This window comes from Streptomyces sp. NPDC091279, assembly GCF_044757465.1.
Taxonomy (GTDB): domain Bacteria; phylum Actinomycetota; class Actinomycetes; order Streptomycetales; family Streptomycetaceae; genus Streptomyces.
The window spans coordinates 1-112725 of record NZ_JBIVVA010000006.1 but is presented as its reverse complement, the minus strand read 5'-3'; the positions used below and the strand labels follow the sequence as shown (position 1 = coordinate 112725).

The following is a 112725-nucleotide window of genomic DNA, read 5'->3' as shown; positions in this document are numbered from 1 at the left end:
GGTTCCGGCGAGGTAGCGGGCGGTGACGTCGGCTCGGTCGCCGGTGAAGTGGGCCTGGGCGGCCCGGACTTCGGCGGTGGAACGGCGTCGGGTGCGGCCTCGGAAGACGTGCCCGGCGGGTCGGCGCAGTGCGTGGGCCTCGTGCCGGTGACGCCGGGGCACCCCCCACTCGACGAGGCGCAGGCCGAGCCAGTTGGCGGTGACGTGGTAGTCGGCGGCGATGCGGGAGACGGGTTCGCGGGCCTGGTAGCGCCGGATGATGGTGTCGCTGTCGGCGCGGGCGGCGTCGCGGGCGGCTTCTCGGGAAGGGGAGTCGGGTGTGTTGGTCACGTCCATGGGTCCTGCGCTGCGAGTACGTAGAGCGGGTGGGCGAGCCCGCCGACCCGATGCCGGACGGGAACGGGGGCGGGGGTGGAACGGCCTTGCTGGGCGGGCGAGTTGGTGGGGTGGAAGGCGAGGGGCCAGGCGGTGAGGGTGTAGATGCAGCCGTCGGCGTCCGTGAACCTCACGTAGAGGGGGTAGCCGCTCTTGATGTGCGCGCGGGCGGCGTGGAGTTCGCCGGTGTCGCTGGCCCAGGCACGGAGGTGGGCGGCGCCTTCGGGTTCGGGGAGCCGGAAGGAGTGCATCAGCGGCGAGACCCACGGCGTGCGGGCGGGGGTCGGGTCGAGCCGCTCGGCGAGGTGCAGCGCCCGTCCACTGAGCCAACGCAGCACCAGCTTGGGCGAGATGGACTGGAAGCTGGCCAGCACGCACTGCGCGTTCTCGCCGGTGCCGTGGACGGGCCCTTCGGCGCGGACCTCGGCCCGGTAGAGGGAGGGCTCCAGGGGCGGGATGCCGGTGCGGGGAAACGGCGTGCGGGGAGGGCCAGTTGGGCGGCATCGGCGTCGTCGGCGTAACCAGCGGGGCAGGCGGAACCGGTGTCGGGGGCGGGTGGTCATTTCGGGTCGCGCTTGCCGTAGGCGTTCGTGCGGCTGAGGGAGTTGGCGCGGGCGAGTTCGGCGCGGAGGCGCTGTTCGGGGGTGGCCGGCGAGACGTCCCGAGGGTCAACGTCCCACTCGGTACCGCCACTCACGGGACGCAGATACCAACGGCCGGACAACGCGGCCCGAAACTCACCCACCTTGTCGTGAGCATCGACCAACAGGGTCCCGAGGGACGGAACAGCACCCTTGAACATGGATCGCTCCTCTCTGTAGTCATTCCACTACCGGGAGGGCATAGATTGGCCTACAGTCAGGAACGTCTTCAACCGGGCACAGTCGAAGGAAGGGTTCGGGGGATTCATGGCCAACGTCAAGGAGTTGAACCCGGAGGAGAGCCTGCAAGCGGCCTTCGGGTACCGCTTTCGCAAGGTGCGAGAGGCGCGAGGATTAACCCAGGATGAGCTGGCCATTCCTATGGCATATTCCAGCCAGCATATTTCAGCGGTCGAAACTTCCCGCAAGCGCCCAACTCTGCGCTTCGCGCGGAATGGGGACCGAGCCCTGGGGCTCACCGGCACTGCCGAGGCATTCGAGCGCGAGTTCCGCGAGATGGAGACCGGCATCCTGCTGGAAGGCTTCCCGGAGTACGTGGAGCTAGAGGGCCGAGCCGTCGAGATCCGAGTGTTCGAGGTCGGAATCATTCCTGGGCTGCTTCAGACACCTGAATACGCTCGGGTGTTGGTGGACAACGCAGTCCATCGAGGCGCCATCACGCGCGAAAAGGCTGACGAGCGAGTGGTGTTCCTGGCGAAGCGGCAAGCGGCGCTGGCGCGGGACCTGCCCCCCATGGTGCTGGTCGTGATAGACGAGAGCTGCATCCGTCGTACCGTCGGAGGAGCCGAGGTCATGGACGCCCAGCTACAGCGACTGATCGAGTTCGCAGCTCTCCCCAACACCATGCTTCAGATCGCACCGTACGACATGGGAGAGCACAGGACACTGGACCGACCGATCAACCTGCTTACGCTCGCGGACCGTTCAGTGCTTGCCTACGCCGAGTCGCAGACCCAGGGGCACCTTGACCGGGAGAACGCGTCTGTCGTTCCGTTGTTGACGGCTTACCATCAGCTACAGGCCACAGCATTGTCGCAGGCTGCATCCGTAGACATGATCAAACAGGCACGAAAGGGCACCTCGTGACGACCGAATCTTCGCCCCTCCTCTGGATCAAATCCTCCTACAGCAACAACGGCGGCACTTGTGTGGAGTGGGCGCCCGCCTACACTCGCACTACCGGAGTGGTCCCCGTCCGGGACTCGAAGAACCCGGCCGGTCCGGTCCTCGGCTTCCAGGCCGACGCGTTCGCGTCCTTCGTGACTGGCGTTAAGTCCGGCGAGTTCAACTGACCGAAGGGCAAGCTGTGTTGACTGAATCCCCGTGCTGGTTCACGTCCTCGTACAGCGGCAACGGCGGCACCTGCGTCGAGGTCGCCGCCAACCTCTCCACCTCGCACGGCATCGTGCCGGTCCGGGACAGCAAGTCCCGGACCGGTCCGGTCCTGAACCTCCCCACCTCCGCGTTCACGTCCTTCGTGAGCGGGGTCAAGTCCGGCGAGTCCAACTGACCGAAGGGCAGCCCGCGTTGATGGAAACCCCGAGTTGGTTCAAGTCCTCGTACAGCTCCAACGGCGGCCAGTGCCTTGAGGCCGCTGCCAACCTCGTCGCCACCCACGGCACCGTGCCCGTCCGGGACTCCAAGAACCCGGCCGGACCGGTACTGGACTTTCCCGTCGCCGCGTTCGGACACTTCGTGTCGGGCGTCAAGTCCGGGAAGTTCAACTGACCGAAGGGCAAGCTGTGTTGATGGAAAACCCGAGTTGGTTCAAGTCCTCGTACAGCGGAGGCGGCGGCACCTGCGTCGAGGCCGCCTTCAACCTCGTTGCCCCGCAAGGGATCGTGCCGGTACGGGACAGCAAGAACCCGACCGGCCCGGTCCTCGGCTTCCACGCCGACGCGTTCACGTCCTTCGTGACCGGCGTCAAGTCCGGCGAGTGCAACTAACCGAAGGGCAGGCTGCGTTGACGGAAAATCCGAGTTGGTTCAAGTCCTCGTACAGCGGCAGCGGCGGCACCTGCGTCGAGGCCGCTGCCAACCTCGTCGCCACCCACGGCACTGTGCCCGTCCGGGACTCGAAGAACCCGGCCGGTCCGGTACTGGACTTTCCCGTCGCCGCGTTCGGACACTTCGTGTCGGGCGTCAAGTCCGGGAAGTTCAACTGACCGAAGGGCAAGCTGTGTTGACTGAATCTCCGTGCTGGTTCAAGTCCTCGTACAGCTCGAACGGCGGCGCCTGCGTCGAGGTCGCCGCCAACCTCTCCACCTCGCACGGCATCGTGCCGGTCCGGGACAGCAAGTCCCGGACCGGTCCGGTCCTGAACCTCCCCACCTCCGCGTTCACGTCCTTCGTGACCGGCGTCAAGTCCGGCGAGTTCAACTGACCGAAGGGCAGACCGCGTTGATGGAAACCCCGAGTTGGTTCAAGTCCTCGTACAGCTCCAACGGCGGCCAGTGCCTTGAGGCCGCCGCCAACCTCGTCGCCACCCACGGCACCGTGCCCGTCCGGGACTCCAAGAACCCGGCCGGTCCGGTACTGGACTTTCCCGTCGCCGCGTTCGGACACTTCGTGTCGAGCGTCAAGTCCGGGAAGTTCAACTGACCGAAGGGCAGGGTGCGTTGATGGAAACCCCGAGTTGGTTCAAGTCGTCGTACAGCGGAGGCGGCGGCACCTGCGTCGAGGTCGCCGTCAACCTCGTTGCCCCGCAAGGGATCGTGCCGGTACGGGACAGCAAGACCCCGACCGGCGCGGTCCTCGGCTTCCACGCCGACGCGTTCACGTCCTTCGTGACCGGCGTCAAGTCCGGCGAGTTCAACTAACCGAAGGGCAGGCTGCGTTGACGGAAAATCCGAGTTGGTTCAAGTCCTCGTACAGCGACAACGGCGGCTCCTGCATCGAGGTCGCCGCCAACCTCGTTGCCCCGCAAGGGATCGTGCCGGTACGGGACAGCAAGAACCCGACCGGCGCGGTCCTCGGCTTCCACGCCGACGCGTTCGCGTCCTTCGTGACCGGCGTCAAGTCCGGCGAGTTCAACTGACCGAAGGGCAGGCTGCGTTGACTGAAAACCCGAGTTGGTTCAAGTCGTCGTACAGCGAGAACGGCGGCGCCTGCATCGAGGTCGCCGTCAACCTCGTTGCCACCCACGGCACCGTGCCCGTCCGGGACTCCAAGAACCCGGCCGGTCCGGTGCTGGGGCTCGCTGTCCCGGCGTTCGCCTCGTTCGTGGCGGGCGTGAAGGGTGCCGGGTTCGGCGGGGTCTGAGGTCGGAGACGTTGCCTCAAGTCCGTTCAGACAGGCGGTGGTTGGCCTCCGGGAGGGGGTTGGCCACCGCGTGTCGGCTGCCGGGTGCCCGGCTCCGCGCAGGCGAAGACAGAGGGAGAGAGTCGGTGATTCCCACTCAGGTGTGGGAGGACGTCCAACAGCTGTGGGATTTCCAGCAGTTGGGGCATCGGCCGCGTCCGTGTTCGGTGGCGGTCGGGCTCGGCAGCCATGATCTCGGGGTGGCCGATACGACGGCCGGGCTGTACCACCAGGGCATGGCGCCCCTGATCGTCTTCACCGGCGCGACCAGCCGCACCACCCGGGAACGGATGCCACGCGGCGAGGCCGAGCACTACCGCGAGCGTGCGGTCGAACTGGGCGTTCCCGAACGTGCCGTCCTCGTCGAGCCGACGGCCCGCAACACCGGCGAGAACATCCGCTTCACCCGCGCCCTGCTCGCCGAACGGCATGTCACCGTCACGTCCGTCCTCCTCGTCAGCAAGCCCTACGAGGAACGGCGTGCCTACGCGACGGCCCGCAAGCTCTGGCCCGAGGTCGAGTGGGTGTGCGCGTCCACTCCCATGACGTTGACGGACTACGTCGACTCGATCGGCGACGCCCGCCTCGTCGTCGACATGCTCGTCGGCGCTCAGCAGCGCCTCATGATCTACCCGCGCCAGGGCTTCATGGTCGAACAGGAGACTCCCGACCCCATCCGGGCAGCGTACGAACGGCTGCGCGACCTCGGATTCACAAGCCGACTCGTACCTGAGAGTGCGGAGTCATCCACGGACGTTCACGCGTCGGGCGAGCGCACGGGGACAAGCGAGTAGCTGGCGGGGACCCTGCTCCGCAGGCGGGTTCAGCTCGGACCTGACGGCACTGGTCGCCTGCGAAAAGGGCCCCTGCTTCATCAAGGCCATCCGCAACCGGCCCGGCGGCCGACGGGACTCCCTGATCAGGGAACGGCTGGTCAACGCGTCCGTGCGGTCACTGTCCCCGCTTCTGCTGCGGGACGTGGAGGACGACGGGTGGGTGGTCCTGGGCTTCGAGGCGGTCGAGGGTGATGTCCTCCAGGGTGGCGCCCATCAGCTTGCAGTCACGGAAGACCGCCCTGCTCACCTTGGTGTCGATCCACCGCAGGGAGCCCAGGTCACAGCCGGTGAACTCGACGGAATCCACGCGGAGTCGGTCGAAGCGGGTGCGCCTAGAGGTGAGGCCGGTGACGCGGCCGTCCAGCAAGGGGGTCTCGGCCAGGTCGAGTTCGCGGAGGTCGGCGTCCGTGTACTGGAACTCCGCGAGCCTGCCCCAGCCGCCCGCCAGCGAGGTGACGTTCGAGAGACAGCGGCCCGGCTCATCCAGGGCGGGAAGGGTGACGCTCGTACGGCGGATCGTGCGGGTTGCCATCAACGGTCTCTCAGCGCGGGCTACTTCTGCTCCGACCGGGTGTCCCACGTGGGTGGACCGCACATCACCCCAGCCAACCCCACCGCAAGGAACCCGACCCGGACAAGGCCGCTCCCCGGAACGCCCCCTACTCCTGGTCGTCCCGCGCAGGGCGCTTGTCCAGCTTGCTCATCAGCCGGGCGTAGACGAGAGCAAGGACAGCTATGGACGCGTACTGAGCCCACTCTCCGCCGCCGGACAGCATGCCCGTGACGAACAGCGTGGCGATAAAGGCGAGCGTGACAAGAACCTTGGCTGCCATAAATGCGCTCCCGAAGATTTACGTGCAGGGTGACAGGCGGCTCGAATCCCCTGCGAGGACGACCTTGACGGCACCGCCCTTTGCCGCACCTTTGCTGACGTATCGGCCGACAACTAACCCGACAGCCCCGCCGATGCCTGCCTTCACCAGCGACTTTACGAGCGACTGTGCCCGAGAGGAAGGCAGTTGAGGAAGATCTGAGACCGGCCTCTGCGGATGCGCCTATCGCTCACAGGGCCCCTCCAGTATTCGGTGGCGCGCTTCACGGCTCGGCATCGGACATGTTTGCCGGAGGCATTGGAGTTCTCGTGACGAGGGACGGGCCGAGGGGCGGCGCACCGACCACCCCACGGCGCCTGCCTCGCCGTTCACCGGGCGCTGTGTCTTCGAGGGGGTCGCGCACGTCGGTCTGCTGCCGTGCGGTTCAAGGCGTGCGGCGGCAACGACGTTGCTGGGGACGGCTGTTCGGGTGGGGCCGCCCCGTAGCCTGGCCGGGCCTGGCCGGGCCGTGACACCGTCCGCCGGGCAAGCCGCACCGTGGCCTGCCCGGCGGTACCCGTCTCTGTTCACCTTGCCTTCTTCAAGAAAACGGACCTGCTGTGACCCCCACACCGCCGCTGGGCGATGGCCTTCGGGTAACGGGCCTGACCTATCAGGTCGAAGACCGCGTACTGCTCGACAACGTCGACCTCACGGTGGCTCCAGGGGAGTCCGTGGCCATCACGGGGCCCAGCGGGTCGGGCAAGTCCACCCTCCTGATGTGCGTGCTCGGCCTGCTCAAGCCCGGCTCCGGCACCATCTCCGCAGGCGGGCACCGGCTGACCGGCCTGCTGCCTGGTGCCCTGGCCAAGGCCCGGCGCCAACACCTGGGCATGGTCTTCCAGTTCGGGGAGCTGCTTCCCGAACTGACGCCCGTGGAGAACGTCGCGCTGCCCATGCTCCTGGACGGCTCCGACCACCGTCAGGCCTACGAGGCCGCCACCCGGCTCCTGGACGAACTCGACGTTCCGCACGGCACCACGCCCACCGGGATGCTCTCCGGCGGGGAACGCCAGCGCACCGCGGTGGCCAGAGCCCTGATCGCGCAGCCGCCCGTCCTGCTGGCGGACGAACCGACCGGCGCCCTCGATCCCAGAGCCCGGGAGAACGTCGCCGACCAACTCTTCCGCATCTGCCGCGAACGCGACTGCGCGCTCCTGGTCGTCACCCACGACCCCTCCATCGCCGAACGGGCCTCCCACGCCTACGAGTTGCAGGAGAGCGTGCTCGTGCCCGCCCGCCGAGGAACCCCCGCATGACCGGCCCGCACTCCACCCGGAACCCGCACCCCACCCCGAACCCGCACTCCACCCGGAACCCGCGCCCCGCCCCGAACCCGCACCCCACCCGGAACCGGCGTCCCGGCCGACTGTGGGCGCAGCTCTTCAGAGTCGGTCTGGCCGCAGCGCGCACGACCCCCGGCACCCGACTGCGCTTCTGGGCGCTCCTGGTGGCCTCGGCCGCCATGGCCCTGACCGCCCTGGCGTTCGTCACGACCACCGCCACGTTCGAGGGACGTACGCAGCGCGACACCGCTCGCGGTCCCGTCCTGACCGACAACGCCCACCGGGCCACCGCCCTGTGGAAGGAGGCCATCGACTCCTTCGGCGCCTCGCCGCACGGCGTCATCTACATCGAGCCGCTCACCGCCGACAGCCCGCCGCCGCCCGGCCTCGCCCGCTGGCCCCGGCCCGGGGAGGCCTTCTTCTCCCCCGAGTTGGCCCGGGCGGCCGAGGACTTCGACAGCCTCGACCGTTACGGCCGTTACGGCGGAACCATCGACCCGCAGGGCCTGAGATCGCCGTCCGAGCGCATGGCCTATGTCCGCCCGGCCCACCCTCCCGCCGACCCCACGGCTCAGTCCTGGCAGTACATCACCGGCTTCGGCCGGCTCTTCCCGATGAACCAGGACACCTATCCCCACACGGCGGTCGAGACCTCCGGTGTCATCGCCGTCCTGCTGGCCGTGCCCGCGCTGGCGCTGCTGGTGGTGGCCACCCGGGTGGGATCGGCGACCCGTGACCGCCGGAGTCGGCTCGTCAACGCGCTGGGCGCGTCATGGGCCCACCGAGCCGTGATCAACGTCGGGGAGGCCGTCGTACCGGCCGCCGCCGGAACCGCCGTCGTTCTCCTCCCGGCCGCGCTGCTGCTGGCCACCGACGTGCGGCTGCCGATCACCGGCTATGTCATCGACGTGGCCGACACCCGCCGGGCGTGGCCCGAACTGGCCGGTGCGCTCGTCGTGTCCCTGCTCCTGAACCTGGTGCTGGTCGTGATCCTGCACCGGGTGCAGCGCTCCCGGACGGCCACCCGGCCGAGCATGTCCACCGCGCACCTGCCGAAATGGCGCCTGGTCCTCTGTCTGGCCGGCGTGCTGGCGATCGCCTTCAGCCAGTACGCGCCCAAGGGCCCGGACCTCGCGACCTTCCTGGCCGGCACCGTCCTGATGTGGGCCACGCTGCCCTCGGTGGTCGCCCAGTTGTGCGTCGTCAACGGCAACCGCATCGCCGCCCGCGGCCACCGCGACGGGAATCCCGGCCGCCTCATCGCGGGCCGCTGGACCGCGGCCCACCCGGGTGTCCTGGTGCGGCTGTCCGTGGTCTTCATCATCGGCATCGGCCTCATCAGCCATCTCCAGGTCTGGAACAGCCGGCTGGGAGACAGCGCCGTCGCCGCGCAGCGCCTCACCGAGCGCGTCGGGGACACCCTCTACACCGTGCACAGCAGCACGCTCACCTCCGACGCCGTCAAGAGCCTCGCCCGTGGCCTTCCCGACGGAACCCGTCTCCTGGTCGCGACCGGCCACCCCGAGGGCGACCACCCCCGCCTCGACCTCACGGGCTCCTGCACCGACCTGACCGCCCTGCGCCTGCCCTGCCCGGACACCGCGCAGCGGGTCACGCCGGGCGACCCCCGGCTGGAAGAGCTGGCCCGCCCCTACGGGGGCAACCTCACCGTCCGTGCCGTCACCGGCGACCTGTCCGTCAGCCGGGCCAACGGCTCCCTCGTCGTCACCACCGACGGACCCGGCCACCGTGCCGAGATCGAGAAGGCCGCCTACGCCGCCCATCCCGGGATCAACGTCGACACCCCCGGGGAGATCTGGGTGATCGGCGCCCAGCAGAAGAGCAACGTCAACGGCTGGCTCTTCCTCTTCGGCGGTACCGGCCTGGCGCTGCTGCTGGTGGCGGGGCTGATCAGCGCCGCCGCCGAGTTCGTGCGCATCAGGGCGGGGCTGGCGCCGTTGAGCGTCCTGACCGGCAACTACCAGGTCTTCCGCACGATCGCCCTGTGGTACCTGACCGTGCCGCTGCTGATCGCGACCGCCCTCGCGACCTTCATCACCAACTGGCACTCGCTGTTCTTCGTCATCTCGCTGCGCGAGGGCAGATTCTCCTGGCCGGTCCTGGCCACCGCCGCCACCGGCTTCTCCCTGGCCGCTGTCGCCATCGGCCTCCTCGCGGCCCACTCCGCCCGCCGCGCCGCCCCGTCCTGGAGACCGGAGGCGGACTAGGCCGTCCGGCGGCGGGGGCGGAAACGGGCCCCGCCCGGGCTCCCCGGTCCCCCACCAGGTTCCCCCGCCCCATGTGCCGGGCTAGATACGGGAGTTGCGCAGGGACTGCCACGCCGCGCCGGCCAGTGCGCGCGACGCCCTCGGGAGCGACAGGTGCTCGTGCTCGCGGTACAGGGCCCAGTTGTACTGCACGAGGGACAGCTTGTTGGAGGACAGCGAGCCCGCCTGGTGGGCCCGGTACACCGCGAGCGGCTCGGCCAGACCCCGGGCGTCGGCGCCGTTGCGCATGATCGAGAGCCAGAGGGCGTAGTCCTGGCGCTTGCGCATCTCCGGCATCAGCCGCGTGCCGAGGACCGTGCGGTCGTACATGGCGGTGAGCGCGCCGATGTGGTCCTGGACCAGCATCGCGCGGTAGTCCACGTGCTCCCGCGCGCGGATCACCCGCCCGTTCGGGACCCACTCGGTGCTCTCGCCGTCGTGATCGGCGTCCATCTTGAAGTACGACGTGAACGTCAACGGCGCGGTGCCCTCGGCGGCGAAGGCGAGCTGCTTCTCGGTCTTCTCCGGCAACCACATGTCGTCGCTGTCGAGAAAGGCGACGTAGTCCCCGCGCGCCCGCTCGATCGCGAGGTTGCGGGCCCGGCCCGCACCGCCCTGCTCGGGCGCCCGCTCCGGCAGAACGCGTTCGTCCTGCTCGGCGAACTCGCGGAGCAGGTCCATGGACGCGTCGGTGGACTGATCGTCGGTGATCAGCAGCTCCAGGTCACTGTGGGTCTGCGTGAGCACCGACCGCACGGCCGCGCCGAGGGTGGCCACCGAGTTGTACACGGGCATCACGACAGACACCAGGGGCACAGCGCATCTCCTCACCAGACCGGGAACGGCTGTCCATTCAAACACCGCGAACGAGCGAACACCGCCACGGAACCGATCACCGCAGGTCAGAGCCGCACAGGGCAATCGCCCGCCACACGCGGCACCGGGGTGGATCACCGTGCCGTCGGCTACGGCACGCCCCCGGAGCACATCAAGCGGCTCACCACCGGCCGGCCCTACCTGGAGGACCGGCCTCCTCGCGACTCCCCTCGGTCCCGCAGCGCCCCCCCTTCCGGCACGGACGCTCCATTCAGATCGGTCACCCGGTCGCCCGTCTCCGTGACGGTGACCGGCATCGGAACGACGTCCTCGTAGTCCGTCGGCGGACCCGCGGTCACGCGGTCACGCCGGTATCGGCTTGGCCGGTCACCAGGGCCGCGATGGTGCCCGCCGAAGGGTTCAGAAGGGCTCGGCGGTGCGGCTTGGAGTCCATCGGCATCGGCCCCGACCGCGATCGGGGCTCCCACATGACCCTCTGGGCCGACCCGTGAGCGCGGGAAGTCCTGGTGCAGGGGCGGGAGTTCGGGGTCAGGCCAGGGCTCTGGCCACTTCGTCGAGGGTGGGGCGATCCTCCGGAGCGTGGCTGAGCATCGCGTCGACCAGTGCGCCCAGCTCACCGGGCACCTTCACGGGACGACGTCGGCCGTTCGCGACGGCTTCTCTCTGGACAGGGCGAGGAGCGTCGTCCGGGTACTCGACCGCCCGTCGGCCCGTCGCGGAGATGAGCAGGGACGCCCCGAGCGCGTAGACATCGGCTTCCCGGGTCGGCTCCGCTTCTCCTGTGTCGAGCACGCTGCGCGCGATCTCGGGCGCCTCGTAGTGGACGAGGCACCCGCGAAACGGGAAGTCGTACTCCTCGGGTACGGGTCCACCCCGGGCAAGGGCGAGGTCGATGAGGCACGTCCGCTCCGGCCCGACGACGAAGTGAGCGGGCTGCACATCGCCGTGTGCCCAGCCCCTCGCGTGGAGGTCGGCCAGCGCTTCGACGCAGCCCAGCGCCACGCGGGCGCTCGGCCTGACGGACGCGTCCTGCCTGCGGCACGGCTCCCACAGCTCATGCAGGTCGGGGCCCTCGTGCCACGGCTGGATGTTCCACGTGCCGTGCTTCCAGTCGCCGTAGGCGATGTCCTCGCGGCCGAGGCGACGCAGGACAGCGGCCTCGCGTGCGGGCGCGAGCGCGGTCCAGGGCTGGGCCGACCACTGAGCCGTGGCTTCGATCGGCCGTCCGACCTTCACGGCGAAACGGCCCCGGTGACTCTCCACATCCCAGACCGCCGAGCCTCGCCGGTCGACGACCAGGCGCCGGGTGGTGGGCGTCAGCGCGTCGAGCACCATGACCGGCAGTTCAGGGGTCGAGCCGGGCAATGTCTCTTCTCCTTCCCGGCGAACGTGTTCGGCCCCGGGTCGAGGCCGAACGTGTTCGCCGACGTCGTGGGTTATGCCTGACCGTACGGTCGGCCGCAGTCCGAGTCGCAGTTGGCGAGGTTCGCGCCGTCCACGGTCCACAGGTCGTCGAAGACCACGAACCCGGCCGCTTTCATGGCCCGAGCCGAGGCGGCGACCTTCTCCAGATCACGGACTCCCCCGCCCGGCAACGGGTTGTGATGCAGGAAGCCACCCGCGTACCGCTCACACAGCTCCGCGTACTCCTTCGTGTGCAGGATGAGCGCGTGCAGGCCGAGGTCCACATCGTCGGACGGAACCATGGGGACGGTGGCCGAGGCCGCCGTGACGAGGAACGCGACTGCCTGGTCCGCGATCCGCCCGGCGCGTTCGGGGGACCGGCCGTTGTGGATGACTACGAAGCGGGCCAGACTCTCGAAGAGCGCTTCACCAGCCACCGCGCGGCCGGTCTTCTGATCGTTCACCGTTACCGTCATCTGCAATCTCCCGTGGTGAGTCGGTGCGCGGCACATATCACCCACCCTGATCGCCCAGTACGGCTCGTGGCCGATCGGGAGCGGGTCTGGAAGGCCAGTCCTGCTGGTCGCTCGCCAGGCACACGAGCATCCCGCCGTCCCATAGGACGTGGGAACCGCAGACAAACCCCACTCAGGGACGTCCTGCGCAAGGTAGAACGTCCCTGGTGCCGTCCTCGGGCTGGAGGAGAGATCGGATGCGGAACGAGAGGCTACGCGCTGCCATGGCGGCCGGCGGCTGGACGTACACCGCCCTCGCGGAGGTGGTGGAAGTCGATCCCAAGTCCGTCGAACGATGGGTCAACCTGGGGCGTACGCCGCGCCGGGCCACGGCCATGCTGGCAGCGGAGACGCTGAGGGAAGACGTGCACGCTCTATGGCCGGTGCTCCGGCAGGCACGCTCGGCCCACGCCGTCAGCCCGGAACTCGTGACCCTCTACGACCAGCGCGCGGACGTCCCCGTGTCCGCCTTCGCGGAGCTGCTGGCCCGGGCCCGCGAGCAGATCGACGTGCTGGTGTACGCCGCCGTCTTCCTGCACGAGGCGTATCCGAGGCTCAACGAGCTCTTGACGGAGCGAGCGGCCGAGGGCTGCACCGTCCGGATCGCCCTCGGCGACGCCGACAGCTCGAACGTCCAACAGCGCGGCGAGGAAGAGAAGTTCGGCCACGGAATCCAGTCCCGTTGCCGCCTCGCGCTGATGCACTACCTTCCCCTGGTCGGGGTGCCCGGCGTCGAGGTGCGCACGCATGCCACTACGCTCTACAACTCGATCTACCGGGCTGACGATGAGGCACTCATCAACGCCCACGTCTGGGGCGTCAACGCCTACCGTGCCCCTGTCTGGCACCTGCGTCGCCGTGGGGCGGACGGCATGTTCGACACGTACGCAGACAGCTTCGCCGCGGTGTGGGCGGCCGCGACGCCGGTCCGAAAAGGGTGATCATGGCACGGACCGAGTACTACGACGATCCAGCCGCCCCCGAGCCCAACAGCTTGGTCGTCGCGGCATCCGCGGTGGTCACGGACGACGAAGGACGCATCCTTCTCCAGCGCCGACGGGACAACGACCTCTGGGCGCTGCCCGGCGGCGGGATGGACATGACCGACTCGCTGCCGGGGACCGCCGTCCGCGAGGTGAAGGAGGAAACGGGCCTGGACGTCGAGGTCACCGGGCTCGTGGGGACGTACACCGACCCACGCCACGTCATGGCCTACACCGACGGTGAGGTCCGTCGACAGTTCAACGTCTGCTTCACCGCCCGCGTGACCGGCGGACGGCTCACGATCTCCGACGAATCCACGGAGTTGCGCTTCGTCCCGGTGGAGGAGTTGCCCGAACTACCTATGCACCACACTCAGCGGCTACGGCTCCAGCACTTCCTGGAACACCGCACCCACCCGTACCTCGGCTGACACACAACCCCCGTCACCCCACCCGCCGGCGTTCCACGCCCCCGAACATCTCGGTGACGAAGGCGAGGAAGGCCCCGGTGTCATCGGTGACGACCCATGGGGCAACGGTGGTGCAGTCCACCGGAGTTGCGCTGTCCCGCTCGGACATCTCGGCCCTTTCGTCGCCGAGGTGGGTTGCCCGCGGCGACGCTGGACGGCATCTGGGCCGGCCTCTGTCCTGAACGTCGGCCCGTCGTCCAGGGAACGATCCCGGCCATGGCGGCTCTGGCCAACTCCCGTACATGGGCGCTGATTTGGGAAACGTCGGCTGAAACTTTCCCCGTTATTTACTCAGTTGGAACGGGAAGGAAACGAGGGCTGGCGGGTCGCTCCTCCAGGGAGCCCCGGAACCGGGGGCACACCCCGACCACAAGGCCGAGCACGGAACCCCGCACGCGATCTCCCGCGCACCACGACGGAAGGAATCCTCACCATGACGACGCAATACGATGAACTCGGCAGCCTCTACGAGGAGTTCTCCCGGACGCCCTTCCGTCAGGAACTCGAATTCCCCAGCGTGATCGGCGCGTTGGGCGATGTCAGGGGCCTGCGGGTGCTGGACTTCGCCTGCGGCAACGGCGTCTTCAGCCGGACCCTGATGGAGCGCGGCGCCCGGCACGTGGTCGGGCTCGACGAGTCGGCCGGGATGCTCGAATACGCCCGCGCCCGCGAAGCCGACGAGCCACTCGGCATCCGCTACATCGACGGGACGTTACCTGACGCCCTCGCGGGCACCTTCGATCTGGTCCTCGGCCTGTACATCCTCCCGTACGCCACCAGTTACGAGGAACTCGTCGACCTGTGTCGCGTCGCGAGCCGCGCCCTGCGCCCCGGCGGCCGGTTCGTCACCGTGCTCGTCCACCCCGAACTGCACCCCGACCCCGACCACTACACCCGCTACGGCTTCCGCCTCACCCCCAAGGACGCCCCCGGCGCCCCGGCCCCCCTCACGGACGCCGACCCCGTCGACCTCCACCTCACCTTCAGCGGCCACGACACCCACATCTACGCCCACTACTGGAGCGCGGACACCCTCGAACTCGCCCTGCGGGAAGCCGGGTTCGGCCCCGTGCAGTGGCGGCGCCACCGCACCGCCGGGTCGGCGTCCGACGTTCCGCCCGGGTTCTGGGAGCCCTACCTGTCCGCCCCGCACGCCGCGATCCTCGACACCTACAAGGAGCCCGAACCCTCCTGACCCCCTCGCGCCCGCCCCCCCGCCCCTCCGGCTCCGTCTCACGGCCAGAGCAACTCCCTTCTCCAGTGCCCGTCTTCCTCCACGTACCGCAGCCGTACATGGCGGCGGTCCGGGTCGCCCTGGAAGAACTCCACCTCCAGGGGCTGGAGTCGGTACAGGGTCCAGGTCGGTGACGGGGTGGCGGGGTTCGCGCGGGCCCGCGTCCACGCCTCCCGCGACCTGCGCTCCAACTCCCCCAGCGACGCCAGCGGTTCGCTCTGGCTGCCGGTGAGGGCCGCCGCCAACGCCCCCGTCGAGCGGGCGTGCAGGTCCGCCTGGCTCTGGTCCGACGGCGCCTGAACGACCGTTCCCCGCAGGCGTACTTGGCGGCCGAGCACCGGCCAGTAGAAGACGAGGGCGGCGTGCGGGTGGGCGTCGAGCTGGCGGCCCTTGCGGCTGGTGGCGTGGCTGGCGAAGGACCAGCCGTCGGCGTCCGCGCCGTGCAGCATCACGATCCGGGCGTCCGGGTGCCCCGCGGCGTCCGTCGTCGCCAGGGTCATGGTGTGCGGCTCCGGCTGACCGGCCGCGACGGCGTCCGCGAACCAGTCCGTGAAGAGCGGGACCGGCGTCGCGGGGGCCGTGGCCGGGTCGAAGGGGCGCAGGTCGGTGGCGTCGGGGGCCCAGACGCGCAGCGACGCGAGGAGGGCGTGGAGATCGGTGTCCGGCATGCGCCGAGTATCACTCGGGAGGCCGGAGCAGTTCCGCCGACAGCACGCCGTGGAGCAACTCCGCGTCGACGAACTCCCCGATGCCGGGCGCCCCCGAACACCAGCTCAACGGGTACGTGTTGCCGACCGGCGCCGGAACGCCGATGTACTCCGCCCGCACCGAACGCCCGAACCCGCGCGCCCCCGGCGGCCAGTCGCGCTCCTGGGCGGCGCCGGGCGCGAGCAGGAAGTACGTCCAGCACGGCCCCTTCACCTCCCGCACGACCGGGCCGGGGCGGCCCCGCGTCAGTATGGCCAGGAGGTGCACCGCCGCCTCGCCGCCCGTCCCACCCACCCGGACCGCGTCGAAATGGACCCCGGCGAGCCGGAGCTGCAAACCTATACGGGGCACCCAGTCCGGGAAGAGCTTGCTGTTCATGGCGGTGAGCATTGCCACGATTGCTGTCAGTAACCATCCAAACACGGGCCATATTGCCGTATGTGGGGACGATGCTGGCTCCCCGGCGGGCCGACGGTGACATTCCCATGGGGCGGCCGAACGGGCGCGCGGAACGCCGCGTCACGCGCCGGGGCGTGCGAGCGGGGCGCGTATCGTTCGGCCCGAACAGGGTTGCGGGGAGAAGGAGTTGAGGGCCCATGCGAACGGCGGCGAAGTGGACCGGCGGTGTCACGGCCCTCGTCCTGCTGCTGGTCGGCCTCAACTGGTGGAGCACCGGTGAGCCGTTCGGCCTCGACGGGCCGCGCGCCCTGAACGCGCCCGCCGTCCACTACCTGCGCCCCCACGGCGACCGGCACGGCCTGGCGGGCGACCGGGCGATCGTGCTGACGCCGAAGGGCGGTTCCGAGACCGGCAGCGATCCGCACCGGATCACCGCCGATGTCGAGCCGGGCTCGCAGGACGTCGTCGCGCTGCGCGAGAACGGCCCCGACTGCACGCGCACCGGCACGCACATCGCCTGCACGGTCGCCGTCGGCGGCGCCACCCACCCCTCGCAGGCCCGGGTCACCGCGCTCGCCGCGCCGGGCTCGCACGTCGGTGACGTGGGGCACCTGCGGTTCACGTTCACGCGCGGGGACGGCAAGGTGCTCACCGCGCGCACCGAGGTCGTCGTCGGGGAGCCGGTCGTCGAGATCGGCAGGCCGGCGCCGGTGAAGGACGTGCGGCCCGGCGCGGTGGTGAGCCTGCCGTTCGTGGTCCGCAACACCGGGGAACGTCCCGTCGAGGGGCTCGGCGTCCGATTCTCCTCGGGCGAGATGGAGTTGGCCGAACGCAACGCCAACTGCCGCTATCCGCAGGGCCGTCGGCACTACGCCGTCTGCCGCTTCCCCGACCTGCGCATCGCCCCCGGCGAGACGGTCGTCCTGCGCCCGGCGCTCAGGGTCCGCGTCTCGAAGACGTTGATGTACGACGAAGTCACGCAGTCCGCCTGGCCGTTGGACGTCGGACCCGGCGGCAGCAGCGCCTGGCCGAACGGCGGCGACCAGGGCGACGGCCCCCCGCTCACCCCGACGTCCGGCCCGCCGCCCGCCGCCCTCACCTTCGCGCAGGGCGACGCCCGCACCTCCGTCGGCCTCGCCCTGCGTTCCGACTACGCGGTCTTTGCCGGTGACCTGCGCGGCGCCCCCGGCACCGAACGGCGCCTCGACGTCACCGTCCGCAACGCCGGTCCCGGCGACCCCGGCGCCCGGTCCTCCCTGGTCTTCACCCCGCCGCCCGGCACCGAGGTGACCGAGGAGCCGATGGAGGAGATCGACGAGGACGCGTACGAGCCGTACTGCCGTCACGAGAAGGGGAGTTACGTGTGCGGGATCGGCGAACTGGCCCCGGGCAAGTCCCGCACCTTCACCTTCACCGTCCGCCTCGGTGAGCCCGGCGCGGGCAGCGTCCGCCTCAAGGACTGGCCCCTCGATCCCTCCGACCCGCCGGACCAGTTGAGCCGCCTCGGCCGCCAGGACCCCGACCCGACCAACGACACGACCTCGGTGACGGCCCTCGGCTGAACCCCAACGACCCTTCGAACGGCGCCAGTTGAAACCGGAGGCCGGACCCGATGCCGGACTGGACTCCGGGTCGGCTCAGTACTCCTTCAACTGCCCGGGCCGCTCGAAGTAGAAGCCCCTCGGCCCCCTCGGCTCCCCCGGCCCTTGCCGTTCGCCGCTCTCCGCCGGGGAGGGAAGCGCGGCGACGCCCTCGACCAGCACGCTGCCGTTGAGGACGGGCTTGCCGTCGAACCGGCGACGGGTGACGCCGAAGATGTAGGGCCCCCGGCCCAGCCTCAGCAGCCCCGCGGTGACCTGCGCCGCCGAGAGGAGCACCCCGTCGGACACCAGCGGGATGTGCAGGAAGAGGTTCACCTTCTCGCGCGCCGCGGGACCGGTCCACAGGGCGACGGTCACGCGCGGTTCGTCCAGGTCGGGGATGCATCCGCGCACGAAGAGCCGCTGGGTGAGCGGGGCGCTCGCGTAGTGCCACAGCGCCGCCGCGAGCGCGCACTGCGTCCGGGACAGCACGTCCGGCGGGACGGCCACGGGCTGGTGATCCATGACGGCCATTCTGCGCCCCTCCGTAGCGGGACTCCCGGCAGTCCGCCGGTCACGGCCCCACCCCGGCCGCCCGTCGAACGGCGTCGGTCGAACGGCGTCAGTCGAACGACGGTTCCGCGTCCGAGGCCACTCGGCCGTGCAGGTGCACGTCCCGGAACCGGTCCACCCGGCCCGCCTCGAACATCGCCCCCCGCAGCGTCCCCTCCGCCCGGAAGCCGCACCGTTCCGCTATCCGGCAGGACGCCTCATGCCCGAGGGCGTGTCCCAACTCAAGCCGGTGCAGGCTGAGTTCGGTCAGCGCCCAGCGGGATGCCACGGCCAGCGCCCGCGAGGCGACCCCGCGACCCCGCGCGTTCGGCAGCACCCAGTAGCCGACCCGGGCCACCCGCACGAAGCGGTTGATGTCGTTGACGCCGATATGACCGAGGATCTCGGCGCTCGCCGCGTCCGTCACGCAGTACGACGCCGCCGAGCCCTCCTCCATGACGCGGGCCTTGTCCGCCAGCGAGGCCCGGGCGCCGTCGAGGTCGTCGACCGGCTTGACCGGTGTGTTCCAGCGCCGGAACTCCGGGTCGGTCAGTCCGCGCAGCCACGCCTCGGCATCGGCGTCGGCCTGCGGGTCCCAGGCGCGCAGCCGCAGCCCGTGCCCGTGCAGGGGAGGGAAGGGCGGGAACAGTGACACGGACGGGACCTGCGAGGACGGCTGGGGAAGATGCGATTCGGTGAAAGCCATGGGGCCCATTCAAGCTCGTTCCGCACAGGGCCCGTGCCCGATATTCCCCACCATGACCGGCGCACTCCGGCGCCAGAAACGCCCCCCTCTGTCACCCACCCGCCCCTCCCCCCACCCGGAGCACCGGCACCCCGCCCCGGAACGCCGCCCGCAGCTCCACCCCGGCCCGTCACACCCCTGGCGGAGTGCCGCGAGCGACTCGGCGCCGTCGCGGCAGATCGCATCCCGGAATCTGACTGTTGGTCAGGTCGGGCGGGATGCCGGGAGGGGTGCCAGAATCGGTCCCGGAAATCCCCGCCCCGACCCCCGCCCCGACCCCTCCGAACCGCGCTCCACCCACGCTCTGACCTGTGCCTCACCCGCGTTCTGCTTGTGCGGTGGCTGTGTGACGCCAGGGCCGCCTGTGGGTCCTCCGTGAATGACCGGCAGATTGTTGACGATTTTGTCTGGCGCTGGCTACGTTCACAGTCGCAAGGTCGGACGAGGCGTGAAAAGACGAGAGGCTCCACGGTGAAGCACAGGGCAATCAAGCGCAGGAACGTCGTCATAGGCATCGGCGCCACGGCGGGCGCGGCCGCGGTGGGCGGCATCGCCCTGAACGCGCAGGCCTCGTCCCCGACGTCCACGTCCTCCTCGTCGTCGTCCGACGTACTGGTGTTCGACCCGAAGGCGTACAAGAAGCTGTCGACGACGGTCACGGACACCGCCGGGACCAAGCACGCGGTGACGTACCACTTCTGGAAGGCGATCACCTATGTCGCCAAGCCGGTCGACGCCACGTACCAGTCGCTGATCGTGAGCGTGCCGGTCGAGATCGACGGCAAGGCGGTCGACGCCACCCACGCCCCGATCCTCTTCGCGAACTCCGTCGGCGGCTACATGCCGTCCTCCGTCGCGGACGCGACCGGTGTCGGCGGCGGGTCGAGCATGGCCGGTGGCGGCGGCGGTGCCCCCAGCGGCGCGCCCTCGGCGTCCCCCTCCGCCTCGGCCTCCTCCTCGACGGCCCCGAACGCCAACGGTGACACCAACTCCACCGGCGGCGCCCTCAACACCAACCAGCTGCTGGCGCTGGCCGCCGGTTACGTCGTCATCGAGCCCGGCGCGCGCGGCCGCACCCTCAAGAACTCCGCCGGTGACTACTACGGCACCGCGCCCGCCGCGATCGTCGACCTCAAGGCCGCCGTGCGGTACGTGCGGGCCAACAAGGGGCGCATCCCCGGCAACACCGACCGGATCGTGTCGGCCGGAACGAGCGCGGGCGGCGCCCTCTCGTCGCTGCTCGGCGCGTCCGGCGACAGCCCGATCTACGCGAAGTACCTGAAGGAGCTGGGCGCGGCCGACGCCTCCGACGCGATCTTCGCGACCGGCGCCTGGTGCCCGATCACCGACCTGGAGCACGCCGACGGCGCCTACGAGTGGAACTGGGGCACCAACGACCTCAGCACCGGCAAGCAGGTCGACCAGACGGTGTCGAAGGCGCTGAAGGGGCAGTTCGCCGAGTACCAGGCCTCCCTCAAGCTGCGCGGCCTGAACGGCTTCGGGCCGCTCACCGCCCGCAACTACGACGCCTACATGGTCAAGCAGTACCTGGAGCCGTCGGCGACCACCTACCTCGCGGGCCTGTCCGACTCGGCGCGCAAGACCTACCTGGCCGCCAACACGTTCATCACGTGGGACGGCAAGAAGGCCACGTTCACCTGGGCGGACTTCCTCACCCACGTCGGCGCGCGCAAGAAGGACGCCCCCTCCTTCGACGCCTTCGACCTGTCGGCGGGCGAGAACAACGAGTTCGGCGCGGGCACCACGCTGGCCCGCCACTTCACGGCCTACGGCGCGAAGAACGACACAACGGGGCTCAGCAGCAAGCGCGTTGCCAGCGACATCCCCGCCAAGCTCGACCTGATGAACCCGATGTACCACCTGGTCGAGAAGGTCAACGGCAACCGCTCGAAGCACTGGTGGATTCGCCTCGGCACCAAGGACTCGGACACCTCGCTGACCGTCTCCGCCAACCTCGCCGCCCGCCTGGACAACCTCGGCGACGACGTCAACCACCTCTACTACTGGGACCAGGGCCACGGTTCCAACACCGACCCGGCGGACTTCATCACCTGGATCGCCAAGGTCACGGGCTACAAGGGCCGCCAGAAGTAACGGCAGTTCGAACGAGGCCCACGTCAACGGCGTTCCCCGCAGCGGAAGTTGCAGCGGGGGGCGCCGCTCGCGTGAGCGCCCCTGGCTGGGGCGCCGCGGGCCGGCCGGGTCCGGTGTGCCCCCAGGCGTGATCAATCCGCAACGCATTCCCGGCTTGACCGAGACCCATCAAGCGCACGTGTGATTACGCTCGCGCTATGGCCGACTCCACAGCGTCCGCACAAGCAGCCGCACCCGCCGCAGGACTCAAGCAGGCCGACCGCCCCGTGTACGTCATCGGCGGCGGACCCGGCGGACTCGCCGTCGCGTACACGTTGCGCGCGCGGGGCGTGCGGGCCGTCGTGCTGGAGCGGTCGGACGGCGTCGGCGCGTCCTGGCGCGGCCACTACGACCGGCTGCGCCTGCACACCACCCGGCGCCTGTCGGCCCTGCCGGGTCTCGCGATGCCGCGCCGGTTCGGGCGCTGGGTGGCCCGCGACAACGTCGTCCGGTACCTGGAGAAGTACGCCGAGCACCACGAGCTGGAGATCGTCACCGGCGTCGAGGTCTCCCGCGTGGAGCGTGCCGCCGACGGCGAGGGCTGGCTGCTGCACGCCACCGGCGGACGTGAGCTGACCGGCTCCGCGGTCGTCGTCGCCACCGGCTTCAACCACACCCCCCGCCTGCCCGACTGGCCTCAACTCGACGAGTACACCGGTGAGTTGATCCACGCGGGCGCGTACCGCAACGCGCTGCCGTACGCGGGGCGTGACGTCCTGGTCGTCGGCATCGGCAACACCGGCGCCGAGATAGCCGTCGACCTGGTGGAGGGCGGGGCCGCGCGGGTGCGGCTCGCGGTGCGCACCGTCCCGCACCTCATGCGGCGTTCGACGGCGGGTTGGGCCGCGCAGTACTCCAGCGTGCTGGTGCGGCGGCTGCCGGTGTGGCTCGTCGACCGGCTGGCCCGCCCGGTGGCCCGCGTCAGCGTCCCCGACCTCACCGCGCACGGCCTGCCCCGCCCCGCCACCGGCCTCTACAGCCGGGTCAAGCAGGGCGCGGTGCCGGTCCTCGACGTCGGTCTCATCGCCGCCGTCCGCTCGGGCGCCGTCGAGATCGTGGCCGCTGTCGACGCCTTCGAGGACGGCAAGGTCAAGCTCGCCGACGGCACCCTTCTGTCGCCGGACGCGGTGATCGCGGCCACCGGATACGCGCGGGGCCTGGAGACGCTCGTCGGCCATCTCGACGTTCTCGACGGGCGGGGGCGGCCCCGCGCGCACGGGCCACGGACCTCGGCTCAGGCCCCGGGACTGCACTTCACCGGGTTCACCAACCCGATCAGCGGAAATCTGCGGGAGTTGGGGATCGACGCGGAGAAGATCGCGAAAGCGGTGGTGCGGGAACAGACCCGGGCGGCGGCGCGGGCCCGCAAGCAGGAGAGGAAACAGGACAGGAAGCAGGAGAGAAAGCAGGAGCGGAAGCGCGCCTAGCCGGTCGGGGAGCCCGCCTCCCGCCCGTAGCGGGACAAGAGGAGCAACTCCCGTACCCCGCAGGCCACTTCCCGTGGGACTTTGCGTGCACGACCGTTCCTGAGACGTTGCCCGTTCAGTAACCTGACAGAGCGTCAGGCAGTGGCTGTCTCACAGGAGCGGGCGGACCGATGCTTGGATCAACCCACGGCACCCTCACCACCGATCCCCGCCGGGCCCGGGTCATCGCCTGTGGCGAGCACGCCGGGCCCGCCGTCCACGGCAGACCGGCCGACGCCGACGATCTCGACGTCAGCGGCCGCCCCCTGCACGCCGACGTGCCCGACCTGGACCGTCTCTTCCGGCCCCGAGCCGTCGCCGTCGTCGGCGCCTCGGACGTCGAGGGCCGGCCGAACGCCGGTGTCACCCGGCAGTTGGCGTCCTGGGCCGAACGGGTCGGCGCCCGGCTGCACCCGGTGCATCCCACCCGCCCGGCCGTCTTCGGCGTCCCCTGCGTCCCGTCCGTCGCCGACCTGCCCGAACAGGTCGACCTGGCCGTTGTGTTGGTCGCCGACCCGGTGCCGGTGATCGAGCGGCTCGCGGAGGCGAAGGTGCCGTTCGTGGTCGTCCTCGCGGCCGGTCTCGCGGGGACCGGCGCCGAGGGCAGGGCCGCCCGGGACCGGCTGGCGGCGGCCGTAAAGGGCACCGGGACACGGCTGTTGGGGCCCCACGCCGACCTGAACGCCTTCGACCTGAACGCCTTCGCAGGGTTCCGCGACGACCTCGACGGACCGGCGATCGCGCTGATCACCCGGTCGGGTCACGAGGGCCACCCGGTCCTCGCCCTCCCAGAACTCGGCGTCCGCGTCTCCCACTGGGCGCCCACCGGCGACGAAGTCGACCTGGAGAGCGCCGACTTCCTCTCCTACTTCGCCGAACAGCCCGAGGTCGGCGCCATCGCCTGCGGTGTCGAGGGCCTCAAGGACGGCCGCGCCTTCCTGCTCGCCGCCGACCGGGCCGCCCGGCGCGGGGTACCGGTCGTCGCCGTCAGGGCCGGCCGCACCGAGTCCGGGGCGGACGCCGTGGTGGACGCGGCCATGCGGCAGTTCGGCGTGATCCGGGTCGACGGCCTCGACGAACTCCAGGACACCGCAGCCCTGTTGGCCCGCGCCAGGCCACCGCGCGCCGACGGCGTCGTCGTCTACTCCGGCTCCGTCGGCACCGGCGCCCACACCGCCGACCTCGCCACCGGGTCCGGCCTCACCCTGCCCACCCTCTCCGCCGCCAAGCAGACCGAGCTGCACCAGTGGATACCCGGCCACCTGAACGTCGCCAACCCCGTCGTCGACGGCGGACGTCCGGCCGGTGACGCCCGGGGCCGGAAGATCATCGACGCGATCCTCGACGACCCGTCGGTGGGCGTGCTGATCTGCCCGGTCACCGGCCCCTTCCCGCCGTTCAGCGACCGGCTGGTGCGGGACCTGGTGGACGCGGCCGAGCGGACCGACAAGCTGGTGTGTGTGGTGTGGGGGTCGCCGGTGGGCACCGAACTCGCCTACCGCGACGTCCTGTTGGGCTCCTCCAGAGTGGCGACGTTCCGCACGGTCGGCAACTGCGTGCGTGCCGTCCGCGCCTATCTCGCCCAGCACCGCTTCACGGCCGCCTACCGCTCCCCCTTCGACGACGCCCCGCGCACCCCGTCCCCCTCCTTCCGCAAGGCCCGCGCGCTGCTCCACCCCGGCCAGCAGCTGAGCGAGCACGCCGCCAAGCAACTCCTGCGCGCCTACGGCATCCGGGTGCCGCGCGAGCAGTTGGTGACCAGCGCGGCGGCGGCCGTGCGCGCGGCCGGTCTGGTCGGCTACCCGGTGGTGATGAAGGCGTCCGGTGCGCGGGTCGCCCACAAGACGGAGTTCGGCCTGCTGAAGGTCGGTCTCACCTCGGCCAGTCAAGTTCGCGATGCCTACCGGGAGTTGACGGACATCGCACGGTACGAGGGGATCGCCCTGGACGGCGTCCTGGTCTGCCAGATGGTCGGGCGGGGCGTCGAGATGGTCGTCGGTGTCACGCACGACGCGTTGTTCGGGCCGACGGTGACGGTCGGGCTCGGCGGGGACCTGGCCGAGGTGTTGCGGGACACGGCGGTGCGGGTGCCGCCGTTCGGCGAGGACGAGGCCCGGCGCCTCCTGGGGGACCTGCGCGGACGGGCGGTGCTCGACGGGGTGCGCGGGCGGGCACCGGCCGATGTGGACGCCCTCGTCGAGGTGATCCTGCGGGTTCAGCGCCTCGCCCTCGAACTCGGTGCAGATCTCGCCGAGTTGGACATCGACCCGCTGCTGGTGCTGCCCCAGGGACAGGGCGCGGTGGCGCTGGACGCGCTGGTGGTGTGCCGATGAAGACCCCGGTGCACCACCGGATCGCCGGCCCGGTCGCCCCCGTCGCCCTGGACCGCCCCCGAGCACCTGCCCCTGATGGCGGGCTCAGCCTTCCCAGGGCTTGGCGTACCCCGCGTACGTGCCGTCGTTGGTCGTCAGGTGCACCCACTGGTCGACGTACTCCTTGAACTCCGCGTCACCGCGCGGCAGAAGGTACGCCTTCTCGACGAAGTTGAAGGGCTTGTCCGGGTGGATCGCGCAGAGTTCGGGGTGCAGCTTGGCCTGGTACTTGGTCTCGCTGGCGTCCGTGATCATCACGTCCGCGCGGCCCGCGACGATCTCGTCGAAGATCGTGGTGTTGTCCGTGTGGGTGATGAGGGTCGCCTTGTGGATGTTGGCCTTGGCGAACGCCTCGTTCGTCCCGCCGGGGTTGACGATGACCCGCACACCGGCCTGGTCGATGGCGGCCAGGGACTGGTACTTGTCCTTGTCCTCGCAGCGCGCGATCGCGGACTTGCCGTCGACGAGGTACGGGGCGCTGAAGTACGCCTGCCGCGCCCGGGCCAGCGTGACGGAGACGCCGCCCATCGCGATGTCGCACTTGCCCGCGGTGAAGTCGTCCATCAACTTGGCCCAGGTGGTGGCCACGAAGTCGGGCTTCGCGTCCAGGCCGGCCGCGAGGTTCTTGGCCATGTCGATGTCGATGCCGGTGTACGACTTGGTGGTCGGGTCGAGGTAGCTGAACGGCCGGTAGTCGCCCGTGGTGCACACCCGCAGCGTGCCGCGCTCGGGGACCGTGTCCAGCAACGTCCCGAGGGTGGAACGGTGCGCCGAGGTCCGGCCGGGCTGCGACTGGGTGGCGTACGCGGTACCGCCGACGGTGACGACCAGGGCGAGAGCAAGAGCGCTCAGGGCAGTCCTACGATGCATGACTTCCTTGTTCCTACCGTGAGGGGGGGTGAACGGGGGGGTGAACGGGGGGAGTGAAGGGAGGGGAGTGAACGGAGGGAGGGAGTAAATAGGGAGCGGAGTGAGGGGGCGGGGCGAGGGGGGTCCGGAGTGAGGGGGAGCGCGGAGTGGGGGTGGTGCGGAGTGAGGGTGGTGCGGAGTGAGGGTGGTGCGCTCCGGCGCGTTCAGCCCGGCCGCGCGACCAATCCTGTCATTTCGGCCACGCCGGCACGACTCCCGTCCCACCCCTTAACACGCCCCGGGAAACTGAACGTTGCCGACAGCCACGGCCCACTCCACCGCCGTTCGCCCCGCGCCCCGATCCTCGCGGGCCTCGGGGTCCGCCCCGTAAGCCCGTAGTACCCGCACTGTTTCAACGTGTCCCCAGCAGGCCGCCGCGCACAGCGGCAGGCCTTCCGAACCGGCGCCGGCGCTCTCCCGGTCGGGGTCGGCCCCGGCCTTGAGGAGCAGGGCGACGACCTCGGGCTCGCCGTTCACAGGCGCCGACCCGTAGGGGTACGGCCCCGTCAGGGTCACACCCCTACGGGTCGGCACCCGCCCGCAGCAGAACCGCCGTTCGAGCAGAACCGCCGTTCAAGCCGGGCTGCCGTTCGCGCCGGGTCGCCCGAGACGATCGCGGCGAACAGGTGCCGGGTGAGCTTCTTGCGTCGTCTGTGGTGCACGGTCGGCGACCGTAGCGGACGGCGTCAGGCCACGGCCGCCCCGGCGCCCGACGCCACCGGCCTGCGGCGTATCACCAACGCCATCAGGGCCGCCGCCGCGCACAGCGCACCGGACGCGTACCAGACCAGGTCGTAGGAGCCGAAGACGTCACGGGCCAGACCACCGAGGAACGCGACCACGGCGGCGCCGAGTTGGTGCGAGGCGAGCACCCAGCCGAAGACGATCGCGCTGTCGTCCCCGAACTGTTCGCGGCAGAGTGCGACGGTCGGCGGGACCGTGGCGACCCAGTCGAGGCCGTAGAAGACGATGAAGAACAGCATCGGCGGATGGACGCTCGGCGCCAGCAGCATCGGCAGGAACAGCAGCGATATGCCGCGCAGGGCGTAGTAGACGGCGAGCAGGCGGCGCGGTTCGAGGCGGTCGGTGAACCAGCCGGAGGCGATCGTGCCGACGACGTCGAACACGCCGATCACCGCGAGCAGCGAGGCCGCCGCGGTGATCGGCATGCCGTGGTCGTGCGCGGCGGGCACGAAGTGGGTCTGTATCAGACCGTTCGTGGAGGCACCGCAGATCGCGAACGTCCCGGCGAGCAGCCAGAACGTGCCGGTGCGGGAGGCGGTGGCCAGCACCGTCACCGCACGCCGGGCGGCCCCCTTGGCGGGCGGCGGCTTCGGCACGAACTCCGTTGCCCCGTAAGGCTTCAGGCCTACGTCCGCCGGGTGGTCGCGCAGCAGCAGCCAGACGAACGGCACGACCGCGAGGGCGGCGAGCGCGACCGTCACCGCCGCCGGGCGCCAGTCGTGCGTCTCGACGATCCACGACAGCACCGGCAGGAAGATCAACTGGCCGGACGCGGAGGCCGCCGTGAGGATGCCGGTGACCAGTCCGCGCCGCGCGGTGAACCAGCGGTCGGTGACCGTCGCCGCGAACGCCAGCGCCATCGAACCCGACCCGAGCCCCACCAACAGGCCCCAGCAGAGCAGGAGTTGCCACGCCGAGTCCATCCATACGGTGGCCCCGGCGCCGACCGCGATGACGGTCAGCGCGACGGCGACGACCCGCCGGATGCCGAACCGGTCCATCAGCGCCGCCGCGAACGGCGCGGTGAGCCCGTACAGCGCGAGGTTGAGCGAGACGGCCGCGCCGATCGTGCCGCGCGACCAGCCGAACTCCTGGTGCAACGGATCGATGAGCAGCCCGGGCAGCGACCGGAACGCGGCGGCGCCGACGATCGTCACGAACGTGACGACCGCGACGAACCACGCCCGGTGGACGCGGCGTGACGTTTCGCCGCCGGTCGCCTCTCGGCCGACCGCGAGCTCGGAGTCCTCTGTCTTGATCACGCCATAGAGCTTCCGATCCGGACGCCCCGCAAAACGAGTGGCCTGAAAGCCAGCCTTCGCTAGGATCGGGCCATGAGCCACGCACCGGAGACCTCCGGCACCCGCGAGCCCCCTGACCACCCGGAGCACCGCCCGCACCGGGTCGTCGTTCTCGCGCTCGACGGCCTGCTCCCCTTCGAGCTGGGCATCCCGCACCGGATCTTCGGCCGCCCCACGGACTCCGCGGGCCGGCCGCTGTACGAGGTGCTCACCTGCTCGGTGCGCGCGCCGGGACTGGTCGAGACCGACGCCGACTTCGCCGTGCACGTACCCCACGGCCCCGAGGCGCTGACCGGCGCCGACACCGTCGTCGTCCCGGCCTCCTACCGGCTAGGCCCGGTCTCCAAGGAGGGCGTCCTCACCCCCGAACTGGCCGCCGCCCTCGCCCGGATCACCCCCGGCACCCGCCTCGCCGCCATCTGCAACGGCGGTTACGTGCTGGCCGCCGCCGGGCTCCTCGACGGGCGTCCGGCGACCGCGCACTGGGCCGACGCCGAGCACTTCCAGCGCCTGTTCCCGCTCGTCGACGTCGATCCGGACGTGCTGTTCATCGACGACGGTGACGTCCTGACCTCCGCCGGGGTCGCGGCCGGTATCGATCTGTGCCTGCACATCGTCCGCCGCGACCACGGCACGGCCGTCGCCAACGACATCGCCCGCCGCACGGTGGTCCCGCCGCACCGCGACGGCGGCCAGGCCCAGTACATCCAACGTCCGCTGCCCGCACCCCAGTCGGCGACCACGACCGCCGCCCGCGCCTGGGCCCTCGGCAGCCTCCACGAGCCGATCCAGCTGCGGGACATGGCCGCGCGGGAGTCGATGTCGGTGCGCACCTTCACCCGCCGGTTCCGCGAGGAGGTCGGCGTCAGCCCCGGCCAGTGGCTCACCCGGCAACGCGTGGAACGGGCCCGACAGCTCCTGGAATCAAGCGACTTGACGGTGGATCAGATCACGAGGGACTGCGGCTTCGGCTCGGCCCAGTCGATGCGCCAGCACCTCCAGGCGGCCCTGGGGGTGACGCCGACGGCCTACCGACGGACGTTCCAGTCGAGCACCAACACCGGGGAACGGCAAGGCCGTTGAGCAGGTGAGAACCACGCGGTCCGCCGGGCCCCGCTCGCCCCGCACCGCAACCGGGACTGGAACCTCGAAAAGTTGTCCACAGCCTGTGGAGAAACGGGAACGCGCGCCTCACTGCTCTCCGCGAGCCCAGAACGGCTCGTCGGCGCGCCCGGCGCCCCGCTGTTATCGGTGCCACCAGTGGCCATCTTCCGGCGGGCGGGTGCCGTGGCGTCGGACGGAGGGCGGCGCGCCGTCGACCGGCCCGAGCACGGGACCGCGCGCCGCCGTCCGACTCGGCGTACCCGCCCCGGGTCCCCTGCCCCCCTGAGAGGACCTGCGCCGAATCACGACCCACACTCGCCGAGGGCTCCCGTCACCGAAACCCTCGCCGTCCCCTCGCGGCGAATCGCTGACCCCCAGCGTGTTCAACCGGTCACGACGCGTCAACAGCCGTTCAGAGATTCATCACTCAAGCCCGGATCACGACGGGCGCGCACGGAAGCACAACCCGGCGCACCGAGCCCCGCGACGCACGAGCCCGCCCAAGCCCCGCCCACCTGACACCCGTTGGCACAAGCAGCCCCAACAGCACCCGGGATACCCGTAGTACCCGTAGGCCCCGGGCACTCCCGGCCGCACCACCCGGCGCCACCGCCCGGCCGCACCACCGGGTCGCCGTCAGACCGCCTCGAACGTCAGCCCCTCGTACACCGGCAGCCCGCCCCCGCAGGAGCGCGCGGCCTGGTTCGGCTTGTCGCAGCGGTCGAGTTCGCACCAGATGCGCTTGCCGGCGCCCTCGGGGCTCCAGCCCCAGCGGTCGGCGAGCCCGTCGACGAGGGCCAGGCCCCGGCCGCCGGTCGCGTCGCCGTCCACGCAGCGGGGCACCGGCGCCCGGCCGCTGGCGTCAGCGACCTCCAGCCGGACGACCGCGGCCGCCCCCGCCGCCGACTCCGCCGCCGCGCCGCTCATCGAGAGCCGCAGCACCGCCGGGCACCCGGTATGCACCACCGCGTTGGTCACCAGCTCGGAGACGAGCAGGACCAGCGTCTCAGCGAGCGCCTCGTCGCCCTCTATCCCGCACCCCGCGAGACGAGAACGGGCCCACCGCCGGGCCCGCCCCACCTCGGCGGGGTCGGGCCGGATCTCCAGTTGCACTTGAAGCACCTGCACCGCTCACACCATCCGAACCGGCGGACACATGACCTCGCGCCGCGCACTTGTCGCGTCGGGGGCCACGATCGTAGCCATTTTCTGCATGGCCAGAACAACAGCCAGAGCAGGGGTCACGGAACGTGAATCCCTGACGACACAGCATGGTTGACTAACAGTCACCTCAACAAGCGCTTCGGGCATATTCCCGCGCGAAGGAGTACCCGTACGGCATACTGTGCGACGCTCATCGAGGACAGTCGAACAGGCGAGGGCCGTCGCCCGTACCGCCCTGCGAGCCCCGGTGCGCACCGCCGGTGCCGGAGTCACCCCACTGGCAACACCGGCAACGCTCGTGCTCGGAACCACTCGCATCCCACCCAAGGTACCCGAGCCCCCCTCGACTGCGGGCGGTGACCGGTCATCCCGAGGACATCGCCCGATACCCACGCTCAGTAGTTCCCCCGCGCCACGATCCGCGACACCTCTGGGGAACGACCCCGAAGCGGGACTTCTCAGGCGGCCAGGTCGGCCGCGAACCCCTCCCCGGCGCCCGGCCCGCACCCAGACGGACTCCCAGGTGAAGCCATGCCGCCGAGCACCCGGAGCCGGCCGCGGGCGCCGCGCACGGCGGTTCGGGCGGTCCCGGCATGCTCGACGGCTTGGAACGAGCCGTTCGAACGCCCGAACTGCTGCCGTTGCCGGGCGTGTTGCACCGCCAACTCGCACACACGCCCGGCGATGCCCAGGTGTTCGGCACGCCGAGCAGAACGACAACGGCGTCCACGCCCACCCCGACACAGCCAGTGCAACGACGTCGACGGATCAACCACCCGCAACGGCACCGCCCCGCCCACTCCCGCCCGGACGACGACCTCGTCCTCGGCGGCGAGGCAGGGGGCGTTCAACGGGCCGCCCAGCAGGCCCCGTCCGGCCTCCACGGAGACCAACACCGCTCCCGACAGCCCGAGTCCGACCCCGCGTCGCCAACTCCCGCCACAACACCCGTTCCAGGCACGGCCGTTCGATACCCCGGCGCAGGACGTCGGGCCCGAACAGCCGGTCGAGCAGCTCCCGCAGGGAGACGGCACCGCCCGCCCTCACTCTGGCCCGCCTCGGCGGCGTTCTCCCGGGGCCGTGAAGTCACCTTCGCACCAAGGGAGTCGACGGCGGAACACCTCGCGGTGCCGGGGGCCTGGCGGTACTGTTCGAGCGCTTCGCGTTGCCGGGCGCGCGGGGCGAGTAGCGACGGTACAGGGGGCCGACGGCGGGCGGATCGTCGGCGTGCTGCTCGATATTCCTCGCTCGCCGAGCAGGGCAAGTGCCTCTGGGAGAAGGGGGTTCCGACGTTGCGGCTCCTCGTGGGCAGGGAGGAGCCGAGCGGGCCGCCGAGGTCTTCGGCGAGTTGGTGTGCGCGGTGGTCGAACGGGCGCCGGGGGCAGAGCCGTTGACGCACCTGCGCGCGGGTCAGGCGACGCGCGCACCGCCGGAGCGGCTTGAGGTGGTGGACGCCTTGCCGTGCAACGGCAGCCTGCGCGAGGTCCTCAAGTACCGGCTGCGGGACGGCTGTTCGGGACCGTCACTCCGGGACCGTGAAGTAGCGGGCGAACGCCGAGATGATCTCCGGCTCGCCGACCCGGCCGTCGCCGTCCGCGTCCAGGGCCGTCGCGACCGAGCGGGCCACCTCCTCGGGGACGTGGAAGACGCGCAGCACGCGCGCGATGTCGCTCACCGTCGCATGGCCGTCGGGACCGGTGGCGACGGCGTCGAGGGCCGCGTGCAGGAAGGGGCGGGCGATCTCCGCGAACCGGTCCGGGTTGTCGCGCAGCCGCTTGACCGCGCCGGTGACGAACTCCTCGCGCGAGATGCGCTGGTCGCCGTCCCGGTCCGCGATCCCGGCCATGCCCTGCCAGAACGCCTCCGCGCCCGCGTACAGCGCCTGCCCCCGGTCGGAGCGGGCCCGCACGTCGAACTCGGCGAGCAGCGACTTGGCGGCGCCGCTGAAGTCCTCGCGGTCGATGGAGCCGTTGCCGTCCTGGTCGAAGGTGGCGAACCGGGCGGCGATCCTGCGCTCGTACTCGCTGCTGACCATGTTCTCTCGGACCGCCTCACGTCATGTCGGGTTCATCTGGGACGGAGCGTACGACGCGCCGTGCCCGGCGGCAGCGGGAACGGCGGGCTTGTACCGGGACCGGGGAGATTCCGGTACGACAATGTGGCAGAGGGGTGGCGGAGACCGCCGTACGCGCGTCGTGATCAAGCCGACCCTGAGACCGACCGAGACCGACCCCGAGCCCAGCCCGGAGGCCGACCCGGGAATCACCCTCAGCCGGAATCCACCCCTCATACGAACGCCTGGGACCCGCCGTCAGGCGGACAGCGGGTCGGCCTCCTCGGAGACGGCCGCCTCCAGGTCGGGGTAGACGTCGAAGAGCCGGCGCACGCCCAGCGCGCCGAGGACCCGGTTGACGTGCGAGCCGTCGTCCGCGCCCCGGGCGGGCAGGATCAGCCGCAGCCGACCCTGGCAGGAGCGGATCAGTCTGCGCGAGGCGATCAGCACACCCACCCCGCTGGAGTCGCAGAAGAAGACGTCGGAGAGGTCGAGGACGAGGCCGTGCCGGCCCTCGGCCACCGCGTCGTGGACCCGTTGGCGCAGGGCCGGTGACGTCACCAGGTCAAGTTCGCCCGACACCTGGAGCACGGTCCATTCGCCCTGCTCGTCGCCGGTCACATAGAACGCCACACCATGCCCTTCACTCGCCGGGCCCCCGCGATCCGGAAGCCGTTCCTTCGCTTCCTTCGCTTCCTTCGCTTCCTTTCAGCGCGGCTGCCCAGCGGCCGTTCCCTGAAACCCGTCGAGAAAAACGGAAACCGGGAGAAGGAGGCTTGTTTTCGTCGGCTTCGATCCTGTTCGATCGGGAACCGGACACGTTCCGCCGAAAATGGGGCAGACACTCGAACGAGAGCGATCAATCGCACGTACCGAGCCATACAAACGCCCTCCCGGTCCCGTACAAGGAGTGAGTAAGCGCACATATCACCTGTGAGCTATCAGGGGGCACGCATTGCCACAAAGAGACGTGCGTTGTCAGACCCGCCGACTACATTCGGGAGGACGGTGGCGGCGGGCCGGGCACGGGCAGGCGCGGGCCCCAGCAGGTGACAGGCACAGGCAGGCACAGACGCAGAAGAGGTGGCCGCATGCTGAAGAAGGACGCGCCGCCGCGCTGGGACCGCAGGATGCAGCAGCGGCTCGCGCGGGCAGAGGCGGCGGCCCTCGGTGAGCTGTACGACCGGTACGCCTCGCTCGTGCACGGCCTCGCCCATCGCGTCCTCGACGACGAGGAGGCCGCCGACAGCATCACCCGGGACGTGTTCGCGCACGTCTGGGAGCACCCCGAGGCGTACGACGCCAAGCAGGGACCGTTGCGCACCTGGCTGGCCGCGCTGACCCAGCGGTTCGCCGTGCAGCGGCTGCGCGCGACCGGGACCGCCGCCCTCGCCCAGGGCGCCGGCGGCTCCCCCGAGGAGCTGGAGCGCCGGGTGCGGCACGCCTCGGTCGCCGCCCGCGCGGACTACATCGTCACCTCCATGCCCACCCCGCTGCGCGCGGCCCTCGACCTGGCCTACTTCCAGCGCCGCGACTACCGCCAGACCGCCGCCGACCTCGGCGTCACGGAGGACGAGGCCCGCCGTCGCCTCCGCCTCGGCCTCCAGCTCCTGTCCACGGCCCACGACATAGGCACCCCGCCGGCACACGGCGGCACCGCATGACCGGCCAGAGCGGCCCGAACCGCTCCGAGCCGTACGACGGGGGCGACGCAGGGGGAGGCGAGCAGCACGGACACGCCAGCGAACGACGGGTCGGCAGCCAACGGGAGTACGGGCAACACCCCACCCCGAAGGCCAACACCACCCCACCCGGGAACGACACGGGCGACGAGGATGCCAACGACACCGGGACCGGGTGGGCCGACTGCGCCGGGGGCGACGGGGCGGACGGCTCCGGGTCCGGCTTCGGTGATGGGACGGTCAGCGGGGCGTGGGGCGGGGTGCCCTGGGACGGGGAGCTTGCGGGCGACGGGGAGTCCGACGGGCGGGGCGACGGGGCGGACGGCTCCGGGTCCGACTCCGGGTTCGACTCCGGCTCCGGGGACGGGGATTGGACGGTTGGCGGGGCTGGGGGCTGGGCGTCCTGGGCCGAGGGGCGTGGGGGCGACGGGGTGTCCGGCGGGCCGGGCGAGGGGGCGGGGGATGCCTCCGAGGAGGCCGGTGCCGGTGGGAGCGGTGGTGCGTCGGATGTCTCCGGCGGCTTGGGGGGATGGGGTGGCTCGGGTGACGGGCGCGGTGACGCCGGGCAGGACGCGGGGTCGGCGGTCGGGGGTCCCGTTCGGATACCGATGCCACGGGTCTCCGTCGAGGACCGGGAGGGACCGTTGCCCGCGCTTACCGAGTTCACGCCGGTGCCGGCGACGCTCGTGCTGGCGCACCCCGTGCTGAAGGCGCTGCTCGGGGCGTGGGCGCTGGCCGCCTGTTCACCGGAGGAGACGGCCGCCGTCGAGGAACACCTCGGTGGCTGCGGGCCCTGCGCGGACGAGGCGCGGCGGCTGCGGGAGGCCGTCGGTCTGCTGCACCCCTCGGAGAGCCTCGATGTGGACCCCGGCCTGCGGACCCGGGTCCTGGCGAGCTGCCTCGACCGGCGCCCGCCGCGTATCCCGGTGCCCGACTGGGCCACCCCGTACGACGCCGAGACCGCCCGCCTCGACGCGCTGATCCAGGACATCGGGGACGCGGACTGGCACGCGCCCGTGCGGCTGCGGTGGTTCGAGGACGACGACGCGGCGAGTCGGCGTACCACCGTCGCCGGGGTCATCTCCCATCTGCTGTCGGTCGACGGGCTGGTCGCGGTCGCCCTCGGGCTCGATGACCCGCTGGGCGACGTCGACGTGCCCGTCGAATCACCGGCCGCCCGGACGGAGGCGTACTGGCGGGCCTCGCATCTGCCGCCGACGCGGGCGGTGCGGGGGCCCTGGCGGGCGCAGAGCCACGATCTCGTGCGGACGGTGTCCTTCGCGGGGAGCGGGACCGGGTCGGCGCGGCTGCCGGTGTCCTACGGGGAGTTCTCGTTGCCGTTGCAGGACGCGATGGTGGACCGGGCGTTCGAGTGCTGGGTCCATGCGGAGGACATCGCGCTGGCCGTGGACTATCCCTACGATCCGCCGGCGCCTCGGCATCTGCATCGGATGGTCGATCTCGCGGCGCGGATGTTGCCGACGGTGCTGGCGGTTCGGCGGCGGGCGGGGCTCGCGTCTCCGGCGCACGGGCGGCATCTCGTCCCTGCGGGTGGGCCGGGGCGGACGTTGCGGCTGGAGATCGAGGGGTCGGGGGGTGGGGAGTGGATGATCCCGCTGGACTCGCCCGCGGCGACGGGGTCCGCCGAGTTCGAGGTGGCCCATATCGCCCTCGACGGGGTCGAGTTCTGCCGGTTGGCTGCGGGGCATGTGCCTCCCGGCGATGCTGCGGCGGGGCACATGGGGGATCGCGCGGCGATCAACGACGTCCTCTACGCAACAGCGTCACTGAGCCGCATGTAGCGCGGGACCGCTCAGCACAGTCCCCCGCACCCCTGCATGCGGTCCGGGGAGCCGCCCCCTGCCCCCGACGGCGTCGGGCTGCGCCCGGGTGGAGGGGGCACGCGAGGTGCATCGGCGGCTGCGGGTGCACGCCCCGTGCGGGGGTGCAAGGTGCAGCCGCGGCTGCGGGTGCGTGGGGGCTGGTCGCGCAGTTCCCCGCGCCCCTGGGGTGAGACGGCTGGCCGTCGGCTGAATCCGCGAGGGCATCGGGCTGCGCCCCGGGCGGGGCACGCGAGGTGCATCGGCGACTGCGGGTGCGTGGGGGCTAGTCGCGCAGTTCCCCGCGCCCCTGGGGTCGGACGGCTGGCCGTTGGCTGAATCCGCAGGCGCGGCGCCGTGCCCCTGGGGTGGGGCGGCTGGCCGTCACCCGTATCCCCGACGGCGTCGGGCTGCGCCCCGGGCGGGGGCACGAGGTGCATTCGCGGCTGCCGGTGCGTGGGGGCTGGTCGCGCAGTTCCCCGCGCCCCTTTCGGGGCGCCTGACGCGGGCCCCATCCGCACACCAAACCCCAGCCCACCCAGGGGCGCGGGGAACTGCACACCCACCTCACGGCCAGCCCACCCAAGGGACGCGAGGAACTGCACACCCACCTCACGGCCAGCCCACCCAAGGGGCGCGGGGAACTGCGCGACCCCCCACCCCCTCAGCTTGCCAACAAGGCCCAGGGCCACCCACCCAAGGGGCGCGGGGAACTGCGCGACCGGCCCCCGTGCGCCCGCAGCCGCCGAAGCACCTCGCGTGCCTCCCCACCCGGGGCACAGCCCGACGCCCTCGCGGGTTCAGATGACGGCTGCCCGCCCCACCCAAGGGGCGCGGGGAACTGCGCAACCCCCCACCCCCTCAACCTGCCAACAAGGCCCAGGGCCACCCACCCCAGGGGCGCGGGGAACTGCGCACCCCCCACCCCCTCAGCTTGGCGACAAGGCCCAGGGTCAGCCCACCCCCGGCGCCCCGGGCGCAGGCCCGTAGCCGGGCGGGGTCAGGCGAAGATGACTGTGCGGCGGCCGTTGGGGAGGATGCGGCGTTCCGCGTGCCATTTGACCGCGCGGGCCAGCGCCTGGCATTCCACGTCCCGCCCGATGGCGACAAGCTGCTCCGGCGTCACCCCGTGACCGACCCGCTCGACCTCCTGCTCGATGATCGGCCCCTCATCGAGGTCGGCGGTGACATAGTGCGCGGTCGCGCCGATCAACTTGACCCCGCGCGCATGAGCCTGGTGATACGGCTTCGCACCCTTGAAGCTCGGCAGGAACGAGTGGTGGATGTTGATGATCCGCCCGCTCAGCTGCTTGCACAGGTCGTCGGAGAGCACCTGCATGTACCGGGCGAGCACGACCAGCTCGACGTTCTCCGAACGGACCAGCTCCAGGACGCGCGCCTCGGCCTCGGCCTTGGTGTCCTTGGTCACCGGGATGTGGTGGAAGGGCACGTGGTAGGAGCCGACCAGCTCGGCGAAGTCGTCGTGGTTGGAGACGACGGCGGCGATCTCGACGGGCAGCGCCCCGGTCCGCGCCCGGAACAGCAGGTCGTTCAGGCAGTGTCCGAACTTGCTGACCATGAGGATGACCCGCATCTTCTCCTCGGGCCGGTGGATCTGCCACTCCATGTGGAAGGAGTCACCGATCGCCGCGAAACTGGCCCGCAGCTTGTCCACGGTCACCGGCGACTGGGCGGAGAAGTGGACCCGCATGAAGAACAGCCCGGTGTCGTGGTCGCCGAACTGCTGGCTGTCCTCGATGTTGCAGCCGGTCATGAAGAGGTAGCTCGACACGGCGTGCACGATGCCCTGCTTGTCGGGGCAGGACAGGGTGAGGACGTACTGGTCCGTGGGGGCGGCGGCGGGGCTGGACTGCTCGTTCATGCAGGACAGGGTCCCATATCCGGCCGCCGGGCCGCCGCCGTCGCGGGTGCTACGCGGACCGGGTCATGATCCGCAGGACGTCGAGGGTGCTGGGCGGCACGTCGGGGTCCTCGTTGTCGGCGGTCGCCATCCGGACGTGGGCGTCGCGGGCCGCGCGGACCGCCTCCGGCCACGCCTGGTGATCGACGTACGCGGAGACGGGGGCGTCCGGGCCGACCTGGTGCATGATCCGCAGCACCCGCAGCACGGCGGTGTCGACGAGGGCCGCCTCCTGGGAGTCGCGGAAGATCGTGCCGACGTATTTCTCGGCGGACCAGTTGTCCAGCCAGGTGTCCTCGACGAGCCGGTAGACGGCGTCGGTGACGTCCCCGTAGCCGTCGGCACCGGCCAGCCAGACGTTCTGCTGGAACACCGGGTCGGAGAGCATGTGCAGCGCGGAACGCACGTTGCTGCGCCAGCGCCACCACGGCATGTCGTTCAGTGGCATGCCGCCCATGGTGAGGGAGCGACGGCCGCGACGGGAAGGGTTCTCCGTACCTTGCACGGTCATTGATCGTACGTTCTTCTTGTCGGGAGTCCCAGCGACCCCCGCAATTCACCTTCACGTCACCGTCCACTCACCATCAGTCAGCCCCTGGTTGGCGGGGTGCCGGAAGCGTGGGCGGACATGACTGGCAGGCGACGCACCCGCAGCACCGACCTCCCCGTACCCGTGAGGCACGCCCGGGGCGCCGCCCGAAAAACCCAGCGAGGCTCCGTGCGCGCCGCGTGGGCGCTGGTCGCGGGGGTCTCACTGGTCGCCGGCTGCGGGGTGGTGCCCGGCACGTCGTCGGGCACGGGGGACGACACCGTCACCGTGATGACCTGGGCGCCGTCGGACACCAGCGGCACCAACAAGCCCGGCATGCCCGCGTTCGCGCAGGCCTACGCCCGTTGGATCAACGCCCATGGCGGCCTCGGCGGACGCAAGCTCAAGGTCCTGACCTGCAACGAACGTAACGACAGCGTCGCCGCCGCGGAGTGCGCCCGGCAGGCGGTGAAGCAGAACGTCGTCGCCGTCGTCGGCTCCTACAGCCTGTACGCCGAGTCGTATCTGCCCACCCTGGAGGGCGCCGGCATCCCCTACATAGGCGGCTACGGCGCGACGAACGCGGAGTTCACCAGCCCGTTGTCGTATCCGGTCAACGGCGGTCAGCCGACCCTGCTGGCCGGGCTCGGCCGGGAACTCGCCGGTGACTGCGGGCCCGTCGTGCTGGTCCGCCCCGACACCATCAGCGGCGACGAGCTGCCCCCGATGCTCGACTCCGGCCTCAAGGCGCGCGACCACGGCGCGGCGATCGACGAGCGGGCCGCCGACGACACCACCGAGTACGCGACGCCCTCGACGCGCGCCCTGACGGCCGCGAGCGCCGACCCGCTGCGGAAGGGGTGTGTGATCCCGGCGCTCGGCGACAGCACCGGCACCTTCATGGACTCCTTCCGCCGCGCCCGCGACACCTACCCCGCGGTCCGCACGGCGGCCACCCTCGGCAACGTCGACCAAACGGTGATCAACGCGTCCGGCGGCGCGTCCAGCCCGTACGAGGGCGCCTACGTCACCGGCTGGTACCCGGCCTCGTCCGACGCGCGCTGGGCCACCATGAAGAAGGCGATCAGCGAGCAGGCGTTCGACGACAACCGCATCGACCCGGCGGACGCGGGCGTGCAGACGACATGGATCGCCTACACCGTCCTGAAGGCCGTCGTCGAGTCGCTCGGCGACGGCGACGTCACCCCGGAGACCGTGCGGCACGCCCTGAACGGCGGCCTCAAGGTCACCACCGGCGGCCTCACTCCCACCCTCCAGTGGGGTTTCCAGGGCAAGTTGGCGTCCATCGGCCTGTCCCGTCTGGTCAACACGGAGGTGACCCTCCAGGTGGTCAGGAACGGCCAACTGGTGCCCGCCCGCAAGGGGTTCACGAACGTGACGGACACCCTGAAGGACGCCGACGTCGACTGACGTGCCGTGCGGTCACGGTCGGGTCGGTCGCCGTCGGGTCGGTCACAGTTGGGTGGGCTGACGCTCCGTCAGGCCGTAGGTCTTGGCGATCGCGTTCCACAACGTGGCCGCCTCGGCCTTCTGTTGGGACGCGGTGCCGCTGGCCGCGTTGCCCGCCCTGGTCTGCCCGGTGGCGCGGGCCTGGCCCTTGTGGCAGCCCTTCTTGCCGGACGCCTGGTCGGCCCAGGACGCGTAGTGGTTGTCGGCGGACGCGGAGGCCTGCCACGCCTTGGTGAGCGCGGCCGTCAACTCGGCGTGCCCGGCGAGCTGGTCGACGGAGAGCCCGGACAGCCGCGTCACCAGCTCGTTGCGCTGCTTGGCCGCGTCCCGCAGGTCGGAGGCGGCGTCGTCGAGGTTGCGGCAGGCCTTCACCGCGGCAACGGCGTTGATCACCGACGTCCGGCTGTCACCGCTGTCGGCGAGCAACGCGTCGAGGGCGACGGCCTGTTCCTTCGCCGGATCGCTGGACGGCGAGGCGGAGTCGCTCGCCGGTGCCGTCGCGGAGACCGTCTGGTTGCTGTCGTCGCCGCCCCCGCTGAAGAGGGCGCCCGCGCCCACCCCGAGCACGACGATGCCCACGCCGATGGCCGCGATGACCGGCACCCGGGAGCGCGGTTTTCCGCCGGACTGAGCCGGTGGCTGCTGGTGCCGGGCGGCGCGGGGCGGCGGGGCGGGCTGCGGCAGCTGCTGCGTCGTACCGGCCGGGCGCTCGCCGCGGAACAGGTTGTCGAACTCGGCGGGCGGCTGCCGTTCCCCGCCGTACGACGGTTCCGCGGGCACCGGCGGGATGTACTGGGTGGCCTGCGCGTCCGGCCCGGCGCCGACCTCGGGGGGCAGCGCACCGGGTCCGACGGGCGGGATCAGCTGCGTGGCGCCCTCGCCGGCCGGGATCGGCGGGATCAGCTGGGTGGCGCCCTCGCTCTCGGCGGGGGGCGGAAGGTACTGGTTGGCCCGTTCGTCGTTGGTGACGGGCGGGATGTACTGGGTCGCCCCTTCCCCGGCCAGCGGGGGCAGGGGCGCACCGAAGCTCGGGGGAGCACCGGCCGGGGCGTCCGCGCCCGGGGCATATGCGCCGGACCCGGTGGCCGTGCCCGGCCCGTAGGCATCGGGGCCGGTGGGCAGGGGCTGCCCGTAGGGGTCGGCGCCGGGGGGCGTGCCGTAAGCCGGGGGCGCGGGGTAGGGGTCGGCGCCGGGGGCAGCGCCGGGCGGCATGGCCCCGCCGGCCCCCGCCGGAGCGCCGTACTGCGCCGGTGCGCCGTAGGTGCCCGAACCGCCGTTCTGGGCGGGCGCGTTGTACGGGTTGGGGGTGCTGTCCTGGTGGGGTGCGCCGTAGGAGTCGGGGCCACCGGTCTGCTGCGGGGCGGGCGCGCCGTACGCGTCCGGTCCGCCGCCCTGGTTCTGGGCGGGTGCGCCGTAGGTGTCCGGGCCGCTCTGTCCGGTGGGGGTCCCGTAGGAGTCGGGGGCGCCCTGCTGGGCGGGGGTCCCGTAGGGGGCCGGGCCGTCGTTCCCGGTGGGGGTCCCGTAGGGGTTGGGGGTCCCGTACGGGTGGTCCGACGTCCCGTAGGGGCCGGGTGCCCCGTACTGGCCCGGGGTCCCGTAGGGGTCGGGGTTGGCCGGCGGGAGGGGCGTGGACTGCTGAGGGAGGGGAGCGGACTGCTGGGCGGCCGACGGCTGCCGGGGTATCGGCGGGCGGTCCGGTATCGCCGGGGAGTTGTCGTACGACGTGCCGTACGGCGCCGGGGCCTGGGGCGACTCCGGGGGCAGGGAACGCGGGCCCTGCGGGTCGGGGGCGCGCCACTGCGGGGACGACGACATGCCCCACCCCTCGTCCTGCGGCGGGGCCGGATTCGGGTGCTGGTGCTGGTGCTGGTGCGGTGACTGGTCGGGACCCCACGGGTCACCCCAGGTCTGGCCGCCGGACGGCGCGGGGGCCGACGCGGACTGCTGAGCGCCCTGGCCGCCATAACCGTTCGAACTGCCCTGACCATGGGGGCCGTTGGGGCCACCCGGGCCGGGAGAGCCGTAGCCGCCGCCACCGGCGCCACTGCGGCCGGGGTCGCGGGGCGGGCCGCCGTAGCCGCCCTGCATGCCCGGCAGCAGGGGCTCTCCGCCGTCGGACGGCAGCACGATGCCTTCGCGCGGCTGCCGTGCCGAGGGCTCCTCGCCCTGTCCACTCTGCGTCACCGGGACTCCTACGAATGGGGGACCTTGTGAATCGTCGGGTCACGCTACCGGGTCCCCAGAGCACCGTGCCACGCAGCTCAAACCTCAACCTCCTTGGCTGTGACGGCGGTAACAGGCCGGTTCCCCCTGCGGAAACCGGCCGTTGGGCGTCGGTTCACGCGGCGGCCTGCAACTCCAGCCGTGCTCCGAACTCCCGTACCACGGGCTCCTCCCGGTAGGGCTCCAGACGGGTCTGGAGGTCGTCGAGGTAGTCGGCGCCCCGGTTCGACCGTACGGAGGCGAGGAGTTCGACCGCCTTGAGGCCGGTGTGGCAGGCCTGTTCGATCTCCCGCTGCTGCACCTGCGCGCTGGCCAGCAGCACATAGCCGATGGCCCGGCGCCTGGCCCGCGACTCGGGGTGCCCGGACAGCGACTCCCGCGCGCACCGCGCCGCCGCCTCGGCCTGCCCCAGGTCCCGGTGACAGTGCGCCAACTCGTCGGCCAGGTACGCCGCGTCGAAGTGCGCGATCCACGCCGGGTCGTCCCCGGACTCCGGATCGGCGGACTCCAACGCCGTCACCGCGCGCCCGGACGCCACCTGCGCCGCCCGCGCGTCCCCGAGCAGCGCGTGGCCACGGGCCTCCGCCGCGTGGAACATCGCCTCCGCGCGCGGCGTCACCCGCCCGCGTGCGCCCTCCTGCGCGGCGCGCGCCAACTGCGCGATCTCACGCGGGTTCCCGAGCTGCGCGGCGAGATGACTCATGGACGCGGCGAGCACATAGCCGCCGTACCCCCGGTCCCCCGCCGCCTGGGCGAGCCGCAGCGCCTGGATGTAGTACCGCTGCGCCAGGCCCGGTTGACCGGTGTCGACGGCCATGTACCCGGCGAGTTCGGTGAGTCGGGCCACCGCGGCGAACAGGTCACGTCCGACCGCCTCCCGGTAGGAACCGGCGAGCAGCCCCGACACCACACTGTTGAGGTAGTGCACGACGACCGGGCGCACATGCCCGCTCCCGTACTGATGGTCGAGGTCGACGAGTGCCTGGGTCATCGCCCGCACCGCCGACACGTCGCCCTGTCCGACCCGTGGCCCCGCCGAACGCGCCACCTGCCCGTCCGGCGCCGAGATCAGCCAGTCACGGCTCGGTTCGACCAGCGCGGACGCGGCGACCGAGGAGCCGGACAGGAAGTCCCGGCGCCCCACGTCACTGCGCCACAGCTCGCAGACCTGCTCGATGGCGCCCAGCACCGTCGGTGAGAACTGCAAGCCCACGCCCGACGCGAGGTTCTTGCCGTTGGCCATGCCGATCTCGTCGATCGTGACCGTACGGCCGAGCTTGCGGCCCAGCGCCTCCGCGATGATCGCGGGAGCGCGGCCCCGCGGCTGCTGTCCGCGCAGCCAGCGCGCCACGGACGTCTTGTCGTAGCGGAGGTCGAGTCCGTGCTCGGCACCGCACATGTTGACCCTGCGAGCGAGCCCGGCGTTCGAGCAGCCCGCTTCCTGGATGAGCGCCTGCAACCGTTCGTTCGGTTGTCGCGCGACGAGTGGCCTCGCGGCCATGGTGCACCCCCTGCGAAACCCTGGAGCGAAAAGATCCGGCCTGGAAGATCAATGCCCCGCAAACAGGACGAAAATGCGAGGCTTGCACGGATTGCCGGGGTAGTGGCGGATGCCGTCCCCCCACTCCTGGCTACCCCGCGCCGTCCGCGGAATCTCCTACGCGCCCCTGCACGTGCACTCATGCGCCCCGATCGCGGAATCGATGCGCCTCCCCCGCGCGCGGGCCGCCCGTAACTCCAGGTGGGTGCGGGAGTTGAGTGGGCGTGGACGAGACGATCGCTGGTACCGAAGCCGCCCCCCAGACCCCGCGGATTCCGACGCAGCGCGGGGAATCGCTGCTGGAGACCGCCGTGCGCTACGCCGAGGAACGTCACTGGGACGTCGTTTCCGGCACCTGGCTGGAAGCGGTCGAGGGGGTGCAGCGGTGCTCCTGCGGCGACCTGGCGTGCGCCGCTCCCGGCGCGCACCCGGCGCGTGCGGACTGGGCCGCGCGGGCGACGGGCAGTGCGACGGTGGCTCGGCGGATGTGGGCCGACGCGCCCGACGCGTCGATCCTGCTGCCGACGGGGCGGACGTTCGATGCGATCCGGGTCGCGGAGAGTGCGGGGTTCTTGGCGTTGGCGCGGCTGGAGCGGATGTCGTTGACGCTCGGGCCCGTCTCGTTGGCGCCGGATCGGCGGATGCACTTCTTTGTGTTGCCGGGGGCCGGGGTGAAGGTCCCTGACCTGGTGCGACGGTCGGGGTGGGCGCCGGGCTCCCTCGACCTGACGGTCCTGGGTGAGGGGTCGTATGTGGCGGCGGCGCCTACCCGGGTGGGGTCCCGGGGGGCCGTCCAGTGGGCCTGCCGGCCCACGCCGGTCAACCGGTGGTTGCCGGATGCGGAGGAGCTGGTACCGGCGTTGGCGTACGCCTGCGGGCGGGATCGGTAGACGCCCACCGGGGCGCCGGGGGCGGTTCGTCGGCGGGTGCGGGTACGTCGTGGTTTTGTCGCGCCCGCGCGGCGGAGGCGCATATCGATACAGGCCCGCGTCCCTCAACGGCGTTGTTGTAGGCGTTGGTTGCACGTTCGGGACCGATTGTCGCCAGGGATAGGGGAGTTGTGGCGTCGTAGGGTCTGTGTATGACGTCTGATGGTGTGGTGGGAACGGCTGCTGTACGTGTGCGGGGGCTCTGGAAGCGGTTCGGGCAGCAGATTGCTGTGGGTGGGGTGGATCTGGAGCTGCCTGCGGGGAAGTTCATCGGGCTGGTGGGGCCCAACGGGGCCGGGAAGACGACGACGCTGTCCATGGTGACGGGGTTGTTGCGGCCCGATCAGGGGAGCGTCGAGGTGGCCGGGCACGACGTGTGGCGGGACCCGGTGGCGGTGAAGTCGCGGATCGGGGTGCTGCCCGAGGGGCTGCGGCTCTTCGAGCGGCTGTCGGGACGTGAACTGCTCGCGTATTCAGGGCGGTTGAGGGGCCTGCCGGGTACCGAGGTCGACAAGCGGGCCACCCAACTCCTCGACGTGCTCGACCTCGCGGGCGCCCAGCACAAGCTGGTCGTCGACTACTCGACCGGCATGCGGAAGAAGATCGGGCTCGCCGCGGCCCTCCTGCACAATCCCGAAGTGCTGTTCCTGGACGAGCCGTTCGAGGGCGTCGACCCGGTCTCCGCGCAGACCATCCGGGGCGTTCTTGAGCGGTACACCGGCTCCGGCGCCACCGTCGTCTTCTCCTCCCACGTGATGGAACTCGTCGAGTCCCTCTGCGACTGGGTCGCCGTCATGGCCGCCGGCCGCATCCGCGCCCACGGCACCCTCGCCGAAGTACGCGGCGACGCAACGTCGTTGCAGGCCGCGTTCCTCGAACTGGTCGGCGCCGGCGGCCGGGACGCCGCCTCCGACCTGGACTGGCTGGGCGGCGGCGCCCGATGACGACCACCGGCTCAACTCCCCTCACCCTCACCGTCGTTCAGCTGAAGCTGACGTTGTTGCGCAACGGGCTGCGGCAGTCGGGCGGACGGCGGGCCGCGTTCGTGACGTCCACCGTGCTGGTGCTGCTCTTCGCCGCGCTCCAACTGCTGGGCCTGATCGCGCTGCGCGGGTCCGCGCACGTCGCGTCCCTGGTGGTGCTCCTGGTGGCGGTGCTGGCGCTCGGCTGGGCGGTGATGCCGCTGTTCTTCCCGAGCGGCGACGAGACGCTCGACCCGACCCGTCTGGTGATGCTGCCGCTGCGGCCCCGGCCGCTGGTGCGGGCGCTGCTCGTGTCGTCCCTCGTGGGCATCGGACCGCTGTTCACGCTCTGCCTGCTGGCCGGTTCGGTGATCGACCTCGCGCGGGGCACGGCGGCGGTCGTCGTCGCCGTACCGGCCCTCGCGCTGGCGCTGCTGGTGTGCGTGGCGCTCGCGCGGGCCGTGGCCGCCGCCAACATCCGGCTGCTGTCCAGCCGCAGGGGCCGCGATCTGGCGGTGCTGAGCGGCCTGGTCATCGCGGTCGGCGCGCAGCTCGTCAACTTCGGTGCCCAGCACCTCGGTTCGAGCGGGCTCGGCCAACTCGACCCGCTGGCCGAGGTGTTGAGGTGGGTGCCACCGGCGTCGGCGATCGCGGCGGTGGACGCGGTGAGCGCGGGCGCGTACGGCGAGGCCGCCGCTCAACTCGCGCTTTCCGTAGCCGCGTTGATCGCCCTGCTCACCCTCTGGGAACGGCATCTGACCCGCCTGATGACGGCGCCCGACGGTTCCACCCTGGACGCCGCCGGCAGTACGGCCGCCCGTGAGCGTCCCTCCGGGGGCCTCGCGCGGCTGTTGCCCGGCGGCCGCACCGGCACGGTCATGGAACGCAGTCTGCGGTACATCTGGCGCAACCCGAAGACCAAGGCGGCCTGGGTGACCTCGCTGGCCATCGGGCTGATCGTGCCGGTGTTCAACGCGTTGCAGGGCACCGGTTCGGTCTACTTCGCCTGCTTCGCCGCCGGCATGCTCGGCATGCAGATGTCCAACCAGTTCGGGCAGGACACGTCCGCGTTCTGGATGGTCGCGGCGACGATCTCCGACACCCGGGACGCCTACGTCGAACTGCGGGGAAGGGCGCTGGCGTTGCTGGTCATCACGCTGCCGTACACGACCCTGGTGACCGTCCTGACGGCCGCGCTGCTCGGCGCGTGGGGGCGGCTGCCGGAGGTGCTGGGGCTGTCGTTGGCGCTGCTCGGCATGATGCTGGCGACCGGGGCGTGGACGTCGGCCCGGTTCCCGTACTCCATCCCCCAGGAGGGCTACAAGAACGTCGTCCCCAGCCAGGCGGGCCTCGCCTTCCTCTCCATCTTCGGCGGCATGATCGCGGCGGCCCTCCTCGCCTCCCCGGTCATCGCCCTGACCATCTGGCTCAACGTGACCCCGCACGGCGACCCCTACACCTGGCTCCTCCTCCCCCTGGGCGCGGCATACGGAGCGGCCACCGCCTGGGCAGGCCTGAAACTGGCGGCCCCCCGCACGGCAACGAAACTCCCGGAAATCCTGACAGCCGTCAGCCAGGGGTAAGGCCCTGGCCTCGGGGGGCGGGGGCCTTACCCCTGCCCCAGGGGGCGGGGCGGTACCGCCGTCCCGGGAGGCGGGGTCGTCCTGCCGACCCCAGGGGGCGGGGCGGTACCGCCGTCCCGGGGGGGCGGGGTCGTCCTGCCGTCCCAGGGGGTGTGGTCGCCCTACCGCCCCCAGAGGACGTGGTGATCCCGGCACCCCAAGGCGCGGGGCGGTCCCGCCGTCCCAGGAGGCGTGGTCGCCCTACCGCCCCCAGAGGACGTGGTGATCCCGGCACCCCAAGGCGCGGGGCGGTCCCGCCGTCCCAGGAGGCGTGGTCGCCCTACCGACCCCAGAGGACGGGGTGATCCCGCCGCCCCAGGGCGCGGGGCGGTACCGCCGCCCCAAGGGGCGGGGTGGTCCTGCCGACCCCAGAGGACGTGGTGATCCCGCCGCCCCAAGGCGCGGGGCGGTACCGCCGCCCCAGGGGGCGGGGTGGTCCTGCCGACCCCAGAGGACGGGGTGATCCCGCCGTCCCAAGGCGCGGGGCAGTCCCGCCGTCCCAGGGGGCGGGGTGGTCCTGCCGACCCCAGAGGACGTGGTGATCCCGCCGTCCCAAGGCGCGGGGCGGTCCCGCCGTCCCAAGGCGCGGGGTGGTTCTGTCGTCCGGCGGTTCCGGTGCGTCCTTCCGGGGTGGTCGGTGGGTCGCGGTCCGGTGGGTCCAGCGGGGGGGGAGGGTCGCCTGACGGGGGCGGAACGTCGTTCCAGGCAAGGGAGTTGGGCGGGCCCGGGGTCCTGTCGGGCGGACGGGGAGGTGGGTGACCCGGGCGGGGGCGTCAGCTTGTCAGGTCGGTCAGGATGGTGTTCAGGAACGGTTCGATGGCCGTTCGCCAGGCCTCGGGCTGGTCGTAGTGGACGAGGTGACCGGCGTCGGCGACCTCCGCGTACTGGCCGCGTGGCAGGACCCGGACCATCTCCTGGGCCTCGGCTCGGCCCAGTTCACCGTCGAGGCCGCGCACGACCAGGGCGGGGCACTGGACCTGCGCCAACTCCTCCCAATGGGCGTCGTAGACCCACGTCTCACGGGACTTGAGCATCTGCTCGGGTTCGAAGACGGGGTGCCAGCCGTCCTGCGCCTCCCGCATCACCTCCGCGTAGAACTCACCCCGCGCGCGATGCGGACGTTCCACCCACGGATCGTCCTCGCCGAACCACTTGCGGACGTCGGCCAGCGTGGCGAACGGGACGGGCCACGCCCGGAACCAGTCCGCCCACTCCCGCTGCGAGGCGGCGCCCAGCGCGGAGGCCCGCATGTCCAGAATGATCAAACCCCGGACCAGGTCAGGGCGTTTGGCCGCGAGCTGCCAGGCCGTCAGCGCGCCCATCGCGTGGCCGACGACGACGGCGGGACCGAGCCCGAGTTGCTCCAGGGCGGCCTCCGCGTCCTCGACGTACGCGTCGCGGGTGAAGGCGGCACTCGGCGGCTTCTCGCTCTGCCCGTGGCCGCGCTGGTCGAGCGCCACCGCGCGGAACCGCCCGGACAGCCAGCGCGCGGTGGACGCCCAGTGCGAGGCCCGGCCCATCAGACCGTGCAGGAGGAGGACGCCCGGGGTGGTGGCCGGGTCCAGGTCCTGGCCCTGGTCCGACATCAGGGTGGGGTCGAAGGAGGAGCCCCGGCCGGTTCCCGGACGGCCGGGGCAGGGCGGGACCGCTCGCCTCGACGCCGGGAAACCGGGATCGGACGGGATACCCCGGGGGCGGGACGGGGCACCGGGGGCGGGAGTGGGAGTGGGAGTGGGGTCGGGAGTGGGAGCGGTGCCGGTGCCGGTGCCGGTGCCGGGGAGCGTGCGTCGGCTCGGTGCCGGGAGGGTGGGGTCGGGGTCGGGGGCGGCGTTGTGAGTGGGGGCGGCTTCGGGGCCGGGGGCGGCGTTGCGAGTGGGGGCGGCTTCGGGGCCGGGGGCGGCGTTGTGAGTGGGGGCGCCCTCGTGGCCAGCGGCGCCCTCGTGGCCGGGGACACCCTCACGGCCGAAGACACCTTCATGGCCGGAGACACCCTCACGGCCGAGGGCACCCTCGCGGCCGGAGACACCCTCACGGTCGAGGGCACCCTCACGGCCAGAGACACCCTCACGGCCGGAGACACCTTCATGCGAAGGGGCGCTTCCGTGCGAGGGGGCGCCTTCATACGAAGGGGCGCTTTCAGGACCGGGGTCAGCCTCATGACCGAGGTCCCCCTCGCAACCGGCATCGCCCTCGCGCCCGCGCCGCGGCTTCAGCTCCGTCTCCGGAGAGTCAGGGGTCGGCCGCGTCCCCGGCGAGCCAAGGCCAGGTCGCTCCCCCGGGCAGCCACCACCCGGCCGCTCCCCCGGCGAGTCAGGACCGGGCCGCTCCTCCAGCCCCGCCCGCCCCAGCTGCCCCGCCCGCCCCTCCCGGCCCGCACTCACGGAACCGGGATCAGGTGGAGCCCCGCGTTCCGCCCCGGGCAGGCCGGGATCAGATGGGGCGCCCCCGCCTGCGGAGTGTCGTTGCGCCGCAGTCCGGTCCGCCGTCTGTTGCTGCTCCGGCACCAGCAGCCTCGCCGGGGCCTCCTTCGGCGGGTCTCCGAACTCCCACGCGGCGAGGCGTACGCCGCCCGCGCCGATCACCTCGATGCGCCGCGCCATTGGGTTCTGGCACCCCCTCGCTCCGCCGGTACCGCTCCCGATCGATCTGGCCTTCCGGGCCGTCGCCCGGTGAACCGCTCTGCCTCTGCCGCCGTTCCGCACCCTCCGTCGCACGGAGTCCGCCGCCGTACCGCGACCTCCGCCGCAGGGGGTCCGCTGCCGCACGCAGTCTGCCGCCCTATGGAATTCACCGTCATACGGAGTTCACCGTCGCCCGAAGTCCCGCTGCCGTTCGAAGCCCTGCCGTCGTCCGAGGTCCCGCCGCCACCCGAAGTCTGGCCGCCGCCCGAAGTCCTGCTGCCACCCGAAGTCTGGCCGCCGTCCGAAGTCCCGCTGCCGTTCGAAGCCCTGCCGCCGTACGAGGTCCCGCCGTCGTTCGAGGTCTCGCCGCCGCCCGAAGTCTGGCCGCCGCCCGAAGTCCCGCAGTCGTCCGAGGTCCCGCCGCCACCCCAAGCCCCGCCGCCCGAAGTCTGGCCGCCAACCGAGGTCCCGCCGCCGCCCGAGGTCCCGCCGCCACCCCAAGCCTCGTCGTCGTCCGAAATCCGCCATCGCTCGAAGTCCCTCCGTCGTACGGAGTCCGCCGGTCGTACGGGGTCGGAGTCGGAGCCCGCCGTCGCACGGAGTCCGAGCCCGCCGTCGTCGCCCGGCAGCTGCGTCTGCCTCTGCCGTCCTGCGGAGCCTGGGTCTGAGTCTGCCGTCCCACGACGGCCGCCGACCATGGTGCGTGCCCCCAACGGAGCAACAGATTATCGAACGCGTATTCGGAGATGCTCTTTTTGCGGCCAACACCCCTCGTTCGAGTGACGCCTCTGAAGGAATGATCGCCACCGCCCGGGGGAGATCTTCAGCGGGAGGCGGACCGCTCGGGGAAAACGGTCCGAAGGGGATGACCCTGGGAGCTCGGGGCTCCGGGTCAGCACAGGGGAGGACAGGCCCCGGCGCCGCTCAGCGCCGGGGCCTTCTCCATGTCTGCGGCACATCCTCCCGCCCCCTCACGGTCATATGCCTCTCGCGCAAGCCTGGCACGCGAAGCGCCCGAGCGCTGCGATTCGACGGACAGAATTCTGGATTCGACGAGATCTTCGACGCGATCCCCGCCGAACGCCCCGGAGACCTCAACTCCCCCTCACAGCAAGCAAGTTGACCCACGCCCCGGTGAGCGCGCCCCTCCGCGACCTCCGTACGGGTCGCCATCCCGCGCACCCCGAGCGAACAAACCGCCCCCGGCCAGGCAAACCGCCCCGCCCGAGCCGACCCAGCGGCCTACCTCGCCCAGCCGCAGCCCCAGCCCCGATCGCAGCCGACGCCGGCTTCAGCTCCTGGCGTCACCGCCGACGCCGTCGAAACCCGGCGTCACCGTCCGCACCTGGCGCCAGCTCCCCTGCTCGCGCAGCACCAGCTTCCCTGCTCGCGCCCGGCGTCAGCGCCCCGTCCCGGCCCGGCGGCCGTCGCCCGGCGTCAGCGCTTGGCGACGAAGACGTGGGAGGCGACGTCGGAGTCCAGCTCGGCCGCCTCGCCGCCGCTGCCGACCAGCACCCCGCCCGCCGACTCCGTCACGCTGACCACCGAACCGGGCTGCACGCCCGCCCGACGCAGCGTGTACATCAGCTGAGCGTCGGTCTGGATGGGCTCGCCGATGCGGCGGACCACGACCGTCTTGCCCTCGGCGCCCGGGTCGAGGTCGGCCAGCGAGACCATGCCCGCGTCCAGGAACGGGTCCGCGCCGTCCTTCTCGCCCAGCTCCTCAAGGCCCGGGATCGGGTTGCCGTACGGCGACTCGGTGGGGTGCCTCAGCAGCTCCAGCACGCGGCGCTCGACGGCCTCGCTCATCACGTGCTCCCAACGACAGGCCTCGGCGTGCACCTGCTCCCACTCCAGGCCGATCACGTCGACCAGCAGGCACTCGGCGAGCCGGTGCTTGCGCATCACGCGGGTGGCGAGCCGACGGCCCTCGTCGGTGAGGTCCAGGTGGCGGTCGCTGGCGACGGACACCAGGCCGTCCCGCTCCATGCGGGCCACGGTCTGGCTGACGGTGGGGCCGCTCTGGTCCAACCGTTCGGCGATCCGGGCGCGCATGGGGACCACACCTTCCTCCTCCAGCTCAAGGATGGTGCGGAGATACATCTCCGTGGTGTCGATCAGTCCGGACATTGGTGCCCCTCGATGAGATCTGCCGGAAGCGCGGCGGCTTCCCGGCGCGTGCGCTGGCCCTGACGTCAATTCTGACGCATACCACTGACAACCGTGCCGTGCCCGAAGACCACGGGCCTCGGGACGGGACACGCCGGAGCGGTGCACGGCGTCCGAGCGGGTACGGCGCGGGCGTGCGGCCCACCGTACGCCCGTATTGACAGGGCACTGGTCCAGACCGCACGGTGATCCGCGACACAAGCACGACCCGCGCGTGCGCCAGGGGTGCGAGCAGGGCCGGGACACGGGCGGGAACGGGCGGGACACGGGCGGGATACGGGCAGGGGCAGCGGTAGGAGCGCGCATCCCAACCCGAGAACCCGTTCCGCACGCGACGCACGCACGCGTGTGCGCACGTACGCACGCGGCACCCTCAGTTCACGCAGCACCCGCAAGCACCCGCAGCGCACGCAGCCGCGAAAGGACCCGCATGAGCGACGCCACACTGGCCGGGCAGTTCTTCGACGCCGCGATCGACCTGCTGCGGCGGGCGCGCGACGAGGAGGCCGACCGCATCGCCGAGGCGGGCACGCTGCTCGCGGACACGGTGGCGTCGGGGGGCCGATTGTTCGCGTTCGGCGCGGGTCACTCGTCGCTCGCCGCGCAGGACGTCGTCTACCGGGCCGGTGGCCTCGCCCTGATGAACCTGCTCGCGGTGCCCGGTGTCGTCGGCGTCGACGTCATGCCGGCCACCCTCGGCTCCGCCCTGGAACGCGTCGACGGCCTCGCCGGTGCCGTTCTCGACACCTCGCCGCTCCGCGCGGGCGACGCCCTGGTGATCATCTCCCTGTCCGGACGCAACGCGCTCCCCGTGGAGATGGCCATGAACGCCCGCGCCCTCGGCATCAAGGTCATCGGCGTGACGTCGGTGGCCTACGCCTCGGAGACGACGTCCCGGCACAGTTCGGGGACGTATCTCAAGGACCACTGCGACGTCGTTCTGGACTCGAAGATCGCGGTCGGCGACGCGGAACTCGCCGTCGACACCATCCCGGCCCCCTTCGCCCCCGCCTCCACGGTCGTCACGTCGGCCCTGCTCCAGGCGGTCGTGGCAACGGCGGCGGCGACCCTGGCCGACCGGGGCATCGAACCCCCGCTGCTGCGCTCCGGCAACGTCGACGGCGGCCACGAGTGGAACGGCCGCGTGTTCACGGAGTACGGCGACCGGATCTTCTACCGCCGATAGCCGGGCCGGGACCGGTTCAGTTCCCGGTCGTTTCCCGGAAGCCGGGCCCCGGGAAACGAACCGCACGCACGCGTACCCCCACCACAAACCGCACGCACGCGTGGCTCCACCACAAACCGCACGCACGCGTACGTGCCCGAAACGGCATCCACGCGCGCGTGCGCACAAGGAGGCGCCGCGAGCCGAGTGCTCCGGCCCCGGCCTCCTACCCCCGCCGCTCCTCGCGCCCGACCACTCCCGCCAGGTCCAGCGCGCCCGCGATGCGGACGGCGACGTCCTCCGCGTACGCCGCGTCGCCTCGTTCGAACTGGGTGCGGCCCGCGCCTCGCAGGAACGTTACGACGCCCAGCGTGCGGCCCCGGCTGCGCAGGACCGCGCACAGGGCGTGCACCGCGTCCGGCGGCCAGCGGCGGGACGTCGCCCAGCTCTGGGCCTGTTCGGGCGGGGCCGCGCCGAACCCGGCCCGCACCGACCCCGCGCGCTCCACGCACTGGAGAGCCGGGTGGCTGGGCCCGTAGCGGACCGGGAGCCCGGCGCGGCCGGTGAGCAGGCTGGGCCCGGGACCGCCCGAGGGCGTCGCGGCGACCCGGACCAGCCGGACCGGGCCCGTCGTCTCGCCGTCGGCGAGGGAGCCGCCCGCGACCCGGTCGATGAGGGCGTGGTCGGCGAACCCGGCGAGGGCGAAGTCGAGGTGGACGGTGGCGGCCTCGGCGGGGTCCTCGCACTCGGCGGCGGCCCGCGCGGCGCGGTGCAGCTGGTTGGAGCGGAAGCGCAGCAACGCCGCCTCCTGCTCGCCCTGTTTGGCCTCGGTGACGTCCTCGAAGACCCACCCGACCCCGAGCGGAACCGGTTCTTCCGCAAGCGGCGAGGACAGCCGTACGAACCCGCTCCGCCAGCACCGGCGCTGCTCGCCCTCGGCGGTGCGCACGCCGACCCAGAACTCGGCGAGCGCGGGCGGCGCGCCCTCCGCCAGCACATGGGTGAGGGCGCTCTCCAGCTCCTCGACGCCGTGTGCGAGGAGGTCGCCGAGGGGGCGGCCGAGGGTGGCGGTGCGGCCGACACCGAGCGCGCGCGCCGCGTGCGCGTTGACGACGGCGGGGCGCAGGTCGGCGTCGATGAGGACGACGCCCCAGGAGGCGTCCTCGAAGAGGGCCTCGCTCAGGGCGATCGAACGCTCCAGGTCGATCTGGGTGTGCACCTCGCTGAACGCGCAGTACACGCCGGCCGGTCCCCCGTCGGGGCCGCGTACGGCGGCCGACTGGGTGCGCACCAGCACCCGCCCGCCGTCCTTGGTGAGCAGCGCGAACTCGTGCACCTGGCGGCCGGACGCGTCCATGGTGGACATCAGGCGCCGTTCGACCTCCTCGGCGTCCGCCGGGCGCACGGCCCAGTCCGCGAACCCCTTGCGGCCGACGGCCTCGGTGGGGCTCCAGCCGAGGATGCGCTCGGCCTCGCGGTTCCAGTGGGTGACGACGCCGTCGGCGTCGAACGCGCACAGTGCCGCATCCATGCCGTCGAGCAGCGCGGCCAGCAGATCGGAGCCGTCGGGGCCCTCGGGCCCGGCCGGTTCGGGCTCGTCGGGGCCCACCGCGTCGGTGGTCCCACCACGCTGGGAAGCACTCACCTGGACCCCCTGCCAAGCTGCGTCCGCACGTACGGCGCGTCGGTTCGCTCACTCGCCATCATCTAACTGGAACGTGACGCAGCACACATCGAGTTCCCCGAGATTGGAGGGGAATCGTTGCGTCACACCGCGCTGGTCCCCGCCTCCTTCAGCCTCAGTCGATCAGTCACCTGTTCAGCGAACATCCGCGTACCCGCGCGCGTCAACGGGGCACCGAGGATCAGGGGGGCGCACGGAACCAAGGGCCGCCTGTGAGGCCTGGGAGCGCCGGAGGAGGGCCCGGGCAGACCCCGGAAAAAAACGGTTGATCGAGGAACGAGGTGTTCTTAAGGTGATGCGTACACGAGAAGGGAGGTGGTTCGGCAGATGTATGAGAACCGGACGCGTGAGGTGGCTGCGGGCTAGCGGCCCGTCACCCCACCGAGTGCGGTGCCGGACCCGCACGTGAACGACGCGTGCAGCCGGCCCAATCCCAGCAGTCACCCGACCCGCGAGTTCGCCGGTACGTCCGGCCGGCTCCCACGCCGACAGGCGCGGGAACCCGAACTCGCGGGTCGTCTGCGTCTCCCCCGGACCCCGGGGGGCCTTCAGTGGACGCCCCCGCCGATCGACTCCTTAAAGCTTGCGTCGCCCCTCAAGGCTTGCGTCGATCCTTAAGGCTTGCGTCGCCCCTTAAGGCTTGCGTCGATCCTTAAGGCTTGCGTCGATCCTTAAGGCTTGCGACAAGGCCGCCGAACGGCGCCCGCGCGGCGCTAGTGCCCGACGATCGTCTCGAACCCCGAGACGTCCCGGGTCGCGCGCGTGCCCGGGCCCACGTACCGGGCCGACGGCCGGACCAGTCGCCCCGTCCGCTTCTGCTCAAGGATGTGCGCGGACCACCCGGCGGTACGCGCGCACGTGAACATCGACGTGAACATGGCCGCCGGAACCTCCGCGAAGTCCAGCACGATGGCCGCCCAGAACTCCACGTTGGTGGCGAGCACCCGGTCAGGGCGCCGACTGTGCAGCTCGGCGAGCGCGGCCTTCTCCAGCGCCTCCGCGACCTCGAAGCGCGGCGCCCCCAGCTCCCGCGCGGTCCGCCGCAGCACGCGCGCGCGGGGGTCCTCGGCCCGGTACACCCGGTGCCCGAACCCCATCAGCCGCTCACCCCGGTCGAGCGTCTGGCGAACGTAGGCCTCCGCGTCGCCGGTGCGCTCGATCTCCTCGATCATCCCGAGGACCCGCGACGGCGCGCCCCCGTGCAACGGCCCGGACATCGCCCCGACGGCCCCGGAGAGCGCGGCGGCGACATCGGCCCCGGTGGAGGCGATGACCCGCGCGGTGAACGTCGACGCGTTCATGCCGTGCTCGGCGGCGGAGTTCCAGTACGCGTCGACGGCGGCGACGTGCTTGGGGTCGGGCTCGCCGCGCCAGCGGATCATGAACCGTTCGGTGATCGACCGGGCCTTGTCGATCTCGCTCTGCGGCACCATCGCCACGCCCTGCCCGCGCGCCGACTGGGCGACGTAGGACAGCGCCATGACGGCGGCCCTGGCGAGGTCGTCGCGGGCCTGCTCGGCGCTGATGTCCAGGAGCGGCTTCAGCCCCCAGGCGGGCGCGAGCATGGCCAGCGCGGCCTGGACGTCCACCCGGACGTCCCCGGAGTGGACGGGGATCGGGAACGGCTCGGCGGGCGGCAGACCGGGGTCGAAGGCGCCGTCGACGAGCAGCCCCCAGACGTTGCCGAAGGAGACGTGACCGACCAGATCCTCGATGTCGACGCCCCGGTACCGCAGGGCGCCGCCCTCCTTGTCGGGTTCGGCGATCTCCGTCTCGAACGCGACGACTCCTTCGAGTCCGGGTACGAATGCGGACATGCGGCGGCTCCTCGTGACGTGGCGGCTCGGCCTTCCGCACGATATCCCCGGGTGCCACCGTTGGGGAGAGGTCGCGGCACTCAGTGCCACCCGTGTCCCTCAAGTGCCCGTCCGGCGTGCGCACTTGGACCTCACTTGGACCTCACTTGACCTTCAGTGATCGATGACACCCTCCGTTCCGTGCTGCCCATACGGCAAGATGACCGCGTGAACGACCGAGACGCCGTCCCCCTCGACCCCTCCATCGGTCCTTTCGACCCCTCCGCCGGTCCTTCCGCCGACGTCGCCCCGCCGGCCGACCCGTCCGCGATGCGCGCGCGGTACCGGGCCGAGGGCCTCGACGCGTCCGAGCTGGCGGCCGGGCCGACGGAGCAGTTCGGCCGTTGGTTCGAGGAGGCCGCGAAGGACGCGCAGCTCTTCGAGCCGAACGCCATGGTCGTCTCGACGGCCGACGCCACCGGCCGCCTCAGCTCCCGCACGGTGCTGCTGAAGCACTTCGACGACGACGGCTTCGTCTTCTACACGAACTACGGCTCCCGCAAGGCCCACGACCTGGCGGCCAACCCGAACGTCTCCCTCCTCTTCCCCTGGCATCCGATGGGACGGCAGGTCATCGTGACCGGCACCGCGCGCCGCACCGGCCGCGACGAGACCGCCGCCTACTTCCGCACCCGCCCGCACGGCTCCCAGCTGGGCGCGTGGGCGAGCGCGCAGTCCTCGGTGATCGACTCCCGGGACGCGCTGGACGGCGCGTACGCGGACCTCGCCGCCCGCTATCCGGAGGGCGAGCAGGTGCCGGTGCCGCCGCACTGGGGCGGTTTCCGGGTGGCACCGGCCACGGTCGAGTTCTGGCAGGGGCGGGACAACCGTCTGCACGACCGACTGCGGTACGTGGCCCAGGAGAACGGCACCTGGCTCCTGGAGCGTCTCAGTCCGTGAACGTCCGGCCCGCTGCGCCGGTTCCCGCTCTCTGACATTTCACCCTCGGCGCACCAATTCCCCCTGCGGGCGGGGCGGTTGTCACCTCGTCAACGTCCGTGCTCAGCGGGCCAGTTCCCGGCCCAGGATCTGCGTCCACTGGGTGACGACCCGTTCGCGCCGGGCGGTGTCGTCGGTGAGCAGGTGGGCGAGGCCGAGGCCGCGGGCCATGTCCAGCAGGCCCTGGACGGTCTCGCGGACGCCGGGCGCGACTCGTCGGCGCCGAGCAGGTCGACGGCGGCCCGATGGCTCTCGCGGCCGACCGTGGCCTCCAGTTCCGTCACCCGCGCGCGTAGCTGCTCCTCGTTCGACGCGGCCACCCACAGATGCAGGGCGGCCCGGAACAGTGGCCCGGTGCAGAGGTCGACGACAGCGGCGACGACGGCCCGCCGGTCATCGGCCGCCCCGTCGGGGAAGAGCGCGCGCAACGCCGTCGAACGTTCCTCCGCGACGAACTCGACGGCCGCCGTGAAGAGGTCCTCGCGGGTCGGGAAGTGGTGCTGGGCGGCGCCCCGGGAGACTCCGGCGGCCTCGGCGACGACGGCGACCGTGGAGCCCGCCCAGCCGTGCTCGGCGAGGCAGGACACGGCGGCCGCCAGGAGCCGCCGCCGGGTGGCGCGGCTGCGGTCCTGCTTGGGGTGGGTCACAACGCCCATACGGGCTCCCGTCGTTCCAGGAAGGCGGTCGTTCCCTCGCACGCGTGCGACGACGAGAACAACTGGGCGGAGAGCGCGGTGAGGTCCGCCGCGCTCCGGTCGAAACGTTCCCGGACCTCGGCCGTGAGCAGCCGTTTGGTCGCCGCCAGGGCTTCCGGTGCGGCCCGCCGCAGCCCGTCGAGGATCGGTTCCAGAACGGCGTCCACGTCGTCGCCCGTCGCGGTCAGCAGGCCGATGCGGGCCGCCTCGACGGCGTCGAAGCGCTCGCCGGTCAGGCAGTGCCGGGCGAGCGCGCGCGGGTCGGTGCGGGGTAGCAGCGGCAACGACACGATCGCCGGGGCCGCCCCGAGGCGGACCTCCGTGAGCGCGAACGTCGTGGCGGGACCGGCGACGGCGATGTCACAGGCGGCGACCAGTCCGAGGCCGCCCGCGCGGACGTGCCCGTCGACCAGGCGAGGTACGCGATGCTCCAACGGGGCGCGGGCGTTGCGCCCTTCCACCGTTCGGGCGCCAACTCGGCCACCAGCACGTCGAGTTCGTCGCCCTCCGCGCGTAAGTCGTCGATGACAGGCGTCGGGTCGGACATGAGGCGGAGCACGGCAGCGGGGCAGAAAACAAGCAGGCATGCTTGCATGATTTTTTCCGCCCGGCGGACGGGTGCAGAGAGGGGGAACCAGTGCCTGATCCAGGGGCGCCGCTCGGGGTCCTCCGTCAGCCACCACGGGGGTTCACCTAGGGGGACCTGGGGGCCGTCGGAGCAACGGCACGGGCGCCCCCGTTCGACCCGTAGACCCGTAGGACCCCTAGGGCCTGCGGCGGGTCCCGTAGGGGTCACCCGCACACCGGGCCACCCGTAAGGGTCAGCCGTACGACCCGTAGGACCATCGACGCGACCCCCGCCACGGCCCGCAGGGGCAAGCCGCGACCCCGTAGGGGCTCACCCGTACGACCCGTACGACCACCGGCGGCCCCGGCGGCCCCCACCGCCCCCCGCTACGCGGCGCTCTTCTCCCGTGCCCGGCGGCCGACCTGGGTGCGTACCGCGCCCATGCTCGCCGCGATGACGAAGGCGATGGCGAGGGCCTGGGTCGCGGACAGGGCCTGGTGCAGGATCAGGAATCCGGCGGCCGCGGCGATGGCCGGTTCCAGGCTCATCATGACGGCGAAGGTGGAGGCGGGGAGGCGGCGCAGGGCGAGGAGTTCGAGGGTGTAGGGGAGGACCGAGGAGAGGACCGCGACGCCCGCGCCGAGCAGCAACGTCGTCGGCTCCAGCAGTTTCGCCCCGGACCCGATCACGCCCAGCGGCAGGAAGACCAGCGCCGCCACGCCCATGGCGAGCGCCAGCCCGTCCGCCTGCGGGAAACGGCGGCCGGTGCGCGCGCTGAACAGGATGTACGTGGCCCACATCGCCCCGGCCGCGAGCGCGTAGGCGACCCCGATGGCGTCGAGCGCGCCGAAGTCCCCGCCGCCGAGCAGGAAGACACCGGCCAGGGCGAGGGCGGCCCAGATCGCGTTGAGCGCGCGGCGGGACGCGAAGACGGAGAGGGCGAGCGGGCCGAGCACCTCCAGGGTGACGGCCGCGCCGAGCGGGATGCGGTCGACGGCCTGGTAGAAGAGGCCGTTCATCGCGGCCATGGTGATGCCGAAGACGACGACGGTGCCCCAGTCGGCCCGCGAGTGCCCGCGCAGCCGGGGCCGGCAGATCACGAGCAGCACGAGCGCGGCGAACAGCAGCCGCAGCGTCACCACTCCCAACGCCCCGGCCCTCGGCATCAGCGTCACCGCGAGCGCCGCGCCGAACTGCACGGAGATCCCCCCGGCCAGCACCAGGCCGACCGGGCCGAGGGCGCCCCGGCGGCCGGGATCGGACGTGCTGGGGGAGGCGGGCGCGGAGGTGGGCGCGGAGGTCGGCTGGGTGGCGGCGACTGCTTCGGGGGTGCTCACGGGCGGTCCACGGGGCTCGGACTTGGCTGGGGACGGTGCTGTACAGCGCGGTTCGTTCACCTTGATGAACTCGCCAGTCCAGAGTAGTGGCCTTCGTCAGGTGCGTGAACCCGTTTAGCCGCTGTCGTCCGTCAGCCTGCCGTGGCGCTCGCCACTCGTCAGTCCCGGAACAGGGGGCGCCCGTCGGGGAGGTTGGTGAGGACGGGGCCCGGGGCCTGAGCGTGGTGCTGGGGGTGGAGGTGGAGATGAGGGTGGGGTGGGGGCGGGGATTGGGGGTGGTCGTACGGGTTGTAGTGGTAGGGAACGCCAGGGTTGTCAGGGGCACCGGGGTGACCGGGGGTGGGGGCCGGCCCGGGTGCGGGGGTGAAGTGAGGGACGGGGTGGGAGTGGGGGACGGGGGTGGGACCGCCGTTGACGGGGTGGGTGTAAGGGTCGTACGGGGTGTACGGGGTCGGGTACGTGTACGGCGTCCAGTTCTCGGCACCGGCGGCCTGCGGGGCGGCCGGGTGGTACGGGGTGGCGTACGGGTCGCCGGACCATCCGGCGTGGGCGACCGGCCGGGGTCCGGCGGGGGCGGGCTCCGGGAAGGTGGGCAGGCGGAGTTCGCCGGTGTCGCCGAGGGTGTTGTTCTGGGAGCGGTGGAGGCGGGAGTAGGCGCCGCCGCGGGCGAGGAGTTCGTCGTGGCGGCCGGTCTCGACGAGGCGGCCGCGGTCGATGACGAGGATGCGGTCGGCGTCGGGCGCGAGGTTGAGGTCGTGGGTGATCATCACCGTCGTCCGGCCCGCCATCAGGCGGCGCAGGGGTTTGACGACCCGGCGGGCGGCCAGGGCGTCGAGGCCGGTGGTGGGTTCGTCGAGGACCAGGACGGGGGCGTCGCGCAGGATCGCGCGGGCGATGGCGAGCCGTTGGAGCTGACCGCCGGACAGGCGGGCCGAGTTGGGGTCGACCTTGGTGTCGTAGCCGTCCGGCAGCCGCAGCACGAACTCGTGCGCGTCGGCCGCCTTCGCCGCCTCCACGATGGCCTGTTCGCTGGCGCCGGGTCGGCCGCAGGCGATGTTGGCGCGGACGGTGTCGTGCAGGACGAGGGTCTCCTGCGGGAGCAGGGTGACGTACTCACGCAGCCGGGCCAGGGGGAAAGCCCGTAGGGGAACGCCGTCGAGGAGGAGGCCGCCCGCGTCGGGGTCGTAGAACCTGAGAAGGAGCTTGGCCACCGTGGACTTGCCGGCGCCGCTCGGCCCCGTGACGATCACGAACTCGCCGGGGTGGACGGTGAGGGAGAGTCCCTCCAGGGCCGTTCGGTCGGCGCCGGGGTAGCGGAAGGCGACGTCGCGCAGTTCGAGGGTGCCGTCGGGGCGGCCGGTGTCGGAGGCGTGGCGGGGGTCGGCGACGGAGGGGCGGACGTCGAGGATCTCGATGAGGCGTTCGGCGCCCGCGGTGGCCGCGGTGACGGTGAGGCCGAGTTGGGCGAGGCCGCGCACCGGCGGGTAGAGGTAGCCGAGGAACGCGGCGAACGCGAGGAGCTGACCCAGCGTCATCCGCCCCGTGGAGATCTCCCAGGCGCCGATGCCGATGACCGCGAGAACGCACAACGTCTCGATGACTTGCACGAGTTGCTCGTACGCCTCGTTGAGACGGGTGGAGCGGACGGAGGCGCGGAACCAGGCGTTGGCCTCCTCGTGCAGCCGTCGCCGCTCGGCGTCGCGGCGGTCGTAGGCCTGCGTGAGGACGATGTTGCCGAGGGACTCCTCGACGACGGAGGTGATCGCGCCGTCGGCGACCCGGCCCTCGCGGGAGACGGCCTTGATGGACCCGGAGAAACGGCGGGCGGCCAGCCAGAACAGCGGCGCGAGCACGAACGTCGCGGCGGCCAGGTCCCAGCGCAGCCAGAAGGCGGCGATCGCATAGAAAACGGCGCTGAACGCGGCGGACGCGGCGCCGACGAGGCCGGACACCACCATCGTCTCGATCGCCTCGACGTCACTGGTCAGGCGGGACAACAGGTCGCCCTGGCGGTGGTGTTGGAAGAAGTGCGGCGGCAACTGCTGTACGTGGTCGAAGACATGCTCGCGCAGCCGCATCACGAAGCGCTCAGTGGTCCACGCGGCAAGGGAGTTGCCGGCGTACGCGACGATCGCGCCGATCACGGCGACGCCGAGCCAGGTCGCGGCCGGGTGCCAGAACGCGGCCAGCGAACCCTTCCGCAGGGCGTTGTCCGTGAGGTCGGCGAAGACGAGGATGGCCTCGGTCTCGGCGAGCGCGGCGATCACCGTACACGCCCAGACGATCAACAGCCATTTCCGCAGGCCTCTGGTCAGCGGAAAGAAACGGCGGAATGCCACGCGGGCCGGAATGGTGGGTGTCGCCTCGTCGTCGAAATCCTCATCGTATTCGTCGTCGTCCTCGACGCCGTCGACGTATTCACCCATTGCGCGGCCCTCCCGCTTGAATTCCCCCTGTTGAAAAGCCGAAGAGGGTCGACGGTGCGCACCATCGACCCTCTTCACGGACTACGAGGTCAGCTGTCCTGGTCGCCGGGGATCGGCTTGGGCAGCGGCTTCGGAGCGTGCTTCCGCGGCTTCGGCTTCGGCGGCGGGGGAAGCTGCTTGTTGGGCTTGGGGGGCAGCGGGGCAAGCTTCTTGAAGCTCATTTCCGACTCCTGAGTTTTACGTTTTGAACCGTTGCGACATTGCTGCCGCGACATTCTCGTGGTTTTCGGGAATCCCGCGTCCGGTTCCCGATGTCGAGAAACCTACACGGACCTGTTACCAAGAAGATGCAAAGTAGGAGAGGTAACGGCAAACAAGCCCTGTGAAACCCTTTGCGTTACCTGGGCACCCGGCCCCAACCTGAGAATTCCCTGATGAACCTGAGAGCCCGCTGAACACCCGGACCCCTACCCCGCCCCCCTACCCCCGCTCCTCCCGGTCGAGCGCGTCCGCCAGGACCTCGGCGAGGTGCCGGCCGCGTACCCCGGCGAGCTGGTCCAGCTGGGTACGGCACGAGAAACCGTCGGCCAGCAGGACCGTGCCGTCGGCGGCCGCACGCACGGCGGGCAGGAGCTGTTCGTCGGCGCAGGCGGCGGAGACCTCGAAGTGCCCTTGCTCGAAGCCGAAGTTGCCCGCCAGGCCGCAGCAGCCGCCGGAGAGTTCGCCGGTGAGCCCGGCCGCCGCGCGGAGCCGACGGTCGGGGGCGTCGCCGAGCACCGCGTGCTGGTGGCAGTGGGTCTGCCCGGCGACGGGGCGGTCCACGGCGGGCGGCGTCCAGTCGGGGGCGAGGCGCTCCAGGGCCTCCGCGAAGGTGAGGACGCGGGCGGCGAGGCGGGCGGCGCGGGGATCGTCGTGGAGGAGTTCGGGCAGGTCGGTACGGAGGGCGGCGGCGCAGCTCGGTTCCAGGACGACGAGGGGCGGCCCGTCACCGGCGCCCTCACCCTCACCGGCGCCTGCACCGTCGTCGCCGAGAAGGGGGGCGAGGAGATCGAGGGTGCGGGTCAACACGGCGCGGGCGCGGTCGAGTTGGCCGGTGGAGAGGTACGTGAGTCCGCAGCAGACCCGGCCGCGCGGGGCGAGCAGGGTGAGCGGGCTGAGCAGCCGGGACCGCCCGTCGCCGATGCGTCGACGCCCCCATCGCCGGGTCGGTGGCAGCACGACGGTGAGCCCGGCGGCCTCCAGGACGCGCACGGCGGCCTGCCCCACGGACGGCGAGAGGTGCTCGGTGAAGGTGTCGGGCCACAGCACGACGACCGGCCGTTCACCAGACGGACCCGCCGGCCCCTGCCCCGGGGTACCCGTAGGACCCGTAGGACCCGTAGGACCCGTAGGGCCCGTAGGACCCGTAGGGCCCGTAGGACCTACGGCCCTCCCCTCAGCCCCCGGGGTACCCGTAGGACCCGCGACCCTCCCCTCAGACCCCGGGGTACCCCTAGTCCCCGCACCCCTCCTCCCCCACCACCGGCTGAACGGCTCTGTGGCGAGCGTCGGGATCTCGCGCTCCGGGGTGATCCCGCCGACCCGTTTCGCCGCCCGGGCCAGTGGCCGTACCCGGGACAGCGCGTTGGCCAGGGACGCCGTGCGGGTGCGGGCGATCCAGCTCAGCCATACCGGCAGCAGCCCCATCGAGTAGTGGGCGGCGGGCCGGCGACGCCCCTGGTAGTGCTGGTGCAGGAACTCCGCCTTGTACGTGGCCATGTCGACCTCGACCGGGCAGTCCGAACGGCACCCCTTGCAGGACAGGCACAGATCGAGCGCGTCCCGTACCTCCTCGGAGCGCCAGCCGTCGGTGACCACGTCCCCGGCGAGCATCTCGTGCAGCAGCCGGGCCCGCCCGCGTGTGGAGTGCCGTTCCTCCCCCGTGGCCCGGAACGACGGGCACATCACGGCGGACCCGGTCACCGAGGTGGTCCGGCATTTCGCGACGCCCACGCAGCGGCGGACGGCGGCCGAGAAGTCCCCGGCGTCGGCGGGGTAGCCGAAGGCGACGTCGACGGGTTCGCGGGGCAGGGCGGAGAAGCGGAGGTGGGAGTCGAGCGGCGCGGGCCGGACGAGGATGCCGGGGTTGAGGAGGTCGTCGGGGTCCCAGACGCCCTTGGCCTTCTCGAAGAGGGCGACCATGTCGGACCCGTACATCGTGGGGAGGAGTTCGGCGCGGGCCAGGCCGTCGCCGTGCTCGCCGGAGAGGGAGCCGCCGTGGGCGGTGACGAGGACGGCGAGTTCCTCGGAGAAGCGCCGGAAGCGGGCGATGCCGGGCGGGGTGAGGAGGTCGAAGTCGATGCGGACGTGGATGCAGCCGTCGCCGAAGTGCCCGTAGGGGGTTCCCCGGAGGCCGTGCGCGGTCAGCAGCTCGCGGAAGTCGCGGAGGTAGGGGCCGAGCCGGGCGGGCGGCACGGCGCAGTCCTCCCAGCCGGGCCAGGCCTCGGAGCCGTCCGGCATCCTGGTCGCCGTTCCGCTGGCGTCCTCGCGGATGCGCCACAGGGCGCGCTGGCCCGCCGGGTCGACGACGACGCGGGCGTCGAGGCAGTCGGCGCCCCGCACGACGGCGTCCGCACGCGCGCGTGCCTCGCCGGGCGACTCCCCGCCGGTCTCGACGAACAGCCAGGCGCCGCCGCGCGGCAACCCGGTGTCGGCGGACGTCGGCACCAGGTCGGCGGCCATGCCCTCGACGGTGAGCGGCCCGTAGGGGAGCAACCCCGAGGCGGCCTCGGCGGCGGCGCCCTCGTCGGCGTACCCGAGGACGGCGAGGGCCCGCGCGGGGGGTGCCTCGACGAGCCGGACGACGGCTTCGGTGACGACGCCGAGGGTGCCCTCCGAGCCGCAGAAGGAGCGGGCGACGTCGACGCCGTTCTCGGGCAGCAGGGCGTCCAGGGCGTACCCGGAGATGCGCCGGGGCAGCTCGGGGAACCCGGTGCGCAGGCGGGCGAGGTCGCCGTCGACCAGGGCCCGCAGCCCGTCCGGGGCGCCCTGCCAGCCGCGCCCGAGCCGGAGCCGGTCGCCGCGGGCGGTGAGGACGTCGAGCGCGCTGACGTTGTCGGCGGTGGTGCCCCAGGCGACGCTGTGCGAGCCGCAGGAGTTGTTGCCGATCATGCCGCCGAGGGTGCAGCGGCTGTGGGTGGAGGGGTCGGGGCCGAAGCGCAGCCCGTAGGGGGCGGCGGCGGTCTGGAGCCGGTCGAGCACCAGGCCGGGCTGGACAACGGCGGTGCGGGTCTCGGGGTCGACCCGTAGTACCTCGTTCAGGTGTCGGGTGAGGTCGAGGACGATGCCGGTGCCGGTGGCCTGCCCGGCGATGGAGGTACCCCCACCCCGAGGTACTACGGGTACCCCGTAGGTCCGGCAGACGTCGAGAACGGCGGCGACGTCATCGGCGTCCACCGGCGCGACGACCCCTAGGGGGACCCGGCGGTAGTTGGACGCGTCCATGGTGACCAGGGCGCGGGAGGTGACGTCGAACCCGATCTCACCCCGGACGACCTTGCGCAGCTCGTGCTCGACCGCCACGGCCTGCTCCGTGGGCGCCGAACCCGTCGAACGTTCCGCACGTGCCGAACGTGCCGACCCTTCGGAACCGGCCGACCCTTCGGAACCGGCCGACTCTTCCGAACCTGTCGGCCGTTCCGGACGTGCCGGGCCGTCCGAAGGTACGGGGCGTCGCGAACGTTCCGAGTCGAACTGCGGCATACGTTTCCTCACCTCATCAGCGGGTCTGCGGTCACCAGCATGGGCCGGGTGCGCCCGGCACGCCCGGCCCGGCCGCACCCGGACGGGGCGTCTCACCCGACGGACGACGTTTCGCCCGCGTTTCCCAGCGGATACCCTCGCGGGGTGGCTGAGATCCAGATTCCCTCTGACATCAAGCCCGCGGACGGACGTTTCGGCGCGGGACCCTCCAAGGTGCGGACGGAGGCGCTGGACGCCCTGGCCGCGACCGGCACCTCTCTGCTGGGCACGTCCCACCGCCAGGCACCGGTGAAGAACCTGGTCGGCAAGGTGCGCGAGGGCGTCGCCGAGCTGTTCCAGCTCCCGGACGGCTACGAGGTCGTCCTCGGCAACGGCGGCTCGACCGCGTTCTGGGACGTGGCGACGCACGGGCTGATCGACACCAGGTCGCAGCACCTGACCTTCGGCGAGTTCAGCTCGAAGTTCGCGAAGGCGGCGAAGCTGGCGCCGTGGCTGGCCGAGCCGACGGTGGTCGCGTCCGACCCGGGCACCCACCCCGAGCCGCACGCCGAAGCGGGCGTCGACGTCTACGCGTTCACGCACAACGAGACGTCCACGGGTGTCGCCGCCCCCATCCGGCGGGTGGCCGGCGCCGACGCGGGTTCACTCGTCCTGGTGGACGCGACGTCCGGTGCGGGCGGCCTGCCGGTCGACATCGCCGAGACCGACGTCTACTACTTCGCGCCGCAGAAGTCGTTCGCCTCCGACGGCGGCCTGTGGATCGGCCTGTTTTCCCCGGCGGCGATCGAGCGCGCCGAGCGCATCCACGCGTCGGGCCGGCACATCCCCGAATTCTTCAGCCTGCCGACCGCGATCGACAACTCGCGCAAGAACCAGACGTACAACACCCCGGCCCTGGCCACGCTCTTCCTTCTCAACGAGCAGCTGGAATGGATCAACGGCCAGGGCGGCCTCGCCTGGTCGACGTCCCGCACGAAGGACTCCTCGACCCGCCTCTACAGCTGGGCGGAGGACTCCAAGCACGCGACGCCGTTCGTCACCGACCCGGCGAAGCGTTCGCAGGTCATCGGCACGATCGACTTCACCGACGAGGTCGACGCGGCGGCCGTCGCCAAGGTTCTGCGCGCCAACGGCATCGTCGACACCGAGCCCTACCGCAAGCTCGGCCGCAACCAGCTCCGGGTCGCGATGTTCCCGGCGATCGACCCGGCGGACGTCGAGGCGCTGACGCGCTGCGTCGACTACGTCATCGAGAAGCTCTGACCCCTCCTCGGAACCTTCTTCCTGAACGACGGCCAAGGGCGCCCCGCGGATCAACCGCGGGGCGCCCTTTGGCACGTGGGGCAATGCGGGGCGACCGGCGAACGACATCCAGGTGAACCCGTAACCCGGACAAAAGCCTCCCCCGCCACAGCCGCGTAACAGCGGCCGCATCCGTCACAACTCCCGCCCGCCCCAACGGTCTTACCCGGTGCGTCGCACACCTGCGCCGTGGCGGAACCGGTGCCGCCCGGCGCAACTCCCCCACTCCCGAACGCACTTGGAGTTGCCCCATGTTCAGGAAGTCCCTGCCGACCCGGCTGGCCGCCACCACCGCGCTCCTGCTCAGCGCGGGCGCCCTGTCCGCGCCCACCGCATCGGCGGCGCCCTCGGACGCCCGCCCCGGCGACGCCTACGTGCTGACCGTGACCACCGACCCGGCGAGCACCGACTACGACAACCGTCATGTCGACGTCACGGGCACCGTCACCAAGGCCGACGGCACCCCGGCGCCCCACATCCCCGTCACCCTCCAGGAAGTCGTGCAGTTCACGACCTGGAACCCGTGGGGCGACCCGATCGACCCGAACTACTACGAGCCGCGCGACCTGGGCACGCCGGTCACCGACGCGAACGGCAACTTCACCGTCCCGGACGTCGACATCGACCGGGTGGGCGGCAGCAGCCTCCTCAACGTCGAGCACAAGGTGCGGATCACGGCCCTCTACGACGAGGACGGCGACGACAGCACCCCCCAGGACGGCTACTTCGCGGACACCTACGTGACGGCCAACACCAAGGCCAGCTCGGTGAGTTACCAGGTCAGCAAGGAGACGGTGAAGGCCGGCGACATCCTCACCGTGCAGGGAAAGGTCAGCCTCCCCAAGGGAGTCGAACCCCAGGGCACCGAGGTCTTCCTCCAGACCAACTGGGAGGAGGAGTACGACGTGAAGGTCACCGCCGAGAACGACGGCTTCTTCGTCATGTCGGTACGGGTCGCGTCCGGCGACGACACGTTCCAGCTCCGCACGGCGCCGACGGACCTGTACGTGGCGGGGACGACCCAGCCCCTCCCCATCACGAACACGTCCCTCCCGAGCAACTGACCTAGGAGGCAGGGCCGTTCGGGTACGGCACATCGGCCGCGCATCGACGTCGGGCGTCGGTGCGCGGCCGCGTCATGGGGGGATGGGCCGGGCCGATCGGCTCATGGGTTCCAGAAGAACGACACATACGCCCGGTCGACGCGCCCCTCAGCGAGATCCCCTCGCGGAATCACCCAGTGCAGCGTGGACCCCTCCCGCCCGTCGAGACCGCTGTCCCACTGGGCGAGCAGCACCCACTCCTCCGGCGCGGGCAACTCTTCCTCCTCGGCGGACCCGCCCGACCGCGCCGCCCGGTCCCGCAGCCACCCGAGCGCGTCCGACGCCGCCGCCCGCACCGGGTCCCCCTCCACGCACTCGTGGGACGCGTACCCGCCGATCTGCAACGGCCCATCGGCAACGACCTGTTCGGCGGCCTCCCGCCACAACTCCGCCAACTCTCCGGAACGCGGATGCCCGGGCAGCGGAACGGCGTACGGGGGCTCCTCCATGGTGACCATGCCGTGGAAGGGCAACGACACATCGGCGGCCAGGCGCAGTTCCTCGTCCGGGAACTGTTCGTAGATCCGGCCGAGGGTGCCGTCCAGGTCGTCCCCGCCGGTGCCGTCGTTGCCGGGAACGCTCGGGTGATGCGGAATCCGCTCCTCGACGGGCGCCCCGGCCGGGACGTACACCACCTCTCCGGCGCTGTAGGGATACGCCGGGTCGGGGAACCCGAGGAGCAACAGGCTTCCTTCGGCAGGGAGTTGGAGCCCGGTCACCTCCTCGGAGAGGGCGGCGCAGTCGAGGGTGGCGAGCAGCGGGGACCAGGGGGTGGGTGCGTCGGCGGGCAGCATCAACGGCCCGCCGAACCTGCCGACGACCGGCCCCTCCCCGCGCGTCACGAGCGTCGCGGCCGGACGGGCGGTCGCGATCCACCGTTCGACGTCCTCGTCCGGTATCCCCTGTTCCGCCGCCTCGTCCCTGAACGGCCCCAGCCGGCGCAGCAGTTCACTGTTCATCCCCGCCACGCTAGTGGAGCGTGGCCGGGTGCGGTGCCCGCCCGCGGGGACGAATTCCTGACGCGGGGCGGCGGCCGCCCCGTACCTCTGTCCATCGCCCACCCATTCCCCACGGCCATTTATCGAATATTTTCGATGCCTGCCTCAATGTCGATCCGGGCCAATGTGTTTCATGCGTGTGGGTGATGCATTAAAGTCGCCGGTCCCGCACCATTCATATGGTCACCCGCCTGTGAGTGTCAGGTGTGGCAGACCGGCTCGAATATGACGAGCCCAGGGTCCGAGATGAATGGGGAACTGCATGCTGCGCAGGATCATGACGACCGTCGCCGCTGGTGCTTTGCTCGCGGGAGTGGGGCTGACCAGCAGCGGAGCGGCGTCAGCCGTGCCCGCCGAGACCAACGGATGCGGGAACGGAGTGGTGTGTCTGTACACGGATTCCGGCTGGCAAGCCCATAAGCCGCAGCACACCTACTGGGTCTACGGCGTCAGCAACCTCAACAACGAGACCGGAATGCGCGTTCTCTTCAACAATCAGCGGGGCGGCGCCGTGGCCAGTCTCTGCACGGGAAAGAACGGCAGCGGTAACTGCACCCGTGTCCTGCAAGGGCAGAGCTGGCGAGGCAACATCACCCCGATCAATTCGATCGTCCTCTCCAAGAGCTGACGCCGGGAGAAAGCCTTCGTCCGGGTCGGGTGCCGGATGACCTGGGCGAAGGCCCGACGGCGCCCCGAGGAAGGCCTTGAGGTCCGCAACGGCCGTGCAGCAGGCGCCCGTTCAGAACCGCACCGGGAGTGCGACCAGCCCGCGCGCCCGGATCGACGGCCGCCACCGTACCTCGTCGCGAGGCACGTCCAACTCCAGCCCGGGGAACCGGCGCAGGAGGGTGCTCAGGGCGATCTGTGCCTCCAGCCGGGCCAGCGGGGCGCCCAGGCAGTAGTGGATGCCGTGCCCGAGCGCGAGGTGCCCGCCGTCCTCCCGGCCCACGTCGAGCCGGTCGGCGTCGCGGAAACGGGCGGGGTCACGGTTGGCGGAGGCCAACGACAGCATCACCGTCTCCCCGGCCGGAATCGTCACCCCGCCGACCGTCACGTCCTCGACGGGGAACCGGCGGATGGCCAGCAACGCCGGTCCGTCGAAGCGGGCGACCTCCTCGACGGCACCCTCGACCTTGGTCAGGTCGGCCCGGACTGCGGCCAGTTGGTCCGGGTGGTCGAGGAGCGTCAGCACGGCGGTCCCGATGAGCTGCACCGTGTTCTCGTAACCGGCGATGAGGATGAGGAACGCGAGCGACGTCAGCTCGTCCTCGGTGAGTCTGTCGCCCTCGTCGCGCACGGCGATCAGTTCGGACAGCAGGTCGTCGCCGGGCAACCGCCGCTTGTCCGCGATCAGTTGAGGGAAGTACATGAGCATCGCGGCCACGGCGTGCTTCGTCACGTCCGGCTTGGCGGGGTCCGGGGAGAGCATCGCGTCGGTCCAGGCGCGGAAGTCCCCGCGTGAGTTCTCCGGCACGCCCAACAGGTCGCAGATGACGGTGATCGGCAGCGGCGCGGCGAACTCGGCGACCAGATCGGCCCGTCCCCGCTCGGCCACGGCATCCAGCAACCGGTCGGCCAGCAGCTGGACTTGGGGCCGCATCCGCTCCACGCGCCCCGGCGTGAACGCCTTCACGACCAGCCGTCTGATCCGCGTGTGGTCGGGCGGGTTCATGTTGAGGAGGTTCTCGTCGAGGGCCGGAGGCAGCGAGAAGCCCCGGTAGTTGCCGGGCAGCCGATGCGTCTTGTCCAGCGAGAGCCGCGGGTCGGCCAGCAGCTGCCGCACATCGGCGTAGCGGGTGACGACCCAGACCGGCAACCCGTCGGGCCCGGCGATCCGGTGCACGGGACCGTCCTCCCGGAGACGGGCGTACACCGCGTGCGGATCGGCGAGCAGCGCGGACGGATCAGGAAGCACAGTAGCCATAACGGCACCCTAGGGGTTCCCCGTAGGGTGCCGGGTCCCGCGCCCCTCACGGGTGACGCCGCTTGAACACCCGCTCCGGGCGCGCTACTTGAACAGGCCCATGTGGCCCCCTGAACAGCAGCGCACCGGACCCGCCCGGGTCGGGTGACCTGTGGGGTCCGGTGCGCGGGGCGGTACCTAGGGGGGCGTACCTAGGTGGGAAAACCTAGGGGGAGGCACCTAGGGGGACACACCTAGGGGAGCGTCCCCCGGGGGCGACGCCGAGCGGAGCGTCAGCTCTTGGGCTGGGTCCAGGTGAGCAGGACGTAGCCGTTGCCGCCTGCTGTGCCGGAGGTGCCGACCTTGCCGACGTCGCCCTTCTTGCCGTAGTTGTCGGCCGTCCGGACGTTGGTGCCGCCAACGGCTCCCTTGCCGCCGTTGCCACCGGTACCGCCCTTGCCGCCGTTGCCTCCCTGGCCGACTCCCTTGGGGGGTGCGACGTCGGTACTACGGGGGACACCCCCGGTACCTCCCTTACCTCCCGCACCGCCCGGGCCGGGGGTACCGGCCGCGCCACCGGGCTGCCCTGAGACAGCGAGGCTGCCCTCGCCGCCGTTGCCGCCGACCGTGCCGGTCGTCCCGGGGTCGCCCGCGCTGCCGGGGCGCGGGTGCTGCCAGGCTCCCTGGACCGACGGGTCGACCACGCCGCTGCCCCTGCCGTCATCGGCGGCAACAGCTTTGCCGCCCACGCCGGGCGCGCCCCCGTCTCCGCCGCGCAGCGGGTAGGAAGGGGGAACGGCAGCACCGGTGGGCGGCCTAGGCGCTCCAGGGGGGCGCAGGACACACTTGGGTCCGGTCTGCCCTCCGCAGCCGCCCTTGCCACCCTTGCCGCCGCCGGCCGCCCCGCTGCCCCGGCCGCCGCTGACGTCCAGCAGCCACTTCCCGGCCGCAGCGTCAGTGACGTTGGAACCGCCGCCGTTGTCGCCCGGACCAGCGGTGTAGGCGTCCTTCCCGGAACCGCCGTCGTTCTTGGCCGCACCCGCACCACCGTCGGTGCCGACTCCGCCCGCGCCGCCCCGCGCGCCACCCTTGCCCACGAAGATCTTCAACTTCTGTCCCGGCGTGACCTTCAACTTGCCGTAGGCGTACCCCCCGCTGTCTCCACCACCGCCACCGGCACCGCCGCCCCCACCACCCCCACCGCCGCCGGCACCGTGCCGGATGTTCGTGGCGAAGAGAAGCGCCACGAGGGTCCCGCCACCCCCACCACCACCCCCACCGGTAGCGCCCCCGCCCCCGCCGCCCCCGGCACCCCACACATACGCGGTGATCGAGGTGACCCCCTTGGGGACCGTGAACACCTTCCACTCCCCCGCCGTGGTGAACGTCGCCCGGCAGACGCCGTTCGTGCACGCCGTGCTGTCCGCCGCCCGCGCGGCCGACAGCGAGGCGGCGGACAACGTTCCCGCCAGTAGGGGGACCACCAGCGCGGCCCGCATCAGACTCTTCAGCACCCTGCTACTCCGTCCGACTGACGGCGGCACACCACCACCGTCGACCAAACCTCCGACCCGCGCATCCCTTCCGCCCCGTACGTCTCAGGTACGACATCGGGGCGTCGACCACCCGAAGGAGTAGGGGAATTGCGCAGTTCGGGCTAGGGAACGGGGGTAAGGGTTCTGTCGGGGCAGGCGGGCGGGGGCTTCGGTGCAGCGGAGGGCCTGGCCGCATCGTCATCGGCGGGCACGGGACGGGCTCGGCCCAGCAGAACGCCCACCCGCCCAACGTGGACCGCCGAACTGGCGCTGCCTACAACCCCGTTGAAGGTCTGCTCGGCACACGGCACCCACAAGTACGGGTACCGGCTCCCCCGACGGCGGCGGCGGGGCATCTAACAGGTAGCCCTGTAATTAGGTCGCACTTCGGGCGAGTTCAAGGCCGATGAACTAAACGCCCCACGCAGGAACGGCGATTCAAGCGGCCCGCGCTCCACCACCCGCCCCCTCCCTCGCGCCCTCCCTTCCCTGGGCTAGGGTCGGCCGGCGGGCCACCGGCCAGGCAGACGTGCCCAGTTGTAGGGGAACCCTGGAGAGTCCGGCCCCCGACAAGACCCCGAAGGGACCTCACATGTCCGCGTTTCTCGACAGCCTCCAAAAAGCGATCTCGACGCACGACCTCGACGCACTGGTCTCCTGCTTCACCCAGGACTACCGCTGCGACATGCCGACCCACCCGGCACGCGGTTTCGTCGGCCAGGACGTGGTCCGCGAGAACTGGTCCGGCCTCTTCGCCCGCGTACCGGACATCGACGCGCGCGTACTGCGGTCCGTCCAGGACGGCGATGTCATCTGGAGCGAGTGGGAGTTGACCGGCACGGCCGTCGACGGCACGCCCTTCCTGGTGCGGGGCGTGGTCATCGCCCACGCCGACGGCGACCGCGCCGCACAGGCCAACTTCTACCTGGACCCGGTCGAGTAGCAGGGGGTGCCGCCGCTCAGACCCGGATGCTCCGGCGCACCCGCGCGATCACCTGCTGAGCCTCACCACCGAACACCGCCGACTCCGCGAAGGTCTCCCAGACCCGACGGTAGAGCCCAACCGTCTCAACATCATCAAGCCACAACTCGGCGTGCCAGTCCTCGGTGATGACCAGTCGGTTGTCCAGCACCCAGAAGGCGTTCGACGGCGACAACCGCAGCGCGGCATCCAACGGCACGATCCCGAGGCGGACGGTGTCCATGCCCACCACGCCTGCCAGACGGTCGAGTTGGGCTGCCAGCACCTCCGGCGGACAGGTCTCGGCCCGCAGCGCGCCCTCCCACATGAGCAGGTTCAGCCGCTTGCCCGGCCGATACAGCCACTCCTGCCGTTTCATGCGGGCCCGGACCGCATCTTCCGCGTCCGGCGGGGACTTCTGGAGTTCGGCGTGCCGCTCGAAGATGTGCCGTGCGTAATCAGCCGTCTGGAGAAGGCCGTTGACGATACTGCTCTCCCACACATGCAGGGTCCGGGCGTCCGCCACCACGGCGTTCCAGGTCTCCTGCACGGGACGGTGACCTGACGCGAGCTGACGGCGCCACGAGCGGATGTGGCTCTCGAACCCCCGCAGGCGAGCACGCAGTTCACCGAGGACCGCAGCCTGCCCGGTCGCCTCGACCCACGCCCGCAGGTCGTCGTCCGTGGGGGTCTGGCGGCCGTTCTCCACCTTGCTGACCTTCGACTGGGGCCAGCCAAGCCGCTCGGCCAGTTCCGTACCGGTGAGCCGGCCATCGGGGCACTCGACCCGCAACTCCCTGAGTCTGCGGCCCAGTTCCTCTCGCGCCCTCTGATAGTCCGTGCTCACCGGTGCCCGCTCTAACCCCTACCTGTCACTGCCCATCTCCGACATGAACTGCTCCCGCGTCACAGCGTGATGCCAAGCAGCATCCCGCACCATGGAGCAACGCACCACCTCTGCGGGTTCGGTGCTCAGGTCCACATGCGTGAGCTGATCGTCGTCGTCGAACCGCAGGAACGCGACAAGCCGACTGTCGAACAGCCAGAAGTCCTCAGCGGGGAGGCGGAGTCGATCGGCATCGGCCCGCCACAGATTGCGGATGTCCTCGCCCATCACGGCGTTGCGCTTCGCGTTGTCGAGAAGGTAGAGCTGGCCCGTGGTCGGTTCCTCGTCCACGATGCGCACGCGCTCGACCCGCTTGCCCTGACCGGTCTGTTCGCGGATCATGCGGCAGTACGGGTTGTCGTAGTCCCAGTCCACGTCCCCCGTCTCCGTGAACTGCCGGTAGGTGTCGGTCTCTTCGTCGCTCGCGTACCGGCGCCGCGTCTCCAGCCGCCAAGCCGTGTGCTCGAACCTCCCGAACAGGCCGCCGAACTCATCGAGCCCGATCGTGCGCCCCTGCCGCGTCCGCTCTTTCGGAGCCCAGTCCACGAGCAGTTCACACGGACCCACGACCGCACCCACTCCGGTCCCGGTCCCGTTGAACCGTAACCTGCGCGCCATCTGCAACCACCCCTTGGATCTCGACGATGCTGCCACCCACAGCCTGCCGACTCCGATGAGTGAGCGTCCATGCATTTCGAGTAGCCGTATGAGAATAATGGAGAATATTCGCTGCCTTGCGCCCCGTACTCCCCATTAGGTTCCTCAACGGGCCCATGGGGTCCCTGCACCGAAGGGTGCGTGACGTTGGCCCGGATCGGAGGCGCCTCCTGGACCCTCGGCAACAACAAGCGGCCCGACCCGCTTGAGCCTGCCCCTCTGAACATCCCGTACACCCTGTAGCTCCGGAGTCCACTCGGCGTGGCCCAGCCCATTCCAGCCCGTTGGGGGGGGGACCCCCTCTGGGGCAGTTTGAGGACAAGGCCGTTCAGGCCGAAGCGGGGGTCTGGGGGCTGCCGACTGGCTCGTGGAGCAACTCGCCGCGCACGCACCCCGGTTCGCGTCCGGGGCGCAGCGCGACGCCGGTCGCCTCGCCCGGCTCGCCGCCACCGTGGCACAGCGGCTGGACTCCGGCGGGGACGCGACCGTCGGCTTCTATCTGGAGCGGCCGATCTACCTCTCCCTCGCCCTGGTGACCTGCTCACCCAACCGCAGCCGACCCAACCTGCCCTGCCCCCACCCCAGGTGACTCACCCTCCGTCGCTCACGCCCCCGTGCAGCTCACCCCCGTCACGCCCCCGCCCCCCGGCGCACCGCCGAAGCCGAAGCTCGCCGAACTGCCCACCGGGACCTTCCCGTTGTCGGCGGTGCTGACGGCGGTCACCGTCGATCCGGTCTGGGTGTACGACGCGTTCCACAGGTTCGTGATCTGCTGGGCGCCGGTGAAGTTCCAGGTGACCTTCCATGAAGTCAGGGCGCTGGTACCGGTGTTGGTGACCTTCACGTCGGCGTTGAAGCCGCTGCCCCAGTCGCTGCTGACGGCGTAGGCGGCTGCGCAGGCGGCCGTACTGCCGCCACCGTCGCCGCCGCCACCACCGCCGCTCCCGTCACCCGTGCCCGGGAAGCCCGCCGCCTTGATACTGGCCAGGTACCCGTCCTTGACCGTGTCGACGGTCTGCCAGTCGTCCTTCAAAATGCCGCCGGTGTCACCGGAGTTGGGGTTCCACGACCAGAAGGTCCAGGAGAAGCTGTCGCCGCCGTCGGCCGCCGTCGGGCGCAGGTACGTCACCAGCGCCGCCAGCCACTTCTGGTCGACCGTGGACTGGAGCGTCGTCCCGAACTCCCCCACCCACACCGGCGCGATGTTCTGCTTGAAGATGTACCCCCAGTACGTGTCCCAGACGCCCGGCATGTTGGCCGGGAACGTCGGGTCGCTGAACCAGCTCTGCTGCGCCACGCTCGTCGCGTAGTCGTGCGCGGAGTACACCACCCGGTTGGGGACGTCGAGTTGGACCGGGTACTGGCCGACGCCCATCAGGTTGCCGCCCCACCAGCCGGAGACGCCGTTGAACGTCTGGACGCCCTCCACGAAGATCAGCAGGTCCGGGTTGACGGAGAGCACCGCGTTGCCCGCCCGCTGCGCGGCCAGCCGCCAGTCCGTCGCCGTGTCGCCACAGCCCCAACAGGCCGGATCGTGCGGCTCGTTGTGCAGGTCGATGCCGATGACCGTGGACTGGCCGGAGTAACGGGCCGCCAGCGCCTTGAGGTTGGCGATCCACGTCGACTCCGGGACCGCCGAGGTGTACCAGAGCGCGGACTGACCACCGGCGTCCGGGCGGTGCCGGTCGAGGATCACCTTGAGGCCGTCCTGACCGGCGTAGGACACGATCTTGTCCAGCACCTGAAGGGAGTTGAGACCCTGGAGGTCGGCGTTCTTGCCGCTGGAGAAGTCGATGCTGTTGGGGACCGTGCCACTCTTGAGGATGTCGTCGCTGTAGGGCAGCCGGATGGTGTTGTAGCCCAACGACTTCATCTGGTCGATCATGCTCTTGTAGTCGCGCGACCAGAGGCCGTGGACCACGTAGTTGGCGGTCTCGAAGCCGAACCAGTTGATACCGGCGACCCGGACCTGCTGCCCGGCCGCGTCCAGGATCTGCCGCCCACTGGTGTGCCAGTACCCGGCGCCCGCGTCCGCAGCCGGAGCCGGAGCCGCGCCCGCCGCATCCGCCGCCTGCGCCGACGGCACCCCCAGCCCCAGGACCAACGGCACCAGGAGCACGGCCGCGCACAGTGCCCTTCTCAAGGTGCGCAACGCACCCCTCACGCCACGAAACATGTCGCTGCTTCCTCTCGGGAGCGCCGGCCCGGAACAGGTGGGAGCGCTCCCACAACCCGGCACCTCCCAGGAAAGCCAGTCCCCAGGAACACGTCAAGGACCCCGGCGTCATACGAGGCCCCGGGCGCCATGGACGAACCACGACGCCCGAGACCAACCCCCAGCGCTACAACGTCACTTGCGCCGCGTCAGCCGCCGGAACCCGAACAGCAGCGCCACCGCACCCGCCAGTACCAGCGCCCCCAGCTTCAACTGGCCGCCCCCGACACCGCCGTTGGCCCCAGATGCATCCGAACTCGCCTTGTCCGACGGCGACTTGGAACTGGCGCCCGGCGCGTCCTCCACCTGGACCGGGCTGTCCTTGCCCTCGCTGCCGTAGAGGATCTTCGTGCCGTCGACCGAGTAGGTGACGGACTCGCCCTGACCCTGAAGCGGGACCTCAAGGCGGTCGCGGCGCTTGATGGAACCGCCGTTCCAGTCGTACCAGATGCCGCCGAAGTAGCCCCGGACCGCGAGCTGTTGGCCGTCCGGGGAGATCGCCGCGTCCGTGGCCCAGAGGTCGACCGGGGCGATCGGGCGGAAGATGTTGGTGCCGGTCGGGGAGAGCGTGGCGGGGCCCTGGTAGAGGTGGCCGCCGTCCTCGTCCTTGTCGATGATGTAGGCGCGGCCGGTCTTCGGATCGACGACCATCGACTCGGCGTTGCGCGGCCCGTCCTCGTACTTCACGACGTACTGCGTGGCCCGGATCGTCTGGTCCTTCAGCGTCTTCGGCTCGGGGAGCCGGTAGATCCACACGTAGGGCCAGGTGCCGCCGAGGTTGTCGCCGATGTCGCCGACGTAGATCTCGTTGCCGGGGCCGATGGAGATGGCCTCGACGTCACGCGGGTCGCCGATGCCGCTGAGGGTGACGCGGGCGACCGTCTCGCCGGTGCTGCTGTCGACGGCGTAGATGTAAGGGCCATCGCTGCTGTCGTTGTGGGTCCAGTAGATCCCCGGGTGGAGACGGGAGGCGGCCAGTCCGCTGGACTCGGTGATCCGGGGGTCCTTGATGGTGAACCCCTCGTCCCCGTCGGCGGCGGCAGCGACGGGGGCGGTGGCGGGCAGGGCCAGAACGCCCATCAGCAGGATGCCGGTGAGTACGGCGGACGGTCGACGCATGCGCCAAGAGTGCCAGTACCCCTGGTTCTCACGTACGGGTGGTGGGGCTCACGGGGCCGGTATCAGGTCCGATATCAGGTCCGGTCCCGGGTCCGGCGGTGGCCCTCACGCATCGGCGGAGAGACGGATCGTTCATCATGAGCGGATGCTCAGGTTCATGCCCGTCGGCGACTCCATGACCATCGGAAGCGCAGGTGAGCACACCTGGCGGTACCGGATGTGGCAGCACCTGTGCGCGACGCACGGGGCTCCGTTCACGCTCGTCGGGCCGCGCGAGACGCTGTACGACAAGGCGGCGGACGCGCCGACGTCGTACGAGTACGCCGACCCCGAGTTCCCTAGGGGACATCTCGCGGGGTGGGGCGAGGGCTGGACGCACATGGTCCCGCTGATCTCCGGGGCGGTCCGCGAGACGCGCGCCGATGTCCTGCTCGTCTCCCTCGGCCTCATCGACCTCGGCTTCTACACCAACGCCGAGCAGACCGCCGCGAACGTGCGCGCCTTCGTCGCCGAGGCCCGTTCGGCCGACCCGCGCATCGCGATGGTGGTGCTGCCGGTGATCCCCAACGTCCGTTGCGCGGACGACAGTTCGTTCGCCACGCAGGTCGGCGTCTTCAACGAACTCCTCGCGAAGACCCTCGCCGACCTGGACGAACCCCGCTCGCCGCTGCTGCTGGCGTCGCCGCCACCGTCGTTCGACATCCATCTGGACACCTACGACGGCACCCATCCGAACCGGAGCGGCGAGCACCGGATCGCGGCGGCCTTCGCGAACGCCCTGTGGCAGGCGTGGGAGATCGGGGAGGAGTACGACCGGAGGTGAGGAAAGGGGCCCCTAGGGGAAGGGTGGGGGGAGGTCAGGGTCGGTGGTGCGACGTCCCGCGACGCGGCGCCGGAACGTGCGATGGGCATATGCGCGTCCGACCGTGACCCGTTCGCCGGTACGTCCCTACCCTGCTCTCGTGTCGCGCCGATTCCTCTTGCTTAGAGTGCACTCGACGTCGTTGGCTTGGTGACCATGGAGTACACGCAGCTGGGACGTACCGGACTCAAGGTCAGCCGACTGGTCCTCGGCACCATGAACTTCGGTCCGCAGACCGACGAACCCGCAAGTCACGCCATCATGGACGCGGCGCTGGACGCGGGCATCAACTTCTTCGACACCGCCAATGTCTACGGCTGGGGCGAGAACAAGGGCCGCACCGAGAGCATCATCGGCAACTGGTTCGCCAAGGGCGGCGAGCGGCGCGACAAGGTGGTACTGGCCACCAAGGTGTACGGGAACATGGCTCCCGAGGGTGACCCGTGGCCCAACCACGACCGGCTCTCCGCGCTGAACATCCGGCGCGCGGTCGACGCCAGCCTCAAGCGGTTGCGGACCGATCACATCGACCTCTACCAGTTCCACCACGTCGACCGGCACACCCCGGTCGAGGAGATCTGGCAGGCCGTCGACGTACTGGTCCAGCAGGGGAAGATCCTCTACGTCGGCTCCTCCAACTTCCCCGGCTACAAGATCGCCCAGGCCAACGAGGTCGCCGCCCGGCGCGGCGGGACCATCGGCCTCGTCAGCGAGCAGTGCCTCTACAACCTCGCCGAACGGCGTGCCGAGATGGAGATCGTCCCGGCCGCGCAGGAGTACGGCCTCGGGGTCATCCCCTGGTCGCCGCTGAACGGCGGACTGCTCGGCGGGGTCATCAAGAAGCAGGCCGAGGGCGGGCGCCGGGCCACCGGCCGGGCCGCCGACGCTCTGGCCGACCCCGCCGGTCGCGCCCAGATCCAGGCCTACGAGGACCTGCTCGACAAGCATGGGCTGGAGCCCGGCGAGACCGCGCTGGCCTGGCTGCTCACCCGGCCCGGCGTGACCGGCCCGATCGTCGGCCCGCGCACCGCCGAGCAACTCGCCTCCGCTGTACGCGCGGTGGAACTGGAACTGGGCGAGGAACTGCTCACCGCCCTCGACGAGATCTTCCCGGGCCCGGGTCCGTCACCGGAGGCGTTCGCCTGGTAGGTGGGTAGGTGAGTCGGGGGGCGGTTGTGGAGTTGCCGGGAGTGCGGGCAGTGCCGGGGGGGCTGCGGGGCCGGGAGTACTACGGGTACTCCGGGTACTACGGGTACTCCGGGTACTACGGGTACTCCGGGTCCTGTTGGCAGCCGCCCTCGGCGTTCTCCGTTCTGGGCGTCCGCCCCTACGGGTAGTACGGGTACTGCCCGTAGGGGTGAAGAGGCGGCGGTCCTCGGCGGCCGTCACCTAGGTGCCCTACGGGTCCTAGGGGTAGTACGGGCGCAGCCGACTCCGCGGGGTGCAGCCGAGTCCGCGGGCCGCTCCCGGGGCCCCGTACGTGCCAGGGGTGCCCGGGGTACTACGGGTAGGTACGGGGCGAGGGCGACGGGCTACTTGCCGGTCGCGGCCGCCACCGCCACCACGACGAAGAGCAGTACGAGCGCACCGGCCATGATCCGGTTCCGGGTTTTGGGGTCCACGGGGCTGAGCCTAACCGGCCCCGCCGAGCGGCTCGCGGGCGACCGCCTCATAGCGGGGGCGGTCGCCCGGCCCGTCCAACGCTCCCGGGTCGAGCGAGTTGCTGCGGACCAACGCCAACTCCGGGACCGTCCAGGTGCGGCCGGTGAAGTCGTCCAGTGCGGCCAGGTAGGGAGCGATGTCGACGTCCGCCCCGCCCCGGGCCAACGTCAGATGCGGCCGGTACAGCCGGTGCTCCGCGTCCACCCTCGCCACCCCCACCTCACGCGCGGCCGTCTCCGACCCCTGCGCGAGCCGCCGCAGCGCCGCCACGTCCCCGGCCGCCCCCGCCCACAGCGCCCGCCCGTTGCCGAACTGTCCGCCGCCGCGCACCGCCAGCTCGAACGGTTCCGTCTGCCGCGCGAGCCGCGCCAGCCGCCGCGTCAGTTCCGGGACGACGTCGTCGTCGACCTCCCCGTAGAAGGCGAGGGTGTAGTGCCAGCCGGGTCGGCCGGTCCAGCGCAGCCGGTCGGCGTCCGGGCGGCGCCGCAACTGGTCGACGACAGGGGCCAGTTCACTCGATACGTCGGCAGGGGGCAGCACGGCGGCGAAGAGTCTCATGGCTCCCTACCCTGCCAGTAGGGGCAGGGTAGGGAGCCATTGAGGGTCCAGCTACGGCAGGCGTCGGAGCAGCGATGGAGGCGCGGGATCAGCCTCCTAGGGGTGAGGTCCCTAGGGGGCGTTCCCTAGGGTCCAGCCCCTAGGGACTCCGTCCCCCTAGGGGACATCCCGGTCAGGCTGCCGCCGCCAGTTGTTCCCGGGTCTCCCTGGGGACGAAGCGGACGTGCGGGTGGCCGCGGTTCCAGCCGACCGACAGGCGCAGGTTGCCGACCCGGGCCAGGACCAGGCCGATGGCGGCCGCCGCGACGAACGAGATCACGCCACCGACCGCGAGGCCCGCGCGGACGCCGTACGCGTCCGTGACCCAGCCGGCGATCGGCGCGCCCACCGGGGCACCGCCGAGGAACACCATCATGTAGAGGGCCAGCACCCGGCCCCGCATCGCCGGGTCGGTGGACATCTGGATGCTGGTGTTGGCGGTGACGTTGACCGTCATGCCGAACATCCCGATCGGCGCCATCAGCAGCGCGAACAGCCACAGCGAGGGCGCCCCTGCGGCGACGATCTCGAAGACGCCGAAGGCCACCGCCGCGACGATCAGCACCCGCATCCGGGCCGTGCCGCGCCGGGCCGCGAGCAACGCGCCGGCCAGCGAACCGACCGCCATCAGCGTGTTGAAGAGGCTGTAGGAGCCGGCGCCCGCGTGGAAGACGTCGTCCGCGAACGCCGAGAGGTAGACGGGGAAGTTGAAGCCGAACGTGCCGATGAACCCGACCAGCGCGATCGTCCAGATCAGGTCCGGGCGCCCGGCGACATAGTGCAGGCCCTCGCGCAACTGCCCCTTGCCGCGCGGCGCGCGCTTGACGGCGTGCAGGTCGCGCCCCCGCATCAGGAGCAGTCCGGCGATGGGCGCGGCGAACGACAGGCCGTTGGCCATGAACGCCCAGCCGGTTCCGACGCCGGTGATCATCAGCCCGGCGACGGCGGGGCCGACGAGGCGGGCGGACTGGAAGTTGGCGGAGTTCAGACTGACCGCGTTCTGGAGCTGGTCCGGGCCGACCATCTCGGAGACGAAGGACTGCCTGGCCGGGTTGTCGACGACGGTGGCGAGGCCGACGGCGAACGCGGCGACGTAGACGTGCCAGACCTGGACGTGTCCGCTGAGCGTGAGCACGGCGAGGGCGATGCCGGTGACGGCCATCGACGTCTGCGTGAACAGCAGCGTGGGGCGCCGGGGCAGCCGGTCGACGAGGACACCGCCGTACAGGCCGAACAGGAGCATCGGCAGGAACTGAAGCGCCGTCGTGACACCGACGGCCGTGGCCGAACCCGTGAGGCTGAGGACCAGCCAGTCCTGGGCTATTCGCTGCATCCAGGTGCCTATGTTCGAGACGACCTGGCCGGCGAAGAACAGGCGGTAGTTCCTGACGCGCAGGGAGGAGAACATCGAGGACTTGGCGGCGGGCGCGGGTGCGCGGAGCGGCTCGGCGGCGGGCGCGGGATCGTGGGTGGGCGGGGATTCGTGGGTGGCCGGTGCGGGGGCGGAGTCTGCTCCGGGTCCCGAACTCAAAAGAGGTCGCCTCCTCATGGGGCTTGGTGACAGGGGTACGGGTGGGGCTGGTGTGGGGCTGGAGTTCGTACGAGTACTACGGGCCCTACGGGTACTACGGGCATTACGGGTCCTACGAGTACTGCGGGTCCGGCGGCGGATGATGCTGGTCCTACGGGTACTGCGGGCACTTCGGGTAGTACGGGTCCTACGGGTACTGCGGGTGTTACCGGTGGGCGAGTTTCTCCAGTACGGGGGCGGCCGCGCGCAGCTTGGCCCACTCGTCCTCGTCGAGGCCCTCGACCAGGTTGGCCAGGAACGCGTTCCGCTTGCGGCGGCTCTCCTCAAGCATGGCCTCGGCCTGCTCGGTCTTGGTGACGACCTTCTGGCGCCGGTCCTCGGGGTGCGGCTCAAGCCGGACCAGGCCCTTGGCCTCCAGCAGCGCGACGATGCGGGTCATCGACGGCGGCTGGACGTGCTCCTTGCGGGCGAGTTCGCCGGGTGTGGCGCTGCCGCAGAGGGAGAGGGTGCCCAGCACCGACATCTCGGTGGGACTGAGCGACTCGTCGACCCGTTGGTGCTTGAGTCGACGGGACAGCCGCATGACGGCTGACCGAAGGGAATTCACGGCGGCGGCATCGTCGCCATGGCTGAGGTCCGACATCTCGTTAGCGTAACTCATTACTCTCGCTAAGGACCAGCGGGAAACGTGCGCATGCCCGTGACTCCCGCCACTGAATCTTTTCGTCACCCGTACGGGTGAGCTGGTTTCGGAAAGTCACCCACGTCCCGGCGGCGTCCGGTCACCCTCATGTACATGGAGACCAACGTGCTCAGCCTGCGCATAGACGGGGAGCTTCTCGATCGGCTCCGGAACCATGCGGCCAAACGCGGAATGAGCGTCCAGGACTATGTGGTCCGGACGCTCATTCGGGACGACTTCGACGAACGGTTCCAGACCGCCGTCGAGGAGACGGAGAGGTTCTACGGGGTTGACGGGGTCGGCCCCGTAGAACCCGGTGGCCGGGTCGGCCGTCGGATCAGGTGAGACCCAGGGCCGGCATCAGGTAGTAGAACGCGAACACCGCCGACACCACGTACATCGCCACCGGCACCTCCTTGGCGCGGCCCGCCACGAGGCGCAGGACCACGAAGGTGATGAAGCCCATGCCGATGCCGTTGGTGATCGAATAGGTGAACGGCATGATCACCATCGTGATGAACGCCGGGATGGCGATGGTGTGATCCGCCCAGTCGATCTCCTTGACGGAGCCGGACAGGATCAGGAAGCCCACCGCGAACAGCGCCGGGGTGGCCGCCTGGGACGGGACCATCGTGGCGACCGGGGTCAGGAACAGCGCGACGGCGAAGAGGGCGCCGGTGACGACGTTCGCGAAGCCGGTCCGCGCGCCCTCGCCGACGCCGGCCGTGGACTCGACGAAGCAGGTGGTGGCCGACGAGGAGCTGGCGCCGCCCGCCGCGACGGCGATGCCGTCGACGAACAGGACCTTGTTGATGCCGGGCATCTGACCGTCGGCGTCGGTCAGCTTCGCCTCGTCGGAGACGCCCATGATCGTGCCCATCGCGTCGAAGAAGCACGACAGCAGGACGGTGAAGACGAAGAGGACGCCGGTCAGCACGCCGACCTTCTCGAAGCCGCCGAACAGGCTGAACTTCCCGATCAGGCCGAAGTCCGGGGTGGCGACCGGGTTGCCGGGCCACTTGGGGGTGGTCAGGCCCCAGGACGGGACCTTCGCGACGGCGTTGATGATCACCGCGAGCACCGTCATCGCGACGATCGAGATCAGGATCGCGCCGGACACCTTGCGGGTGATCAGCGCCAACGTCAGCAGCGCGCCGAGGATGAAGACCAGAACCGGCCACCCGCTCAGGTGACCGTCGCTGCCGAGCTGGAGCGGGACGGTGGTCTCGGCGGCGTCGGGGATGCGGGAGACGAACCCGGAGTCGACCAGGCCGATCAGCATGATGAACAGGCCGATCCCGATGGAGATGGCCTTGCGCAACCCGTAGGGGACGGCGTTCATGACGCGCTCACGCAGACCGGTCGCGACCAGCAGCATCACGATGAGGCCGGCCAGCACCACCATGCCCATGGCGTCCGGCCAGGACATCCGGGGGGCGAGCTGGAGCGCGACGACGGAGTTGACGCCGAGACCAGCGGCCAGCGCGATGGGAACGTTCCCGATGACGCCCATCAGGAGCGTGGTGAACGCGGCCGTCACCGCCGTCGCCGTGACCAGTTGGCCGTTGTCGAGGTGATGCCCGTACATGTCCTTCGCGCTGCCGAGAATGATCGGGTTCAGCACGATGATGTAGGCCATCGCGAAGAAGGTGGCGAATCCGCCACGGATCTCGCGCGGGAGGGTGCTGCCGCGCTCGGAGATCTTGAAGTAGCGGTCGAGCGCGCCGTACGCGGGCCTGGACCCCGGCTGCTCGGGGGAGGGGACCTTGGCAGTGGCCGAGGTGGACATGGAGGTTCCTACGAGCAGAAGTGGACAGACGGAAAGGGATTAAGTATGAACATATGAAACCTGTAAATGCCATCTCTGCTGGTAGATGCGGCGAGGGTCACTCCGGAGCCCCGTAAGGGAGACCCCCCAGGGGCGGGAACCCTTAAGGGCAGGGTCTCCCTCCATGCCGGGTCGGGGCAGGTCGGGGCGCGTCGGTAGCAGGTCGGGGCACGCCCCGTTCGTCGCGTCCGGGCGCCTCGTAAGCTGTGCCCATGGCGAAGTGGACCCCAACACATGAGGCGCCGGAGCCCCTGGAGGGCCCCGTGGTCGCCACCATCACCGGCGGCACCGTCCTGTGGTTCGTCCTCTTCCTCGTTCAGCTCCCCTTCTACGGCTGGTTCGACGACCACGGCCGCACCTGGTGGCTGTGGACCTGTCTGGCCGGCGCCGGACTCGGACTGATCGGCATCTGGTACGTGCGCGGCCGGGACGCGGCCCTGAAGCGGGCGGCGGCGGAACGGGACGAGAGCGGGACCCGCACTCCGGAGTGAGCGGATCGGGGATGTCCCCTACCCGGCCCCCAGGTACCCGGCCCCTAGGTACCCGGCCCCTAGGGGCGTACTACCAGGGCATCACTCCCCCGTGGCCCCCCTCGTTCTCTGGGCGGATCTTCCGGGCACTCGGCGGGTGAAGCCGCAAAACCGCACGTACCGTCGATTCCATGACGCACATCGACGCGGGCGCCGAGCTGGACCCTGTGCACCCGGTGGCGCTGCCCGACTCCGCGCGTGGGCTGACCGCCGCCGAGGTGGCCGAGCGGACGGCCCGAGGTCAGATCAATGACGTACCGGCGCGTTCCAGCCGGTCGTTGGCGGAGATCGTCCGCGCGAACGTCTTCACCCGGTTCAACGCGATCATCGGCGTGCTCTGGCTGATCATGCTGTTCGTGGCGCCGATCCAGGACAGCCTGTTCGGGTTCGTGATCCTCGCCAACACCGGGATCGGCATCATCCAGGAGTGGCGGGCGAAGCAGACCCTCGACTCCCTCGCCGTGATCGGGGAGTCCCGGCCGACCGTGCGGCGCGGCGGGGTCGCCGTCGACGTCAGCACCTCCGAGATCGTGCTCGACGACCTGATCGAGATCGGGCCCGGCGACAAGGTCGTCGTCGACGGGGTGTGCGTCGAGGCGGACGGTCTGGAGATCGACGAGTCGCTGCTCACCGGTGAGGCCGACCCGGTGGTCAAACGGCCCGGCGACCCGGTCATGTCGGGCAGTTTCGTGGTCGCGGGCGGCGGCGCGTTCAAGGCGACGAAGGTCGGCCGGGAGGCGTACGCGGCCCAACTCGCCGAGGAGGCCTCCCGGTTCACGCTCGTCCACTCCGAACTGCGCTCCGGCATCTCCACCATCCTCAAGTACGTGACGTGGATGATGATTCCGACCGCGATCGGCCTGATCATCAGCCAACTCTTCGTCAAACAGCACGGGTTCAAGGACTCGGTGGCGCGGACCGTCGGCGGGATCGTGCCGATGGTGCCCGAAGGTCTGGTGCTGCTCACCTCCGTCGCCTTCGCGATCGGCGTGATCCGGCTCGGCCGGAAACAGTGCCTGGTCCAGGAACTCCCGGCCATCGAGGGCCTCGCCCGCATCGACACCGTCTGCCTCGACAAGACCGGCACCCTCACCGAGGGCGGCATGGACGTCACCGAACTGCGCGTGCTCGGGGGCGCCGAGGAGACGTACGTACGTCAAGTGCTGGGCGCCCTGGGCGAGTCCGACCCCCGGCCGAACGCGTCCCTCCAGGCCATCATCGACGCCTACCCGGACGTCGCCGGCTGGCGCTGCACCGAGTCGCTGCCCTTCTCCTCCGCCCGCAAGTACAGCGGCGCCTGCTTCCACGAGAGCGACGGCGAGACCAGCACCTGGCTGCTGGGCGCCCCTGATGTGCTGCTCGCCGACGGTGACCCGGCGCTCGACGAGACCGGGCGCCTCAACGAGCAGGGGCTCCGGGTCCTGCTACTGGCGCGGGCCGTACGGGAGTTGGACGACCCGCAGCCCGCCCGGGGTGCCCGGCCCACCGCCCTGGTCGTCCTGGAGCAGCGGCTGCGGCCCGACGCGGCCGACACCCTGCGCTACTTCGCCGAGCAGGACGTGCGGGCCAAGGTGATCTCCGGGGACAACGCGGTCTCGGTGGGCGCGGTGGCGGGAAAGCTCGGCCTCGCCGGTACGACCGTCGATGCCCGGCAACTCCCCGCCGCGCAAGGGGAGATGGCGCAGGCGCTCGACGACGGCACGGTGTTCGGGCGGGTCACCCCGCAGCAGAAGCGGGACATGGTCGGCGCCCTCCAGTCCCGTGGGCACACGGTCGCGATGACCGGCGACGGGGTGAACGACGTTCTCGCCCTCAAGGACGCCGACATCGGCGTCGCGATGGGCTCCGGGTCCGAGGCGACCCGGGCGGTGGCGCAGATCGTGCTGCTGGACAACAGTTTCGCGACGCTGCCGTCGGTGGTGGCGGAGGGGCGGCGGGTGATCGGGAACATCACCCGGGTCGCCACGTTGTTCCTCGTCAAGACGGTCTACTCGGTGCTGCTGGCGATCCTGGTGGTGTGCTGGCAGGTCGAATACCCCTTCCTGCCACGGCACTTGACCCTTCTCTCCACCCTGACCATCGGCATCCCGGCGTTCTTCCTCGCCCTCGCGCCCAACCGGGAACGGGCGCGGCCCCACTTCGTGCGGCGGGTGATGCGGTACTCGATCCCGGGCGGGGTGGTGGCCGGGGTGGCGACCTTCGTGACATATCTGATCGCCCGTCACCACTACACCGGCGATGGGGCGTTGGCTGCGGAGACGAGTGCGGCGACGCTGACGCTGTTCCTGGTCTCGATGTGGGTGCTGGCCATCATCGCCCGGCCCTACACCTGGTGGCGGGTGGCCCTGGTGCTGTCGATGGGCCTGGCGTTCGTGGTCGTCCTCGCCGTGCCGTGGCTCCAGCACTTCTTCGCCCTGAAGCTGGTCGGCGTGACGATGCCGTGGCTGGCGGTCGGCATCTCGGTGGTCGCGGCGGCGGCGCTGGAGGTGGCGTGGAGGTGGGTGGACCACCGCATCCCGGCGTGACGCTACGCGCTGGGCGGGGGCGGGGCGGGCGGGAGTTCGGCGGGGGTGCGGGGTTCAGTGCGGGGTGAGGTGGGAGTTCGGCGGGGATGCGGCGTTCGGGTGCGGCGCCGTCGTGGCTGGTCGCGCAGTTCCCCGCGCCCCTTAGCGGCGCTGCCGGAGCCGTCGGGGACTTGCTCGGCCCCGCTGGTCGCGCCCGCTCGTGGAGCCGGGTATTGGCAGGCCCCGTGCCCCTAGGGGCACGGGGTCTGTGTCAGCTCTTGGTACGTGCGGGGTGCTTCAGGGTTACTTCACGTCGACGTAGTCGCCCGTGGCGTTGATTGCCGGGGTGGTCGAGGTGCCCGCGAAGGAGTAGCGGAAGTAGCCGTCGACGGTCGCCTTGGTCGTCGTCTTCAGGTTGCCCGTGGAGTTCGACTTGATCGTCTTCACCGTGGTGTAGGTGGTGGCGCTCTTCTTGCGGAACTGGAGCTTCACCGGCTGCACGGTGTAACCGGCGTACGTGCCGGTCTCCCAGTTGGCCCGCGACAGCTTGCCGGTGACGGTGATCGTCTTCCCCTTCTTCACCGGCTCGGGCGAGGCGTCGACGGTGAGCTTGGAGAGGCGCTGGAGGTTGAAGGCCGCGACCTTGTCCTTCACGGCGATACCGACCTTGTCCAGGTTCCCTTCCTCGGGGTCCTCCCCGTTGTACGCGACGGCGAAGACGGCGGCCTTCCAGGCACCCGCGTCCGTGTTCAGCAGCTCCAACGGGTTGACCGAGACGCTGGTGGTGCAGGTCGCGACCGTCGCGGAGGAGTCCGTGCACTTCGCCTTGGCGCTGTCGAACCACGGGTAGGAGTCGGCGAACGAGTTGCCCCGGTACAGCTCGGCCAAGGCGTAGAAGTCCTTGGCGTGGATGTCGACGTCCGCGCCATGGGTCAGCGTGAAGGAGACCGGCACCTTGACGACGTTCGTCGTCCCGACGGCGATGTTCTTGCCCTTGTTGTACGTCACCTTCACCTTCGAGAAGGAGGCGTCGAGGTTGTACGGCGTGCCCGCCACGGCGGCGCTGAAAGCGGCCTTGCCGCTGTCGGCGCCGTGCGCGAGGCTGACGGCCCCGGCGACGGAGGCCGCCGGCTTCGGAGCGCCGGCGGCCGACGCCGGTACAGCCAGGGCGGACAGGGCCAGGGCGCCGGTGATGGCTGCCACGGTGGTGCGCTTGCGCATGTGCATCCCCACGTGAGAGGGCCCCGGTGTTCGTCGTCCCCCACGGCGCGTCGTGCCACCGAGGCCCAAGTGATCGGTGAGCCAGTCGGCTCAGATGATCAGATCCACGAGAGGGTCTGAGGGTTGTACGGGATGTGAGGGTTTCGTGCGGGAAGTTTCTCGCCGCACGAAACCGGACCTCGTACCCCGGCCTCCCTGGTCGCCCTGCCCTTAAGGGCTGCCCTTGGGCTTGGGCCGGTTAGTCGAACCAGCGGTCTCGGGCCAGTTCCTCTGTTCGGGAGGGGTCTTCCAGGAGGGCTGCCACCTCGAAGCGGCGGGGCCATTGGCGGGTCGACCAGGCGAGGCCCGCTGCGACGCCCTCCAGGGTGGCAGCGTGGAGGACGGCGTCGTCGGTCAGCCGCCAGTCCAACTCCACGCCGTCGACGATGAGTTCGTCGTGCTCCACATAGGTCGACGGGGTGTGGGGGCCCAGCAGGGTGCGGACCGGGGCCGGTACCTCGTGGACCACGCCCTCGGAGTCGACCGAGCCCGTCACCGACTCGCTCAGCCGCCGCACCTGGAAGAGTTCCGCCAGTTCGGCGGCGCGGGCCGGTCGGACCGGCAGCAGCGGGCTGCCCTCGGTGAAGGGCAGCAGGTCAGGGGAGTCGACGACCATCGCGTCGGACGCGTCCACCACCACGACCTTGCCGTCGACGACGGCGCGCAGGTCGTCGGGGAGGGTCACCTGCTCCGGGTCCAGGTCGGCCAACGCGCTGTAGAGGGCGTGGAGTTGGGCGCCGGTGACGGGGCGGTCGGGGTCGGCGAGGCGGTCCAGGAGTTCGGCGGCGCCGCCCGGCTCGTCGAGGAGGGCGGCGACCGAGGTGCGGACGCCGAGCGCGCGCAGCACCTGTTCGTCGTCGAAGCCGGTCGCGTCGGCCTCGTCGTACAGGCCGCGCAGGAGCGGGTCGCCGCCGGAGGCGAGCAGCCCGGCCGGGCGGCGGCCGTCGAGGACCGGGTTCCCGCGCAGCCACCAGGCGGTGTACGAGCGGACGATCTCGTGGGTGCCGTCGGGCAGCAGGACGCGGACCGGCTCGGTGAGCGCGTCGCGCAGCGGCGGCCGGGCGAGCATGGCCAGGGCCTGCGGCCACTTGTCGTCGTCGACGAGGTCGAGGTCGCGGACGGCGACGAGTTCGGTGGCGACGGGCGGGACCGGCGAGTCGGGGAAGCGGTCGAGGATGTCCTCGCTCCACACGTCGACGGCGTCCAGCAGCCCGGCGTCGTCAGGTTCCGCGAAGTCGCCCTCGCGGGGCTCCAGTTCATCGGGGTCGAGCACCACGTCGGTGGCCCGTACCAGGGCGAAGGCGGCCAGCACGCCACAGGCGGCCAACGGCTGTTCGCCCCACTTCCGCGCCAACTCCACGTCGACCGAGGCAAGTTCGTCCTCGCGGATGACCTGGGCGAACGGGCTGCCGGGGAAGACCAGTTCGCCGGCCGGGGCCAACTCGCCGTCCTCGTCGCGCAGGGCGAGCGCACCGAGCCACGGTTCGTCGCCCGCCTCAAGGCCCGCGTCCCGGGCGAGCGCCAGCACCGTGTCCGCCAACTCCTCGGCGTCCAGGGCGTCCTGCTCCCAGTCGAGGGCGCCGTCGTCGTCCAGGGAGGTGGCGACGGCGGCCCGGACCTGGGGTGTGGTGAGCACCGCGCGGGGTGTCGCGGGCAGTGCGCCGAGCTTTTCGAGGAGCGGGTGCGCGGCGTCCGGGTGGGCGACCTTGAGGCCGAGCCGGGCCAGCAACTCCGGTTCCACAGAGGCCGATTCGGGCGCCGGCAGCAGCACCTGGCGGGGCCCGATGGTCGTACGGCCGTCGGCGAGCGGCACCGGGAGTCCGGAGAGCCGCTCGGGGTCGACGCCGGCCAGGCTGTCGTACAGGCGCCACCACCAGTCGGCGTCCTTCTCCAACCCGGCCAGCCGGTCGACGACGTCGGCGAGCGGGAGCCGGGCCACGCCGAGGGTGCGCAGTTCGACGCGGCGTTCAAGTCCCGCCGGGAGCAGGGTCGGCAGCACTTCGGCGAGTACGCGCACGGTGTCGGCGCCCGCGCCCTCGACGATCTCGGCGTCCCGGGGCCGCAGTGCCTGCGGCAGTTCGTCATCGGCGTCGTCGTCGCCGTCGTTCACCGCCGCCGGGGGGAGGAACGCGGTGCGCGGCAGGAGTTCCAGGATGGCCTGGCGCAGGGCGCCGTCCAGTTCGCCCTTGCCGAGCGGGCCGGGGACGAGGTCGACGGCGGCGACGGTCACCGGCCGCCACCCGGCGAGGAGTTCGGCGTAGGCGTCGGCGGCGCGCCGGACCAGGAAGTCGGTGAGCGGGCCCGGGGCGGTGTGGCGCCGGGTGGTGTCCAGCGGGAACGAGGCGATGAGCAGGGCGGGGACCCCTAGGGGTTCGTCGCTCGGGGTCGGGGCGTGCAGGACGGGGCTGGTGCGGGGGCGGGCCGGGGCGCCGTCGGGGTCGGCGGGCACGGCCCAGGTGACCGACCAGTGCGGCCGCAGCCGTTCTTCGAGCGGCCGGTCGGCGAGGAGGTCGGGGGTGAGGGTGCCGTGGGTGGAGAGGGTCCGCCACAGGGTGGAGCCGTGCCGGGAGTCCTCGACGACGGTGAGGGCCGGGTCGGTGGTGGTGCGCCGGCGCAGGGTGCGCTCACCGTCCGCCGTCTCGATCACGACCTCCGCCAGGCCCGGCAGGGCGAGCAGGAGCGCGTCGTCGACGGTGTCCAGGAGGCGGGCGGCGAGATCGGCGGCGACCTGGTCCCGCAACGGGAGGATGACGGCCGTGTCGTACGGGTCGGGCGCGGTGCCCTGAGCGGCGAACGGCAGCCGCAGCAACGGGAGATGACCGTCCCGGCGCCGCACCTCGTCCCCGAGTCCCGGGCTGTGCCGGGCGGTGTCGGCGGCGAGTTCGCGGGCCTCGGCCAGCGACCAGCGGACGCCACCGTGCCGTCCGACGACGGCGGGCTCGTCGGTGACGGCGAGCACGGCCGCGAAGCCGACCCCGAACCGGCCGACGGCCCCCTCCGCCGTGTCCCGCTTGGCCGAGGCCCGCAGGGTGGAGAGCGACTCCACCCCGGCCGCGTCCAGCGGGGCACCGGTGTTGGCGGCGACGAGGACGTTGTCGCGAAGGGTGAGGCGCAGCCGGCCGGGGACGGCGGCGCGGGCGGCGGCGTCGGCGGCGTTCTGGGCCAACTCGACGACGAGACGGTCACGGTAGCCGCCGAGGGCGAGATCCTCCTCGGCGTTGGCGTCCTCCCGGAACCGGGCGGGACTGGTGGCCCAGGCGTCGAGCACACCGCGCCGCAGACGAGCGGTCCCGAAGGGGTCGGCACCCTCGGGGGCCGGGCGCACGAACTTGCTCACGTTCACTCTCCTCATCGACAACGCGACGAAGGTACCGCGAGAGAGCCACCCCCTAACTCCCAGGAGGCAGACGCCCCCAGGGTCTGAGCCCCCTAACTCCCAGGAGGGAGAGTGCCCCTAGGGCCTGAGCTCCTAGCTCTCGGGGGGGGCGGGTGACCCTAGGGTCTGAGCCCCCAGCTCTCAGGGGGGCGGGTGACCCTAGGGTCTGAGCCCCCAGCTCTCAGGGGAGAGAGTGACCCTAGGGCCTGAGCCCCCAGCTCTCAGGGGGCAGGGCACCCCTAGGGCCTGAGCCCCTAGCCCTCGGGGGCGGGAGGGTGCCCCAAGGGCCTGAGCCCCTAGCCCTCGGAGGGGGGAGGCTGACCCGAGGGCCTGAGCCCCTGCCGTCTTCTTCCAGCGCAGGCCAGCCACATCCAGCCCGTCCGGCGTTTGAGGACGAGGCCGTCCAGGCCGAAGGGGGGTCTGGGGGCGCAGCCCCCAGGGCTCAGCCCACCGGGGCCCACCCCACCGGCGACCAGTGCCCCGGCCCAGGGCCAGTCCCCTAGGGGCTAGGAGTGCCCCAGCTCAGCCACATCATCGCCGTCGGCAGACATCCCCTCGGGCGACGCCGGGACCGGCCCCAGCGGAAACGGGTCCACCCGCGTCTCATCGACCACCGGCTCCCCCGGCTGGACCGGCTTCGGCATGACCGCGGCCTCGGAATGCCCCCCACAGCCGTAGGCCAAGGAGACGACCCGCCCGTCAGCGGGCGCGAACTCGTTGGCGCACACCCCGAACGCCTGCCCCAACGTGCCGCCGATCGGCTGAAGGAACCCGCAGCTGACGCAGGTCGCGGGCGCGGCCTGCGCCATGGGCGTCTTCGCGCCGAACGCCTCGTCCCACCGGTCGGCGGCGATGTGCAGCCCGTACCGGGACAGGACGCGGGCGCGCCGCAGCCCGAGTTCCTCGGCGACGGAGGCGATGGAGCCGCGGGACGGCACCGCCGGGACGGTCGCGGTGACCTCGGCGTCCTCGGCCTCGACGAGATCGGCGAGTTCGTCGGAGAGCGGCGAGTTCGGCGTCGGCTCGTCGGCGCCGGTGTAGCCCTCGTCGAGACGGAGGTCGTCCGCGTCGGTGGGCAGCAGGTCGCCGGGGCCCATGTCGCCGGGGCGCAGCCGCTCGCTCCAGGGCACCCACTCGGGGGCGAGGAGGGCGTCGGGGCCGGGGAGCAGGACGACCTCGTCGAGCGTGACGAGCTTGGCGCGGGACGCGCGGGCCACCGTCACGGCCCAGCGCCAGCCCCGGTAGCCCAGCTCCTTGCACTCGAAGAAGTGCGTGACAACGCGGTCGCCCTCGCTCACGACGCCCGCGTGCTCGCCGACGACGCCGGGCGCGGCTGCCTCCTCCGCGGCGGACCGGGCGAGGTCGACGGCCTCGGCGCACAGGCGGTCGGTGGTGCGGCTTCGCGTTGTCGCTGCGCTCACAGGTATCGCTTCTCTCCTACGCCGTTCTCGGTGCGCCGGCCTGAAGGCGGTGAACGCGGACGGAGCGGACCGGAGGACCGCGTCGACGTCCGCGCCCGTTCGCGCTCGGGCGCACCTCATGCATCCATTCTGCGGGATGGCCGAGAGGCGCGCGGCCGAGAACGTTCGCCAGGGCGCGCTACGCACGCTACCCGCTCGCGACCGCTCGGCCTACACCGACGGGACGTTTCCGCGTGACCGGTCCGCGTCAGAGGGCGCCCGACGGCGCCCCAGGCCGCTCGACGACCGGGCAAGTCGTCCACCACCCGCTCATACCGGACACCCCTCCCGACCGTCACACTCATAGCCGGACGGTCACACCCCCGACCGAACACCACCCACCACCCCGCACCCCCGAAACCGTCCGCACCCCTGACCGAACACCAGCCACCAACCCGCACCCCCCGCAGACGACCACGCCCCTGGCCGGGGTATGGCCCACCAACCCGTACCCCCACAACCAGTCACCCCCCGACCGGACACCACCCACCAACCCGCACCCCCGAAACCGTCCGCACCCCTGGCCGAACACCACCCACCGACCGGCACACCCGAAGCCGTTCGCACCCTTGGCCGAACATCACCCACCAACCCGCACCCCCGAAGCCGGTCACGCCCCCGGCCGGGGCATGGCCCACCACCCCGCACCCCCACAACCAGTCACCCCCCGACCGGACACCACCCACCACCCCGCACCCCCACAGCCGGGCAGCGCGTCCATACGCGTGGGAACGGCACTACGGCCGGGGTTCTCGGGGCACTATGACGGGGTGGCAGCCGCAAGGACGCCTCGGGGTGCCGCCGGGACCGGTGGGGCCTGGGGCAAGCGTCGTGGTGGCGGTTCGGGCCGGTTCGGCAGGTCCGTCCGCGCGGTCGGGCGCGCGCTGCGCTTCCCGGTGACCGCAGCGGCCCGTTCCATCCGGAAGGCGACGCACGCGCACGGCGCCGGTGAGTCCGGGCTCGGCAAGCTGATCGAGCTGCACGCCGTGAACGGCGCCGGCGACGTGATGATCACCGTCGCGCTCGCCTCCACCGTCTTCTTCTCGGTGCCGACGGACGAGGCGCGCGGGCGCGTCGCCCTCTATCTGGCGATCACGATGGCGCCGTTCACCGTCCTCGCCCCCGTGATCGGACCGCTGCTCGACCGGCTGCCGCACGGGCGGCGGGCCGCGATGGCCGGCGCGATGCTGGCCCGCGCGCTGCTCGCGCTGATCATCTCGGGGGCGGCGGCGACCGGCAGCCTGGAGCTGTATCCGGCGGCGCTCGGGGTGCTGGTCGCGTCGAAGGCGTACGGGGTGGTCCGCAGCGCGGTGGTGCCGAGGCTGCTGCCACCCCGGTTCTCGCTGGTCAAGGCCAATTCGCGGGTGACGTTGGGCGGGCTGCTCGCAACCGGGGTGGCGGCGCCGATCGGGGCGGGGCTCCAGGCGCTGGGGCCCCGGTATCCGCTCTACGGCGCCTTCGTGATCTTCATCGCGGGAACGGTTCTGTCGTTCACCCTGCCGCCGAAGGTGGACTCGGCGAAGGGCGAGGCGTTCGCGCTGCTCGCCGCCGACGAACGCCAGCAGGAGCAGACGGGAAAACGGCCGGGTCTGCGCACCGTCGGCGCGGCGGTCACGCACGCGCTGGCCGCCAACGCGTCGCTGCGCTGGCTCTCCGGTTTCCTCACCTTCTTCCTCGCGTTCCTGCTGCGCGAGCATCCGCTGACCGGGTCGAGCGCGGCGGTGTCGCTGGGGATCGTGGCGGTGTCGGCGGGCGCGGGCAACGCGGTGGGAACGGCGGTGGGGGCCTGGCTGCGGTCCAGGGCACCGGAGTTGATCATCGTCGTCGTGGTGGCGTTCGTGCTCGGGGCGGCGATCACGGCCGCCGTGTTCTTCGGGGCGTTCCTGGTGGCGTGTCTCGCGGCGGTCGCCGGGTTCTCGCAGGCGCTGGCCAAGCTGTCCCTGGACGCGCTGATCCAGCGGGACGTGCCGGAACTGGTGCGGACGTCGGCGTTCGCCCGCTCGGAGACGTTGTTGCAGATGGCGTGGGTGCTGGGCGGCGCGGTCGGCATCGTGATGCCGCTGAACGGCACCCTCGGCCTCTGTGTCGCCGCCGCGATCCTCACCGCGGGCTGGCTGCTGACCACCCGCGGCCTGCTGACCTCGGCCCGCCACGGCGGCACCGGCCACCCCCGCGTGGCGTAACCCCGAGGTATCCCCCCACCCCCCACCCTGCCCTCACCCCCGCCCCACCCCCTACCTCTGCCGAGCCACCCGCCTCCCTCTGCTGAGCCACCCGGCACTCGCCACCCCGTACGGGTAACCCTCACTCCCCCCTACCCCTACGGGTCCACCCCCGGCCCCCGTGGCCCCCCGCACCCCACCCGGCGTAACGCTCGGGCACGTCATACCGCCCCACCTGATGGACCGGGCCGAGGGGCCCGATAGCCTTCCGCCATGACCTCGATGCAATCCGCTGTGCGACGCCGCCGCGCCGTCGCCGCCGTCGGCGCTGTTGGTGCCGGGCTGCTCGTCCTGTCGGCCTGCGACAAGCCCACCCCGGTGGCGACGATCACCGTCGGCAGCTCCTCGGTCAGCGAGGAGGCCACCTGTGGTGGTCAGGGCACCTCTCTGGACACCCAGGCGCTCGCGACGTGCCTGAAGGAGACCGACATCAAGTCCATCAAGGTCGACCCCGACGAAACGGTCCGCTTCGGCGTCGACCCGGAGATCGCCGACAAGCGCTGGACGATCCTGCTCAACGGCCAGCCCCTCACCGAGGACAGCGGCAAGACGTACACCACCATCCCGGGCAGCGTCTTCTTCAACGCCCAGTACGGGGCCCAGGGCGACTCGACCCTGGTGAGCATCAAGGCCGGCGACGGCAAGAAGAGCAGCCAGACGGTCACCGGGCTGTGGTCGTTCCGGCTGAAGAAGGACAGCTGATCGCTGCCGTGGTCCCACGGATGCTCGTCGCCACCGCCGTCCCGGCCGAACGGGACGCGGTGGCACGGTCGTTCACGGGCACCAGCACGGACCCGGGCGCCGGGACCGGCCGTGAGGTACGGCTCCCCGGCGTCACCGTGCACCGGCTGCCGCCCTTCGGCAACGGCGCCCAGGTCGCCGTCGATCTCGCGGTCGTCGGCGTCGGACCCGGCCGGGCCGCCGCCGCCACCGCCGCCGCACTCACCGCCGCCGCCCTCGACGGCGACCCCTACCAGCTGGTCGTCTCCGCCGGGATCGCCGGTGGATTCGCGCCCGCCGCGCCGGTCGGCTCGCTCGTCGTCGCCGACGAGATCACCGCCGCCGACCTGGGCGCCGAGACCGCCGACGGGTTCGTGCCGGTCACCGCTCTCGGCTTCGGGACCGTCAGCCACCGTCCACCGGAAACACTCGTACGGGATCTGACGGCCGCCTCCGGGGCCCGCGCCGGGACCGTGCTGACCGTCTCCACCGTCACCGGCAGCACCGCCCGCGCCGCCGCCCTGCGCGCCCGGCACCCCGGTGCGCTGGCCGAGGCGATGGAGGGCTTCGGGGTCGCCGAGGCCGCCGCCCTGGCCAGTCTGCCGGTGCTGGAGATCCGCGCGATCTCCAACCCGGTGGGCCCAAGAGACCGCGCCGCGTGGCGGATCGCCGACGCCCTCGCTGAACTGACCGTCGGATTCGGGAAGTTCGCACCCGTCCTCGGGAGTTGGAAACCGTATGACCGCTGACCGCACCCCCGACACCGGCACCAATACCGGCATCGGCACCGGCACCGGCGCGCCCGACGACGCCGCTCCGGGCGACCGCACGCCGTTGCGGATCGCCTTCTCGCCGTGCCCCAACGACACGTTCGTCTTCGACGCGTTGGCCCACGGGCGGGTGCCGGGCGGGCCCGCGCTCGACGTGACGTTCGCCGACATCGACATCACCAACGGCCTTGCCGAGCGCGGTGAGTTGGACGTGCTGAAGGTGTCGTACGCCGTGCTGCCGTACGTCCTCGACACGTACACGCTGCTGCCGTGCGGCGGGGCGCTGGGGCGGGGCTGCGGGCCGCTGGTGCTCACCCGGGAGCCGGGCGCCGACCTGACCGGGCGGACCGTCGCGGTGCCCAGCGAGCGGTCGACGGCCTATCTGCTGTTCCGGCTCTGGGCGGCGGACACGGTGCCGGGCGGGGTCGGGGAGATCGTCGTCCTGCCGTTCCACGAGATCATGCCGGCCGTGCGGGACGGCAGGGTGGACGCCGGACTCGTCATCCACGAGGCGCGTTTCACGTACCAGAACTACGGGCTGCACAAGCTCGCGGACATGGGCGAGCACTGGGAGTCGACCACCGGGCTGCCGATCCCGCTCGGCGCGATCATCGCCAAACGCTCCCTGGGCGCCGGGCGGTTGAACCGGCTCGCCGACTCCATCCGGACGTCCGTGCGCGCCGCCTGGGACGACCCCGAGGTCTCCCGCCCCTACGTCATGGCGCACGCCCAGGAGATGGACCCGGCCGTCGCGGACCAGCACATCGGGCTGTACGTCAATGAGTTCACCGCGCAGCTGGGCGAGGACGGCTACGCGGCCGTGCGCGGACTGCTCACCCGCGCGGCGGCCGAGGGACTGGTACCGGCCCTCGGCCCGGACGCACTGCGATTCCCTTAGCGGAAAGGGGAATTGGGGGGAACCCGCCCCCAACTCCCTTTAAACGTCGAGCTGGTCGGCGACCGCGCGCAGCAGACCCGCGATCTTCGCGCCGGCCGCCTTGTCGGGATAGCGGCCCCGCTCCAGCATCGGCGTGATGTTCTCCAGCAGGGTCGTCAAGTCCTGCACGATGGACGCCAGTTCGTCCGGCTTACGGCGCTGGGCGGCCGCGACGGACGGCGTCGGGTCGAGGAGGACGACCGAGAGGGCCTGGTCGCCGCGCTGGCCGGCGACGACGCCGAACTCGACGCGCTGGCCGGGCTTGAGCGCGTCGACGTCGTCGGGAAGGACCGAGGAATGGACGAAGACGTCGCCGCCGTCGTCGCGGGAGAGAAAGCCGAAGCCCTTCTCACTGTTGAACCACTTGACCTTGCCGGTGGGCACGTCTGTCCTCGTCCTCGTACTCGTCGGAAAACTGCTCGGGAAACGGCTCTTGATAGCACTCGGGCGGGTCCACCATGACCCGCCGGTACCCAGGCTAATGGTCTGCGGGCAGGTGACAAGACGTCGCCGGGTTGTTCCTTCGTGCTGGGAACTACCCTGGTCCGGTGCGTGACAAAACCCAAACGAATTCCGCCGAGCCCGGCGACCGACTGATCCGCGCCGGTGCCGTCGTGTTCTTCATCGGCGCCCTGGCCACTCTCGTCACCGTGGCGCCGCTGTTCTTCGACGCGAAACCATTTCCGACGTACATGTTCGGACTGAGCATGCTGATGGGCGTCGGCTTCCTGATCGCCGGTGCCGGAGTGCTCCGTTCGATCGGCGCCGGCCGGCGTCAGGCGCGGGCGGGGAGGTAGTCCTCGGCCAGCCAGCGCGGGAACGCCGTGAGGTCGTCGAACACCACGTCGGCGCCCGCCGCCCGCAGCTCGTCGGCGTCGCACGGACCGGTCGCCACGGCCACTGAATACGCGCCCGCCGTGCGCGCGCCCCTGACATCCCCCAGGTGGTCGCCGACGTAGACGGCGGCGCCGTGCTCGCGCAGCGCCTGCGCCTTCTGCTCGGCCCACAGGTCCCCGACGACCTCGTCCGCGTCGAGCCCGAGATGCGCCAGGTGCAGCTTCGCGTTCGGCTCGAACTTGGCGGTCACCACGATCGCCCGCCCACCGGCCGCCCGTACCGCGTCGAGCGCCGCGCGCGCCCCCGGCATCGCGGGCGTCGCCTCGATGGCGAACGTCGGGTACATCGACCGGTACAGGTCCGCCATCTCCGGGATCTGTTCGACCGGGAACCAGTGGACCAACTCGTCCGCGAGCGGCGGTCCGAGCCGGGTGACGGCGAGGTCGGCGTCGATGTGCGTGCCGGTCCGCTCGGCCAGCGCCTGGTAGCAGGCGCGGATGCCGGGCCGGGAGTCGATGAGGGTCATGTCGAGGTCGAAGCCGACGGTCAGCGGGGGCGCGGAGGCGGGGGTGCTGGTCATATCGGCCATTTGTTCATACCCGGCGCTGGGAACGCCAGAGCACGAAGAGGGCGGACAGCACGGCCGCGCCCCGCACCACCCAGGGCCAGGTCTGCGTGACGGCGTCGTTCATGTGCCCCTCGGCGATGGGGTCGCCCCACCGGCCGACGCTGCGCCCCCACAGCCACACGAGGCCGCCCGCGACCGCGAGCCCGGGCAGGCCCAGGACCGCGAACTTCGACTCGTTCTGCGTCAGCCGCCGGGACGTGTACGCGATCAGCCAGCCCAGCAGCAGCGCGATCCAGTTCCCGAGGGCCGCGCCGACGACCAGGAGGACGGCGGCGAGCAGCAGGAGCGGGTTGCTCCAGCCCCCTAGGGGCAGTGCGAAACGGCGGCGGCCGGCGTCGTCGGCCTCGACGGCCTCCGCCTCCACGACCGTCGCCCCGGGCGCGGGGGCGGTCTCGACGGGCCGTTTCTCCGCGTCGGGCTTCTCGGGCTCCGTGGGCCGGGGGCCGTGCAGCAGCTCCGGGATCTCGATGCCGCCGGTGAACCCCGGCACCCGTTCGACCTCCACCAGCGGGGTGCCGCCGACCCGCCACCAGTCGGCGGGGGCGGCCTGCTCACCGGCCTCGCGGGGCTGGTGGGGCTGGTGGGGCTCGGCGGGCTGGACGGGCGTGGGCTGCGGGGCCACGGGTTTGCCGACCCGCGGGCGGGGAACGGCGCGGCGCAGCACCTTGGGCAGGGAGGCGCGGGGCCCCTCGCCGTCGCGCTGCACGGGCACCTGGGCGGGCGGCGGCGCCGGTTCGGCGGCCGGGCCGGTGCCGGAGCGGGCGGCGACGACATCGTCCGGGCTGCCGATCCCGTCGAGGATGCGGCGCACGGCGGCGGGCGTGTCGGCGGTGGTCCTGGCGCGGTGCCGGTCGATCTCGTTGCGCAGCTCGGAGACCAGCCGCATGCGCGCGCCGGACGGCAGCTGCCGCTGCTGGGCCACGTCGCCGACGCGGCTCAGATACTCGTAGACGACCTGGTCGCTCTCGATCCCCACGAAGTCCCCTCCGGGGCGGGTGCGTTGGATACCCGGACGCGACGACGGTAGCGCAGGTCACCGACAACGACAGGCCCGGGCCGTGACGGCGAGGCCCGCCGGAGCCGACGGGCACCCGCTAACGTAGGTCGGATGAGCGAACCGCCCACGCCGCCCCGCTCCCTCGCGGAAGCCCTCCGCGCCCGGGACGACGCGGCCCTGGCCGTGCTGCTGCGCACCCGCCCCGACCTCCTCACGCCCGTCCCCACCGACCTCACCCAGCTCGCCACCCGTGCGGGTACCCGGGCGTCGGTGGTGCGCGCGCTGGAACGCCTCGACCGGTTCGCGCTCCAGACCGCCGAGGCCCTGGCCGTGGCCGCCGACCCCGCCCCCTACGGGGAGCTGCTCGCGCTGATGACCGGCGACGACGGTGACGACACGGTCGCGGCGGCGCTCCCCGGCGCCGTCTCCACCCTGCGCGCGCAGGCCCTGGTGTGGGGCGACGACGACCGGCTCCGGCTGGTCCGCACCGCCCGCGAGCTGCTCGCCCCGACCCCGCAGCACCCGTCCCCTACGGGTCTGGGCCCGGGGGTACGGGAGGCGACGTCGGGGATGTCTCCGGGGCGCATCCAGGAGATCGTGACGGCGGCCGGGCTGCCGTCGACGCACGACGCGGTGTCCGCGGTCGCCGCGTTGACCGCGCTGTTCACCGACCGGGTCCGGATGGCGGCGCTGCTCGCCCAGGTGCCCGAGGATTCGCGGGAGGTGCTGGAGCGGCTGGTGTGGGGGCCGCCCTACGGGCAGGTCACGGCCGACCCGGCGCTCCGGCTGCGGCGGCTCCTGGACCGGGGGCTGTTGCTGCCGACGGCGCCCGGGACCGTCGTTCTGCCGCGTGAGGCGGCGCTGCATCTGCGGGGCGGGCGGGCGCACCGGAGCGTCGAGCCGTTGCCGCCCGCGCTGGAGGCGGCGGGCACGCACCGGCCGCGGATGGTGGACGCGACGGCGGCCGGGCAGGCGTACACGGCGCTGGCGACCGTCGAGGAGTTGCTGAAGGAGTGGGACGAGGGCGGGCCCGCGGTGCTGCGGGCGGGCGGGCTGAGCGTGCGCGACCTCAAGCGCACGGCGGTCGCGCTCGACGTGCCCGAGCCGGTCGCCGCGTTCTGGGTGGAACTGGCGTACGCGGCCGGGCTGTTGGCCTCCGACGGCGAGGCCGACGAACGGTACGCGGCGACCCCGGCCTACGACGAGTGGCTGCGCCGCCCGGCCGCCGAACGCTGGGCCCACCTCGCCGAGTCCTGGCTGACGGCGACCCGGACGTCGGGTCTGGTCGGCGGCCGGGACGCGAAGGAACGTTCGCTGGCGGCGCTCGGGTCCGGCCTGGACCGGTCCGCCGCGCCCGAGGTACGGCACCGGGTGCTGGCCCTGCTGGCGGCGCTCCCGGAGGGCACGGCCCCGACCCCGGACTCGGTCCTCGCCCGCCTGCGCTGGGAACGTCCCCTGCGCGGCCCCCACCAGGACGACACCGAGGACCTGAGAGCCAGACTGGCCCGCTGGACCCTGACGGAGACGGAACTCCTCGGGGTGACGGGACGGGGCGCCCTGTCGGCACCCGGGCGAGCGTTGATCGGCGCCCCGATGCCAGGCGCAACGGCGACGCCGGGGGCGGAGGGGCCGGGGTCGGACTCAGGGTCGACGTCAGGGTCCGGCTCGGGGTCGACGTCAGGGCCGGGGGCGGACTCAGGGTTGGCGTCAGGGTCCGGCTCGGGGTCGACTTCAGGGTCGGGGGCGGACTCGGGGTTGGCGTCAGGGCCGGGGGCGGACTCAGGGTCGGGGTCAGGGTCCGGCTCGGGGTCGACGTCGGGGTCAGGGGCGGTGAAGGGGGCCGGGCTGGCGGCGAAGGGGGCCGGGGCGCTGGCGGAGGGCCCGGGTGACAAGCTCCCGGCCCACCATCACCATGGCCATGCCCGTACCCATGCCCATGGACACGGTGATGGGCACGGGCATGGGCACGGGCACGGGCACGGGCACGGGCACGGCGGTGACGTGGCCTCGGCCCCTAGGGGTATCCCCCTGACCCCTGTGGCGCAGGCGGCGGCCTCGGCGGTGGCGGCGAGCCTGCTGGCCCCGCTGCTCCCGGAACCCCTGGACCACGTCCTGCTTCAGGCGGACCTGACGGCGGTGGCGCCGGGACCGTTGGAACGGCCGTTGGCGGCGATGCTGGGCGTGCTCGCGGACGTCGAGTCCAAGGGCGGGGCGACGGTGTACCGCTTCACGCCGGGGTCGGTGCGGCGGGCGCTGGACGCGGGGCGGACGGCGGCCGACCTGCACGCGTTCCTCGCCGAGCACGCGCGGACGCCGGTGCCGCAGCCGCTGACCTACTTGATCGACGACGTGGCCCGCAAGCACGGGCGGCTGCGGGTCGGCGCCGCCTCGGCGTACGTGCGGTGCGACGACGACGCCCTGCTCAGCGAGATCCTGGCCGACAAACGGGCGCAGGCGCTGCGGCTGCGCAGGCTGGCCCCGACGGTGCTCGCGACCCGGGCCGACCCGGCGACGCTGCTGGACGGGTTGCGGGCGATGGGGTTCGCACCGGCGGCGGAATCGGCGGACGGCGACGTCGTCATCACCCGCCCCGATGCCCACCGCACCCCGCCCCGCACGGCTCCGGCGCCGGTCCCGGACGGGCCGCCCGCGCCGGACGACACGCTGCTGACGGCGGCGGTGCGGGCGATCAGGGCGGGCGACCTGGCCTCGACGACGCCTCGCCGGGAGACCCCGGCCGACGCCGGCCGCCCCGCCGGTGAACTCCCCCGCACCAGTCCCGCCGACACCCTCGCCACCGTGCAGGCCGCCGTCCTCACCGGCGGCACCCTCTGGATCGGGTACGTCAACGCCGAGGGCGGCGCCAGCCAACGGGTGATCGCCCCGATCCGCGTGGAGGGCGGCTTCGTCACGGCCTACGACCACACGGCGGACGAGGTCCGCACCTACGCCCTGCACCGGGTGACGGGGGTGGCGGAACTGGCGGAGGACGAGGCCTAGTCGAGCTGTTCCGGCAGTCGTGCCGTGTGGGTGACCGTCAGGCCCGAGACGGCTCGGGTGAGGGTGACGTAGAGGCGGCGCAGGCCGGTGCGTTCGTCCGGTTCGCCGTCGACGACCGCGCGGGGTTCGTCGAGGACGACGTAGTCGTACTCCAGGCCCTTGGCGAGGGAGGCGGGGACCAGGGTGAGGCGGGTCGCGGCCGTGGTCTCCTCGCCGGGGGCGAGGTGGGTGAGGCCGGCCGCGGTGAGGGCCTCGGCCAGGGCGGGGATGCGGGCGTCGGCGGCGATCAGTCCCGTGGAGCCCTCGTGGGCGAGCAACTCCTCGCAGGCGGCGATCACTTCGGCGATCCCGGTGACCTCCCGCACGGCGAAGAAGCCCGGGTTCTCGCGGACCGACGCGACCGGGGTGAGGCCGGGCGCGATGTGCGGGAGGAGGCGGGAGGCGTAGGTGATGACATCGGTGGGGACGCGGAAACCGGCGGTCAACTCCTCGATCACGCCCTCCGATTTGCCGAGGTGGGCGAGTGCCTCGTCCCAACTCCGGGTCGCCCAGGGGGTGGTGCCCTGCGCGAGGTCGCCGAGGACGGTCGCCGAGCCGGTGGTGCAACGGCGGCCGACGGCGCGGTACTGCATCGGGGAGAGGTCCTGGGCCTCGTCGAGGACGACATGGCCGAGGGAGTGCGTGCGCTGCACGAGGTCGGTCGTCTCGTCGATCAACACCGCGTCCGGCAAAGACCACTTGGCCGACTTCACGCTCCGCGCCGGCTTCGCCCACAGGATCGTCTTCCGCTCGTCCTCGGTGAGGATGCCGTCGGCGTGCGCGGCGAGGAAGTCGGCGTCGGTGAGCAGGCGCAGGACGAGTTTGGCCGGGTCGACGGGCGGCCACATCTGCTTCACGGCGGCCTTGACGGCGGTGTTGCGGGCCACCGCGTCCTGCACGCGGTCGTCGGGCGCCTCGCCCGAGCGTTCCATCTGCACCAGCACGGCGTGCGCGATGCGCTGCGGGAGGGCGTCCCTGGCGGCGCCGTAGCGGATGCCCCGGTCGAGCAACTCCCGCACGATGGCTTCCAGTTCGTACGCCGGTACCCGCCAGCGGCGTGACCCGCGCACCACGACGACGGGTTCGGTGGGGAGGGTGACATGGGAGTACACGGCCCGGCGCAGCACCTCGGCCATCCGGGCGTCGCCCTTGACGAGGGCGGCCGGCGCCTCGTCCGCGCCGCGCACCTCGACGTGCGACACCAGGTCCTCGACGGTCGCCTGATGCACCGTCAACTCACCGAGGGCGGGCAGGACTTGCTCGATGTAGTGGAGGAAGGACCGGTTCGGGCCGATGACCAGGGTGCCGGTGCGGGCCAGCCGCTCGCGGTGCGCGTAGAGGAGGTAGGCGACCCGGTGCAGGCCGACCGCCGTCTTCCCGGTGCCGGGGCCTCCCTGCACACAGACGGTGCCGCCGAGGCCGCTGCGGACGATCTCGTCCTGCTCGGGCTGGATCGTCGCGACGATGTCCCGCATCGGCCCCACGCGCGGGCGTTCGATCTCCCGCTGGAGCAACTGGCTGGTGCGGGAGGCCTCCGCCGGGTCGGAGAGGTGCTCGTCCTCGTACGCGGTGAGGTCGCCGCCGGTGTACCCGAAGCGGCGGCGCAGCGCGATGTCCATCGGGGCCGCCTTGGACGCCCGGTAGAACGGCTGCGAGACCGGCGCCCGCCAGTCGATGACCATCGGGTCGCCGTCGCCGTCGTGCACATGTCGGCGTCCGATGTAGAACCGCTCGCCGTCCGCGCCCTCGGCCGCCTCGACGCCGGGGGCGTGCAGGTAGTCGAGGCGGCCGAAGAAGAGCGGTGTGTCGCTGAGGTCGGCCAGCGCCTTGATGCGTTCACCGATCTGCCGGGTGAGGATCTCGGCGTTCACCCAGTTCGCGGTGACGTCCTTGATGTCCAGGGACTCGACGTCCTCCCGCATGGCCCGCAGCGCGGACCGGGACTCGGCCAGGTGGGAACGTTCCCGGGCGAGGGGATCGTCGCCGACGGGGGCGGACGTGGGTGCGGACGCGTGCGTGGACAAGGGGGTGCCTCCGGGGCCTGCGGGGTGCTGGGTGCGCGCCGAGGGTGCGCGCGGGTGGCGCGCACGGCGGTGCGGGGGACCGACCGGTTTCCGTCCGGGCGGCGGCGCTCCGAGGGGAGGCGACGGGAGCGGAGAGTTTAAGGCAGCGGCGGGGGCGGGAGCCAACGGGTTTTCGGTGCCGTATCCCCTAGGGGGCACGGCCCCCGTGTTCTGGGGGGTCGGGTCCGCCCGGGGGTGGAGAAGATCTCCACCCGGGTTCGACCTTGAGACCGATGCGGATTTTATGTGGGAAAAGCCACCATGGAGTCATGAGCGCAGCAATCCTCCATCCAGCCCCCGCCCCGAGCAGGCCACGCGGCGCCACGGCCTTCACGGGCAGCCACTCCCATCGCATCGGTGACGCCCTGCGGGCCCTCAAGGTCTTCACGGGCGCGGCCCTCGACGTCGTCATACTCGGCGAGTACGGCGCGGAGGCGGGCGTGCGTCGCAGGTGACCGTCTAGGGTCACCGGGTGACCCGCCGATCACACGCAGCGATCTCCCTCTCCGTTCTCCTTCTCGCCGTCTCCCTCTGCTCCTTCGCCGCCCTCTGTCTGGTGCGGGGCGCGCCGATGGCCGACGCGCTGGTCTACCGCGCCGAGGGCCGGGCCGTCGTCAACGGCGGTGATCTGTACGGCTTCACGGTCACCGAGTGGCGGCTCCCGGCCACCTACCCGCCGTTCGCGGCACTGCTGTTCACCCCGGCGGCCTTCCTCCCCGTCCCGGTCCTCAAGGCGGTCTTCCTCGCGGGCAACGCGCTCCTGCTCGCCTGGTTCGTCCGGCTCTCGGCCCGACTGGCCGGACACGCCTTGCCGTTGCCCGCGCTGGGTGCGGTCACCGCCTGCGCCCTGTGGCTCGAACCGGTCTTCCAGACCGTCCTGTTCGGGCAGATCAACCTCGCGCTGGCCTGCCTGGTGCTGGCGGACCTCACCCGCCCGACCGGCGCCCGGCTGCGTGGTGCGGCGATCGGGGTCGCGGCGGGGATCAAGCTGACGCCGGCCGTGTTCGTCGGGTATCTGCTGCTGCGCCGGAGGTACCGGGAGGCGGCGACGGCGGCGGGGGCCGGGGCCGCCACCCTCGCCGTGGGCGCGCTCGTCCTGCCGTCGGCCAGCGTCGACTTCTTCACCCGGCACCTCTACGAGACCGGCCGGGTCGGCAAGGGGTGGATCGTCGACAACCAGTCCCTGCGGGGCCTGATCGCCCGCGCCCTCGGCGAACCGGCACCGGGGCCGCTGTGGACGGTGCCGGTGGTGGCGGCCGGGGTGCTGGGCCTGTGGGCGGCACGGCGGGCGGCGGACGAGCGGTACGGCGTGCTGGCGGCGGCGTTCACGGCGCTGCTGGTGTCGCCGATCAGCTGGTCGCACCACTGGGTGTGGTGCGTGCCGTTGATCGCCGTGCTCGCGGCGGACGGGCACCACCGCCTCGCGCTGGCCGTGACGGTGGTGTTCACGGCCCGCACGATGTGGCTGCTGCCGCACGCCGGGGACCTGGACCTGCGGCTGGCCTGGTGGCAGCAGCCGTTGGCGTCGCCGTACGCGGTGCTCGCGCTGGGGCTCGGCGTGGGCTGGGGCGTGGCCCGCTACTTCTCCTCGGCGAGGAGTTCGTCGGCGTCGACGATCCGGTACGCGTAGCCCTGCTCGGCCAGGAAGCGCTGGCGGTGGGCGGCGAAGTCCTGGTCGACGGTGTCGCGGGCGACGACGGAGTAGAAGTGGGCCTGGTGGCCGTCGGCCTTGGGCCGCAGCACCCGGCCGAGGCGCTGCGCCTCCTCCTGGCGCGACCCGAAGGTCCCGGAGACCTGGATGGCGACGGTGGCCTCCGGCAGGTCGATGGAGAAGTTGGCGACCTTGGAGACCACCAGCACGCTGATCTCGCCCTCGCGGAAGGCGTCGAAGAGCTTCTCGCGCTGGGCGTTGCTGGTCTCGCCCTTGATGACGGGGGCGTCGAGGTGCTCGCCGAGTTCGTCGAGCTGGTCGATGTACTGGCCGATGACGAGGATCTGCTGACCGGCGAAGCGGCGGACGATCGCCTCGGTGACCTTCCGCTTGGTGGCGGTGGTGGCACAGAAGCGGTACTTCTCCTCCGTCTCGGCGGTGGCGTAGGCGATCCGCTCGGAGTCGGTGAGGTTGACGCGGACCTCGACGCAGTCGGCGGGCGCGATGTAGCCCTGCGCCTCGATCTCCTTCCAGGGGGCGTCGAAGCGCTTGGGCCCGATGAGGGAGAAGACGTCCGACTCCCGCCCGTCCTCGCGCACGAGCGTCGCGGTGAGGCCGAGCCGGCGCCGGGCCTGGAGGTCGGCGGTGAACTTGAAGACGGGCGCGGGCAGCAGATGCACCTCGTCGTAGAGGATCAGCCCCCAGTCCCGGGAGTCGAACAGCTCCAGGTGGGGGTAGACGCCCTTCCGCTTCGTCGTCAGCACCTGGTAGGTGGCGATGGTGACGGGGCGGATCTCCTTGCGCGTCCCGCTGTACTCGCCGATCTCCTCCTCGGTGAGGGAGGTCCGCTTCACCAGCTCGTGCTTCCACTGGCGGGCGGAGACGGTGTTGGTGACGAGGATCAACGTGGTCGACTTGGCCTGCGCCATGGCACCGGCCCCGACCAGCGTCTTCCCGGCGCCGCAGGGCAGGACGACGACGCCGGAGCCGCCGTGCCAGAAGTTCTCCACGGCCTGCTTCTGGTAGGGGCGCAGCGCCCACCCGTTCTCGTCCAGGTCGATGGCGTGCGCCTCGCCGTCGACGTACCCGGCGAGGTCTTCGGCGGGCCAGCCCAGTTTGAGCAGCGACTGCTTGATCTGGCCGCGCTCGGAGGGGTGGACGGCGACGGTGTCGGCGTCGATGCGGGCGCCGACCAGCGGGGCGATGCGCTTGGAGCGCAGCACCTCTTCGAGGACCGGGCGGTCGGTGGTGGTGAGGACGAGGCCGTGAGTGGGGTGCTTGCTGAGGGTGAGCCTGCCGTAGCGGTCCATCGTCTCGGCGACGTCGACGAGCAGGGCGTGCGGCACGGGGTAACGGCTGAACTCCACGAGCGCGTCGACCACCTGTTCGGCGTCGTGCCCGGCGGCGCGCGCGTTCCACAGGCCCAGCGGGGTGACCCGGTAGGTGTGGATGTGCTCGGGCGCCCGCTCCAGCTCCGCGAAGGCCGCGATGGCCCGGCGGCATGCGTCGGCCTGTTCGTGGTCGACCTCCAGGAGCAGGGTTTTGTCTGACTGGACGATCAGCGGACCATTCACGCGCCGCACACCCTTTCCGTTCCGGCCGACATCCCGGCCAAACGTCCAGTGTGCCCTAACCGGGCAGGGAGGGGCCGTGGTGTGCGGCTCACACCGGCGCCGGGCCGGTGACCGCCCCGGCTCACCCCCCGTCCACCACCCCCCGCCACTGAGCCACCGCCGCCGACGACACCGGCGTGGCCCAGCCGTGCGGGCGGGCCGCGCTGCCGATGTGGAAGGCGTCGACGCCGGCCGTGCGGAGGTGGGGGACGTGGGTGAGGCGGAGGCCGCCGCCGACCAGGAGTCGCTGGGTGTAGCCGGGGGTGCCGTGGCGGGCCGCTTCGGCGAGGAGGGTGGGGAGGCCGGCGTCGACCCCGGCGGGGGAACCGGCGGTCAGGTAGGTGTCCAGGCCGGGGAGGCCGTCGAGCTGTCGGCGCAGGGCGTCGCGGTCCGCCGCGTGGTCGAGGGCCCGGTGGAAGGTCCAGGAGCAGCCGTCCAGCACGCCGACCAGCAGTTCGACGGCGGCCAGGTCGACCCCGCCGGACGCGTCGAGGAACCCGAGCACGAACTCCCGCGCCCCGGCCTCCCGCAACTCCCCCGCCGCCCGCACCAGCCGGTCCCGCTCAGCGGGCGAACCGGCCGCGAAACCGTCCGTCAGCCGCAGCATCACCCGCAGCGGAACGTCGACCTCGGCGCTGATCCCGGCGAAGGTGCCCGGCGACGGGGTGAGCCCGTCGGCCGCCATGTCGGTGACCAGTTCGAGGCGGTCCGCGCCTCCGGCCTGGGCGGCGACGGCGTCCTCGGCATCGAGGGCGATCACTTCCAGGACTGCACGCTCGCTCATGGGTTCCCTTCGTCCGCCGGGCGGCTACAGATGCCGGGTGGGTGATCAGTGAGGACAGGTATCGGTGCGGGTGGGGCGATGAGTGTGGGTGGTGCGGGTGCAGCGGGTGGTGCGGGTGGGGCTGTGGGGGTTGTGGCTGTGGGGGCGCGTTCGGGTATCAGCGCAGATATCGGTATCGGTACAGATAGCAGGTGAAGGCGACCGGCACAGGTCTAGTCCAATTTAGGGTACGCCCTGCGGGCCGCGTCCTCTAGGGCCGGTCCCCTACGGGGGGTCCCTTACGGCGGGTCCCTTACGGCAGGTCCCTTACGGCAGGTCCCTTACGGCAGGTCCCTTACGGCAGGTCCCTTACGGCCGGTCCCTTACGGGGGGTCCCCTACGGAGGTCCCTCTACGGGCCGGTCCTTACGGGAGGTCCCCTACGGGCCGGTCCCTTACGGGGGCCCCTACGACCGTCCCCGCCCCGCCCCACCCCCGCCCCTTGCTCCCGCCGGGGAGAATGAACCGCATGGCCGATCTCGACGAACTGCGCTCCCGTTGGCTGCGCACCCTGCGTTCCGCCCGTGCCGACGCCGGTCAGGCCGACGCCCGTCAAGCCGACGGCGGTGAACACGGCGCCGGTCGACCCGAGGCCGGGCGGTACGCGGACGCGTTGTTGCGGCGTTGGGCGGAGCCGCAGCGGCGGTATCACACCGTGGAGCACCTCGCGGCGGTTCTCGACCGGGTGGACGTACTGGAGGAGTACGCGGACGACCCGGTCGCCGTGCGGCTCGCCGCCTGGTTCCACGACGCCGTGTATCTGCCGGACCGGTCGGAGAACGAAGAGCGGTCGGCCCGGCTCGCGGAACGGGCGCTGCCCGAGGCCGGTGTCGACGCGGCGCGGACGGCGGAGGTGGCCCGGCTGGTCCGGCTGACCGTCACCCACGACCCGGCCGACGACGACCCCGATGGCCAGGTCCTCTGCGACGCCGATCTGGCGATCCTCGCCGCGCCCCCGTCGGCGTACGCGGCGTACACGGCGGCCGTCCGGCAGGAGTACCACTTCGTGCCCGACGACGCCTTCCGCGAGGGCCGTTCGGCGATCCTGCGGCAACTCCTCGGCCTGCCCCGGCTGTTCCGCACCCCCTACGGGACACGGGAGTGGGAGGCGGCGGCCCGCGCCAACCTCCGCGCCGAGTGCGAAAAGCTGTCGTCCTGACCCTGCCGGGCCCCCTAGATGAGTGAGTCCGATGTGTGTGCTGGTAGCGACCATGGCGAAGGGCGCCCGTTGGTCAGTGTGTGAAGACAGACCTGGACGCCCTTCT

General features: G+C 71.7%; 102 protein-coding genes and 5 pseudogenes (1 of these 107 only partly in view). 51 read left to right on the top strand and 56 right to left on the bottom strand.

Features of this window, described 5'->3' with window-relative positions; all coding sequences use genetic code 11:
• The 3 genes in view from ACIQOU_RS16735 to ACIQOU_RS16725 are tightly spaced (each overlapping or abutting the next) and all read right to left on the bottom strand, a layout consistent with a single transcriptional unit that may run on beyond the window.
• Window positions 1-330, bottom strand: the 5' portion of a protein-coding gene (locus tag ACIQOU_RS16735; protein WP_401537457.1) for a hypothetical protein. Its footprint begins 126 nt before the window's first position; only the first 330 of its 456 coding nucleotides appear in the window; it begins with the start codon at window positions 328-330; its stop codon lies off the left edge, out of view.
• A complete protein-coding gene (locus ACIQOU_RS16730) occupies window positions 327-938 on the bottom strand; it encodes a hypothetical protein (RefSeq protein ID WP_401537456.1) in 612 nt (203 codons plus the stop codon). Before ACIQOU_RS16730 ends, ACIQOU_RS16735 begins: the two co-directional genes overlap by 4 nt.
• The gene (locus ACIQOU_RS16725) at window positions 935-1177 is read right to left on the bottom strand and encodes a hypothetical protein (RefSeq protein ID WP_401537455.1); all 243 of its coding nucleotides are present in this window, start codon (window positions 1175-1177) and stop codon (window positions 935-937) included. The genes ACIQOU_RS16730 and ACIQOU_RS16725 overlap by 4 nt, the downstream gene beginning before the upstream one ends.
• A gap of 106 nt (window positions 1178-1283) precedes the next feature.
• Here ACIQOU_RS16725 and ACIQOU_RS16720 point away from each other — a divergent pair, with 106 nt between their 5' ends.
• From ACIQOU_RS16720 to ACIQOU_RS16665, 12 genes are all read left to right on the top strand, one after another.
• Complete coding sequence (locus ACIQOU_RS16720; protein WP_401537454.1) at window positions 1284-2123, top strand: helix-turn-helix domain-containing protein; 840 nt, start codon at window positions 1284-1286, stop codon at window positions 2121-2123.
• Complete coding sequence (locus ACIQOU_RS16715) at window positions 2120-2329, top strand: DUF397 domain-containing protein (protein ID WP_401537453.1); 210 nt, start codon at window positions 2120-2122, stop codon at window positions 2327-2329. Before ACIQOU_RS16720 ends, ACIQOU_RS16715 begins: the two co-directional genes overlap by 4 nt.
• A gap of 14 nt (window positions 2330-2343) precedes the next feature.
• Window positions 2344-2547: a DUF397 domain-containing protein gene (locus tag ACIQOU_RS16710; protein ID WP_401537452.1), complete on the top strand. Its 204-nt coding sequence runs from the start codon at window positions 2344-2346 to the stop codon at window positions 2545-2547.
• 20 nt (window positions 2548-2567) lie between these two features.
• Complete coding sequence (locus tag ACIQOU_RS16705; protein WP_401537451.1) at window positions 2568-2765, top strand: DUF397 domain-containing protein; 198 nt, start codon at window positions 2568-2570, stop codon at window positions 2763-2765.
• Window positions 2766-2785: 20 nt separating this feature from the next.
• Window positions 2786-2983, top strand: coding sequence for a DUF397 domain-containing protein (locus tag ACIQOU_RS16700; RefSeq protein WP_401537450.1), 198 nt, complete (start codon window positions 2786-2788; stop codon window positions 2981-2983).
• Between the two features lie 17 nt (window positions 2984-3000).
• A complete protein-coding gene (locus tag ACIQOU_RS16695) occupies window positions 3001-3201 on the top strand; it encodes a DUF397 domain-containing protein (RefSeq protein WP_401537449.1) in 201 nt (66 codons plus the stop codon).
• Between the two features lie 17 nt (window positions 3202-3218).
• Window positions 3219-3419 carry a DUF397 domain-containing protein gene (locus tag ACIQOU_RS16690; RefSeq protein WP_401537448.1) on the top strand — a complete coding sequence of 67 codons (201 nt, stop codon included), beginning with the start codon at window positions 3219-3221 and terminating at the stop codon, window positions 3417-3419.
• Window positions 3420-3439: 20 nt separating this feature from the next.
• Entirely contained in the window at window positions 3440-3637 is a 198-nt protein-coding gene (locus ACIQOU_RS16685) for a DUF397 domain-containing protein (RefSeq protein ID WP_401537447.1), read from the top strand.
• Between the two features lie 20 nt (window positions 3638-3657).
• A complete protein-coding gene (locus ACIQOU_RS16680) occupies window positions 3658-3855 on the top strand; it encodes a DUF397 domain-containing protein (RefSeq protein WP_401537446.1) in 198 nt (65 codons plus the stop codon).
• A gap of 17 nt (window positions 3856-3872) precedes the next feature.
• Window positions 3873-4073 carry a DUF397 domain-containing protein gene (locus ACIQOU_RS16675; protein ID WP_401537445.1) on the top strand — a complete coding sequence of 67 codons (201 nt, stop codon included), beginning with the start codon at window positions 3873-3875 and terminating at the stop codon, window positions 4071-4073.
• A 17-nt stretch (window positions 4074-4090) separates the two neighbouring features.
• The gene (locus tag ACIQOU_RS16670; RefSeq protein WP_401537444.1) at window positions 4091-4297 is read left to right on the top strand and encodes a DUF397 domain-containing protein; all 207 of its coding nucleotides are present in this window, start codon (window positions 4091-4093) and stop codon (window positions 4295-4297) included.
• Window positions 4298-4422: 125 nt separating this feature from the next.
• A complete protein-coding gene (locus ACIQOU_RS16665; RefSeq protein WP_401537443.1) occupies window positions 4423-5130 on the top strand; it encodes a YdcF family protein in 708 nt (235 codons plus the stop codon).
• Between the two features lie 157 nt (window positions 5131-5287).
• On the opposite strand, the gene ACIQOU_RS16660 is transcribed toward ACIQOU_RS16665, so the two are convergent.
• Together ACIQOU_RS16660 and ACIQOU_RS16655 are read right to left on the bottom strand one after the other, a co-directional pair.
• Window positions 5288-5704, bottom strand: a complete 417-nt coding sequence (locus ACIQOU_RS16660; RefSeq protein ID WP_401537442.1) for a pentapeptide repeat-containing protein — start codon at window positions 5702-5704, stop codon at window positions 5288-5290.
• A 127-nt stretch (window positions 5705-5831) separates the two neighbouring features.
• Window positions 5832-6005, bottom strand: a complete 174-nt coding sequence (locus tag ACIQOU_RS16655) for a hypothetical protein (protein ID WP_401537441.1) — start codon at window positions 6003-6005, stop codon at window positions 5832-5834.
• A gap of 599 nt (window positions 6006-6604) precedes the next feature.
• On the opposite strand from ACIQOU_RS16655, the gene ACIQOU_RS16650 reads away from it, so the two are divergent.
• Together ACIQOU_RS16650 and ACIQOU_RS16645 are read left to right on the top strand one after the other, a co-directional pair.
• On the top strand, window positions 6605-7303 hold the full coding sequence (locus ACIQOU_RS16650; protein WP_401537440.1) for an ABC transporter ATP-binding protein: 699 nt from the start codon (window positions 6605-6607) through the stop codon (window positions 7301-7303).
• The gene (locus ACIQOU_RS16645; protein ID WP_401537439.1) at window positions 7300-9558 is read left to right on the top strand and encodes a permease; all 2259 of its coding nucleotides are present in this window, start codon (window positions 7300-7302) and stop codon (window positions 9556-9558) included. The genes ACIQOU_RS16650 and ACIQOU_RS16645 overlap by 4 nt, the downstream gene beginning before the upstream one ends.
• Before the next feature lie 81 nt (window positions 9559-9639).
• Here the strand turns inward: ACIQOU_RS16645 and ACIQOU_RS16640 are convergent, their stop codons facing one another.
• The 3 genes from ACIQOU_RS16640 to ACIQOU_RS16630 all read right to left on the bottom strand — a co-directional run bounded on the left by ACIQOU_RS16640 (window position 9640) and on the right by ACIQOU_RS16630 (window position 12314).
• A complete protein-coding gene (locus ACIQOU_RS16640) occupies window positions 9640-10413 on the bottom strand; it encodes a glycosyltransferase family 2 protein (protein ID WP_401537438.1) in 774 nt (257 codons plus the stop codon).
• Window positions 10414-10962: 549 nt separating this feature from the next.
• On the bottom strand, window positions 10963-11799 hold the full coding sequence (locus tag ACIQOU_RS16635; protein WP_401537437.1) for a protein kinase: 837 nt from the start codon (window positions 11797-11799) through the stop codon (window positions 10963-10965).
• A 71-nt stretch (window positions 11800-11870) separates the two neighbouring features.
• Window positions 11871-12314: a glycine-rich domain-containing protein gene (locus tag ACIQOU_RS16630; RefSeq protein ID WP_401537436.1), complete on the bottom strand. Its 444-nt coding sequence runs from the start codon at window positions 12312-12314 to the stop codon at window positions 11871-11873.
• 236 nt (window positions 12315-12550) lie between these two features.
• On the opposite strand from ACIQOU_RS16630, the gene ACIQOU_RS16625 reads away from it, so the two are divergent.
• Both ACIQOU_RS16625 and ACIQOU_RS16620 read left to right on the top strand, forming a co-directional pair.
• Window positions 12551-13294 (top strand): helix-turn-helix domain-containing protein, encoded by a 744-nt coding sequence (locus tag ACIQOU_RS16625; RefSeq protein WP_401537435.1) that lies wholly within the window; start codon window positions 12551-12553, stop codon window positions 13292-13294.
• A 2-nt stretch (window positions 13295-13296) separates the two neighbouring features.
• Window positions 13297-13767 carry an NUDIX domain-containing protein gene (locus ACIQOU_RS16620; RefSeq protein WP_401537434.1) on the top strand — a complete coding sequence of 157 codons (471 nt, stop codon included), beginning with the start codon at window positions 13297-13299 and terminating at the stop codon, window positions 13765-13767.
• 13 nt (window positions 13768-13780) lie between these two features.
• Here ACIQOU_RS16620 and ACIQOU_RS16615 read toward each other — a convergent pair whose 3' ends face one another.
• Window positions 13781-13915 (bottom strand): hypothetical protein, encoded by a 135-nt coding sequence (locus ACIQOU_RS16615; protein ID WP_401537433.1) that lies wholly within the window; start codon window positions 13913-13915, stop codon window positions 13781-13783.
• Between the two features lie 324 nt (window positions 13916-14239).
• Here ACIQOU_RS16615 and ACIQOU_RS16610 point away from each other — a divergent pair, with 324 nt between their 5' ends.
• Window positions 14240-15001 carry a class I SAM-dependent methyltransferase gene (locus ACIQOU_RS16610; RefSeq protein WP_401537432.1) on the top strand — a complete coding sequence of 254 codons (762 nt, stop codon included), beginning with the start codon at window positions 14240-14242 and terminating at the stop codon, window positions 14999-15001.
• Window positions 15002-15039: 38 nt separating this feature from the next.
• Here ACIQOU_RS16610 and ACIQOU_RS16605 read toward each other — a convergent pair whose 3' ends face one another.
• Both ACIQOU_RS16605 and ACIQOU_RS16600 read right to left on the bottom strand, forming a co-directional pair.
• Complete coding sequence (locus ACIQOU_RS16605) at window positions 15040-15708, bottom strand: pyridoxal 5'-phosphate synthase (protein WP_401537431.1); 669 nt, start codon at window positions 15706-15708, stop codon at window positions 15040-15042.
• 10 nt (window positions 15709-15718) lie between these two features.
• Complete coding sequence (locus ACIQOU_RS16600; protein ID WP_401537430.1) at window positions 15719-16126, bottom strand: hypothetical protein; 408 nt, start codon at window positions 16124-16126, stop codon at window positions 15719-15721.
• Between the two features lie 218 nt (window positions 16127-16344).
• Here ACIQOU_RS16600 and ACIQOU_RS16595 point away from each other — a divergent pair, with 218 nt between their 5' ends.
• Entirely contained in the window at window positions 16345-17709 is a 1365-nt protein-coding gene (locus tag ACIQOU_RS16595) for a hypothetical protein (RefSeq protein WP_401537429.1), read from the top strand.
• 75 nt (window positions 17710-17784) lie between these two features.
• Here ACIQOU_RS16595 and ACIQOU_RS16590 read toward each other — a convergent pair whose 3' ends face one another.
• Both ACIQOU_RS16590 and ACIQOU_RS16585 read right to left on the bottom strand, forming a co-directional pair.
• On the bottom strand, window positions 17785-18252 hold the full coding sequence (locus ACIQOU_RS16590) for a hypothetical protein (protein WP_401537428.1): 468 nt from the start codon (window positions 18250-18252) through the stop codon (window positions 17785-17787).
• Between the two features lie 97 nt (window positions 18253-18349).
• Entirely contained in the window at window positions 18350-18985 is a 636-nt protein-coding gene (locus tag ACIQOU_RS16585) for a GNAT family N-acetyltransferase (RefSeq protein WP_401537427.1), read from the bottom strand.
• 510 nt (window positions 18986-19495) lie between these two features.
• On the opposite strand from ACIQOU_RS16585, the gene ACIQOU_RS16580 reads away from it, so the two are divergent.
• The 3 genes from ACIQOU_RS16580 to ACIQOU_RS16570 all read left to right on the top strand — a co-directional run bounded on the left by ACIQOU_RS16580 (window position 19496) and on the right by ACIQOU_RS16570 (window position 24977).
• Window positions 19496-21139, top strand: coding sequence for a subtype B tannase (locus tag ACIQOU_RS16580; protein WP_401537426.1), 1644 nt, complete (start codon window positions 19496-19498; stop codon window positions 21137-21139).
• 197 nt (window positions 21140-21336) lie between these two features.
• A complete protein-coding gene (locus ACIQOU_RS16575; protein WP_401537425.1) occupies window positions 21337-22605 on the top strand; it encodes a flavin-containing monooxygenase in 1269 nt (422 codons plus the stop codon).
• A gap of 170 nt (window positions 22606-22775) precedes the next feature.
• Window positions 22776-24977, top strand: coding sequence for an acetate--CoA ligase family protein (locus ACIQOU_RS16570; protein WP_401537424.1), 2202 nt, complete (start codon window positions 22776-22778; stop codon window positions 24975-24977).
• A gap of 84 nt (window positions 24978-25061) precedes the next feature.
• Here ACIQOU_RS16570 and ACIQOU_RS16565 read toward each other — a convergent pair whose 3' ends face one another.
• From ACIQOU_RS16565 to ACIQOU_RS16550, 4 genes are all read right to left on the bottom strand, one after another.
• Complete coding sequence (locus tag ACIQOU_RS16565) at window positions 25062-25886, bottom strand: transporter substrate-binding domain-containing protein (RefSeq protein ID WP_401537423.1); 825 nt, start codon at window positions 25884-25886, stop codon at window positions 25062-25064.
• Between the two features lie 267 nt (window positions 25887-26153).
• Window positions 26154-26402, bottom strand: coding sequence for an ankyrin repeat domain-containing protein (locus ACIQOU_RS16560; RefSeq protein WP_401537788.1), 249 nt, complete (start codon window positions 26400-26402; stop codon window positions 26154-26156).
• Window positions 26403-26437: 35 nt separating this feature from the next.
• Window positions 26438-26587, bottom strand: a complete 150-nt coding sequence (locus ACIQOU_RS16555) for a hypothetical protein (protein WP_401537422.1) — start codon at window positions 26585-26587, stop codon at window positions 26438-26440.
• 24 nt (window positions 26588-26611) lie between these two features.
• Complete coding sequence (locus ACIQOU_RS16550; RefSeq protein WP_401537787.1) at window positions 26612-27928, bottom strand: MFS transporter; 1317 nt, start codon at window positions 27926-27928, stop codon at window positions 26612-26614.
• A gap of 75 nt (window positions 27929-28003) precedes the next feature.
• Here ACIQOU_RS16550 and ACIQOU_RS16545 point away from each other — a divergent pair, with 75 nt between their 5' ends.
• The gene (locus ACIQOU_RS16545; RefSeq protein WP_401537421.1) at window positions 28004-29053 is read left to right on the top strand and encodes a GlxA family transcriptional regulator; all 1050 of its coding nucleotides are present in this window, start codon (window positions 28004-28006) and stop codon (window positions 29051-29053) included.
• Between the two features lie 657 nt (window positions 29054-29710).
• Here the strand turns inward: ACIQOU_RS16545 and ACIQOU_RS16540 are convergent.
• The 4 genes from ACIQOU_RS16540 to ACIQOU_RS16525 form a co-directional block, all read right to left on the bottom strand.
• On the bottom strand, window positions 29711-30187 hold the full coding sequence (locus tag ACIQOU_RS16540) for an ATP-binding protein (RefSeq protein ID WP_401537786.1): 477 nt from the start codon (window positions 30185-30187) through the stop codon (window positions 29711-29713).
• Window positions 30188-30696: 509 nt separating this feature from the next.
• The gene (locus ACIQOU_RS16535) at window positions 30697-31134 is read right to left on the bottom strand and encodes an acyl-CoA dehydrogenase family protein (protein ID WP_401537420.1); all 438 of its coding nucleotides are present in this window, start codon (window positions 31132-31134) and stop codon (window positions 30697-30699) included.
• 626 nt (window positions 31135-31760) lie between these two features.
• Window positions 31761-32273 carry an EF-hand domain-containing protein gene (locus ACIQOU_RS16530; protein WP_401537419.1) on the bottom strand — a complete coding sequence of 171 codons (513 nt, stop codon included), beginning with the start codon at window positions 32271-32273 and terminating at the stop codon, window positions 31761-31763.
• Between the two features lie 276 nt (window positions 32274-32549).
• On the bottom strand, window positions 32550-32924 hold the full coding sequence (locus ACIQOU_RS16525) for an STAS domain-containing protein (RefSeq protein ID WP_401537418.1): 375 nt from the start codon (window positions 32922-32924) through the stop codon (window positions 32550-32552).
• Between the two features lie 458 nt (window positions 32925-33382).
• On the opposite strand from ACIQOU_RS16525, the gene ACIQOU_RS16520 reads away from it, so the two are divergent.
• A complete protein-coding gene (locus tag ACIQOU_RS16520) occupies window positions 33383-33955 on the top strand; it encodes a sigma-70 family RNA polymerase sigma factor (RefSeq protein WP_401537417.1) in 573 nt (190 codons plus the stop codon).
• 449 nt (window positions 33956-34404) lie between these two features.
• Window positions 34405-35775 carry a zf-HC2 domain-containing protein gene (locus ACIQOU_RS16515; protein ID WP_401537785.1) on the top strand — a complete coding sequence of 457 codons (1371 nt, stop codon included), beginning with the start codon at window positions 34405-34407 and terminating at the stop codon, window positions 35773-35775.
• A 1018-nt stretch (window positions 35776-36793) separates the two neighbouring features.
• Here ACIQOU_RS16515 and purU read toward each other — a convergent pair.
• Together purU and ACIQOU_RS16505 are read right to left on the bottom strand one after the other, a co-directional pair.
• Window positions 36794-37675, bottom strand: a complete 882-nt coding sequence (gene purU, locus ACIQOU_RS16510; protein WP_401537416.1) for a formyltetrahydrofolate deformylase — start codon at window positions 37673-37675, stop codon at window positions 36794-36796.
• A gap of 49 nt (window positions 37676-37724) precedes the next feature.
• Window positions 37725-38225, bottom strand: coding sequence for a hypothetical protein (locus ACIQOU_RS16505; protein WP_401537415.1), 501 nt, complete (start codon window positions 38223-38225; stop codon window positions 37725-37727).
• A gap of 117 nt (window positions 38226-38342) precedes the next feature.
• On the opposite strand from ACIQOU_RS16505, the gene ACIQOU_RS16500 reads away from it, so the two are divergent.
• On the top strand, window positions 38343-39674 hold the full coding sequence (locus tag ACIQOU_RS16500) for an ABC transporter substrate-binding protein (protein WP_401537414.1): 1332 nt from the start codon (window positions 38343-38345) through the stop codon (window positions 39672-39674).
• 42 nt (window positions 39675-39716) lie between these two features.
• Here the strand turns inward: ACIQOU_RS16500 and ACIQOU_RS16495 are convergent, their stop codons facing one another.
• Both ACIQOU_RS16495 and ACIQOU_RS16490 read right to left on the bottom strand, forming a co-directional pair.
• Window positions 39717-41396, bottom strand: a complete 1680-nt coding sequence (locus ACIQOU_RS16495; protein WP_401537784.1) for a hypothetical protein — start codon at window positions 41394-41396, stop codon at window positions 39717-39719.
• A gap of 655 nt (window positions 41397-42051) precedes the next feature.
• On the bottom strand, window positions 42052-43437 hold the full coding sequence (locus ACIQOU_RS16490) for a transcriptional regulator (protein ID WP_401537413.1): 1386 nt from the start codon (window positions 43435-43437) through the stop codon (window positions 42052-42054).
• 263 nt (window positions 43438-43700) lie between these two features.
• On the opposite strand from ACIQOU_RS16490, the gene ACIQOU_RS16485 reads away from it, so the two are divergent.
• The 3 genes from ACIQOU_RS16485 to ACIQOU_RS16475 all read left to right on the top strand — a co-directional run bounded on the left by ACIQOU_RS16485 (window position 43701) and on the right by ACIQOU_RS16475 (window position 46950).
• Window positions 43701-44366, top strand: a complete 666-nt coding sequence (locus ACIQOU_RS16485; protein ID WP_401537412.1) for a bifunctional DNA primase/polymerase — start codon at window positions 43701-43703, stop codon at window positions 44364-44366.
• A 191-nt stretch (window positions 44367-44557) separates the two neighbouring features.
• Entirely contained in the window at window positions 44558-45349 is a 792-nt protein-coding gene (locus ACIQOU_RS16480) for an ABC transporter ATP-binding protein (protein ID WP_401537411.1), read from the top strand.
• Entirely contained in the window at window positions 45346-46950 is a 1605-nt protein-coding gene (locus tag ACIQOU_RS16475; protein WP_401537410.1) for a transporter, read from the top strand. The genes ACIQOU_RS16480 and ACIQOU_RS16475 overlap by 4 nt, the downstream gene beginning before the upstream one ends.
• Window positions 46951-47762: 812 nt before the next feature.
• Here the strand turns inward: ACIQOU_RS16475 and ACIQOU_RS16470 are convergent.
• The 3 genes and pseudogenes from ACIQOU_RS16470 to ACIQOU_RS16460 form a co-directional block, all read right to left on the bottom strand.
• On the bottom strand, window positions 47763-48575 hold the full coding sequence (locus ACIQOU_RS16470; protein WP_401537783.1) for an alpha/beta fold hydrolase: 813 nt from the start codon (window positions 48573-48575) through the stop codon (window positions 47763-47765).
• Between the two features lie 927 nt (window positions 48576-49502).
• Window positions 49503-49589: pseudogene (locus ACIQOU_RS16465) on the bottom strand (alpha/beta hydrolase); the annotation flags it as partial.
• A gap of 1458 nt (window positions 49590-51047) precedes the next feature.
• Window positions 51048-51740, bottom strand: coding sequence for a metal-dependent transcriptional regulator (locus ACIQOU_RS16460; RefSeq protein WP_401537409.1), 693 nt, complete (start codon window positions 51738-51740; stop codon window positions 51048-51050).
• A 469-nt stretch (window positions 51741-52209) separates the two neighbouring features.
• On the opposite strand from ACIQOU_RS16460, the gene ACIQOU_RS16455 reads away from it, so the two are divergent.
• Window positions 52210-52965, top strand: a complete 756-nt coding sequence (locus ACIQOU_RS16455) for an SIS domain-containing protein (protein WP_401537408.1) — start codon at window positions 52210-52212, stop codon at window positions 52963-52965.
• A gap of 205 nt (window positions 52966-53170) precedes the next feature.
• On the opposite strand, the gene ACIQOU_RS16450 is transcribed toward ACIQOU_RS16455, so the two are convergent.
• A complete protein-coding gene (locus ACIQOU_RS16450) occupies window positions 53171-54589 on the bottom strand; it encodes a PAS domain-containing protein (protein WP_401537407.1) in 1419 nt (472 codons plus the stop codon).
• Between the two features lie 752 nt (window positions 54590-55341).
• Entirely contained in the window at window positions 55342-56445 is a 1104-nt protein-coding gene (locus ACIQOU_RS16445; RefSeq protein ID WP_401537406.1) for a citrate synthase 2, read from the bottom strand.
• A 309-nt stretch (window positions 56446-56754) separates the two neighbouring features.
• On the opposite strand from ACIQOU_RS16445, the gene pdxH reads away from it, so the two are divergent.
• Window positions 56755-57384 (top strand): pyridoxamine 5'-phosphate oxidase, encoded by a 630-nt coding sequence (pdxH, locus tag ACIQOU_RS16440; RefSeq protein WP_401537782.1) that lies wholly within the window; start codon window positions 56755-56757, stop codon window positions 57382-57384.
• A 102-nt stretch (window positions 57385-57486) separates the two neighbouring features.
• Here the strand turns inward: pdxH and ACIQOU_RS16435 are convergent.
• The 6 genes and pseudogenes from ACIQOU_RS16435 to ACIQOU_RS16410 form a co-directional block, all read right to left on the bottom strand.
• Window positions 57487-58079: pseudogene (locus ACIQOU_RS16435) on the bottom strand (TetR/AcrR family transcriptional regulator).
• A pseudogene (locus ACIQOU_RS16430) lies at window positions 58067-58528 on the bottom strand (enoyl-CoA hydratase-related protein); the annotation flags it as partial. The pseudogenes ACIQOU_RS16430 and ACIQOU_RS16435, both read right to left, overlap by 13 nt.
• Window positions 58529-59072: 544 nt before the next feature.
• Window positions 59073-60023 (bottom strand): EamA family transporter, encoded by a 951-nt coding sequence (locus tag ACIQOU_RS16425; RefSeq protein ID WP_401537405.1) that lies wholly within the window; start codon window positions 60021-60023, stop codon window positions 59073-59075.
• Window positions 60024-60181: 158 nt separating this feature from the next.
• A complete protein-coding gene (locus tag ACIQOU_RS16420) occupies window positions 60182-62449 on the bottom strand; it encodes an ABC transporter ATP-binding protein (protein ID WP_401537404.1) in 2268 nt (755 codons plus the stop codon).
• Window positions 62450-62538: 89 nt separating this feature from the next.
• Entirely contained in the window at window positions 62539-62670 is a 132-nt protein-coding gene (locus ACIQOU_RS16415; protein WP_401537403.1) for a hypothetical protein, read from the bottom strand.
• A 259-nt stretch (window positions 62671-62929) separates the two neighbouring features.
• Window positions 62930-66010 carry an FAD-binding and (Fe-S)-binding domain-containing protein gene (locus ACIQOU_RS16410; protein WP_401537402.1) on the bottom strand — a complete coding sequence of 1027 codons (3081 nt, stop codon included), beginning with the start codon at window positions 66008-66010 and terminating at the stop codon, window positions 62930-62932.
• A 324-nt stretch (window positions 66011-66334) separates the two neighbouring features.
• Here ACIQOU_RS16410 and serC point away from each other — a divergent pair, with 324 nt between their 5' ends.
• Together serC and ACIQOU_RS16400 are read left to right on the top strand one after the other, a co-directional pair.
• Window positions 66335-67453, top strand: coding sequence for a phosphoserine transaminase (gene serC, locus ACIQOU_RS16405; protein ID WP_401537401.1), 1119 nt, complete (start codon window positions 66335-66337; stop codon window positions 67451-67453).
• A 290-nt stretch (window positions 67454-67743) separates the two neighbouring features.
• The gene (locus tag ACIQOU_RS16400) at window positions 67744-68556 is read left to right on the top strand and encodes an acyl carrier protein (RefSeq protein ID WP_401537400.1); all 813 of its coding nucleotides are present in this window, start codon (window positions 67744-67746) and stop codon (window positions 68554-68556) included.
• Window positions 68557-68657: 101 nt separating this feature from the next.
• Here the strand turns inward: ACIQOU_RS16400 and ACIQOU_RS16395 are convergent, their stop codons facing one another.
• A complete protein-coding gene (locus ACIQOU_RS16395) occupies window positions 68658-69554 on the bottom strand; it encodes a DUF1963 domain-containing protein (RefSeq protein ID WP_401537399.1) in 897 nt (298 codons plus the stop codon).
• Window positions 69555-69855: 301 nt separating this feature from the next.
• On the opposite strand from ACIQOU_RS16395, the gene ACIQOU_RS16390 reads away from it, so the two are divergent.
• Entirely contained in the window at window positions 69856-70221 is a 366-nt protein-coding gene (locus ACIQOU_RS16390) for a hypothetical protein (RefSeq protein ID WP_401537398.1), read from the top strand.
• A gap of 111 nt (window positions 70222-70332) precedes the next feature.
• Here the strand turns inward: ACIQOU_RS16390 and ACIQOU_RS16385 are convergent, their stop codons facing one another.
• Both ACIQOU_RS16385 and ACIQOU_RS16380 read right to left on the bottom strand, forming a co-directional pair.
• Window positions 70333-71517, bottom strand: a complete 1185-nt coding sequence (locus ACIQOU_RS16385; protein WP_401537397.1) for a cytochrome P450 — start codon at window positions 71515-71517, stop codon at window positions 70333-70335.
• A 272-nt stretch (window positions 71518-71789) separates the two neighbouring features.
• On the bottom strand, window positions 71790-73010 hold the full coding sequence (locus ACIQOU_RS16380; RefSeq protein ID WP_401537396.1) for a hypothetical protein: 1221 nt from the start codon (window positions 73008-73010) through the stop codon (window positions 71790-71792).
• Window positions 73011-73623: 613 nt separating this feature from the next.
• Here ACIQOU_RS16380 and ACIQOU_RS16375 point away from each other — a divergent pair.
• Complete coding sequence (locus ACIQOU_RS16375; protein WP_401537395.1) at window positions 73624-73974, top strand: nuclear transport factor 2 family protein; 351 nt, start codon at window positions 73624-73626, stop codon at window positions 73972-73974.
• A gap of 16 nt (window positions 73975-73990) precedes the next feature.
• Here ACIQOU_RS16375 and ACIQOU_RS16370 read toward each other — a convergent pair whose 3' ends face one another.
• Window positions 73991-74839: a helix-turn-helix domain-containing protein gene (locus ACIQOU_RS16370; RefSeq protein ID WP_401537394.1), complete on the bottom strand. Its 849-nt coding sequence runs from the start codon at window positions 74837-74839 to the stop codon at window positions 73991-73993.
• Window positions 74840-74857: 18 nt separating this feature from the next.
• The gene (locus ACIQOU_RS16365) at window positions 74858-75496 is read right to left on the bottom strand and encodes a DUF6879 family protein (protein WP_401537393.1); all 639 of its coding nucleotides are present in this window, start codon (window positions 75494-75496) and stop codon (window positions 74858-74860) included.
• A 159-nt stretch (window positions 75497-75655) separates the two neighbouring features.
• On the opposite strand from ACIQOU_RS16365, the pseudogene ACIQOU_RS16360 reads away from it, so the two are divergent.
• Both ACIQOU_RS16360 and ACIQOU_RS16355 read left to right on the top strand, forming a co-directional pair.
• Window positions 75656-75736: pseudogene (locus tag ACIQOU_RS16360) on the top strand (DUF397 domain-containing protein); the annotation flags it as partial.
• A 151-nt stretch (window positions 75737-75887) separates the two neighbouring features.
• A pseudogene (locus ACIQOU_RS16355) lies at window positions 75888-76124 on the top strand (hypothetical protein); the annotation flags it as partial.
• Between the two features lie 15 nt (window positions 76125-76139).
• Here ACIQOU_RS16355 and ACIQOU_RS16350 read toward each other — a convergent pair.
• Together ACIQOU_RS16350 and ACIQOU_RS16345 are read right to left on the bottom strand one after the other, a co-directional pair.
• Entirely contained in the window at window positions 76140-77711 is a 1572-nt protein-coding gene (locus ACIQOU_RS16350; protein WP_401537392.1) for a cellulase family glycosylhydrolase, read from the bottom strand.
• Window positions 77712-77885: 174 nt separating this feature from the next.
• The gene (locus ACIQOU_RS16345; protein WP_401537391.1) at window positions 77886-78869 is read right to left on the bottom strand and encodes a WD40 repeat domain-containing protein; all 984 of its coding nucleotides are present in this window, start codon (window positions 78867-78869) and stop codon (window positions 77886-77888) included.
• A 145-nt stretch (window positions 78870-79014) separates the two neighbouring features.
• Here ACIQOU_RS16345 and ACIQOU_RS16340 point away from each other — a divergent pair, with 145 nt between their 5' ends.
• The 3 genes from ACIQOU_RS16340 to ACIQOU_RS16330 all read left to right on the top strand — a co-directional run bounded on the left by ACIQOU_RS16340 (window position 79015) and on the right by ACIQOU_RS16330 (window position 81068).
• The gene (locus ACIQOU_RS16340) at window positions 79015-79692 is read left to right on the top strand and encodes a GDSL-type esterase/lipase family protein (protein ID WP_401537390.1); all 678 of its coding nucleotides are present in this window, start codon (window positions 79015-79017) and stop codon (window positions 79690-79692) included.
• A 195-nt stretch (window positions 79693-79887) separates the two neighbouring features.
• Entirely contained in the window at window positions 79888-80880 is a 993-nt protein-coding gene (locus ACIQOU_RS16335; protein WP_401537389.1) for an aldo/keto reductase, read from the top strand.
• Window positions 80881-80921: 41 nt separating this feature from the next.
• Window positions 80922-81068 (top strand): hypothetical protein, encoded by a 147-nt coding sequence (locus tag ACIQOU_RS16330; RefSeq protein ID WP_401537388.1) that lies wholly within the window; start codon window positions 80922-80924, stop codon window positions 81066-81068.
• Window positions 81069-81363: 295 nt separating this feature from the next.
• Here ACIQOU_RS16330 and thpR read toward each other — a convergent pair whose 3' ends face one another.
• The 3 genes from thpR to ACIQOU_RS16315 all read right to left on the bottom strand — a co-directional run bounded on the left by thpR (window position 81364) and on the right by ACIQOU_RS16315 (window position 84164).
• The gene (thpR, locus tag ACIQOU_RS16325) at window positions 81364-81951 is read right to left on the bottom strand and encodes an RNA 2',3'-cyclic phosphodiesterase (protein ID WP_401537387.1); all 588 of its coding nucleotides are present in this window, start codon (window positions 81949-81951) and stop codon (window positions 81364-81366) included.
• 172 nt (window positions 81952-82123) lie between these two features.
• Entirely contained in the window at window positions 82124-83398 is a 1275-nt protein-coding gene (locus tag ACIQOU_RS16320) for an MFS transporter (RefSeq protein WP_401537781.1), read from the bottom strand.
• A gap of 328 nt (window positions 83399-83726) precedes the next feature.
• A complete protein-coding gene (locus ACIQOU_RS16315; protein WP_401537386.1) occupies window positions 83727-84164 on the bottom strand; it encodes a MarR family winged helix-turn-helix transcriptional regulator in 438 nt (145 codons plus the stop codon).
• 147 nt (window positions 84165-84311) lie between these two features.
• Here ACIQOU_RS16315 and ACIQOU_RS16310 point away from each other — a divergent pair, with 147 nt between their 5' ends.
• Window positions 84312-84548: a ribbon-helix-helix protein, CopG family gene (locus ACIQOU_RS16310; RefSeq protein ID WP_401537385.1), complete on the top strand. Its 237-nt coding sequence runs from the start codon at window positions 84312-84314 to the stop codon at window positions 84546-84548.
• On the opposite strand, the gene ACIQOU_RS16305 is transcribed toward ACIQOU_RS16310, so the two are convergent.
• Complete coding sequence (locus ACIQOU_RS16305) at window positions 84541-85992, bottom strand: NCS2 family permease (RefSeq protein WP_401537384.1); 1452 nt, start codon at window positions 85990-85992, stop codon at window positions 84541-84543. The two genes, ACIQOU_RS16310 and ACIQOU_RS16305, sit on opposite strands and share 8 nt — an antisense overlap.
• A 251-nt stretch (window positions 85993-86243) precedes the next feature.
• On the opposite strand from ACIQOU_RS16305, the gene ACIQOU_RS16300 reads away from it, so the two are divergent.
• On the top strand, window positions 86244-86522 hold the full coding sequence (locus tag ACIQOU_RS16300) for a DUF2530 domain-containing protein (RefSeq protein ID WP_401537383.1): 279 nt from the start codon (window positions 86244-86246) through the stop codon (window positions 86520-86522).
• Between the two features lie 170 nt (window positions 86523-86692).
• On the top strand, window positions 86693-89086 hold the full coding sequence (locus ACIQOU_RS16295; protein WP_401537382.1) for an HAD-IC family P-type ATPase: 2394 nt from the start codon (window positions 86693-86695) through the stop codon (window positions 89084-89086).
• Window positions 89087-89368: 282 nt separating this feature from the next.
• Here ACIQOU_RS16295 and ACIQOU_RS16290 read toward each other — a convergent pair whose 3' ends face one another.
• The 3 genes from ACIQOU_RS16290 to ACIQOU_RS16280 form a co-directional block, all read right to left on the bottom strand.
• The gene (locus ACIQOU_RS16290; RefSeq protein WP_401537381.1) at window positions 89369-90286 is read right to left on the bottom strand and encodes a hypothetical protein; all 918 of its coding nucleotides are present in this window, start codon (window positions 90284-90286) and stop codon (window positions 89369-89371) included.
• 238 nt (window positions 90287-90524) lie between these two features.
• Window positions 90525-93662, bottom strand: a complete 3138-nt coding sequence (locus ACIQOU_RS16285; protein WP_401537380.1) for a sacsin N-terminal ATP-binding-like domain-containing protein — start codon at window positions 93660-93662, stop codon at window positions 90525-90527.
• 545 nt (window positions 93663-94207) lie between these two features.
• Window positions 94208-95122, bottom strand: a complete 915-nt coding sequence (locus ACIQOU_RS16280; RefSeq protein ID WP_401537379.1) for a DUF3027 domain-containing protein — start codon at window positions 95120-95122, stop codon at window positions 94208-94210.
• Window positions 95123-95931: 809 nt separating this feature from the next.
• Here ACIQOU_RS16280 and ACIQOU_RS16275 point away from each other — a divergent pair.
• From ACIQOU_RS16275 to ACIQOU_RS16260, 4 genes are all read left to right on the top strand, one after another.
• Window positions 95932-97344: an MFS transporter gene (locus ACIQOU_RS16275; RefSeq protein ID WP_401537378.1), complete on the top strand. Its 1413-nt coding sequence runs from the start codon at window positions 95932-95934 to the stop codon at window positions 97342-97344.
• A 252-nt stretch (window positions 97345-97596) separates the two neighbouring features.
• Window positions 97597-98085, top strand: a complete 489-nt coding sequence (locus ACIQOU_RS16270) for a DUF2771 domain-containing protein (protein WP_401537377.1) — start codon at window positions 97597-97599, stop codon at window positions 98083-98085.
• 20 nt (window positions 98086-98105) lie between these two features.
• Window positions 98106-98852, top strand: coding sequence for a futalosine hydrolase (locus tag ACIQOU_RS16265; RefSeq protein WP_401537780.1), 747 nt, complete (start codon window positions 98106-98108; stop codon window positions 98850-98852).
• On the top strand, window positions 98842-99771 hold the full coding sequence (locus tag ACIQOU_RS16260; RefSeq protein ID WP_401537376.1) for a 1,4-dihydroxy-6-naphthoate synthase: 930 nt from the start codon (window positions 98842-98844) through the stop codon (window positions 99769-99771). The genes ACIQOU_RS16265 and ACIQOU_RS16260 overlap by 11 nt, the downstream gene beginning before the upstream one ends.
• Before the next feature lie 39 nt (window positions 99772-99810).
• Here ACIQOU_RS16260 and ACIQOU_RS16255 read toward each other — a convergent pair whose 3' ends face one another.
• Window positions 99811-100194 (bottom strand): cold-shock protein, encoded by a 384-nt coding sequence (locus ACIQOU_RS16255; protein WP_401537375.1) that lies wholly within the window; start codon window positions 100192-100194, stop codon window positions 99811-99813.
• Between the two features lie 164 nt (window positions 100195-100358).
• Between ACIQOU_RS16255 and ACIQOU_RS16250 the strand changes: the two genes are divergently transcribed.
• A complete protein-coding gene (locus tag ACIQOU_RS16250; protein ID WP_401537374.1) occupies window positions 100359-100607 on the top strand; it encodes a hypothetical protein in 249 nt (82 codons plus the stop codon).
• Here the strand turns inward: ACIQOU_RS16250 and ACIQOU_RS16245 are convergent.
• Both ACIQOU_RS16245 and ACIQOU_RS16240 read right to left on the bottom strand, forming a co-directional pair.
• Window positions 100586-101236 (bottom strand): HAD family hydrolase, encoded by a 651-nt coding sequence (locus ACIQOU_RS16245; RefSeq protein ID WP_401537373.1) that lies wholly within the window; start codon window positions 101234-101236, stop codon window positions 100586-100588. The two genes, ACIQOU_RS16250 and ACIQOU_RS16245, sit on opposite strands and share 22 nt — an antisense overlap.
• Window positions 101237-101240: 4 nt before the next feature.
• Window positions 101241-102251, bottom strand: a complete 1011-nt coding sequence (locus ACIQOU_RS16240; protein WP_401537372.1) for a hypothetical protein — start codon at window positions 102249-102251, stop codon at window positions 101241-101243.
• Window positions 102252-102383: 132 nt separating this feature from the next.
• Here ACIQOU_RS16240 and ACIQOU_RS16235 point away from each other — a divergent pair, with 132 nt between their 5' ends.
• Complete coding sequence (locus ACIQOU_RS16235) at window positions 102384-105272, top strand: helicase-associated domain-containing protein (protein WP_401537371.1); 2889 nt, start codon at window positions 102384-102386, stop codon at window positions 105270-105272.
• Here the strand turns inward: ACIQOU_RS16235 and ACIQOU_RS16230 are convergent.
• Window positions 105269-107233 carry a HelD family protein gene (locus ACIQOU_RS16230; protein ID WP_401537779.1) on the bottom strand — a complete coding sequence of 655 codons (1965 nt, stop codon included), beginning with the start codon at window positions 107231-107233 and terminating at the stop codon, window positions 105269-105271. The genes ACIQOU_RS16235 and ACIQOU_RS16230 overlap by 4 nt on opposite strands.
• A gap of 410 nt (window positions 107234-107643) precedes the next feature.
• Between ACIQOU_RS16230 and ACIQOU_RS16225 the strand changes: the two genes are divergently transcribed.
• Entirely contained in the window at window positions 107644-107829 is a 186-nt protein-coding gene (locus tag ACIQOU_RS16225; protein WP_401537370.1) for a hypothetical protein, read from the top strand.
• A 17-nt stretch (window positions 107830-107846) separates the two neighbouring features.
• Window positions 107847-109004 (top strand): glycosyltransferase 87 family protein, encoded by a 1158-nt coding sequence (locus tag ACIQOU_RS16220; RefSeq protein ID WP_401537369.1) that lies wholly within the window; start codon window positions 107847-107849, stop codon window positions 109002-109004.
• Here ACIQOU_RS16220 and ACIQOU_RS16215 read toward each other — a convergent pair.
• The gene (locus ACIQOU_RS16215) at window positions 108953-110599 is read right to left on the bottom strand and encodes a DNA repair helicase XPB (protein ID WP_401537368.1); all 1647 of its coding nucleotides are present in this window, start codon (window positions 110597-110599) and stop codon (window positions 108953-108955) included. The genes ACIQOU_RS16220 and ACIQOU_RS16215 overlap by 52 nt on opposite strands.
• A 121-nt stretch (window positions 110600-110720) precedes the next feature.
• The gene (locus ACIQOU_RS16210) at window positions 110721-111422 is read right to left on the bottom strand and encodes a copper homeostasis protein CutC (protein ID WP_401537367.1); all 702 of its coding nucleotides are present in this window, start codon (window positions 111420-111422) and stop codon (window positions 110721-110723) included.
• Between the two features lie 507 nt (window positions 111423-111929).
• Here ACIQOU_RS16210 and ACIQOU_RS16205 point away from each other — a divergent pair.
• The gene (locus ACIQOU_RS16205; protein WP_401537366.1) at window positions 111930-112619 is read left to right on the top strand and encodes a hypothetical protein; all 690 of its coding nucleotides are present in this window, start codon (window positions 111930-111932) and stop codon (window positions 112617-112619) included.
• The last annotated feature ends 106 nt before the right edge of the window (window positions 112620-112725 follow it).

Excerpts from the sequence above, each read along its gene's own strand:
- ACIQOU_RS16730 (WP_401537456.1), bottom strand. The coding sequence starts at position 938 with ATGACCACCCGCCCCCGACACCGGTTCCGCCTGCCCCGCTGGTTACGC.
- ACIQOU_RS16725 (WP_401537455.1), bottom strand. The coding sequence starts at position 1,177 with ATGTTCAAGGGTGCTGTTCCGTCCCTCGGGACCCTGTTGGTCGATGCT.
- ACIQOU_RS16720 (WP_401537454.1), top strand. The coding sequence starts at position 1,284 with ATGGCCAACGTCAAGGAGTTGAACCCGGAGGAGAGCCTGCAAGCGGCC.
- ACIQOU_RS16705 (WP_401537451.1), top strand. The coding sequence starts at position 2,568 with ATGGAAACCCCGAGTTGGTTCAAGTCCTCGTACAGCTCCAACGGCGGC.
- ACIQOU_RS16700 (WP_401537450.1), top strand. The coding sequence starts at position 2,786 with ATGGAAAACCCGAGTTGGTTCAAGTCCTCGTACAGCGGAGGCGGCGGC.
- ACIQOU_RS16685 (WP_401537447.1), top strand. The coding sequence starts at position 3,440 with ATGGAAACCCCGAGTTGGTTCAAGTCCTCGTACAGCTCCAACGGCGGC.
- ACIQOU_RS16680 (WP_401537446.1), top strand. The coding sequence starts at position 3,658 with ATGGAAACCCCGAGTTGGTTCAAGTCGTCGTACAGCGGAGGCGGCGGC.
- ACIQOU_RS16660 (WP_401537442.1), bottom strand. The coding sequence starts at position 5,704 with ATGGCAACCCGCACGATCCGCCGTACGAGCGTCACCCTTCCCGCCCTG.
- ACIQOU_RS16655 (WP_401537441.1), bottom strand. The coding sequence starts at position 6,005 with ATGGCAGCCAAGGTTCTTGTCACGCTCGCCTTTATCGCCACGCTGTTC.
- ACIQOU_RS16645 (WP_401537439.1), top strand. The coding sequence starts at position 7,300 with ATGACCGGCCCGCACTCCACCCGGAACCCGCACCCCACCCCGAACCCG.
- ACIQOU_RS16630 (WP_401537436.1), bottom strand. The coding sequence starts at position 12,314 with ATGACGGTAACGGTGAACGATCAGAAGACCGGCCGCGCGGTGGCTGGT.
- ACIQOU_RS16625 (WP_401537435.1), top strand. The coding sequence starts at position 12,551 with ATGCGGAACGAGAGGCTACGCGCTGCCATGGCGGCCGGCGGCTGGACG.
- ACIQOU_RS16620 (WP_401537434.1), top strand. The coding sequence starts at position 13,297 with ATGGCACGGACCGAGTACTACGACGATCCAGCCGCCCCCGAGCCCAAC.
- ACIQOU_RS16615 (WP_401537433.1), bottom strand. The coding sequence starts at position 13,915 with ATGTCCGAGCGGGACAGCGCAACTCCGGTGGACTGCACCACCGTTGCC.
- ACIQOU_RS16610 (WP_401537432.1), top strand. The coding sequence starts at position 14,240 with ATGACGACGCAATACGATGAACTCGGCAGCCTCTACGAGGAGTTCTCC.
- ACIQOU_RS16605 (WP_401537431.1), bottom strand. The coding sequence starts at position 15,708 with ATGCCGGACACCGATCTCCACGCCCTCCTCGCGTCGCTGCGCGTCTGG.
- ACIQOU_RS16600 (WP_401537430.1), bottom strand. The coding sequence starts at position 16,126 with ATGAACAGCAAGCTCTTCCCGGACTGGGTGCCCCGTATAGGTTTGCAG.
- ACIQOU_RS16595 (WP_401537429.1), top strand. The coding sequence starts at position 16,345 with ATGCGAACGGCGGCGAAGTGGACCGGCGGTGTCACGGCCCTCGTCCTG.
- ACIQOU_RS16590 (WP_401537428.1), bottom strand. The coding sequence starts at position 18,252 with ATGGATCACCAGCCCGTGGCCGTCCCGCCGGACGTGCTGTCCCGGACG.
- ACIQOU_RS16585 (WP_401537427.1), bottom strand. The coding sequence starts at position 18,985 with ATGGCTTTCACCGAATCGCATCTTCCCCAGCCGTCCTCGCAGGTCCCG.
- ACIQOU_RS16575 (WP_401537425.1), top strand. The coding sequence starts at position 21,337 with ATGGCCGACTCCACAGCGTCCGCACAAGCAGCCGCACCCGCCGCAGGA.
- ACIQOU_RS16570 (WP_401537424.1), top strand. The coding sequence starts at position 22,776 with ATGCTTGGATCAACCCACGGCACCCTCACCACCGATCCCCGCCGGGCC.
- ACIQOU_RS16565 (WP_401537423.1), bottom strand. The coding sequence starts at position 25,886 with ATGCATCGTAGGACTGCCCTGAGCGCTCTTGCTCTCGCCCTGGTCGTC.
- ACIQOU_RS16545 (WP_401537421.1), top strand. The coding sequence starts at position 28,004 with ATGAGCCACGCACCGGAGACCTCCGGCACCCGCGAGCCCCCTGACCAC.
- ACIQOU_RS16530 (WP_401537419.1), bottom strand. The coding sequence starts at position 32,273 with ATGGTCAGCAGCGAGTACGAGCGCAGGATCGCCGCCCGGTTCGCCACC.
- ACIQOU_RS16520 (WP_401537417.1), top strand. The coding sequence starts at position 33,383 with ATGCTGAAGAAGGACGCGCCGCCGCGCTGGGACCGCAGGATGCAGCAG.
- purU (WP_401537416.1), bottom strand. The coding sequence starts at position 37,675 with ATGAACGAGCAGTCCAGCCCCGCCGCCGCCCCCACGGACCAGTACGTC.
- ACIQOU_RS16505 (WP_401537415.1), bottom strand. The coding sequence starts at position 38,225 with ATGACCGTGCAAGGTACGGAGAACCCTTCCCGTCGCGGCCGTCGCTCC.
- ACIQOU_RS16500 (WP_401537414.1), top strand. The coding sequence starts at position 38,343 with ATGACTGGCAGGCGACGCACCCGCAGCACCGACCTCCCCGTACCCGTG.
- ACIQOU_RS16490 (WP_401537413.1), bottom strand. The coding sequence starts at position 43,437 with ATGGCCGCGAGGCCACTCGTCGCGCGACAACCGAACGAACGGTTGCAG.
- ACIQOU_RS16480 (WP_401537411.1), top strand. The coding sequence starts at position 44,558 with ATGACGTCTGATGGTGTGGTGGGAACGGCTGCTGTACGTGTGCGGGGG.
- ACIQOU_RS16475 (WP_401537410.1), top strand. The coding sequence starts at position 45,346 with ATGACGACCACCGGCTCAACTCCCCTCACCCTCACCGTCGTTCAGCTG.
- ACIQOU_RS16470 (WP_401537783.1), bottom strand. The coding sequence starts at position 48,575 with ATGTCGGACCAGGGCCAGGACCTGGACCCGGCCACCACCCCGGGCGTC.
- ACIQOU_RS16460 (WP_401537409.1), bottom strand. The coding sequence starts at position 51,740 with ATGTCCGGACTGATCGACACCACGGAGATGTATCTCCGCACCATCCTT.
- ACIQOU_RS16455 (WP_401537408.1), top strand. The coding sequence starts at position 52,210 with ATGAGCGACGCCACACTGGCCGGGCAGTTCTTCGACGCCGCGATCGAC.
- ACIQOU_RS16445 (WP_401537406.1), bottom strand. The coding sequence starts at position 56,445 with ATGTCCGCATTCGTACCCGGACTCGAAGGAGTCGTCGCGTTCGAGACG.
- pdxH (WP_401537782.1), top strand. The coding sequence starts at position 56,755 with ATGCGCGCGCGGTACCGGGCCGAGGGCCTCGACGCGTCCGAGCTGGCG.
- ACIQOU_RS16420 (WP_401537404.1), bottom strand. The coding sequence starts at position 62,449 with ATGGGTGAATACGTCGACGGCGTCGAGGACGACGACGAATACGATGAG.
- ACIQOU_RS16415 (WP_401537403.1), bottom strand. The coding sequence starts at position 62,670 with ATGAGCTTCAAGAAGCTTGCCCCGCTGCCCCCCAAGCCCAACAAGCAG.
- ACIQOU_RS16400 (WP_401537400.1), top strand. The coding sequence starts at position 67,744 with ATGTTCAGGAAGTCCCTGCCGACCCGGCTGGCCGCCACCACCGCGCTC.
- ACIQOU_RS16395 (WP_401537399.1), bottom strand. The coding sequence starts at position 69,554 with ATGAACAGTGAACTGCTGCGCCGGCTGGGGCCGTTCAGGGACGAGGCG.
- ACIQOU_RS16390 (WP_401537398.1), top strand. The coding sequence starts at position 69,856 with ATGCTGCGCAGGATCATGACGACCGTCGCCGCTGGTGCTTTGCTCGCG.
- ACIQOU_RS16385 (WP_401537397.1), bottom strand. The coding sequence starts at position 71,517 with ATGGCTACTGTGCTTCCTGATCCGTCCGCGCTGCTCGCCGATCCGCAC.
- ACIQOU_RS16375 (WP_401537395.1), top strand. The coding sequence starts at position 73,624 with ATGTCCGCGTTTCTCGACAGCCTCCAAAAAGCGATCTCGACGCACGAC.
- ACIQOU_RS16365 (WP_401537393.1), bottom strand. The coding sequence starts at position 75,496 with ATGGCGCGCAGGTTACGGTTCAACGGGACCGGGACCGGAGTGGGTGCG.
- ACIQOU_RS16350 (WP_401537392.1), bottom strand. The coding sequence starts at position 77,711 with ATGTTTCGTGGCGTGAGGGGTGCGTTGCGCACCTTGAGAAGGGCACTG.
- ACIQOU_RS16345 (WP_401537391.1), bottom strand. The coding sequence starts at position 78,869 with ATGCGTCGACCGTCCGCCGTACTCACCGGCATCCTGCTGATGGGCGTT.
- ACIQOU_RS16340 (WP_401537390.1), top strand. The coding sequence starts at position 79,015 with ATGCTCAGGTTCATGCCCGTCGGCGACTCCATGACCATCGGAAGCGCA.
- ACIQOU_RS16335 (WP_401537389.1), top strand. The coding sequence starts at position 79,888 with ATGGAGTACACGCAGCTGGGACGTACCGGACTCAAGGTCAGCCGACTG.
- thpR (WP_401537387.1), bottom strand. The coding sequence starts at position 81,951 with ATGAGACTCTTCGCCGCCGTGCTGCCCCCTGCCGACGTATCGAGTGAA.
- ACIQOU_RS16320 (WP_401537781.1), bottom strand. The coding sequence starts at position 83,398 with ATGTTCTCCTCCCTGCGCGTCAGGAACTACCGCCTGTTCTTCGCCGGC.
- ACIQOU_RS16315 (WP_401537386.1), bottom strand. The coding sequence starts at position 84,164 with ATGTCGGACCTCAGCCATGGCGACGATGCCGCCGCCGTGAATTCCCTT.
- ACIQOU_RS16310 (WP_401537385.1), top strand. The coding sequence starts at position 84,312 with ATGTACATGGAGACCAACGTGCTCAGCCTGCGCATAGACGGGGAGCTT.
- ACIQOU_RS16305 (WP_401537384.1), bottom strand. The coding sequence starts at position 85,992 with ATGTCCACCTCGGCCACTGCCAAGGTCCCCTCCCCCGAGCAGCCGGGG.
- ACIQOU_RS16300 (WP_401537383.1), top strand. The coding sequence starts at position 86,244 with ATGGCGAAGTGGACCCCAACACATGAGGCGCCGGAGCCCCTGGAGGGC.
- ACIQOU_RS16295 (WP_401537382.1), top strand. The coding sequence starts at position 86,693 with ATGACGCACATCGACGCGGGCGCCGAGCTGGACCCTGTGCACCCGGTG.
- ACIQOU_RS16290 (WP_401537381.1), bottom strand. The coding sequence starts at position 90,286 with ATGCGCAAGCGCACCACCGTGGCAGCCATCACCGGCGCCCTGGCCCTG.
- ACIQOU_RS16270 (WP_401537377.1), top strand. The coding sequence starts at position 97,597 with ATGACCTCGATGCAATCCGCTGTGCGACGCCGCCGCGCCGTCGCCGCC.
- ACIQOU_RS16265 (WP_401537780.1), top strand. The coding sequence starts at position 98,106 with ATGCTCGTCGCCACCGCCGTCCCGGCCGAACGGGACGCGGTGGCACGG.
- ACIQOU_RS16260 (WP_401537376.1), top strand. The coding sequence starts at position 98,842 with ATGACCGCTGACCGCACCCCCGACACCGGCACCAATACCGGCATCGGC.
- ACIQOU_RS16245 (WP_401537373.1), bottom strand. The coding sequence starts at position 101,236 with ATGGCCGATATGACCAGCACCCCCGCCTCCGCGCCCCCGCTGACCGTC.
- ACIQOU_RS16235 (WP_401537371.1), top strand. The coding sequence starts at position 102,384 with ATGAGCGAACCGCCCACGCCGCCCCGCTCCCTCGCGGAAGCCCTCCGC.
- ACIQOU_RS16230 (WP_401537779.1), bottom strand. The coding sequence starts at position 107,233 with ATGCGGGAGGACGTCGAGTCCCTGGACATCAAGGACGTCACCGCGAAC.
- ACIQOU_RS16225 (WP_401537370.1), top strand. The coding sequence starts at position 107,644 with ATGAGCGCAGCAATCCTCCATCCAGCCCCCGCCCCGAGCAGGCCACGC.
- ACIQOU_RS16210 (WP_401537367.1), bottom strand. The coding sequence starts at position 111,422 with ATGAGCGAGCGTGCAGTCCTGGAAGTGATCGCCCTCGATGCCGAGGAC.
- ACIQOU_RS16205 (WP_401537366.1), top strand. The coding sequence starts at position 111,930 with ATGGCCGATCTCGACGAACTGCGCTCCCGTTGGCTGCGCACCCTGCGT.